The organism is Hydrogenophaga sp. L310 (assembly GCF_055703065.1).
In genome coordinates this window covers 1-110,838 of sequence record NZ_JBVPZA010000004.1, presented here as the reverse complement: position 1 = coordinate 110,838, position 110,838 = coordinate 1, and the positions used below count along the sequence as shown (strand labels likewise).

At 66.4% G+C, this 110,838-nt stretch carries 107 protein-coding genes, 3 tRNA genes and 1 pseudogene (1 of these 111 only partly in view); 63 read left to right on the top strand and 48 right to left on the bottom strand.

All coding sequences use genetic code 11. From position 1 onward, the window contains the following. The 4 genes from AC0GNO_RS09145 to fahA all read left to right on the top strand — a co-directional run. Positions 1-754: the 3' portion of a CaiB/BaiF CoA transferase family protein gene (locus AC0GNO_RS09145; RefSeq protein ID WP_472903792.1), read on the top strand. It extends 410 nt beyond the left edge of the window; only the last 754 of its 1,164 coding nucleotides appear in the window; the start codon falls outside the window, past its left edge; it ends in the stop codon at positions 752-754. A 34-nt stretch (positions 755-788) separates the two neighbouring features. Further along, complete coding sequence (locus AC0GNO_RS09140) at positions 789-1,778, top strand: Bug family tripartite tricarboxylate transporter substrate binding protein (RefSeq protein ID WP_472887467.1); 990 nt, start codon at positions 789-791, stop codon at positions 1,776-1,778. A gap of 162 nt (positions 1,779-1,940) precedes the next feature. Further along, complete coding sequence (locus tag AC0GNO_RS09135; RefSeq protein ID WP_472887527.1) at positions 1,941-2,483, top strand: VOC family protein; 543 nt, start codon at positions 1,941-1,943, stop codon at positions 2,481-2,483. Positions 2,484-2,496: 13 nt separating this feature from the next. Then, positions 2,497-3,777, top strand: coding sequence for a fumarylacetoacetase (gene fahA / locus AC0GNO_RS09130; protein WP_472903791.1), 1,281 nt, complete (start codon positions 2,497-2,499; stop codon positions 3,775-3,777). A gap of 15 nt (positions 3,778-3,792) precedes the next feature. Here the strand turns inward: fahA and AC0GNO_RS09125 are convergent, their stop codons facing one another. Then, positions 3,793-4,290 carry an Lrp/AsnC family transcriptional regulator gene (locus AC0GNO_RS09125; RefSeq protein WP_472887469.1) on the bottom strand — a complete coding sequence of 166 codons (498 nt, stop codon included), beginning with the start codon at positions 4,288-4,290 and terminating at the stop codon, positions 3,793-3,795. Positions 4,291-4,417: 127 nt separating this feature from the next. On the opposite strand from AC0GNO_RS09125, the gene AC0GNO_RS09120 reads away from it, so the two are divergent. Genes AC0GNO_RS09120 through AC0GNO_RS09110 form a run of 3 tightly spaced genes read left to right on the top strand, consistent with a single transcriptional unit; the run spans position 4,418 to position 6,329 of the window. Beyond that, entirely contained in the window at positions 4,418-4,726 is a 309-nt protein-coding gene (locus AC0GNO_RS09120) for a 4a-hydroxytetrahydrobiopterin dehydratase (protein WP_472887470.1), read from the top strand. A 2-nt stretch (positions 4,727-4,728) separates the two neighbouring features. Next, positions 4,729-5,628: a phenylalanine 4-monooxygenase gene (gene phhA / locus AC0GNO_RS09115; protein WP_472903790.1), complete on the top strand. Its 900-nt coding sequence runs from the start codon at positions 4,729-4,731 to the stop codon at positions 5,626-5,628. After that, complete coding sequence (locus AC0GNO_RS09110) at positions 5,625-6,329, top strand: SDR family NAD(P)-dependent oxidoreductase (RefSeq protein WP_472903789.1); 705 nt, start codon at positions 5,625-5,627, stop codon at positions 6,327-6,329. The genes phhA and AC0GNO_RS09110 overlap by 4 nt, the downstream gene beginning before the upstream one ends. Before the next feature lie 9 nt (positions 6,330-6,338). Here AC0GNO_RS09110 and AC0GNO_RS09105 read toward each other — a convergent pair whose 3' ends face one another. Then, positions 6,339-6,944 carry a CDP-alcohol phosphatidyltransferase family protein gene (locus AC0GNO_RS09105; protein ID WP_472903788.1) on the bottom strand — a complete coding sequence of 202 codons (606 nt, stop codon included), beginning with the start codon at positions 6,942-6,944 and terminating at the stop codon, positions 6,339-6,341. A 246-nt stretch (positions 6,945-7,190) separates the two neighbouring features. Here AC0GNO_RS09105 and AC0GNO_RS09100 point away from each other — a divergent pair, with 246 nt between their 5' ends. After that, positions 7,191-7,775, top strand: coding sequence for a sigma-70 family RNA polymerase sigma factor (locus AC0GNO_RS09100; protein WP_472903787.1), 585 nt, complete (start codon positions 7,191-7,193; stop codon positions 7,773-7,775). Next, a complete protein-coding gene (locus AC0GNO_RS09095; RefSeq protein ID WP_472903786.1) occupies positions 7,772-7,981 on the top strand; it encodes a zf-HC2 domain-containing protein in 210 nt (69 codons plus the stop codon). Before AC0GNO_RS09100 ends, AC0GNO_RS09095 begins: the two co-directional genes overlap by 4 nt. Positions 7,982-8,108: 127 nt before the next feature. Here AC0GNO_RS09095 and ftsY read toward each other — a convergent pair whose 3' ends face one another. Beyond that, a complete protein-coding gene (ftsY, locus tag AC0GNO_RS09090; RefSeq protein WP_472903785.1) occupies positions 8,109-9,164 on the bottom strand; it encodes a signal recognition particle-docking protein FtsY in 1,056 nt (351 codons plus the stop codon). 29 nt (positions 9,165-9,193) lie between these two features. On the opposite strand from ftsY, the gene AC0GNO_RS09085 reads away from it, so the two are divergent. The 5 genes from AC0GNO_RS09085 (at position 9,194) to AC0GNO_RS09065 (ending at position 13,641) form a co-directional block, all read left to right on the top strand. Continuing rightward, positions 9,194-10,639 carry a M16 family metallopeptidase gene (locus AC0GNO_RS09085; protein ID WP_472903784.1) on the top strand — a complete coding sequence of 482 codons (1,446 nt, stop codon included), beginning with the start codon at positions 9,194-9,196 and terminating at the stop codon, positions 10,637-10,639. Positions 10,640-10,680: 41 nt separating this feature from the next. Continuing rightward, complete coding sequence (locus AC0GNO_RS09080) at positions 10,681-12,030, top strand: M16 family metallopeptidase (RefSeq protein WP_472887478.1); 1,350 nt, start codon at positions 10,681-10,683, stop codon at positions 12,028-12,030. 124 nt (positions 12,031-12,154) lie between these two features. Beyond that, a complete protein-coding gene (gene rsmD, locus AC0GNO_RS09075) occupies positions 12,155-12,760 on the top strand; it encodes a 16S rRNA (guanine(966)-N(2))-methyltransferase RsmD (protein WP_472903783.1) in 606 nt (201 codons plus the stop codon). A gap of 50 nt (positions 12,761-12,810) precedes the next feature. Further along, positions 12,811-13,329 carry a pantetheine-phosphate adenylyltransferase gene (coaD, locus tag AC0GNO_RS09070; protein WP_472887480.1) on the top strand — a complete coding sequence of 173 codons (519 nt, stop codon included), beginning with the start codon at positions 12,811-12,813 and terminating at the stop codon, positions 13,327-13,329. A 15-nt stretch (positions 13,330-13,344) separates the two neighbouring features. After that, on the top strand, positions 13,345-13,641 hold the full coding sequence (locus tag AC0GNO_RS09065; protein WP_472887481.1) for a YfhL family 4Fe-4S dicluster ferredoxin: 297 nt from the start codon (positions 13,345-13,347) through the stop codon (positions 13,639-13,641). On the opposite strand, the gene pth is transcribed toward AC0GNO_RS09065, so the two are convergent. From pth to AC0GNO_RS09030, 7 genes are all read right to left on the bottom strand, one after another. Further along, a complete protein-coding gene (gene pth, locus AC0GNO_RS09060) occupies positions 13,593-14,261 on the bottom strand; it encodes an aminoacyl-tRNA hydrolase (protein ID WP_472903782.1) in 669 nt (222 codons plus the stop codon). The two genes, AC0GNO_RS09065 and pth, sit on opposite strands and share 49 nt — an antisense overlap. A gap of 93 nt (positions 14,262-14,354) precedes the next feature. Continuing rightward, complete coding sequence (locus AC0GNO_RS09055; protein WP_472887483.1) at positions 14,355-14,981, bottom strand: 50S ribosomal protein L25/general stress protein Ctc; 627 nt, start codon at positions 14,979-14,981, stop codon at positions 14,355-14,357. Positions 14,982-15,081: 100 nt separating this feature from the next. Further along, positions 15,082-16,056 carry a ribose-phosphate pyrophosphokinase gene (locus tag AC0GNO_RS09050; protein ID WP_472887484.1) on the bottom strand — a complete coding sequence of 325 codons (975 nt, stop codon included), beginning with the start codon at positions 16,054-16,056 and terminating at the stop codon, positions 15,082-15,084. Positions 16,057-16,141: 85 nt separating this feature from the next. Continuing rightward, a tRNA-Gln gene (locus AC0GNO_RS09045) sits at positions 16,142-16,218 on the bottom strand. Between the two features lie 97 nt (positions 16,219-16,315). Further along, positions 16,316-17,194 carry a 4-(cytidine 5'-diphospho)-2-C-methyl-D-erythritol kinase gene (gene ispE, locus AC0GNO_RS09040; protein ID WP_472903926.1) on the bottom strand — a complete coding sequence of 293 codons (879 nt, stop codon included), beginning with the start codon at positions 17,192-17,194 and terminating at the stop codon, positions 16,316-16,318. A gap of 23 nt (positions 17,195-17,217) precedes the next feature. Beyond that, the gene (locus tag AC0GNO_RS09035) at positions 17,218-17,730 is read right to left on the bottom strand and encodes a lipoprotein insertase outer membrane protein LolB (protein WP_472903781.1); all 513 of its coding nucleotides are present in this window, start codon (positions 17,728-17,730) and stop codon (positions 17,218-17,220) included. Further along, on the bottom strand, positions 17,727-19,517 hold the full coding sequence (locus AC0GNO_RS09030) for a tetratricopeptide repeat protein (protein WP_472903780.1): 1,791 nt from the start codon (positions 19,515-19,517) through the stop codon (positions 17,727-17,729). Before AC0GNO_RS09030 ends, AC0GNO_RS09035 begins: the two co-directional genes overlap by 4 nt. Positions 19,518-19,610: 93 nt before the next feature. On the opposite strand from AC0GNO_RS09030, the gene mutM reads away from it, so the two are divergent. From mutM to mutY, 3 genes are read left to right on the top strand one after another with little or no spacing between them, the layout of a single operon-like run. Then, positions 19,611-20,426: a bifunctional DNA-formamidopyrimidine glycosylase/DNA-(apurinic or apyrimidinic site) lyase gene (mutM, locus tag AC0GNO_RS09025; protein ID WP_472903779.1), complete on the top strand. Its 816-nt coding sequence runs from the start codon at positions 19,611-19,613 to the stop codon at positions 20,424-20,426. A 45-nt stretch (positions 20,427-20,471) separates the two neighbouring features. After that, positions 20,472-22,406: a dynamin family protein gene (locus tag AC0GNO_RS09020; protein WP_472903778.1), complete on the top strand. Its 1,935-nt coding sequence runs from the start codon at positions 20,472-20,474 to the stop codon at positions 22,404-22,406. Continuing rightward, on the top strand, positions 22,403-23,503 hold the full coding sequence (mutY, locus tag AC0GNO_RS09015; RefSeq protein WP_472903777.1) for an A/G-specific adenine glycosylase: 1,101 nt from the start codon (positions 22,403-22,405) through the stop codon (positions 23,501-23,503). The genes AC0GNO_RS09020 and mutY overlap by 4 nt, the downstream gene beginning before the upstream one ends. 33 nt (positions 23,504-23,536) lie before the next feature. On the opposite strand, the gene rapZ is transcribed toward mutY, so the two are convergent. The 4 genes from rapZ to AC0GNO_RS08995 all read right to left on the bottom strand — a co-directional run bounded on the left by rapZ (position 23,537) and on the right by AC0GNO_RS08995 (position 28,269). Beyond that, positions 23,537-24,484 (bottom strand): RNase adapter RapZ, encoded by a 948-nt coding sequence (rapZ, locus tag AC0GNO_RS09010; RefSeq protein ID WP_472887490.1) that lies wholly within the window; start codon positions 24,482-24,484, stop codon positions 23,537-23,539. Next, the gene (recN, locus tag AC0GNO_RS09005; RefSeq protein WP_472903776.1) at positions 24,481-26,124 is read right to left on the bottom strand and encodes a DNA repair protein RecN; all 1,644 of its coding nucleotides are present in this window, start codon (positions 26,122-26,124) and stop codon (positions 24,481-24,483) included. Before recN ends, rapZ begins: the two co-directional genes overlap by 4 nt. 56 nt (positions 26,125-26,180) lie before the next feature. Next, on the bottom strand, positions 26,181-27,098 hold the full coding sequence (locus tag AC0GNO_RS09000; RefSeq protein ID WP_472887492.1) for an NAD kinase: 918 nt from the start codon (positions 27,096-27,098) through the stop codon (positions 26,181-26,183). Positions 27,099-27,273: 175 nt separating this feature from the next. After that, on the bottom strand, positions 27,274-28,269 hold the full coding sequence (locus AC0GNO_RS08995) for a porin (RefSeq protein ID WP_472903775.1): 996 nt from the start codon (positions 28,267-28,269) through the stop codon (positions 27,274-27,276). A 270-nt stretch (positions 28,270-28,539) separates the two neighbouring features. On the opposite strand from AC0GNO_RS08995, the gene hrcA reads away from it, so the two are divergent. The 4 genes from hrcA to greB all read left to right on the top strand — a co-directional run bounded on the left by hrcA (position 28,540) and on the right by greB (position 30,436). Beyond that, complete coding sequence (gene hrcA / locus AC0GNO_RS08990) at positions 28,540-29,565, top strand: heat-inducible transcriptional repressor HrcA (protein ID WP_472903774.1); 1,026 nt, start codon at positions 28,540-28,542, stop codon at positions 29,563-29,565. Between the two features lie 45 nt (positions 29,566-29,610). Further along, a tRNA-Ile gene (locus tag AC0GNO_RS08985) sits at positions 29,611-29,687 on the top strand. Positions 29,688-29,715: 28 nt separating this feature from the next. Further along, positions 29,716-29,792 (top strand) — tRNA-Arg (locus AC0GNO_RS08980). Positions 29,793-29,866: 74 nt separating this feature from the next. Then, a complete protein-coding gene (greB, locus tag AC0GNO_RS08975; protein WP_472903773.1) occupies positions 29,867-30,436 on the top strand; it encodes a transcription elongation factor GreB in 570 nt (189 codons plus the stop codon). A 16-nt stretch (positions 30,437-30,452) separates the two neighbouring features. On the opposite strand, the gene AC0GNO_RS08970 is transcribed toward greB, so the two are convergent. The 6 genes from AC0GNO_RS08970 to AC0GNO_RS08945 form a co-directional block, all read right to left on the bottom strand. Beyond that, entirely contained in the window at positions 30,453-32,711 is a 2,259-nt protein-coding gene (locus AC0GNO_RS08970; RefSeq protein WP_472887496.1) for a RelA/SpoT family protein, read from the bottom strand. Positions 32,712-32,812: 101 nt separating this feature from the next. After that, positions 32,813-34,414 (bottom strand): L-aspartate oxidase, encoded by a 1,602-nt coding sequence (gene nadB / locus AC0GNO_RS08965; RefSeq protein ID WP_472887497.1) that lies wholly within the window; start codon positions 34,412-34,414, stop codon positions 32,813-32,815. Next, a complete protein-coding gene (locus tag AC0GNO_RS08960; protein WP_472903772.1) occupies positions 34,411-35,265 on the bottom strand; it encodes a segregation and condensation protein A in 855 nt (284 codons plus the stop codon). Before AC0GNO_RS08960 ends, nadB begins: the two co-directional genes overlap by 4 nt. A gap of 28 nt (positions 35,266-35,293) precedes the next feature. Next, positions 35,294-35,506, bottom strand: a complete 213-nt coding sequence (locus AC0GNO_RS08955; RefSeq protein ID WP_472887499.1) for a DUF3460 family protein — start codon at positions 35,504-35,506, stop codon at positions 35,294-35,296. A 40-nt stretch (positions 35,507-35,546) separates the two neighbouring features. Further along, a complete protein-coding gene (locus AC0GNO_RS08950) occupies positions 35,547-36,617 on the bottom strand; it encodes a hypothetical protein (protein ID WP_472903771.1) in 1,071 nt (356 codons plus the stop codon). Between the two features lie 25 nt (positions 36,618-36,642). Next, on the bottom strand, positions 36,643-38,286 hold the full coding sequence (locus AC0GNO_RS08945; RefSeq protein WP_472887501.1) for a SulP family inorganic anion transporter: 1,644 nt from the start codon (positions 38,284-38,286) through the stop codon (positions 36,643-36,645). Positions 38,287-38,396: 110 nt separating this feature from the next. Here AC0GNO_RS08945 and bamE point away from each other — a divergent pair, with 110 nt between their 5' ends. Further along, complete coding sequence (gene bamE, locus AC0GNO_RS08940) at positions 38,397-38,909, top strand: outer membrane protein assembly factor BamE domain-containing protein (RefSeq protein WP_472903770.1); 513 nt, start codon at positions 38,397-38,399, stop codon at positions 38,907-38,909. Positions 38,910-38,915: 6 nt separating this feature from the next. On the opposite strand, the gene AC0GNO_RS08935 is transcribed toward bamE, so the two are convergent. Continuing rightward, positions 38,916-39,656, bottom strand: coding sequence for a YoaK family protein (locus tag AC0GNO_RS08935; RefSeq protein WP_472903769.1), 741 nt, complete (start codon positions 39,654-39,656; stop codon positions 38,916-38,918). Between the two features lie 9 nt (positions 39,657-39,665). Continuing rightward, entirely contained in the window at positions 39,666-41,720 is a 2,055-nt protein-coding gene (gene metG, locus AC0GNO_RS08930; RefSeq protein ID WP_472903768.1) for a methionine--tRNA ligase, read from the bottom strand. 183 nt (positions 41,721-41,903) lie between these two features. On the opposite strand from metG, the gene apbC reads away from it, so the two are divergent. Next, positions 41,904-42,995, top strand: coding sequence for an iron-sulfur cluster carrier protein ApbC (gene apbC, locus AC0GNO_RS08925; protein WP_472903767.1), 1,092 nt, complete (start codon positions 41,904-41,906; stop codon positions 42,993-42,995). A gap of 79 nt (positions 42,996-43,074) precedes the next feature. Here apbC and AC0GNO_RS08920 read toward each other — a convergent pair whose 3' ends face one another. The 3 genes from AC0GNO_RS08920 to AC0GNO_RS08910 are packed head-to-tail and all read right to left on the bottom strand — an operon-like array spanning position 43,075 to position 48,047. Beyond that, complete coding sequence (locus AC0GNO_RS08920) at positions 43,075-44,805, bottom strand: TolC family protein (RefSeq protein ID WP_472903766.1); 1,731 nt, start codon at positions 44,803-44,805, stop codon at positions 43,075-43,077. 5 nt (positions 44,806-44,810) lie between these two features. Further along, positions 44,811-46,160, bottom strand: a complete 1,350-nt coding sequence (locus tag AC0GNO_RS08915) for an HlyD family type I secretion periplasmic adaptor subunit (protein WP_472903765.1) — start codon at positions 46,158-46,160, stop codon at positions 44,811-44,813. A gap of 39 nt (positions 46,161-46,199) precedes the next feature. Then, complete coding sequence (locus AC0GNO_RS08910; protein WP_472903764.1) at positions 46,200-48,047, bottom strand: type I secretion system permease/ATPase; 1,848 nt, start codon at positions 48,045-48,047, stop codon at positions 46,200-46,202. A gap of 259 nt (positions 48,048-48,306) precedes the next feature. Here AC0GNO_RS08910 and AC0GNO_RS08905 point away from each other — a divergent pair. Then, positions 48,307-48,755: pseudogene (locus tag AC0GNO_RS08905) on the top strand (PACE efflux transporter). A 29-nt stretch (positions 48,756-48,784) separates the two neighbouring features. On the opposite strand, the gene AC0GNO_RS08900 reads toward AC0GNO_RS08905, so the two are convergent. The 3 genes from AC0GNO_RS08900 to AC0GNO_RS08890 form a co-directional block, all read right to left on the bottom strand. After that, complete coding sequence (locus tag AC0GNO_RS08900; protein ID WP_472903763.1) at positions 48,785-49,915, bottom strand: ABC transporter substrate-binding protein; 1,131 nt, start codon at positions 49,913-49,915, stop codon at positions 48,785-48,787. Positions 49,916-50,048: 133 nt separating this feature from the next. Further along, positions 50,049-51,638, bottom strand: coding sequence for a benzoate-CoA ligase family protein (locus tag AC0GNO_RS08895; protein ID WP_472903762.1), 1,590 nt, complete (start codon positions 51,636-51,638; stop codon positions 50,049-50,051). Between the two features lie 76 nt (positions 51,639-51,714). Further along, positions 51,715-53,292, bottom strand: coding sequence for a 3,4-dehydroadipyl-CoA semialdehyde dehydrogenase (locus AC0GNO_RS08890; RefSeq protein WP_472903761.1), 1,578 nt, complete (start codon positions 53,290-53,292; stop codon positions 51,715-51,717). Between the two features lie 154 nt (positions 53,293-53,446). On the opposite strand from AC0GNO_RS08890, the gene AC0GNO_RS08885 reads away from it, so the two are divergent. From AC0GNO_RS08885 to AC0GNO_RS08845, 9 genes are all read left to right on the top strand, one after another. Beyond that, positions 53,447-54,388, top strand: coding sequence for a helix-turn-helix transcriptional regulator (locus tag AC0GNO_RS08885; protein WP_472903760.1), 942 nt, complete (start codon positions 53,447-53,449; stop codon positions 54,386-54,388). A gap of 134 nt (positions 54,389-54,522) precedes the next feature. Continuing rightward, positions 54,523-56,184 (top strand): 2,3-epoxybenzoyl-CoA dihydrolase, encoded by a 1,662-nt coding sequence (gene boxC, locus AC0GNO_RS08880; protein WP_472903759.1) that lies wholly within the window; start codon positions 54,523-54,525, stop codon positions 56,182-56,184. A gap of 129 nt (positions 56,185-56,313) precedes the next feature. Beyond that, complete coding sequence (gene boxB, locus AC0GNO_RS08875; RefSeq protein WP_472887516.1) at positions 56,314-57,741, top strand: benzoyl-CoA 2,3-epoxidase subunit BoxB; 1,428 nt, start codon at positions 56,314-56,316, stop codon at positions 57,739-57,741. A gap of 341 nt (positions 57,742-58,082) precedes the next feature. Continuing rightward, the gene (boxA, locus tag AC0GNO_RS08870; RefSeq protein WP_472903758.1) at positions 58,083-59,396 is read left to right on the top strand and encodes a benzoyl-CoA 2,3-epoxidase subunit BoxA; all 1,314 of its coding nucleotides are present in this window, start codon (positions 58,083-58,085) and stop codon (positions 59,394-59,396) included. A gap of 154 nt (positions 59,397-59,550) precedes the next feature. Then, on the top strand, positions 59,551-60,174 hold the full coding sequence (locus AC0GNO_RS08865) for a DUF3305 domain-containing protein (RefSeq protein ID WP_472903757.1): 624 nt from the start codon (positions 59,551-59,553) through the stop codon (positions 60,172-60,174). Further along, on the top strand, positions 60,171-61,013 hold the full coding sequence (locus AC0GNO_RS08860) for a gamma-glutamyl-gamma-aminobutyrate hydrolase family protein (RefSeq protein ID WP_472887519.1): 843 nt from the start codon (positions 60,171-60,173) through the stop codon (positions 61,011-61,013). Before AC0GNO_RS08865 ends, AC0GNO_RS08860 begins: the two co-directional genes overlap by 4 nt. Beyond that, positions 61,010-61,675, top strand: coding sequence for a DUF3306 domain-containing protein (locus AC0GNO_RS08855; RefSeq protein ID WP_472903756.1), 666 nt, complete (start codon positions 61,010-61,012; stop codon positions 61,673-61,675). The genes AC0GNO_RS08860 and AC0GNO_RS08855 overlap by 4 nt, the downstream gene beginning before the upstream one ends. After that, complete coding sequence (locus AC0GNO_RS08850) at positions 61,635-63,710, top strand: 4Fe-4S binding protein (RefSeq protein ID WP_472903925.1); 2,076 nt, start codon at positions 61,635-61,637, stop codon at positions 63,708-63,710. The genes AC0GNO_RS08855 and AC0GNO_RS08850 overlap by 41 nt, the downstream gene beginning before the upstream one ends. Before the next feature lie 2 nt (positions 63,711-63,712). Beyond that, entirely contained in the window at positions 63,713-64,330 is a 618-nt protein-coding gene (locus AC0GNO_RS08845) for a TorD/DmsD family molecular chaperone (protein ID WP_472903755.1), read from the top strand. Positions 64,331-64,348: 18 nt separating this feature from the next. On the opposite strand, the gene AC0GNO_RS08840 is transcribed toward AC0GNO_RS08845, so the two are convergent. Then, the gene (locus tag AC0GNO_RS08840; RefSeq protein WP_472903754.1) at positions 64,349-66,460 is read right to left on the bottom strand and encodes a sensor histidine kinase; all 2,112 of its coding nucleotides are present in this window, start codon (positions 66,458-66,460) and stop codon (positions 64,349-64,351) included. A 115-nt stretch (positions 66,461-66,575) separates the two neighbouring features. Continuing rightward, a complete protein-coding gene (locus AC0GNO_RS08835) occupies positions 66,576-67,961 on the bottom strand; it encodes a sigma-54-dependent transcriptional regulator (protein WP_472903753.1) in 1,386 nt (461 codons plus the stop codon). 476 nt (positions 67,962-68,437) lie between these two features. On the opposite strand from AC0GNO_RS08835, the gene AC0GNO_RS08830 reads away from it, so the two are divergent. The 11 genes from AC0GNO_RS08830 to AC0GNO_RS08780 all read left to right on the top strand — a co-directional run bounded on the left by AC0GNO_RS08830 (position 68,438) and on the right by AC0GNO_RS08780 (position 79,980). Beyond that, positions 68,438-68,665, top strand: coding sequence for a formate dehydrogenase (locus AC0GNO_RS08830; RefSeq protein WP_472890124.1), 228 nt, complete (start codon positions 68,438-68,440; stop codon positions 68,663-68,665). Positions 68,666-68,682: 17 nt separating this feature from the next. Beyond that, entirely contained in the window at positions 68,683-71,649 is a 2,967-nt protein-coding gene (locus AC0GNO_RS08825) for a formate dehydrogenase subunit alpha (RefSeq protein WP_472903752.1), read from the top strand. A 100-nt stretch (positions 71,650-71,749) separates the two neighbouring features. Beyond that, complete coding sequence (gene fdh3B, locus AC0GNO_RS08820; protein WP_472890126.1) at positions 71,750-72,352, top strand: formate dehydrogenase FDH3 subunit beta; 603 nt, start codon at positions 71,750-71,752, stop codon at positions 72,350-72,352. After that, positions 72,349-72,603, top strand: coding sequence for a hypothetical protein (locus AC0GNO_RS08815; RefSeq protein WP_472890127.1), 255 nt, complete (start codon positions 72,349-72,351; stop codon positions 72,601-72,603). Before fdh3B ends, AC0GNO_RS08815 begins: the two co-directional genes overlap by 4 nt. Before the next feature lie 10 nt (positions 72,604-72,613). Continuing rightward, the gene (locus tag AC0GNO_RS08810; protein WP_472903751.1) at positions 72,614-73,840 is read left to right on the top strand and encodes a formate dehydrogenase subunit gamma; all 1,227 of its coding nucleotides are present in this window, start codon (positions 72,614-72,616) and stop codon (positions 73,838-73,840) included. Positions 73,841-73,862: 22 nt separating this feature from the next. Continuing rightward, positions 73,863-74,258 carry a hypothetical protein gene (locus AC0GNO_RS08805; protein WP_472903750.1) on the top strand — a complete coding sequence of 132 codons (396 nt, stop codon included), beginning with the start codon at positions 73,863-73,865 and terminating at the stop codon, positions 74,256-74,258. Between the two features lie 108 nt (positions 74,259-74,366). Then, positions 74,367-75,221: a formate dehydrogenase accessory sulfurtransferase FdhD gene (locus AC0GNO_RS08800; RefSeq protein WP_472890130.1), complete on the top strand. Its 855-nt coding sequence runs from the start codon at positions 74,367-74,369 to the stop codon at positions 75,219-75,221. Between the two features lie 125 nt (positions 75,222-75,346). Continuing rightward, positions 75,347-75,979, top strand: a complete 633-nt coding sequence (gene upp / locus AC0GNO_RS08795) for a uracil phosphoribosyltransferase (protein WP_472890131.1) — start codon at positions 75,347-75,349, stop codon at positions 75,977-75,979. Between the two features lie 409 nt (positions 75,980-76,388). After that, positions 76,389-78,932, top strand: coding sequence for an ABC transporter permease (locus AC0GNO_RS08790; RefSeq protein WP_472903749.1), 2,544 nt, complete (start codon positions 76,389-76,391; stop codon positions 78,930-78,932). A 103-nt stretch (positions 78,933-79,035) separates the two neighbouring features. After that, entirely contained in the window at positions 79,036-79,449 is a 414-nt protein-coding gene (locus tag AC0GNO_RS08785; RefSeq protein ID WP_472903748.1) for a group II truncated hemoglobin, read from the top strand. A 12-nt stretch (positions 79,450-79,461) separates the two neighbouring features. After that, a complete protein-coding gene (locus AC0GNO_RS08780) occupies positions 79,462-79,980 on the top strand; it encodes a retropepsin-like aspartic protease family protein (RefSeq protein ID WP_472903747.1) in 519 nt (172 codons plus the stop codon). A 6-nt stretch (positions 79,981-79,986) separates the two neighbouring features. On the opposite strand, the gene AC0GNO_RS08775 is transcribed toward AC0GNO_RS08780, so the two are convergent. Continuing rightward, the gene (locus AC0GNO_RS08775; protein WP_472903746.1) at positions 79,987-80,622 is read right to left on the bottom strand and encodes a Smr/MutS family protein; all 636 of its coding nucleotides are present in this window, start codon (positions 80,620-80,622) and stop codon (positions 79,987-79,989) included. 33 nt (positions 80,623-80,655) lie between these two features. Continuing rightward, the gene (gene radC, locus AC0GNO_RS08770; RefSeq protein WP_472890136.1) at positions 80,656-81,348 is read right to left on the bottom strand and encodes a RadC family protein; all 693 of its coding nucleotides are present in this window, start codon (positions 81,346-81,348) and stop codon (positions 80,656-80,658) included. Between the two features lie 129 nt (positions 81,349-81,477). Here radC and AC0GNO_RS08765 point away from each other — a divergent pair, with 129 nt between their 5' ends. Genes AC0GNO_RS08765 through serS form a run of 3 tightly spaced genes read left to right on the top strand, consistent with a single transcriptional unit; the run spans position 81,478 to position 84,237 of the window. Further along, positions 81,478-81,924, top strand: coding sequence for an FKBP-type peptidyl-prolyl cis-trans isomerase (locus tag AC0GNO_RS08765; protein WP_472890137.1), 447 nt, complete (start codon positions 81,478-81,480; stop codon positions 81,922-81,924). Then, positions 81,924-82,895 carry a 4-hydroxy-3-methylbut-2-enyl diphosphate reductase gene (gene ispH, locus AC0GNO_RS08760; protein ID WP_472903745.1) on the top strand — a complete coding sequence of 324 codons (972 nt, stop codon included), beginning with the start codon at positions 81,924-81,926 and terminating at the stop codon, positions 82,893-82,895. The genes AC0GNO_RS08765 and ispH overlap by 1 nt, the downstream gene beginning before the upstream one ends. Positions 82,896-82,917: 22 nt before the next feature. Further along, positions 82,918-84,237 (top strand): serine--tRNA ligase, encoded by a 1,320-nt coding sequence (gene serS, locus AC0GNO_RS08755; RefSeq protein ID WP_472903744.1) that lies wholly within the window; start codon positions 82,918-82,920, stop codon positions 84,235-84,237. Here serS and AC0GNO_RS08750 read toward each other — a convergent pair. The 15 genes from AC0GNO_RS08750 to AC0GNO_RS08680 all read right to left on the bottom strand — a co-directional run bounded on the left by AC0GNO_RS08750 (position 84,224) and on the right by AC0GNO_RS08680 (position 96,633). Then, positions 84,224-84,730 (bottom strand): hypothetical protein, encoded by a 507-nt coding sequence (locus AC0GNO_RS08750; RefSeq protein WP_472903743.1) that lies wholly within the window; start codon positions 84,728-84,730, stop codon positions 84,224-84,226. The genes serS and AC0GNO_RS08750 overlap by 14 nt on opposite strands. Next, positions 84,727-85,050 (bottom strand): (2Fe-2S) ferredoxin domain-containing protein, encoded by a 324-nt coding sequence (locus tag AC0GNO_RS08745; protein ID WP_472903742.1) that lies wholly within the window; start codon positions 85,048-85,050, stop codon positions 84,727-84,729. The genes AC0GNO_RS08750 and AC0GNO_RS08745 overlap by 4 nt, the downstream gene beginning before the upstream one ends. Positions 85,051-85,207: 157 nt before the next feature. After that, on the bottom strand, positions 85,208-85,507 hold the full coding sequence (locus AC0GNO_RS08740; RefSeq protein ID WP_472903741.1) for a ferredoxin family protein: 300 nt from the start codon (positions 85,505-85,507) through the stop codon (positions 85,208-85,210). Further along, on the bottom strand, positions 85,504-86,814 hold the full coding sequence (locus AC0GNO_RS08735) for an FAD-dependent monooxygenase (RefSeq protein ID WP_177138573.1): 1,311 nt from the start codon (positions 86,812-86,814) through the stop codon (positions 85,504-85,506). The genes AC0GNO_RS08740 and AC0GNO_RS08735 overlap by 4 nt, the downstream gene beginning before the upstream one ends. Positions 86,815-86,838: 24 nt before the next feature. Further along, entirely contained in the window at positions 86,839-87,948 is a 1,110-nt protein-coding gene (locus AC0GNO_RS08730; protein ID WP_472903740.1) for an electron transfer flavoprotein subunit alpha/FixB family protein, read from the bottom strand. After that, entirely contained in the window at positions 87,945-88,793 is an 849-nt protein-coding gene (locus AC0GNO_RS08725; protein ID WP_177138569.1) for an electron transfer flavoprotein subunit beta/FixA family protein, read from the bottom strand. The genes AC0GNO_RS08730 and AC0GNO_RS08725 overlap by 4 nt, the downstream gene beginning before the upstream one ends. A 12-nt stretch (positions 88,794-88,805) precedes the next feature. Continuing rightward, positions 88,806-89,144 carry a nitrogenase stabilizing/protective protein NifW gene (gene nifW, locus AC0GNO_RS08720; RefSeq protein ID WP_305359676.1) on the bottom strand — a complete coding sequence of 113 codons (339 nt, stop codon included), beginning with the start codon at positions 89,142-89,144 and terminating at the stop codon, positions 88,806-88,808. Between the two features lie 6 nt (positions 89,145-89,150). Beyond that, on the bottom strand, positions 89,151-89,933 hold the full coding sequence (gene cysE, locus AC0GNO_RS08715; RefSeq protein ID WP_472903739.1) for a serine O-acetyltransferase: 783 nt from the start codon (positions 89,931-89,933) through the stop codon (positions 89,151-89,153). Further along, positions 89,930-91,087 carry a homocitrate synthase gene (gene nifV, locus AC0GNO_RS08710; protein WP_472903738.1) on the bottom strand — a complete coding sequence of 386 codons (1,158 nt, stop codon included), beginning with the start codon at positions 91,085-91,087 and terminating at the stop codon, positions 89,930-89,932. The genes cysE and nifV overlap by 4 nt, the downstream gene beginning before the upstream one ends. 763 nt (positions 91,088-91,850) lie before the next feature. Further along, positions 91,851-92,186: an ISC system 2Fe-2S type ferredoxin gene (fdx, locus tag AC0GNO_RS08705; RefSeq protein WP_472903737.1), complete on the bottom strand. Its 336-nt coding sequence runs from the start codon at positions 92,184-92,186 to the stop codon at positions 91,851-91,853. 20 nt (positions 92,187-92,206) lie between these two features. Beyond that, complete coding sequence (gene hscA, locus AC0GNO_RS08700) at positions 92,207-94,084, bottom strand: Fe-S protein assembly chaperone HscA (protein WP_472903736.1); 1,878 nt, start codon at positions 94,082-94,084, stop codon at positions 92,207-92,209. A gap of 71 nt (positions 94,085-94,155) precedes the next feature. Next, complete coding sequence (gene iscA, locus AC0GNO_RS08695; RefSeq protein ID WP_472903735.1) at positions 94,156-94,479, bottom strand: iron-sulfur cluster assembly protein IscA; 324 nt, start codon at positions 94,477-94,479, stop codon at positions 94,156-94,158. A gap of 17 nt (positions 94,480-94,496) precedes the next feature. Further along, on the bottom strand, positions 94,497-94,874 hold the full coding sequence (gene erpA, locus AC0GNO_RS08690; RefSeq protein ID WP_177138558.1) for an iron-sulfur cluster insertion protein ErpA: 378 nt from the start codon (positions 94,872-94,874) through the stop codon (positions 94,497-94,499). A 36-nt stretch (positions 94,875-94,910) separates the two neighbouring features. Next, positions 94,911-95,348, bottom strand: a complete 438-nt coding sequence (iscU, locus tag AC0GNO_RS08685) for a Fe-S cluster assembly scaffold IscU (protein ID WP_177138556.1) — start codon at positions 95,346-95,348, stop codon at positions 94,911-94,913. Positions 95,349-95,388: 40 nt separating this feature from the next. After that, the gene (locus AC0GNO_RS08680) at positions 95,389-96,633 is read right to left on the bottom strand and encodes an IscS subfamily cysteine desulfurase (protein ID WP_472903734.1); all 1,245 of its coding nucleotides are present in this window, start codon (positions 96,631-96,633) and stop codon (positions 95,389-95,391) included. A gap of 336 nt (positions 96,634-96,969) precedes the next feature. Here AC0GNO_RS08680 and nifA point away from each other — a divergent pair, with 336 nt between their 5' ends. From nifA to AC0GNO_RS08600, 16 genes are all read left to right on the top strand, one after another. After that, positions 96,970-98,661, top strand: coding sequence for a nif-specific transcriptional activator NifA (gene nifA, locus AC0GNO_RS08675; protein WP_472903924.1), 1,692 nt, complete (start codon positions 96,970-96,972; stop codon positions 98,659-98,661). A 463-nt stretch (positions 98,662-99,124) separates the two neighbouring features. Further along, entirely contained in the window at positions 99,125-100,723 is a 1,599-nt protein-coding gene (gene nifB / locus AC0GNO_RS08670) for a nitrogenase cofactor biosynthesis protein NifB (RefSeq protein ID WP_472903733.1), read from the top strand. A gap of 48 nt (positions 100,724-100,771) precedes the next feature. Then, on the top strand, positions 100,772-100,966 hold the full coding sequence (locus AC0GNO_RS08665; protein ID WP_077334077.1) for a 4Fe-4S binding protein: 195 nt from the start codon (positions 100,772-100,774) through the stop codon (positions 100,964-100,966). 198 nt (positions 100,967-101,164) lie between these two features. Then, positions 101,165-101,572 (top strand): HesB/IscA family protein, encoded by a 408-nt coding sequence (locus AC0GNO_RS08660; protein WP_472903732.1) that lies wholly within the window; start codon positions 101,165-101,167, stop codon positions 101,570-101,572. Positions 101,573-101,581: 9 nt separating this feature from the next. Continuing rightward, positions 101,582-102,166 (top strand): hypothetical protein, encoded by a 585-nt coding sequence (locus AC0GNO_RS08655; protein WP_472903731.1) that lies wholly within the window; start codon positions 101,582-101,584, stop codon positions 102,164-102,166. Then, positions 102,163-102,999, top strand: coding sequence for a 4Fe4S-binding leucine-rich repeat protein (locus AC0GNO_RS08650; RefSeq protein WP_472903730.1), 837 nt, complete (start codon positions 102,163-102,165; stop codon positions 102,997-102,999). Before AC0GNO_RS08655 ends, AC0GNO_RS08650 begins: the two co-directional genes overlap by 4 nt. After that, positions 102,992-103,354 carry a nitrogen fixation protein NifZ gene (locus AC0GNO_RS08645; protein ID WP_472903729.1) on the top strand — a complete coding sequence of 121 codons (363 nt, stop codon included), beginning with the start codon at positions 102,992-102,994 and terminating at the stop codon, positions 103,352-103,354. The genes AC0GNO_RS08650 and AC0GNO_RS08645 overlap by 8 nt, the downstream gene beginning before the upstream one ends. Then, positions 103,351-103,632: a nitrogen fixation protein NifZ gene (locus tag AC0GNO_RS08640; RefSeq protein ID WP_472903728.1), complete on the top strand. Its 282-nt coding sequence runs from the start codon at positions 103,351-103,353 to the stop codon at positions 103,630-103,632. The genes AC0GNO_RS08645 and AC0GNO_RS08640 overlap by 4 nt, the downstream gene beginning before the upstream one ends. Next, positions 103,629-103,958 carry a DUF3024 domain-containing protein gene (locus AC0GNO_RS08635; RefSeq protein WP_472903727.1) on the top strand — a complete coding sequence of 110 codons (330 nt, stop codon included), beginning with the start codon at positions 103,629-103,631 and terminating at the stop codon, positions 103,956-103,958. The genes AC0GNO_RS08640 and AC0GNO_RS08635 overlap by 4 nt, the downstream gene beginning before the upstream one ends. Before the next feature lie 106 nt (positions 103,959-104,064). Then, positions 104,065-105,207 carry a cysteine desulfurase family protein gene (locus AC0GNO_RS08630; protein ID WP_472903726.1) on the top strand — a complete coding sequence of 381 codons (1,143 nt, stop codon included), beginning with the start codon at positions 104,065-104,067 and terminating at the stop codon, positions 105,205-105,207. Positions 105,208-105,235: 28 nt separating this feature from the next. Continuing rightward, complete coding sequence (nifT, locus tag AC0GNO_RS08625; RefSeq protein WP_291096782.1) at positions 105,236-105,460, top strand: putative nitrogen fixation protein NifT; 225 nt, start codon at positions 105,236-105,238, stop codon at positions 105,458-105,460. A 5-nt stretch (positions 105,461-105,465) separates the two neighbouring features. After that, positions 105,466-105,726: a hypothetical protein gene (locus tag AC0GNO_RS08620; protein WP_472903725.1), complete on the top strand. Its 261-nt coding sequence runs from the start codon at positions 105,466-105,468 to the stop codon at positions 105,724-105,726. Between the two features lie 6 nt (positions 105,727-105,732). After that, on the top strand, positions 105,733-106,896 hold the full coding sequence (locus tag AC0GNO_RS08615; RefSeq protein WP_472903724.1) for a DegT/DnrJ/EryC1/StrS family aminotransferase: 1,164 nt from the start codon (positions 105,733-105,735) through the stop codon (positions 106,894-106,896). 9 nt (positions 106,897-106,905) lie between these two features. Beyond that, on the top strand, positions 106,906-107,745 hold the full coding sequence (locus AC0GNO_RS08610) for an SIR2 family protein (RefSeq protein ID WP_472903723.1): 840 nt from the start codon (positions 106,906-106,908) through the stop codon (positions 107,743-107,745). Between the two features lie 47 nt (positions 107,746-107,792). Beyond that, complete coding sequence (locus AC0GNO_RS08605) at positions 107,793-108,089, top strand: 2Fe-2S iron-sulfur cluster-binding protein (RefSeq protein WP_290968272.1); 297 nt, start codon at positions 107,793-107,795, stop codon at positions 108,087-108,089. Positions 108,090-108,108: 19 nt separating this feature from the next. Further along, positions 108,109-109,635, top strand: coding sequence for a flavin monoamine oxidase family protein (locus tag AC0GNO_RS08600; RefSeq protein WP_472903722.1), 1,527 nt, complete (start codon positions 108,109-108,111; stop codon positions 109,633-109,635). Here AC0GNO_RS08600 and AC0GNO_RS08595 read toward each other — a convergent pair. After that, positions 109,577-110,778 (bottom strand): IS3 family transposase gene (locus tag AC0GNO_RS08595; RefSeq protein ID WP_472903721.1). Its coding sequence is split into 2 segments (ribosomal slippage): positions 109,577-110,508 and positions 110,508-110,778, totalling 1,203 coding nucleotides; the frame shifts between segments, so codons are not numbered across the junction. The genes AC0GNO_RS08600 and AC0GNO_RS08595 overlap by 59 nt on opposite strands. Between the last annotated feature and the right edge of the window lie 60 nt (positions 110,779-110,838).

The following is a 110,838-nucleotide window of genomic DNA, read 5'->3' as shown; positions in this document are numbered from 1 at the left end:
GCTGGACGAGGTGGTGCAGAACATGGCTGGCCTGACCTACATGACCGGCCCGGTCGGCCGTCCACTGCGCGCGGGCAGCTCGGTGAACGACATCATGGGCGGCATGTTCGGCGCCATCGGCGTGCTGGCCGCGCTGCGCGAGCGCGACCGCACGGGCCAGGGCCAGGAGATCCAGAGTGCACTGTTCGAAAACTGCGTGCTGCTGGCCTCGCAGCACATGCAGCAGTTCCAGATGACGGGCGAGGTGCCGCCGCCGTTCCCCTCGCGCATTTCGGCCTGGAGCGTGTACGACACCTTCACGGTGGCCGGTGGTGAACAGCTGTTCGTCGGTGCGGTGAGCGACAAGCAGTTCGCCACGCTGTGCCAGGTGATTGAGCGGCCCGACCTCGCCAGCGATCCGGCCCTGGCCACCAACGCCCAGCGCGTGGCCGTGCGCCCCGAGCTGCTGCACAAGCTGGGCGACACCCTGCAACACCAGGACCTGGAAACCCTGTGCGCGAAGCTGCAGGCCGCCGGCCTGCCCTACGCCAAGGTGGTCCGCCCCGACCAGCTGGTGCACGACGAACACCTGATCGCTTCCGGCGGCCTGGTGCCCATGACCACCGAGACCGGTGACACCACACAGGTGGTGCTGCTGCCGCTGCTGATGGGTGGACGCCGCCCGGGCGTGCGCAGTGCGTTGCCCGCCATCGGCGAGCACACCGAAGAAGTGCTTGCCCGCCTCACCAGGGCCCCTGTTCCCGCTGCCGTTTGATCCCCGATTTTTCCACCAGAACCAGGAGACAACCATGACCAAGACCATCACCCAGTCCATCAGCCGCCGCACCCTCATCACCGTGGCTGCCTCGTGCCTTTTTGCCTCGGCGCCGGCCTGGGCGCAGTCCGGCGCGCCGCTGCGCGTGATCCTGCCGGTGGGTGCCGGCTCGGGTGTGGACACCATCGTGCGCGCTGCGCAGAACGCCTTGTCCAAGGCGCTCGGCGGCCAGTCCGTGGTGATCGAAAACCTGCCCGGTGCGGGCGGCATCACCGGCACCTCGGCGCTGGTCAAGGCCGCGCCCGACGGCAACACGGTGGCCTTCATTTCGAACAACCACGCGGTCAACCCCAGCGTGTTCAAGACCCTCCCTTACGACAGCCTGGCCGACATCACGCCCATCAGCGTGGTCGGTGGTTCGCCCTTCGTGCTGGTGGTCAACCCGGCCAAAGTGCCGGTGAAGAACGCCAAGGACATGCAGGCGCTGCTCAAGGCCAAGCCAGGCGCTTTCAACATGGGCTCGTCGGGCAACGGCACCATCATCCACCTGGCAGGCGAGATGTTTGTGGACGCAGCCGGCGTGCAGGTGCAACACATTCCCTACAAGGGCATGGGTCCGATGATGGCCGACATCATCGGGGGACAGGTCGAGTTCGGTGTGGCCGCCGTGGCCGCCGCCCAGGGCCACCTGGCCTCGGGTCGCATGAAGGCCATCGGCGTCATGGGCAAGGAGCGTGTGGCGTCGCTGCCCGACGTGCCGACCCTCGCCGAACAGGGCTTCCCGGACGTCGACGTGGCCGGCTGGTTCGCCATGATCGGCCCCAAGGGCCTGCCAGCTGCGCAGGTGGACCGCCTGCACAAGGCCGTGGTGGCGGCCTTCAACGACCCCGACGTCAAGGCCACCATGGCCAAGCAGGACAACCTCATCAATCCCACCTCGCCGGACGCCGCGGCCAGGTTCCTGAAGTCGGAGCAGGACCGCTATGCGCGCCTGGTGAGCAAAGCCAACATCAAGCTGGATTGACGGACCCACCCCGGCGGCGAGAAACCCTGCTGTCGCAAAGTTTCTGCCAGACCCTGCCGGGGCCGGTATTCTCCGGGTTCATCCAGCGCCAGGCCGATGGGGATCTTGATCCACCGCAGCGCCTTGCCAATCGAATCCACCGGAGACTGAACCATGAGCACTTTGAAGATCGACCGCATCCACCACGTGGCCTACCGCTGCAGGGACGCCAAGGAAACCGTCGAGTGGTACGTCAAGCATCTGAACATGGACTTCGTGCTGGCCATCGCCGAAGACCAGGTCCCGTCCACCAAAGCGCCCGACCCCTACATGCACGTGTTCCTGGACGCGGGGCAGGGCAATGTGCTGGCTTTCTTCGAGCTCCCCAATGCGCCTGAAATGGGGCGTGACACCAACACGCCGGACTGGGTGCAGCACATAGCTTTCAAGATCGGCAGCCTGGAGATGCTCGAAGCCACCCAGGCACGGCTGCAGGCCGCGGGCATCGAGGTGCTGGGGCCGACCGACCACACCATCTTCAAGAGCATCTACTTCTTCGATCCCAACGGCCACCGGCTGGAGCTGTGTGCCGACGTGGGCACGCCGCGCATGCACAAGGACCTCGACGAAGTGAAGTGGGACATGCTCAACGAATGGGCGCAGACCAAGCGCGCACCCAAGCACGCCGCCTGGATGCACGACCGGGAATTCAAGGCCCTGGACTGAGGCGGGCCAAGCCATGACCACCATCGATCACACCCACAACCCGACCTTGCGCAGCTGGGTCGAATCCGCCAACGATCCCGCGAGCGACTTCCCCATCCAGAACCTGCCCTTCGGCCGCTTCAAGCCGGAGGGCGACCCCGGGTGGCACATCGGCGTGGCCATCGGCGACCAGGTGCTGGACCTGCGGGCCGCCGACCTCATCGACTTCAGCGACATGAACCGCTTGCTCCAGCTCAAGCCCGAGGCCCGGCGCGAACTGCGCGCGCAGATCAGCGCCGGTCTGGCTGCCGGCAGCCCGCAGCAAGACCGGTGGTCGCGGCACCTGCATGCGCAGGAGGCCGTGGAGCTGGGCCTGCCCTGCGAGATCCGCGACTACACCGACTTCTATGTGGGCATCCACCACGCCACGGCGGTGGGCAAGCTGTTCCGGCCCGACAACCCGCTGCTGCCCAACTACAAGTGGGTGCCCATCGGCTACCACGGCCGCGCCTCCACCATCCAGCCCAGCGGGCAGGGCTTTCACCGCCCGCTCGGGCAGATCAAGGGCCCCGACGCCGACGCGCCCATGCTCGCCCCGACCAGGCGGCTGGACCTGGAACTGGAGCTCGGCTACGTGATCGGTCGGCCCAACGCCATGGGCCACGCCATCCCGCTGGCCGCGGCCGAAGACCATGTGTTCGGCGTGACCCTGTTCAACGACTGGAGCGCGCGCGACTTCCAGGCCTGGGAGTACCAGCCGCTCGGCCCTTTCCTGTCAAAGAACTTCGCCAGCACGCTCTCGCCCTGGATGGTGACCCTCGAAGCGCTGGCGCCGTTCCGCCAGGCCCTGCAGCGGCCCGCGGGCGATCCGGCGCCGCTGCCGTATCTGCAAGCCGAGGCCCACCAGAGCGCCGGGGCTTTCGACATCGTCCTCGACGTGCTGCTGCAGACGGCGCGCATGCGCGCCGAAGGCCACGCCCCCGAAGTCATCAGCCGTTCCAACGCCGCGCACGCCGCCTACTGGTCGTTGGCCCAGCTCGTGACCCACCACACGGTCAACGGCTGCGCGCTTTCGGCGGGCGATCTGTTCGGCTCGGGCACGCTCTCCGGCCCGAAGCCCGAGCAGGCCGGCTCGTTGCTCGAACTCACGGTGGGCGGCAAGCAGGCCATCACCCTGGGCAACGGCGAACGCCGCACCTTCCTCGAAGACGGCGACAGCATCACCCTGCGCGGCCGCTGCACGCGCAACGGGTTTCAGAGCATTGGCTTTGGTGATTGCACGGCCACCGTGCTGCCGCCGCTCGGGGCCATCTGATCCGAGGCAGCGAACTCAATCCAGCGGCAGCGCGCTGGTGCACTTGAGCTCGTTCAGGCAGATGCTGGAGCGAACGCCGCTCACGCCCGACAGCTGCGCCAGCGTGCCGAGCAAAAAGTCCGACAGGCCCTTGAGGTCGCGCGCGACGATCTTGCAGACGTAGTCGAAATCGCCCGTCACGGCGTAACACTCCAGCACCTCGGGCATCTTGCCCACGGTGCGCTGGAACTTCAGCACTTCCTTGTGCTGGCCACGCTCCATCGACACGTGCACGAAGGCGGTCACACCCAGGCCAAGCCGGTGCGCGTCCAGCCGCGCCTCGTAACGCTGGATGTAACCCGCCTCCTCCAGCCGCCTGTGGCGCCGGTTGCTCTGCGCCGGAGAAAGGTGCACCGTGTGGGCGAGTTCCTGGTTGCTGATGCGCCCGTTGGCCTGCAGGGCCGACAGGATGCGGCGATCCAGCCGGTCGAGTAACGAGGGGTGCAAGGAATCTTCGCTCATGTCGGTGTTCATGAAAGGGTTTCTTCAAAAGGCGCCGGTCGGGCGGTGAATACGAGAGCAAATTGTCTGCGATGCGGCGCAAACTGCACAGCCGGTCACAGCCCGCAGGCTGGAGGCCCAACAACGAAGGAGACATTTCATGACCCCCCTGGATGAACAGAACACCCGCGAACTGATGGCCAGCCTGCCCGGGTGGACGGTGAACCGTGAGGGCGGCGCGATCCGGCGCACGTTCCACTTCGCCGACTTCCCGCAGGCCTTCGGCTTCATGGCGCAGATGGCCATCGTCTCGGAAAAGATGGACCACCATCCCGAGTGGTTCAACGTCTACAACCGCGTCGAGGTCACGCTGACCACGCACGACGCGGGCGGTCTGTCCACGCGCGACATCGCCTGGGCCACGCGCGCCGACGCTGCCTACACCCCGGTGGCCCCCCTCGCGGAGTGACCATGGCAACCACCGCACCCGAACCCACCAAACACGGCCTGGCCGCCGGAGCCGCCGCACAGCCCGAGAATGCAGACTGGACCATCTCACAAGGCTGGGAGCACTACACCGCTGCCGACCACGCCACCTGGAAGACGCTGTTTCAGCGCCAGACGAAGCTGCTGCCCGGGCGCGCCTGCGACGAGTTCGTGCAGGGCATGCGCGACCTGCCCATCGGCGCCGATGAAATTCCCGATTTCCGACGCCTGAGCGAGGTGCTGATGCCACGCACCGGCTGGCAGGTGGTAGCGGTGCCCGGGCTGGTGCCCGACGAGGTGTTTTTCGACCACCTGGCGAACCGCCGCTTCCCGGCCGGCAACTTCATCCGTCGGCCGCACGAACTGGACTACCTCGAAGAGCCCGACGTGTTCCACGACGTGTTCGGCCACGTGCCCATGCTGATGAACCCGGCCATCGCCGACTTCATCCAGGCCTATGGCCAGGGCGGCCTGCGCGCGCAGCAGCTCGGCAAGCTCGCGCAGCTGGCGCGTGTCTATTGGTACACCGTGGAGTTCGGCCTGCTGCAGCAGGGCGATGGCCTGCGGCTCTACGGTTCGGGCATCGCCTCGTCCTACACCGAATCGCAGTTTTGTCTGGACAGCCCCTCGCCCAACCGCATACGCTTCGACCTTGAACGCGTGATGCGCACGAACTACCGCATCGACGATTTCCAGGAGAGCTATTTCGTGATCCGTGACCTCGACGAACTGCTGGAGTTCACCCGCATCGACTTCGCGCCGCTGTACGATCACGCCGCGCGGGCCTCCGAGCTGCAGCCCGGCGACGTGCTGCCCACCGACCAGGTGTTCAGCCGCGGCGACGGCAGTTACCACCGCGCCCGGCGCTCAGGAGGAACCCCATGAACCCGAAGGCCCGAACCGTTCTCATCACCGGCGCAGCCGGCAACCTCGGGCAGGCCGTGGCCCGCGCCTTTGCGGCCCGCGGTGACCACCTGGTGCTGCTGGATCGCAACGGCGAGGCCCTGCGGCGCGTGTACGGGCCGGACACCGAAGTGCTGAGCTGCACGGAGCTCGACCTGCTCGACGCCGCCCAGGTGGAGCTGGCGGTGGCCCATGCCGCCACCTGCTTTGGCGGCGTGCACGTGTTGTGCCACCTGGCGGGTGGCTTCCGCATGGGCGATGAGGTGCACAACACCAGCGCGCAGACACTGGACTTCCTGCTCGACCTCAATGTGCGCGCCCTGATGCCCATCGCGGCCAGCGTGGTGCCGCGCATGGTGGCGGGCGGCGGCGGCCGCATCGTCACCGTCGGTGCCCTGGGCGCGTTGAAGGGCGGTGCTCAGATGGGGGCTTATGCGGCGTCCAAGAGCGCGCTGATGCGCCTGACCGAGTCCATGTCGGCCGAGCTCAAGGGGCAGGGCATCAACGTCAACTGCGTGATGCCTTCGATCATCGACACCCCCGAGAACCGCGCCGCCATGCCCGATGCCGACCCCTCGCAATGGGTGGCGCCGGAGGCGCTGGCGGACGTGATGCTGTTCCTGGCTTCGGATGGGGCACGCGCGATCCACGGCGCGTGCATCCCGGTGTCTGGTCTGAGTTGAGGCGCAGGCTCAGCGAAACCGCTGCCAGCCCAAGCCAATGCGCAGCGCGATGGTGATGGCGCACAGCGCGGCAAAGCCATAAGCGATGAACGCGAAGTGGCCGGGCCACAGGCACATGGCGGCAAACGCGGCGATGGTTTCGGTGGCTTCGGTCAGGCCGCCGAGAAAATAGAAGCTCTTGTCCGGGAAGGCGACGGACTGCAGCCGCCGCTTCTCCGCCACGATGGCGAAGGCCAGGAAGCTGCTGCCGGTGCCGATGAAGGCCGCGAGCAACACCGCGGCGGGCAGGGCGTTCGCGGCTGGGTCCGCGATGGCGAAGGCCAGCGGGATGGCGGCGTAGAACAGGAAGTCGAGCGTGATGTCGAGGAACCCGCCGCGGTCGGTGGGTCGGGTGGCGCGGGCGACGGCGCCGTCCAGGCCGTCCATCAGGCGCGAGAGCATCAGCAGGGCCAGGCCCGGCAGGAAATGCTGGAACGCAATGGCCGTTGCGGCCGCCATGCCGATGGCAAAGCCCGCGAAGCTGATCGCGTCGGCACCCGCACCCAGGCGCACGAGGGTGCGCGCGGCCCGCGTCATGAGCGGGCGCAACGCCTGCTGGATGGCCTTATCCAGCATCGGGCATGGCCGCCGTGGGCGCCGCTCGGCTTCGCACGCCGTTGAACAGCGCGGCAAAGCGAAGCTGGCGCGGCAGGCTGCAGAGCGGCAGGGAGGCGGCGTGCATGGCGCGGTCGTCGGGCGGAAGGGTGTCGTGGGGGTGGGTGCCGAGGGGGATGTTAACCAGTGACCTCGGGTTTCTCCGGTGGGAACCCGTTGGTCGACCGGCTGCTCCACTCCTTACACTGGCGGCCAACCCACACCACCATGCCATCCCACCCCTCCACCGACTTCGAGCAGCAACTGGTCGAGCAGCGCAGCTACCTGATGCGCTTCGCGCGCCTGCAGCTGCGCAACGACGCCTGGGCCGAGGACGCGGTGTCGGAGACCCTGCTGGCTGCGCTGGCCAAGCCGCAGGCCTTCGAGGCGCGCTCCCAGCTCAAGACCTGGCTGGTCGGCATCCTCAAACACAAGATCATCGACGCGATGCGACAGCGCCAGCGCGAGGTGACACTCGACAGCGGCTCGGACGACGACAACGCCGATCCGCTGGAACACATGGCGTTCAAGACCGATGGCCACTTCGCCGAGAAGCCGGCCGACTGGGGCAACCCGGAGCAGGACCTGAAAAGCCGCCAGTTCTTTGCCATCCTGGAGGCCTGCACCGACCAGCTGCCAGCGGTGCAGGGCCGTTTGTTCCTGATGCGCGAGTGGCTGGAGATGTCGAGTGAGGAGATCTGTAAGGAACTGGCGCTGACGCCGACCAACCTCTACGTCCAGCTGCACCGTGCCCGCCTTCGCCTGCGCGAGTGCCTGGACCTCAACTGGTTTTCACAAGCCCCGACACGATGACAGCCGCCTACCCGTTTCGCCGCACCTGCAAGGAAGTGTCCGCGCTGCTGATCGCGCGCGAAGACCGGGCGCTGCCCCTGCGCGAACGGCTGGCCCTGCGCCTGCACATGGCCATGTGCCAGGCCTGCCCGCGCTTCGAACGGCAGGTGCTGACCCTGCGCAACGCCATGAAGCAGTGGCGCAACTACAGCGAAGCCGGGGAGTAGGTCGGTTCAGCGGTCCGGCGCCGGGCCGCCCCAAGCCGGATCAGCCCCCGGACGCGGGATGCACCGGGTCCCCTCCCGATGCTGGGGCAGCGACCCGCGCAGCGGCGGAGCGCGGGGACCACACCGTTCAGTTCAGCAGCGCCTGAGCGAACTCTTTCGCGTCGAAGGTTTCCAGGTCTTCCAGCTTTTCGCCGACGCCAATGAAATAGATCGGCACCGGCCTTTCGCGCGCAATGGCGCAAATGACGCCGCCCTTGGCCGTGCCGTCGAGCTTGGTGATCACCAGGCCGGTGAGGCCCAGCGCTTCGTCGAACGCCTTCACCTGCGTCAGCGCGTTCTGCCCGGTGTTGCCGTCGATCACCAGCAGCACCTCGTGCGGCGCGGTGGCGTCGGCCTTCTGCACCACGCGCTTGATCTTCTTGAGCTCTTCCATCAGGTGCAACTGGGTCGGCAGGCGGCCGGCGGTGTCCACCAGCACCACGTCCCTGCCGCGCGCCCGGCCCGCGCTCACGGCGTCAAAGCTCACCGCAGCCGGGTCGCCACCTTCCTGCGTGATGATCTCCACCGTGTTGCGGTCGGCCCAGACGGCGAGTTGCTCGCGCGCCGCGGCGCGGAAGGTGTCCGCCGCGGCCAGCAGCACGGTGGCGCCTTCGTTGGCCAGGTGGCGCGTGAGCTTGCCGATGGAGGTGGTCTTGCCCGCGCCATTGACGCCCGCAACCATGATCACCGTGGGCTTGTGCTCGCCGATCACCAGCCGCTTCTGCAGCGGCGCCAGCAGTTCGGCAATGGACTCGGCCAGCAGGCCCTTGACGGCGGCGGGGTCGGTGGTCTTGTTGTCCTTGACTCGCTTTTTTAAGTCGGCCAGCAGGTGCTCGGTGGCCTTGACGCCGGTGTCGGCCATCAGCAGCGCGGTTTCCAGCTCTTCGTAGAGCGCATCGTCGATCTGCGTGCCGGTGAACACCGTGGCGATGCTCGAACCGGTCTTGCGCAGACCGGCCTTGAGCTTGTCGAGCCAGCCCTTGCGGGGCTCAGCCACGGGTGGTGCAACCGGCACCGGTGCCGCGATCACCACGGCGGGTGCCTGCGGGGCAACCGGTGCGGCGCTGGGGATGGGCGCCGGAGCAGCGGGCGCGGGCGCGGGTTCGGGAGGGGTGGGGGGCTTTTTTCGGAAGAACGAGAACATTTGGGAATCTCTTGTATCTTCACCATTCTATGAAACGCAGCTTTCACTCTCTCTGGGGCCGTGCTCTGGTCCTGCTGGCGCTGGCCGGTTCGGTGGGCTGGGCCGGTGCCGCCACCACGTCCAGCGCCATTTCCGCCGAAACCCGGGCGCAGCAGTTCACGCTTTCCAACGGCATGGCGCTGATCGTCAAACCCGACCGGCGCGCGCCCACGGTGGCCCACATGCTCTGGGTGCGTGTGGGCGCCATGGACGAGGTGGACGGTACCAGCGGCGTGGCGCATGCGCTGGAGCACATGATGTTCAAGGGCACGCCCGACATGAAGCCCGGCGAGTTTTCGCGCCGCGTGGCGGCCCTGGGCGGGCGCGAAAACGCCTTCACCAGCCGCGATGCCACCGCCTACCACCAGCAGGTGCCCGCCAGCCGGCTGGAGGCCATGATGGAACTGGAGGCCGACCGTTTTGCCCGCAACCAGTGGGCCGACGACGAGTTCGTTCGCGAGATCGAGGTCATCAAGGAAGAGCGCCGTCAACGCACCGAAGAGTCGCCGCGCGCCCGCATGTTCGAAGCGCTCAGCGCCATGGTGTTCCAGGCCAGCCCGTACCGCCGGCCCGTGGTCGGCTGGATGAGCGATCTGGAGGCCATGACGCCGCAGGACGTGCGCGATTTTTACCAGCGCTGGTACACGCCGTCGAACGCGGCTCTGGTGATCGCCGGCGATGTGGACGCGGCCCAGGTGCATGCGATGGCCGAGCGCATCTACGGCCGCATCCCGGCGCGCGCGGTGCCGCCGCGCAAGCCGCGCGAAGAGCCTGCGCAGGCCGGGCCGCGGCGGCTGGACTACCGCGCCGCCGCGGATCAGGCGATGGTGGCGCTGAGCTTCAAGGTGCCGCGCTGGAGCGGTGGTGAGGATGCCGCCAGCCAGGACGCGCTGGCGCTGACCGTGCTCTCGGCTGTGCTCGATGGCTACAGCGGCGCCCGCCTGGAGCGCTCGCTGGTGCAGGGCACGGGCAGCGGCGGCCAGCGCATCGCCGACAGCGCCAGCGCTTCGTATGGCCTGATGGGGCGCGGTCCGCAGTTGTTCATGCTGATCGCCGTGCCGGCCCAGGGGGTGTCCACGGACACCGCCGCAACCGCACTCCGGACCGAGGTGAGCCGCATCGCCCGTGAAGGCATCAGCGAGGCCGAGCTGCAGCGCGTCAAGACACAATGGATGGCCGGCGAGATCTACAAGCTCGACTCGGTGTTCAACCAGGCGCAGGAGCTGGGCAGCTACTGGGTTCAAGGGATGGACGTGGACACCGGCGAGCGCCTCATGAGCCGCTTGCGCCAGGTATCGGCGGCCCAGGTGCAGGCGGTGGCCAAGCGCTATTTCAGCGACGAGCAGCTCAGCACCGCGGTGCTGGTGCCCGATCCCTCGCGCCGAGAGGCCGCGGAGCAAAGAACCACGCCCCGACCCGCGCTCTCGCGTCATTGAGCCGTTCCACCTGATCCGCCCCACCTGCACGATCTCCACGCATGCCGACCCTCTCCCGTTTCCTGACCCGCAGCCGATGGTTGCCGCTGCTGCTCGCCGGACTGGGGGCGCTCACGGGCGCTCAAGCCGCGATTCCGGTGCAACACTGGACGCACGCCAGCGGCGCACGTGTCTATCTCGTGGCCAGCCCGTCGATCCCGATGCTGGATGTTCAGCTGAATTTTGACGGCGGCAGTCGCCGCGATCCCGCCAGCCAGGCCGGACTGGCCGGCGCCACGGCTGGTCTGTTGCTGGCCGGCGTGCTGGCCCAGGGCGACCAGAAAGCGCTGGATGAAAACCAGTTGGGCGAAGCCTGGGCCGATCTGGGCGCCCAGTTCGGCGCGAACGCCAGCGGTGACCGTTTCAGCCTGTCCCTGCGCACGCTCACCGAGCCCGCGCTGCTGGAGCGCGCCGTCGCTCTGGCCGCGCGCCAGCTGGCGGCGCCGGCCTGGCCCGAGAAGATCTGGCAGCGCGACCGCGAGCGCACGCTGGCCGCGCTCAAGGAAGCCGAAAACCGACCCGGCACACACGCCGGTCGCGCCTTTTCCCGCGCCGTGTTCGGCACCCACCCCTATGGCTTCGAAGCCGACGCCAAGACCCTGGGCGCCATCAGCGTGGCGGACATGCGCACTTTCTACCGGCGCCATGTGGCGGCCTGCCGGGCGCAGGTGAGCCTCGTGGGTGCCATCGACCGGGAAGCTGCCGACCGCATCGTGGGCCGATTCATGGCCGCGGTGCAGCCGCACGGTTGCGATGATTTGCCGCCGGTGCCCGAAGTGCAGCCACTGGCTCGCGAACAGACGCAGCGCCTGCCGTTTGCGGCGGCACAGGCCCAGGTGCTGATCGGGCAGCCGGGCGTGCCGCGCAACGATCCGGATTTTTTCCCCCTGTTTGTCGGCAACTACATCCTGGGTGGCGGCGGTTTTGTGTCCCGCCTGACCACCGAAGTGCGCGAGAAGCGCGGACTGAGCTACAGCGTCTACAGCTACTTTGCGCCCGGGCTGCACGCGGGCGCTTTCCAGCTGGGCTTGACCACCCGGCCCGACCAGGCCGATCAGGCCATCGGTGTGGCGCGGGATGTGGTGCGCCGGTTCGTCGAACAGGGGCCGACCGAGGCCGAACTGCAGGCCGCCAAGGACTACCTGATCAACGGTTTCGCGTTGCGCATCGACAGCAACCGCAAGCTGCTCGACAACGTGTCCAACATCGCGTGGAACGGTCTGCCGCTGGATTACCTCGACACCTGGACCGACCAGGTGCAGCGCGTCAGCGTGGCCGACATCCGGCGCGCCTTTGCCCGGGTGCTGCAGCCCGATCGCATGGTGACCGTGGTGGTTGGCGCAGAGCGATGACCCACCCTCGCCGCGCTGCGCGCGACCCCCTCAAGGGGGCGACACCAGCCTTCTGGCGAAAGCAGCCCGGCGGTGTCCCCGAGGGGAATCCTCCGCCGACACACTGGCTTGGTAAGCTCGGTGCATGAAAAAACCCGCGCCACGCCCCACCGTCAACGCACCGCACGAGGTCCGCATCATTGGCGGGCTCTGGAAGCGCACCAAGTTGCCCGTGGCCGACCGGCCCGGCTTGCGGCCCACGCCGGCGCGGGTGCGTGAGACCCTGTTCAACTGGCTCGGCCAGGACCTCACCGGCCTGCGCTGCCTGGATGCTTTCGCGGGCACCGGTGCGCTCGGTCTGGAGGCTGCCTCGCGCGGCGCGGCCGAGGTGGTGCTGGTGGACAACGACACCCATCTGGTCAAGACCCTGGAAGGGATCAAAACGCGCCTGAAAGCCGATGCGGTGCGGGTGGAGCGTGGCGACGGCGTGGCTGCGCTGCTGCAGCGCCGCGGCCAGGCGCTCGATGTGGTGTTTCTCGACCCCCCGTTTGCCGATGGCGCCCATGAGGCACTGTTCAGCGCCGCACTGCAGGCAGCGCGCCAGGCGTTGCGCGACGATGGCCTGATCTACCTGGAGGCGCCGCGCATCTGGAGCGCGGACGAGCTCGCCCAGCTGGGGCTTCAGGTGCACCGCCAGGGCAAGGCCGGTATCGTGGCCTTTCACCTGCTGCGGCCCTTGCCGCCTCAGTGACTTTTGCCGCTGGTCCCACGGCGGCGAGACCCCTCGCGCATAATTCCGGCATGAATTCCGAGCTCTCCCCGGCCGCCAGAAACCCCCGCATCGCGGTCTACAGCGGCACCTTCGATCCGCTGACCCTGGGTCACGAAGACGTGGCCCGCCGCGCCGCGCTGCTGTTCGACGAAGTGATCATCGCCGTGGCGATGGCCCACCACAAGAAGACCCGCTTCAGCCTTCGGGAGCGCATGGACATGGCCGCCGAAGCCGTGGCCAGCCTGGGCGGGCAGATCCGTGTGCTGCCGTTCGAAGGCCTGATCATGGATTTCTGCCGCCAGCAGGGCGCCTGTGCCGTGGTGCGCGGTGTGCGCAACCTGACCGACTTCGACTACGAGGCCCAGATGGCCGCGATGAACCGCAAACTCAACCCGGCCGTGGAGACCGTGTTCCTGCTGCCGCAGGCCGAGCTGCAGTGCATTTCCAGCACGCTGGTGCGCGAGATTTCCACCCTCGGTGGCGATGTGTCGCAGATGGTCAGTCCGGCGGTGGCGCAGCGCCTGGCGCCGCGGCCCTTGCAGGTCTGATCAGGAGCACGAACCATGGCCCTGATGATCACCGCCGAGTGCATCAACTGCGATGTCTGCGAGCCCGAGTGCCCGAACCAGGCCATTTACATGGGTGCAGAGATTTACGAAATCGACCCCGCCAAGTGCACCGAGTGCGTCGGGCATTTTGACGAGCCCCAGTGCATGCAGGTCTGCCCGGTCAGCTGCATCCCGGTGAACCCTGAGTACATCGAGAGCCGCGAGACGCTCTGGCAGAAATACCAGCGCCTGCAGAAAGCGGGTCAGCCCTTGTCGGCAGCGACCGACGCGCCATCGGCTCCGACCACCTGATCGTTCACCGCATCCATTTTCGGAGGCCTTGGCGGTTTGGGCCGAGGCGGTTTGCTGGTGTGGATCAACGCGGTGGCTTTGTCCATTTCGCCGGCGATCAGCTGGGGCAGGGCCTTGAGGCTGCGGTCCAGCGCCTGGGCGATGGCGATGCGGTCGTCCGGTGAAGGCTTTTTCAGCACCCAGTTGGCCACTTCGTTCCTGTCACCCGGGTGCCCGATGCCCACGCGCAGCCGCCAGTAGTCGGCACTGCCCAGCTGGGCGTGGATGTCGCGCAGACCATTGTGGCCAGCGTGACCTCCCCCTTTCTTGAGCTTCACTTCGCCGGGCGGCAGGTCGAGCTCGTCGTGCACCACCAGCACCTCCTCGGGAGCGATCTTGAAGAACCGCGCCAGCGAACCCACCGACTTGCCCGAGAGGTTCATGAAGGTCTGCGGTTCGACCAGCCAGACGTTCTGCCCACCCACCAACGCTCGCGCAACCAGGCCGAAGTGGCTGCGCTCCATCTGCAGTGAGACCTTGAGCAGGCGGGCGGCCTCATCCACCCACCAGAAGCCGGCGTTGTGGCGCGTGTGTTCGTATTCAGGGCCTGGATTGCCCAGGCCGGCGATGAGCTTGATCATGCGCAGATTATCCTGTGGCAGGAACGAAAAAGGCCCGCGTGAGCGGGCCTTCGAGGGGCAAGGCGATCCGGCACCGGACCGCCAGGGCAGAAATTACTTCTTGCCTTTGCCCTTTTTCTTGTCGTCGACAGCGGCCACCACCGGAGCGACAACCACTTCCTTGATCGGCTCGACCAGCGTGGCCACCGTCAGGTTGGTGCGGCCGTGCAGCACGAGCTTGATGCCCTTGGGCAGCTCGATGTCGCCGGTGTGAACGGTCGTACCCGTGGTGACCTTGCTCAGATCCACGGTGATGTGCTCGGGCAGCTGGGTGGCCAGGCACTCGATTTCGATTTCGGTCATCACGTGGCTGACAGCGCACTTGTCGGTCTTGACGGCCGGCGACTCTTCAGCGCCGACGAAGTGCAGCGGCACCTTCTTGTGCAGGCGGGTCTTGTCGTCCACGCGCTGGAAGTCCACGTGCAGCACGAGGGGCTTGAAGGGGTGGTATTGCACGTCGCGCAACAGCACTTTCTGGGTCGTGCCGGCGAGTTCCATGTCCAGGATCGAAGCGTGGAAGGCTTCTTTCTTCAGGGCATGCCACAAGGCGTTGTGATCGAGTTCGATCGTGGTGGCAGGCGCTTCGCCACCGAAAACGATACCGGGCGTGCGACCGGTGATGCGGAGACGGCGGCTCGCACCCGTACCCTGCTTGGCGCGCTCAAAAGCGACAAATTGCATAACTGACTCCTGTTGAGGGGTTCCGCGACCAGAACGCCTCGGTTGAAAAAGGCCGCTTGCTGAATGTGCAGGGCGGCCTGCTTTTTGTCGCTGTCAGGCCTTAGAAAAGGTTGTCCTGATCGGCAAACAAACTCATGACCGACTCACCCGAGGCAATGCGCGCGATGGTTTCGGCCATCAGCGGCGCCACGGTGAGCTGGCGAATCTTGGAGCAGGCCTGCGCGGCCTGCGACAACGGGATGGTGTTGGTCACAACGACCTCGTCCAGCGCATTGCCTTTGGCAATGCGTTCAATGGCCGGGCCCGAGAAGATCGGGTGGGTGCAATAGGCGTAGACGTGTTTGGCGCCGCGCTCTTTCAGCACCTCGGCGGCTTTGACCAGTGTGCCGGCGGTGTCGATCATGTCGTCCATGATCACGCAGTTGCGGCCATCGATGTCACCGATCACGTGCATCACTTCCGACACGTTGGCCTTGGGGCGGCGCTTGTCGATGATGGCCATGTCGCAGTTGAGCTGCTTGGCCAGCGCACGCGCGCGCACCACACCACCCACATCGGGCGAGACGACCAGCAGGTCCTCGTAGTTTTTCTGGCGCAGATCACCCAGCAGCACCGGCGAGGCGTAGATGTTGTCCACCGGGATATCGAAGAAGCCCTGGATCTGGTCGGCGTGCAGGTCCATGGTGAGCACGCGGTTCACGCCCACGGTCTGCAGCATGTTGGCCACCACTTTGGCGGTGATGGGCACGCGGCTGGAGCGCGGACGGCGGTCCTGGCGGGCATAGCCGAAATAGGGGATGACCGCGGAAATGCGCTCGGCCGAAGCGCGCTTGAGCGCGTCGACCATGATGAGCAGCTCCATCAGGTTCTCGTTGGTCGGTGCGCAGGTGGACTGGACCACGAAGACGTGGCGGGCACGCACGTTTTGCGTGATTTCCACGGTGACTTCGCCGTCGGAGAAGCGGCCTACGTTGGCCGAACCGAGCTGGGTGCCGAGGTGCTGGGCAATTTCAGCCGCCAGCACCGGATTGGCGTTGCCGGTGAAGATCATGAAATCCGGGGGTTGAACTTGCATGGTGTTCCCAGCTGCATCTACGGCAAAAAAAGTGGCCGCTTCATGTGTATCAAAGCGGCCCGGCCGGTACGTGTTTCAAAAAATCTGGCAGGGGAGGAAGGACTCGAACCCTCGCATGCTGGAATCAAAATCCAGTGCCTTTACCAACTTGGCGACTCCCCTACGCAGGTCATCTGTTTGGCGATGAAGCCGGACAGACAACCCAAAAACATGTCGCAGGTTGCGCATCAACTGCCGGGGCTGTGCGCAAGCCGATATTCTAATCGTTGCACCAGTCAAGCAATGGATGTGCATCCATGTTGCTGCATTCGCGGACAGTCCAGTCACCAGGGACCGAAATCTCATCCAGCGGATGCTGCATTTGCGCAAACACCGCGGTGCCCGATCCGGTCATGCGGCCTTGCAGGCCCTGAGCGGACAACCAGTCTAGGCATTGCCCCACTTCGGGACAGATGGTCTGGGCCACGGGCTGAAGATCGTTGTGGCCGAAGTCCAGAATGCTCTGGATATCGAGCCGCGGCAGATCTTGTGTGTCGTTTGCAGCAAAGCCTTGGATTGTAGCAGTTTTTGTATCGCGCTTCAGCTGAGGCGAAGCAAAAATGCGTTGGGTGGATGCGCCGCCAGGCGGTTTGACCACCAGAAACCGCGCAGGGGGCAGTGAAACGGGTGTGATCTGCTCGCCGATGCCCTCGACCCAGGCGTTGTGACCGCCGAGGAAAAAGGGGACGTCGGCACCCAGCTGAAGGCCGATGGCGGACAACTCGTTTCGCCGCAGTCCCAGGCCCCAGAGCCGGTTGAGCGCCAGCAACACGCTCGCCGCATCCGAAGAGCCGCCACCCATGCCGGCTTCGGCCGGTATGTGTTTGTCCAGCGTGATGTGCGCCCCCAGCGGGCAACCGGTGGCTTGCTGCAAGGCCCGGGCAGCGCGCAGCGTCAGGTCGTCGGCGGGCAGCAGGCCCGGCTGCAGGTCCTGGCGGCTGATGCCGCCGTCGGTGCGCAGTTCGACATCCAGCCGGTCACACCAGTCGATGAGCATGAAGACCGACTGCAGCAGGTGGTAGCCGTCGGCCCGGCGACCCGTGATGTGCAGGAACAGGTTGAGTTTGGCGGGCGCAGGAACGCCGTGCAGGTGCCGCAGCACCGGGCGGGGGTGGGCCGGTGTCATGGCTCGAACACGATGCGCAGTTCGGCGGCGGGCAGCGGCAGAAGGCGGTGGGCGTTCACCCGCCCCTCGGGCTGGCGCGAAAGATCGGCTTGCCAGCCATCGGCCTCGCTGGCCTGCCCCTGCAGCCAGGCAAACAGGGCCGCCACGGGCAGCGTGGTGCCACCGAATTCGGTGGTCAGTTCATCGAGGTTCTGGCGCCGGGTGACGCGTTCACCCTGGTGCAGTTCGGCGCTGCCCGGTTTCCACAGCACCCGGGCCAGGGTGTTGCCCAGTGGTGAATTCAGTTGCAGTTCGCCCGCTGCGGGCGAACCGCGCAGATCGAAGCTGGCGGAATAGGACTGTGGTGGGTCGCTCTCGACAATCAGGGCCAGTCGCCCGCTCCAGAAGGCTTCGCCCGGGACGGTGTTGCGTTGGGGGGCAGCGCAGCCGGCGAGCAGGATGGCTGTTGCCAGTCCTGCCAGCATCGCGTGGCGGCGTGACCATGCGCCCCTGTCCGCTTCCAGATTCATGGCTGGACCCGCAGGCGTTTGAGGGTGCCTTGCAGGGTCTCGTTGTCGCTTGACAGCAGCAGTCCTTCACGCCAGATCTTCAGCGCTTGTTCGCGTTGGCCCTGTGCCCACAACACCTCCCCGAGGTGGGCCGCGATTTCGGCATCGGGGCGCTTGCCATAGGCGCCCTGGAGGATGTCCAGCGCCCGCTGGACATTGCCCAACCGGAACTCCACCCAGCCCAGACTGTCCTGGATGTAGGCGTCATCGGGTTCGAGTTCCACGGCCTTCTCAATCAGCTGCTTGGCTTCGGGCAGGCGCACATTGCGGTCGGCCAGCGAGTAGCCCAGGGCGTTGTACGCGTGGTGGTGGTCCGGCTTGGTGGCAATCAGCTGGCGCAACAGGCCTTCCATCGCGTCCAGCCGGTTCGCCTTCTCGGCCATCATGGCCTGGTCGTAGATCAGGTCGTTGTCGTTCGGGAAGCGGGTGACGGCTTCGCCATACACCTCGTAGGCCTGCTGCCAGTCCTTGAAATCACGCAACAGCTGCGCTTCGGCCACGAGTTTCAGCCGGGCGTCTTCGGGGCGGCGTTCGGGATGGCTGCGCAGCAGCGCGCGCGCCTGGGCCATCTGTCCCTGGCGTGCCAGCAGCGAAGCGCGCCGCATCTGGGCCGCCATGATTTCGTCGGCGTTTTCAATCCGGTCCAGCCAGGCGTTGGCGGCCACAAAGTCTTTCTGCTTCTCCGCCACCTGGGCCATCAGCAGATAGGCCTGGGTCAGGCCGCGGGCGCTGCGCTCGTCACCGGACTGGCGGGCCAGGCCCATGTATTTCTGCAGCGAAGCGGTGGCGGCTGTGTGGGCAGTGCTGTCCTGCACCTGCAACGAGGCCAGCAGCAGCCAGGGCTCAGGCAGGTCGGGTTGGGCCTGGGTCAGGCGCTCCAGCAGGGCGCGGGCTTCGGCGTTGCGCTGCAGGTCGAGCAGGATCCGTGCGTAGGTCAGGGCCACGGCGGTGCCGTTGGCAACGGAAGGCGGGCTGGCCTGCAATTGCGTGCGCACCAGGGGTTCGGCGTCTTTCTGTCCCCGCTCCATCAACTCCAGGGCGAGCAGCGCCGGAAATACCGATCCGGGCTCAGCCGCCTGTGCCTGGCGGGCCGATTCCAGCGCCTGGATGAACTGGTCCTGCGCGAGTTCCATTCGCCCCAGGGTGGTCCAGGCTGCCGCGGCGTGCTTCGGTTGCTGGAGGAAGGGCGTCATCGCCTCCCGGACCACCTTCAGTGCGAGGGCCTTGTCGGCGACACGGGCATAGGTTTGTGGAATCGCGTTGATGGAGTCGTTGCGCTCGGCGGCCGGCGAGCGGGCGAGCAGGGAGCCCAAGACCGGACCTGTTTCGCCGGGCCGGTTGAGAGCGAGCAGGATTTGCAGCACGAAGCGGTCGGCGTCGAGCGAGTCGGGCAAGTCCCTGGACCAGGCCTGGGCGGCGGTCAGGGCCGCTTCGCCCGAGCGCGCCTGCAGGGCAATGTCCACGGCTCGCCGGTACAGTTGGGCGTCCTTCTGTTTGCGTGCCGCGTCAAGGAAAAGGGAGTAACCGGTGCCGGGTTCGCCAGAACCCACATTGAGCTCACCGAGCAACAACTGGTAGAACAGCGGGGCATCCAGGTCGGAGTTGCGCACCCCGGCGGCCTCTGCGGCGGCTGGGGTGGCGCAGGCGCCCGCCAGCAGCGATGCGCCCAACAGGCCTCGAAACCACCATGCAAGGGGTTTCTGGTGCCCATGGGCCTGGGTGGCGACGGGGCTGTGCAGGGTATTCATTCGTTCATGATAATGGAAGGGTGGATGGGTACGGGTTGTGATCCGAAGGCCTGTGAACTGTTCCGGCATCCACCGAAAAAAGCACCTTGTTCCATGCCCGAACTGCCCGAAGTTGAAGTCACCCGCCGGAGTTTTGCCGATCGCATTGCGGGAGCCCGCGTGCTGCGGGTGCAGGTGGGCAAACCCCTGCGCTGGCCGCTGGGGTGTGCGCCCGAGGCACTGATCGGGCAAAACGTGGGCCGTGTCACGCGGCGTGGAAAATACCTGCTGCTGCACCTGGATCGGGGTTTGTTGCTGTTGCACCTGGGCATGTCGGGCAGTCTGCAGTTCGCCCCCGAGTTGGCGCCCCGTGGGGTGCACGACCATTTTGAGCTGCAGACCAGCCGCGGCACGCTGCGGCTTCACGATCCACGGCGCTTTGGTGCCGTGGTGCATGCCGAGTCGCTGGCCGACCCACGGGCGCTCAAGCTGCTGGGCGGGCTGGGTGTGGAGCCGCTGGAGGCCGGGTTTGAGCCCGTCATGTTCCATCAGGCCTTGCAGCAACGCCGCGCCAGCATCAAGCAGGTGCTGATGGCGGGCGATATCGTCGTGGGCGTGGGCAATATCTACGCGTCGGAGGCGCTGTTCATGGCGGGTCTGAGGCCCACGCTGAGGGCTGACCGGATCAGCCGGCCCCGGGCGGCGCGCCTGCAGGGTGCCATTGTGGCGGTTTTGCAGCGTGCCCTGGCCCTGGGCGGGAGCACCTTGCGTGACTTTTCCAGCGCCGAGGGTCAGACCGGCTATTTCCAGCTCGATGCCATGGTGTACGGTCGGGAGGGGCAGGCCTGCAGGGTTTGTGCGACGCCGATCCGGGCCATCCGGCAGGGCCAGCGCTCGTCGTTTTTCTGCCCACATTGCCAGCGCGCCTGAAAGCCGGGCCGATGCTATATTGCCCAGAAGGCAGAAAAAAGTGACATGACTTTCAATCAGGAATTTGACGAGCACAGTGTTTGGCGCAAGCAGTTTGCTCTGCGACTCAAGCTCCTGTCTGACTGGTTGAGCGACCACGACCTGCTGGAAGCGGGGGTGCGGGAGCGGTTGGACCAGTTGCACGCCCAGGTCAAGAACGACAAGATCATGGTGGCCTTCGTGGCCGAGTTCTCGCGTGGCAAATCCGAGCTGATCAATGCGGTGTTTTTCGCTGGCTACGGGCGGCGCATCATGCCGGCCAGTGCCGGGCGCACCACCATGTGCCCCACCGAGCTGGGTTACGACGCTGAAGTGCCGCCCTGCCTGCGGCTGCTGCCGATTGAAACCCGCTTGCAACCCCAGTCGCTGCTGGACTGGCGCAACGCCCCCGACAAATGGGAGCGGGTGGACCTGGACGTCAACGATTCCCAGCAACTCGCGCGCGCGATACAGAAGGTCGCCGAAGTGCGCCGCGTCAGCCAGGCCGAGGCCGCTTCCCTGGGCTTCTGGAACGACGAAACGCCGAACGAAAACCCCTTGGTCGGCGTGGACGGGTTGATCGAGGTTCCCAAGTGGCGCCATGCGCTGATCAACATGGCCCATCCCCTGCTCAAGCAGGGACTGGTGATCCTGGACACCCCGGGGCTCAACGCCATCGGTGCCGAACCCGAGTTGACGGTCAGCCTGCTGCCCCAGGCGCACGCGGTGGTCTTCATCCTGGCGGCCGACACCGGCGTGACCAGATCCGATCTCGGCATCTGGCGGGAGCACCTGTCCGTGGTGGGGGAGGACAAGGCATCGCGCCTGGTGGTGCTCAACAAGATCGACACCATGTGGGATGCGCTGAGTTCGCCCGAGCAGGTGCAATTGCAGATCGCTTCGCAGCGCTCCGACTCGGCCGAGATCCTGGGGCTGTCGCCTCAGCAGGTGCTGGCGGTGTCCGCGCAAAAGGGATTGCTGGCCAAGGTCAGCCGGGACGACAAGCTGCTGCAGGCGAGCAACCTGAAGGAATTCGAAGCCGCCCTGGGCGAAGGCTTGCTGGGTCGGCGCAGGCGCATCCTGGCCGAAGCGGTGTCCAAAGGCATCCAGTCGTTGCGCCAGGAAACCGGTCGACTGGTGCACACCCGGGCCCGCGACATCCTGGAGCAGATCCAGGAACTGGACGGCCTGCGTGGCAAGAACACCGGCGTGATCAAGCAGATGCGACTGCGCATCGAACAGGAGCAGGCTGATTTTGATGCCAGCGGTGCCAAGATCCAGGCGGTGCGCTCGGTGCACCTGCGTCTGCTCAAAGACCTGTTTGCCCTGTTGGGCAACACGCATCTCAAGAGCCGCGTGTCGGAGCTGGCGCGAGCGCTCAAGCAGCCGGGTATCAAGCTCGGTGTGCGGAGCGCCTACCGCAAGGCCTTCGAGCGGCTGGCCGTTGATCTGAACCGGGCCGATCAGTTGGCGGCAGAGATCCAGTCCATGCTGGAGGGCAGCTTCAAGAACCTGAACGCGGAGTACGGGTTTTCTTTGCAACCGCCCACGCCGCCCCAGCTTTCGGCTTACCACAAAGACCTCGCGCTGATCGAAAAGAGCCACCTGCAATACCTGAGCCTGGGCAACGCCCTGCGGCTGGCGCAACCGGAATTTGCCGAGCGGCTGGCGCGCGCGCTCATGAGCCGTCTGCGCGTGGTGTACGACACCGCAGTCAACGAAGTGGAGCTCTGGAACAAGTCGGCCGCGGCCCAGCTGGATGCGCAATTGCGCGAGCGTCGGCGCAACTTCACCCGCCGCATCGAAGCCGTCTCGCGCATCCAGCAGGCCGCGGGCGGGCTGGATGAACGCATCCGTGAGTTGCAGAGCCAGCAAAACCAGCTGAACCTGACCGACGCCAAGCTGGCCGAACTGACCAACCACCTTCTTGCCTCGCCCGAAGCCGAAGCCATTGCGGCATGAGTGTTGCGACGGAATGCGGGAAACCATCGGTTGCCGGAGCCGCCCTGCCTGTCGAATTTTCACAGGTGCTGATGCAGTGGCAACGCCACAGCGGGCGCCATGGGCTGCCCTGGCAGGGGACGCGCGACCCTTACCGCGTGTGGCTGTCCGAAGTCATGCTGCAACAGACTCAGGTCAGCACCGTGCTGAACTACTTTCCGCGCTTTCTGGCGCGGTTCCCGGACGTGCAGGCCCTGGCCAGCGCAACACCCGATGAGGTGATGGCGCTCTGGAGCGGTCTGGGTTACTACAGCCGGGCGCGCAACCTGCACCGCTGCGCCCAGGTGGTGGTGGCACAGCACGCGGGCGTTTTCCCGTCAACGTCCAGCGAGCTGCAGACCCTCCCGGGCATTGGCGCGTCGACGGCGGCAGCCATTGCCGCGTTCTGCCATGGCGAGCGGATTTCAATTCTGGATGGCAACGTGCGGCGCGTGCTCACGCGTCTGCTGGCGTTTGACGGGGACCTGGCACAGGCCGCGCAGCAGCGCCGTCTGTGGGAGATCGCGCAGGCCTTGCTGCCCGAGCAACCCGCAGCGGGCGACATGGTGGCTTACACGCAAGGGCTGATGGACCTGGGAGCCACGTTGTGTTCGCGCAGCCGGCCGTCGTGTGCGGCGTGTCCGGTGCTGGTCCTGTGCCGGTCGGGTCAGGACGGCACGGCCAGCCGCTATCCCGTCAAGACCCGAACCCTCAAGCGGCGACACGAAAGCTGGTGGCTGCTGGTTCTGCGTTCACCGTCAAACGACGGGGCGCACCGGATCTGGCTGGAACGCCGTCCGAACGCGGGCATCTGGGCCGGTCTGTTTTGCACGCCCGTGTTTGCCGATGAGGCCTCGGCCCTGGCAGTGCTGCCGCCGAACACCGGCCGCATGCAGGCCTTGGCGCCGGTGGCGCACAGCCTCACGCACCGTGAACTGCGCCTGCATCCGTTGTTGCTGGAGATGTCTCACACGCCGGTGTCTGGCGATGACAGCGGGCGCTGGGTGGACATGGAGGGCCTTGACAGGCTGGGCCTGCCAGCACCCGTGCGCCAGTTGCTCATGCAGCTGCCCGATTGAGGCTCCGCATGGCCACGCGCTTTGCGCCCTGGATCACGGCATGGCGGATCGCGCAGAGGCTGGCCAGCCATCGATTTCACGGTGCCGCAGCCGGGTGGCCCAGTCGGCCGCAAAAGCCTGTGCCAGGCGCTCGACCAGGTAGACCGAGCGGTGCTGCCCGCCGGTGCAGCCGATGGCCACGGTGACATAGCTGCGGTGGTCTCTCAGCATCTGGGGCAGCCAGTGGCGCAGGAATGCGCCGATCTGCTGCTCCATGGCCTGCACCTCGGCCTGTTCGGCCAGGTAGCGGGCCACCGGTTCGTCGCACCCGGTCAGGGGTTTGAGTGCGGGCTCGTAGTGCGGGTTGGGCAGCATGCGCACGTCGAAGACGAAGTCGGCGTCCATCGGCACGCCACGCTTGAAGGCAAAGGACTCGAACACGAGGGTGAGCGGGGCTTGTCCGGTACCCAGCAGGTCCTTGATGTGGCTGCGCAGCTGGGCTGGCCGGATGAGGCTGGTGTCAAGCACCAGCGCAGTTTCACGCAGCTCCGACAGCAACTCTCGTTCGTGTTCGATGGCGTCGGTGAGCGCGCGGTGCTGGTCGTCGGCTTGTTTGAGCGAAAGCGGATGAAGTCGCCGCGTTTCGGAGAAGCGCCTCACGAGGGTGTCGGTGGTCGCTTCCAGGAACACGGTGCGCAAATGGATGTTCTGTCCAGGCTGGTTCCTGACCTGCTCAAGCCGTTCGGGCAGACCCGGCAGGGAGGCTGCACTGCGCACATCCATGGCGATGGCCACTTTGCTGGCGCGATGACTCTGCTCCAGAGCGATGAACGAGGTCAGCAGTTCCGGTGGGAGATTGTCCACGCAATAGAAACCGAGATCCTCCAGTGCGGTCAGCGCGATCGACTTGCCCGAGCCCGACATGCCGGTGATCAGCACCAGCTCGATCGCGGGGGGCACTTCGCTGTCGCCGGCGGCAGGCGGGAGAACGGTGGCGTTCATGGCGTGAGCAGCTCGCGGGCGTGGGCAAGCGAAACTTCGGAGCGTTCGTTGCCGCCGAGCATGCGGGCGAGCTCGACGACCCGGTGATCGCGGGTGATGGGGGCAACCGTGCTCAGGGTCTGCGGGCCCTGCAGCTGTTTGCTCACCAGCAGGTGGTGGTCGGCGCAGGCGGCGACCTGGGGCAGGTGGGTCACGGCGAGCACCTGGCGGTCCTGGCCCAGCTGGCGCAGCAACTGGCCCACGGTGTGGGCGACGGCGCCACCGATGCCCGAGTCCACCTCGTCAAAGATCAGCGTGGGCGCCTGGCCCAGCTGGCTGGTGACGACCGAGATGGCGAGCGCGATGCGCGAGAGCTCGCCACCCGACGCCACCTTGCCCACCGGGCGCGGGCTCACGCCAGCGTGGCCCGCCACGAGAAACTCCACCTGTTCCCAACCGTGGGCCTGGGGTTCGGCGAGCTTCTGCAGCGCCACCTCAAAGCGGCCGCCCTGCAAACCCAGGGTCTGCATGGTTTCGGTGACCGCTTTGGAGAGTTTGGGTGCGGCTTGCTGGCGCCGTTTGCTCAGGGTCTGCAGTTCGGCGGCGAAAGCCTGCCAGGCCTTGCGCTCGGCCGCGTTCAGGGCGGCCAGATCCAGCGCCTGATCCACGCCGGCGAGCTCCGACTTCCACTGCGCATGCAGCGCTGCCAGCTCCTCGGGGGGCCGACGGTAGCGCCGGGCGAGCGACATCCAGAGACCCATCCGCTCGTCCAGCGCAGCCAGGCCGGCGGGGTCCAGGTCGGTGCGCCGGCTGTACTGGTGCAGGCTGTGCACGGTGTCCTGCACCTGGGCGAGGGCCGCTTCCAGCGCTTGCACCGGCTCGTTGAATTGAGGTTCGATGCCGGCCTGGGCCTGCAAGGCTGAAAGCGCACGGTGGATCAGCGCTGCGGCACTGGACTCTTCCTCTTCCAGCGCCAGCGTGGCCGCGTTGGCCGCGTCCAGCAAGGCCTGGGCATTGGCCAGCCGGCTGTGCTGGCTGTTGAGCTCTTCCCATTCACCGTCGGCGGGCTGGAGCTTGTCGAGCTCGGCAATCTGCCAGGCCAGCCGTTCGCTTTCCTGGTGCAGGGTGCTCTGGCGTTCGGTGGCCGTTTCCAGTGCCTTGCGGCGCAACCGCCACTGGGTCCACGCCTGGGTGGCGGCTGTGGTGTCGATGCCGGCATAGCCGTCGAGCAGGGCCCGCACCGCATCGGACCGGGTCAGGCTTTGCCAGGCGTGCTGCCCATGGATGTCCACGAGGTCGCTGGCCAGGGCCTTGAGTTGCGCCATGGTGGCGGCGCTGCCGTTGATCCAGGCGCGGCTGCGGCCATCGGCATCCACGGTGCGCCGCACCAGCAGGCTGTCTTCGCGAGTGAAACCTTGTTCTTCCAGCCAGGGCGCCAGATGGGGCGGCAGATCAAATTCAGCGGCAATCTCGCACCGCGCAGCGCCTTCGCGCACCACGCCGCTGTCGGCCCGCGCACCCAGTGCCAGCTGCAGGGCGTCGATCAGGATGGACTTGCCGGCGCCGGTCTCGCCCGTGAGCACGCTGAAACTCGATTCGAGTTCGAGGTCGAGCGACTGCACGATGACGAAGTCGCGCAAAACGATGCGTCTGAGGCTCATGGGCGTGAAAGGGAGAGGAGCAACGGTGGATGAAGCGGTCGTATTTTGACCGGTATTCAGCCGCCTTCGTTCCAGTGCAGCTTCTTGCGCAGCGTGTCGAAGTAACTCCAGCCCACCGGGTGCAGCAGGCGCAGCGTGTGCTCGGAGCGCCGCACCACGATGCGGTCCCCGTGCAGCAGACTGGTGAGGGATTGCATGTCGAAATTGGCACTGGCGTCTTTGCCCGACACGATCTCGACCGCGATTTCGCATTGGGCCGGCAGCACGATGGGGCGGTTGGACAACGTGTGCGGCGCGATCGGCACCATCACCCAGCCGCCAATGGCCGGGTGCAGCAGCGGCCCGCCGGCCGACAGCGAATAGGCGGTGGAGCCCGTCGAGGTGGCGATGATCAGGCCGTCGGCGCGCTGGTTGGCCACGAAATGGCCGTCCACCTCCACGCGCAGCTCGATCATGCTGGCCACACCACCGCGGTTGACCACCACGTCGTTGAGCGCGGTGGCCTCGAACACGCATTGGCCATCGCGCCAGACCCTGGCCGCGATCAGCGCGCGCGGGTCTTCTTCGAACTCGCCATGCAGGATGGCACGCAGCTTGTCCCGGTAGCTGCCAAAGGGAATGTCGGTGATGAAACCCAGGCGTCCCTGGTTGATGCCAACGAGCGGCACGCCATAGCGCGCAAGCTGACGTCCGATGCCCAGCATGGTGCCGTCGCCACCGACCACCAGTGCCAGATCACAGGCGTGGCCGATGTCGGGCACGTCCAGGGCAGGGTATTGCAGCAGGCCGGTGTTCAGCGCGGTTTCACGTTCCAGGGAAACGTCACAGCCTTCGTCGTGCAGGAAATGGGCGACTTCGTCCACCACGTCGCGCGAGCCCGGGGCCTGGTATTTGCCGATGATGGCCACATGCGAAAAACGCAGGGTTCGCACGGCAGGGGCGGGTGCGGAGCGGGTGTCGGGCGGCAGACTCATGCCCAAATTACAACATAGCCGCAAGGCACCGACCCGCCTGAAAACCCTTGTGATTCAGCCGCACTGCACGTGGGGGTGCGTTCCGGTGCGCGACCGACAAACTGGAACTGTCCGGACGGCGCATGCCAGCCCGGACAGCCCTGTTCCAGAGGGGGTGCCCAACGCCCCGATCGCATCAGAAGCGGTGACGGACACCCAGGGAGTAACCCGAGCCGCTGGACAGGCCTTCCACCTTGTCGCTCATGCCCACGGCGTACACCTCGGTCCGCTTGGACAGCGAGTGCACATAGCCGAACGACAGGGTTTTGCGATCCGCGCCGGTCTCGGGGCTGATCTGGCCCCATTGCGCCAGCAGGGCCCCTGTGCCGATGGGGAAGCGTGCGCCCAGACCGCTGATCTTGTAGGTGTTGGGGGTGCTCAGGTTTTCGACTTCGCCGTACTGGGCGAAGGCCTTGACCACGCCGAAGTCGTAAGAACCGCCGAGCTGGGTGGTGCGGGTGTCGGCCACCGGGCTGGCGCCGTCTTTCTTCACGCGCTGCACGACCAGCGATGCCGACACGGGGCCAGCGCCGTAACCCACGTTGGCACTCCAGTTGCCGCCGTTGCTGACGGTGGAGCCGCTGTTCTTGTTCGCACCCGAGACACCAAAACGCACGCCGCCGAACGTCGGGCTGGCGTAGGCGAAGGAGTCGCTCCAGCCGGTGTCACCGGTGGTGGTGCCGCTGGTGAAGTAGTGGCGGATGCTGGGGGAGTAGCCGAAGGAGTCGCCAAAGGCGTTGTACATGAGTGTGGAAACGAACAGCGCGGTGGTGTTGCGCCCGAAGGTCAACGTGCCGTAGTCCTGGTGGGACAGACCGACGTTGGCCGAACGTGAGAAGGCGGGGTCTCCGTCGAACCGTCCCTGGGCGCCGGTGTTGGCGCGCATGAAGCTCTCCAGCTTGAATACCGCCGACAGGCCGCCGCCCAGATCTTCCTTGCCGCCAAAGCCGAAATAGCTGGTGGTCATTTTTCCGCTGTCAACAGACTTGACCGATGCGCCACCCGGGGCCTTGGTCGAGCCCATGCTGAGGTCGAGCAGGCCGTAGACCGAAACGGAACTCTGGGCCTGCGCACCGAGTGCGGTCAGGAAAACGGCAGAGCCGAGGGCCAGAGGTTTGAAAGCAGACTTCATGAATTTTCTCCAGATGAACAACAGGGTGGGGACACGACAAAAGCCATCCGGCCGGCGATAGCGGAGCGTCACGGGGGCACTTCGCTGCCTCGACGGATCCGTGGCCACTCGCTGCACCAAGGGTGGGCGTCTGGACGCCCTTGGTGCACGAACCGCTGGCACGAATGGCCTTTCGATCTGCTCAGCAATTCGTGTGCCAGTGAATACAGTTGTTGTGTACAAAACCCACCGTTCCGTGTTCGGGCGCTGCGCCTCCTTAGAATGGCTGCCATGCTGGATGACCGCGCCAAACTGTTGCTCAAGGCTCTTGTCGAGCGATACATCGCCGACGGGCAGCCCGTGGGTTCGCGAACGCTGGCCAAGGCAGCGGGGCTGGAGCTTTCGCCGGCCACCATCCGCAACGTCATGAGCGACCTGGAAGAACTGGGTCTCATCGCGAGTCCGCACACCTCGGCGGGCCGCATTCCCACGGCGCGGGGCTACCGGCTGTTTGTGGACACGATGCTCACGGTGCGGCGGGAAGGGTTCTCACCGGTGAGCGACATGGGGACGCACGGCATCGAAGCCGGGCAGCCCCAGCGCGTCATCAGCAACGCGGCCCAGATGTTGTCCAGCCTGTCGCACTTTGTGGGCGTCGTGATGGCGCCGCGGCGCGCCTCGGTGTTCCGGCACATCGAATTCCTGAGCCTGTCCGAGCGCCGTGTGCTGGTGATCCTGGTGTCGCCCGATGGCGATGTGCAGAACCGCATCATCCACACGCAGGTGAACTTCACCCAGACCCAGCTGCAGGAGGCGGCCAACTTCCTCAATGCCCACTACTCGGGGCTGACGATGGAGGAGGTGCGCGCGCGCCTGAAAGTCGAGGTGGATGCGCTGCGGGGCGAGATCGCCTCGCTCATGCAGGCCGCAGTGAACATCGGCGAGGACGCCACGGGTGAACAGGACGAGGTGGTGGTATCCGGTGAGCGGAACCTGCTTTCGGTGAGCGAATTTTCCAGCGACATGGGCAACCTGCGGCGGATGTTCGACCTGTTCGAACAGAAGACCCAGCTCATCCGCCTGCTCGACGTATCGGCGCAGGCCGATGGGGTGCGCATCTACATCGGTGGCGAGAGCCAGGTGGTGCCATTCGAAGCCCTGTCGGTGGTCACCGCACCCTACGAGGTGGATGGCCAGGTGGTGGGCACACTGGGCGTGATCGGACCACAGCGCATGCCCTACGACCGCATGATCCAGATCGTCGACGTGACGGCCAAGCTGGTGAGCAACGCCCTGAGCCACGGCAAACAGGGCTGAAGCCCGCTGGCGCCACGGTCGCTGCCCCTACAATCGTCGCCTTGCGGGCCGTTAGCTCAGTTGGTTAGAGCAGAGGACTCATAATCCTTTGGTCGTTGGTTCAAGTCCAACACGGCCTACCAGAAAACCCGTGCTATAATTCAAAGCTTAGCGGCTGTAGCTCAGCTGGATAGAGTACTTGGCTACGAACCAAGGGGTCGTGGGTTCAATTCCTGCCAGCCGCACCAAATGGAAAGCCTGCAGCCAAAAGCTGCAGGCTTTTTCGTTTCTGTCGCGTCCATCGTCCAGGAGCCCGGCAATCATGAGCAAGGCCTTCACCCGCGAGTCCGATGCCGACGGTGATGAAGATGGTGCTGTTGCACCGCCACCATCCGCACCTTCAGGCATCAACTACATCACGCGCGCCGGCTACGAGCGCCTGCGCAACGAACTCTTCGCCCTGATCGACGACGAACGCCCCAGGATCGTGGAGATCGTGCACTGGGCGGCCAGCAACGGCGACCGCTCCGAAAACGGCGACTACCTCTATGGCAAGAAGCGCTTGCGCGAGATCGACCGCCGCATCCGCTTTCTGACCCAGCGCCTGGAGATTGCCGAGGTGGTTGACGCGTCGATGCACCACGGGGGTGACCAGGTGTTTTTTGGTGCCACGGTCTGCTATGCCGACGGGTCTGGCGCTGAAACCAGCGTCACCATTCTGGGTGTCGATGAGGCCGACAGCGCCCAAGGCCAGATCAGCTGGGTTTCCCCGGTGGCCCGGGCCCTGCTCAAGGCCCGTGTGGGCGACGTGGTGCGTCTGGTGGTCCCTGGCGGTGCACAGGAGATTGAGATCCTGTCGGTGGACTACCCGGTGGCGCCCACGGCGCCTTGAAAAACCTGCCAGGCTGTCAGGGCTTGGCGGGCTTGAAACGCTGGGCCTTGAGGACCGAGGTGGTTCGCTTCAGGCTGCGTATCACGTCGGCCAGGTGCTGGCGGTCGCGCACCGAGACCGAGAAGCGGATGTCGGTGGCTGTCTGGGCCGGTTCGTCGCCCATATCCACGTGGGTGATGTCGGCTTCGACCGCAGCGATGGCCGAAGCCACGCGCGCCAGCACGCCTTTGCCGTTGGTCACGGTGACGACCACCATGGTTTCGAAGGGGCGCACCGGTTCGTCGGCCCACTCCACCTGCAGGAAACGCTCGCTGTCACGCGAGAGCAGGCGCCTGCCCGTGGGGCAGTCCTCGGCGTGCACCGTCAGACCTTCGCCTCGCCCCAGATAGCCCACGATGCGGTCGCCTGGAATGGGTTTGCAGCACGAGGCGTATTGCACCGAAAGGCCTTCGCTGCCGTCCAGGCTGACCACGCCCTGGGAGACCGATTCGTCCTCTCCGCTGGCGTAGCGTTCGGTGCTGATCAGCAGGGCGTCGGGCTTGAGGCCGGTTTCAGACAACAGCACCGCGAGTTTCTTGCCCACCATGCTGGCAATGCGCTTGCCCATTCCAATGTCCGACAGGAGCTCGCTGCGTGTCTTGTTGCCGGTGAAGCGCAGCAGTTTTTCCCAGGTGGTTTTGTAGGGGCCGTCTTCGGTTGGCAGGGTGGCGATGCCTTCCGATCTCAGGGCCTGACCCAGCATGCGCTCGCCCAGCTCGTTCGACTTATCCTGCGCCAGGGTCTTGAGGTGGTGGCGGATCTTGGAGCGCGCCCGCCCGGTCTTCACGAACGAGAGCCAGGCCGGGTTGGGCTCGGCGGTTTCGCTGGTGATGATCTCGACGATGTCGCCGTTGTTCAACTCTGTGCGAAGCGGCCGCTGTTCGCTGTTGATCCGGGCCGCAACGGTCCTGTTGCCGACGTCGCTGTGGATCGCATAGGCGAAGTCCATCACCGTCGCCCCCCGGGGCAGTGCCATGATCTTGCTCTTGGGGGTGAACACATAGACCGCGTCCGGGAACAGGTCGATCTTGATGTGGTCCCAGAACTCGCTGGCGTCGTGGGTTTCCTGCTGGATGTCGAGCAAGGACTGCAGCCACTGCGTGCCCAGGCGTTGCGAGGTGTCGCTGTTGGGTTCGCTGGCCTTGTAAAGCCAGTGCGCGGCCACACCGGATTCGGCGACCACGTCCATGGCGTGGGTGCGCAGCTGGAATTCGATGTTGGTGCCGAACGGACCGATCAGCGTGGTGTGCAGCGACTGGTAGCCGTTGACCTTGGGGATGGCCACGTAGTCGCGGAACTTGCCAGGCAGCGGTTTGTAGAGCTGGTGCAACACACCCATGCCGGTGTAGCAGTCGCTGAGTTCGGGTACGACGATGCGAAAGCCGTAGATGTCGGTCACCTGAGAAAACGACAGGTGTTTGCTGTCCATCTTGCGGTAGACGGAGTAGAGCGTTTTCTCGCGGCCCATGGTGCGCACGGAAAGCCCGAACTTCCGGAACGCGGTCTCCACTTCACCCTGGACCCGGGCGATCAGGTCCTTGCGGCGGTTGCGCGATTTGTTCAGCGCCTTGGACAGGATCTCGTAACGCCACGGATGCAGGAAGCGGAAGGCCAGGTCCTGCAGTTCGCGGTAGGTGAAATTCAGGCCCAGGCGGTGCGCGATCGGAGCGTAGATCTCCAGCGTTTCGCTGCTGATGCGCTTCCATTTGCTGCGCGGCATGTCGCCCATGGTGCGCATGTTGTGCGTGCGGTCGGCCAGCTTGATCAGGATGACGCGCACATCCTTGGCCATGGCCAGCAGCATCTTGCGGAACGACTCCGCCTGGTTCTGTTCGCGGGTGTCGAACTCCAGCTTTTCGAGCTTGGTCAGTCCGTCGACCAGATCGGCCACCGGAGCACCAAACCGTTCCACCAGGTCCTCTTTGGTGACGCCGCAGTCTTCGATGGCATCGTGCATCAGCGCGGCCATCAGGGCCTGGGCATCGAGCTTCCATTCGGCGCACTGGGCGGCCACCGCGATCGGATGGGTGATGTACGGGTCACCGTTCTTGCGCATCTGGCCCAGGTGGGCTTCGTCGGCAAACCGGTAGGCCTGACGGACGCTTTCGATCTCGGGCGCGCTCAGGTAGTCCAGCTTGCCGACCAACACAGCAAAGCTGGCCGCAGCCGCACTGGCCGCGGGATGGGCCTGTGCGGAGGTCGACTTCACGGTGTCCGGATCGGCGGTGGTGGGCATCCCCCTACTTTAGCGCGAGAACCGCGCCGGCGCTGGCTGCAACGCCTGCATAGCTCCAGATGGGTGCACTTGAGCGCGATTCGCGGTCCTTGGGCGCCGTTTCACCGTGCCGGAGGCACCAGGATGGTCGGCTTGGCTTCGGGCAGCAGGTCCGGGTAGTCGCGGCTGAAGTGCAGGCCGCGGCTTTCGTGCCGCATCATGGCCGACATGACGATCAGGTCGGCCACCTGCACCAGGTTGCGCAGTTCGAGCAGGTCGCGCGTGACGTGGAACTGCGAATAGAACTCGTGGATTTCGCGCTGCAACAGCGTGATGCGGTGCGCTGCGCGCTCCAGGCGTTTGTCGGTGCGCACGATGCCGACGTAGTCCCACATGAAACGGCGCAGTTCGTCCCAGTTGTGTGAAATCACCACCTGTTCGTCGGCGTCGGTGACGCGGCTTTCGTCCCACTGCGGCAGTTCGGGAGGCTGCGGTGCGTCGGCCGCCCGTATCGCGCCCACGGCTGCCTGGGCGAACACCATGCATTCCACCAGCGAGTTGCTGGCCAGGCGGTTGGCGCCGTGCAGGCCGGTGCAGGTGGTTTCGCCCACGGCGTACAGGCCGCTGAGGTCCGTGTGACCTTCGAGGTCGGTGACCACGCCGCCACAGGTGTAGTGCGCGGCGGGCACCACCGGGATCGGCTCCTTCGTGATGTCGATGCCGAGTTCGGCGCAGCGGGCCAGGATGTTCGGGAAGTGTTCCTGCAGGAACTCGGGGCTGTGGTGCGAGATGTCCAGGTGCACGCAGTCCAGACCGTGTTTCTTCATCTCGAAGTCGATGGCCCGGGCCACCACATCGCGCGGGGCCAGTTCGGCGCGCGGATCGTGGTCGGGCATGAAGCGGTGGCTGCCCAGCCGCGGTGGCAGTTTGAGCTGTCCGCCTTCGCCGCGCACGGCTTCGGTGATGAGGAAGCTCTTCGCGTGTGGGTGGTAGAGGCAGGTGGGGTGGAACTGGATGAATTCCATGTTGCCCACCCGGCAGCCGGCGCGCCAGGCGGCGGCGATGCCGTCGCCGGTGGCGGTGTCGGGGTTGGTGGTGTAGAGGTAGACCTTGCCCGCGCCGCCAGTGGCCAGGATGGTGTGTGGCGCGCTGAAGGTTTCGACCTCGTCGCGGTCCACATCGAGCACGTAGGCCCCATGGCAGCGCATGGGGGCTGCGCCGGGCTTGTGGTCAGGCAGTTTGCTGTCGGTGATCAGGTCGACCAGCATGTGGTTCTCGAAGAATGTGATGCCGGAGGTGGATCGGGCCAGCTGGCTCAGCGTGGTCTGCACGGCCGCGCCCGTGGCGTCGGTGGCGTGCACGATGCGGCGGTGGCTGTGGCCGCCCTCGCGGGTGAGGTGCAGGGCGCCGTTTTCGGTGGAGAAGGGAACGCCCAGTTCCTGCAGCCAGGCGATGGCGGCCGGTGCGTTTTCCACCGTGAAGCGGGTGGCTTCGAGATCGCAGAGGCCGGCGCCTGCGACCAGGGTGTCGTCCACGTGCGAGGCGTAGCTGTCGCCTTCGGCCAGCACGGCGGCGATGCCGCCCTGGGCCCAGTTGCTGGAGCCGTCGGAGATGCCGCGCTTGGTCACCACCGCCACGCGGTGGGTGGGCGCCAGGCGCAGGGCGGCCGTGAGACCGGCCAGGCCGCTGCCGATGATGAGGACGTCAAAGGAATGGGTGGTCATGGATTCGGGGTGTAGGCCAGGCGCACGTAAATCGGGGCAAACGCCTCGGCCTGGGTCAATTCGATCAAGGTTTCCTTGGCCAGCTCCAGCATGGCAATGAAGGTCACCACCAGCACCTGCTGGCCCCTGGACGGGTCAAAGAGTTCGCCGAATTCGACGAACTTCTTGCCCTGCAGGCGGCGCAGCACGATGCTCATGTGTTCGCGCACCGAGAGCTCTTCGCGGCTGATCTTGTGGTGCTGGACCAGCTTGGCGCGTTTGAGGATGTCGCGCCAGGCGCTTTGCAGGTCGAGCACATGCACGTCCGGAAAACGCGGTGCCAGCGCCTGCTCGACAAAAACCTGCGCACGCAGGAAATCGCGGCCGTATTGCGGCATCTCGGCCAGCCGCTGGCCGGCCAGTTTCATCTGCTCGTATTCGAGCAGGCGGCGCACCAGCTCGGCACGCGGGTCTTCGGCTTCTTCGCCCTCGGCCGTCTTTCTGGGCGGCAGCAGCATGCGTGACTTGATCTCGATCAGCATCGCGGCCATCAGCAGGTATTCGGCCGCCAGCTCCAGGTTGCTGGCGCGGATCTCGTCCACGTAGCTCAGGTACTGGCGCGTCACCGCGGCCATCGGGATGTCGAGGATGTTGAAGTTCTGCTTGCGGATCAGGTAAAGCAGCAGGTCCAGCGGGCCCTCGAAAGCTTCGAGAAAGACCTGCAGCGCATCCGGCGGGATGTACAGATCGCGCGGCAGGGTGAACAGCGGTTCACCGTACAGGCGGGCCAGCGCCACCTGGTCCACCACAGCGGGCATCACCGCGTCGAGCCCTTCGGGGGCGACGTCGAGTGTGCTGGCCTCGTTGCTCATGGGTGGGACCCGCGGGCGCGATCGGCGCTCAGGTGTGGTCGGAACCGGTCTGGTACACGTAGGGCTGCTGGGGCACGGTCGAGGCGGTGGCCTGGGACTGGAAGTCGCGGTCGACCTGCTTGTCCCACAGCAGCGAACGGCCCTCGCGCTGCTCCCGCTCCAGCTGTGGCTTGTCGGCCTTGAGCTTGTCGAGGAACTGTGTCGCGTCAGACGCGTAGTGCGGGCGGGCGAAGAAGGACATGGTGTTCGTCGGTGGGTGGGTTGGGGCTGGAGCGGCGATTTTAGCGGTCCAGGGCTTCCACCGCCCGGCTGTGCCAGTTGAGCACCGTCTGGCGCACCGTCATCCGTGCCGCCAGGTCCGGATGGGATTCGCGCACCACGTCGGCGGCAAACCGGGCCATGAAGCGCGATTTGAGCACCGCGCGGGCACGGTCCACACCGATGTCTTCATAGGGCACCGACGAAAAAAGCAGAAAACCGTCGTCCGGGATGCGCCCGGCGCGCATGTTGGCCTGGATGATGCCGGCTGCCTGCCGGATCGGATCGGCGAGATCGGGGCTGTAGGGGCCGATGATGAGCGCCACATTGGGCAGGTGCAGCCAGTCGAAGCCGCGGCCGACGCAGATGATCCACTCGCGGTGCTCGATGTCCAGCCGGCGCGTGTGGCCGCGGATGTCGGCGATGTGGGCCAGATTGCCGATCAGCAGCGGCAGCAGGTCGTGTCGGATCTGGGTGGGCATGTCGGGCAGCAACTGCTGCAGGCGCTGGGGCAGGCTGTCGATGTCCTGGGCGCCCAGATCGGCCATGTCCAGCGTCTGGCCGTCTTGCCCGTGCACGACGAGGGCGTCTTCGTCGGTCTCGAAGCCGCACACCAGGGGGTACACGCTGCCATGTCCGGCGCCGAACAGCGTGGACACTTCGCGCTGGATGTCGAAGGTGTGGGCCCGGGCGTCTGCGGTGCGGTAGTGAAATCCGGCGCAGCCGCGCCGCTCATCGCCACGCGAGTGGTGGTAGGTGATGAGCACCAGCGCCTGCCGGCCCGAGCGCATGACCTTGTCCACGCTGGCCACCAGGGTCTCACCCAGGTGGGGCCAGCCGAGCTGGAAGAAACCACCCAGGTTGCGAAACGGCTGGATGATGCCCTTGGGCGTCTGGGTGGCCACCGGGATGTTGATGCGCCCGTCCATGCATTTGAGCACCAGGATGGCCGTCGGATGGCGGGCCAGGTGGCGCTGCCGGGCCAGAGAGGCTTCGGGACTCGCGTACTCCTGGGCGTGGCGTTCGGCCAGGCCGAACAGCCAGTCGATGCGCGCTGCGATGGGCTGGTCGTGCGGCAGGGTTTGAACGGTCATGGCGGTCACCCTGCGGCTGGGGTTTTCAGTGGAAGGTGTGCAGGTGGGCGGCAAAACCCGAGCGCTCGATCAGCGATCGCGGTTGAGGGTTCACACCCACCATGCCCAGATGCCCGCCGCGCTTTTCCACCGTCCTGTGCAACTGCTCCAGTGCGTCGAGACCGGTGGTGTCGAGCGAGATCAGCTGGCTGGCGTCGAGCATCACGTTCATGCCTGCGGGGCCCTGCTCCACCGCGGTGACGATAGGATCGATCTTGGCCACGGCGCCGAAGAACAGCGAACCGTAGAGGCGGTAGGTGAGCTGGTGTTGATTGCTGGCCAGCGGGTCGGCCCGGAAGATGTCACTCTGGCGCCGCACAAAGAGGAAGCAGGCCATCACCAGGCCGAGCTCCACCGCCACGGTCAGGTCGAAGACGATGGTCACCAGGAAGGTGGACACCATCATCAGGCGGTAGTGGTTGCTGAACTGTTTGAGGCGGCCGAACTCGCGCCACTCCCCCATGTTCCAGGCCACGAACAGCAGGACGCCGGCCAGCACGGCCAGTGGTATGTGCTGGGCCATGGGGGCCGCGAGCAGCACCACCGCGGCCAGCGTCGCTGCGTGCACGATGCCGGCCACGGGCGACACCGCACCCGAGCGGATATTGGTCACGGTGCGGGCGATGGTTCCGGTGGCCGGCATGCCACCGAAGAAAGGCACCACCACGTTGGCCACGCCTTGCGCCATGAGCTCCTGGTTGGGGTCGTGCTTGGGGGTGTCGCTCAGTTGGTCGGCCACGCGGGCACACAGCAAGGACTCGATGGCGCCCAGCAGCGCGAGGGTCAGCGTGGGCGTGACCAGCAGGCGCACCGTGTCCCAGGAGAACGCCGGCAGCGCGAACGCAGGAACCCCTTGCGGAATGCCGCCAAACCGGCTGCCGATGGTGTCCACCGGCATGCTCATGGCCCAGGCCAGCAGCGAGAGCGTGACCAGCGCCACCACCGGTGCCGGCAGGCGCGAGGTGGCCTTGAGCGCGCTCACGGTGTGGATCTGGTCGAGCTGGCGGCGGAACTGCGAATCCACCGCCCACAGGCGCGGCCAGATGAAGAGGCCGATCACACACAGCGTTCCCAACCCGAACGCATAGGGGTTGAAGCTTTGCAGGTGCTGGCTGAGCGTGCCGATCTGGCCGAAGAAATCGCCCGGCATCTTGGCAATGTCCAGCCCCAGCCAGTCGCGCACCTGCGACAGCCCGATCAGCACCGCGATGCCGTTGGTGAACCCGATCACCACACTCACCGGCACGTAGCGCACCAGGGTGCCGAGCCGGAACAGGCCGAGCAGGAACAGCAGCACACCCGCGCTGGCGGTGGCGATCAGCAGGTTGGCCACGCCATAGCGCTCGACGATGCCGTAGACGATGACGATGAAGGCACCGGCCGGGCCACCGATCTGCACCGATGTGCCGCCCAGGGCGGAGATGATGAAGCCCGCGATGATGGCCGTCCACAGGCCTGCCTCGGGCTTGAGCCCGCTGGCGATGGCAAACGCCATCGCCAGCGGGAGGGCCACGATGCCCACGGTGGCACCGGCGCCCATGTCCTTGACCAGTTTCTCGCCGTTGTAGCCTTTGAGGTCGTTCAGCAATCGAGGGCGAAACGGGGCCAGCGGAGGCAGGTTTTTCAGCATGCGCAAATGTTACCTTTGGCGACGATGACCGGAACTTACAGGCAGAACGGTTCTGGATGGGGGTTTACACTGATTTTTCCGTTGCAAACGGCATGAAGGGGCACCCGACCATGAAAAGCCATCCACACCGATTCGCTGCGCTGACCCTGGCGCTCGGCCTCCTGCTGGGCGTGACGGCCTGCGACCCGCAGAACATCAGCGAACTGGAAGAAGGCGTTTCCACCGAGGCCGATGTGCGCGAGCGGTTCGGCGCGCCCGAAGCGGTGTGGGAGGGCGACGACGGGGCTCAGATCTATGAGTACAACCGGCAGCCCGCCGGGTATCAGAACTACCAGATCACCATCGGGGCCGACGGCAAGATGGCCGCGCTGCGCCAGGTGCTCGCGCCACACAACTTCGAGCGCATCCAGCCCGGCATGCCGATGGAGGAGGTGCGGCGCATGCTGGGCAAGCCGATGAAAATCACGCCTTACGCGCTGAAGCAGGAGACCCACTACGACTGGCGTTACCGGGATGGTCCGAACGAAGGCGACGCCAAGCTGTTCACGGTGGTGTTCAACCCCGATCTGCGGGTGGTCTCCACGATGTCGGTGCGTGATCCGGATCTGGATCGCAGCCGCTGAGCCCGCTCAGTCGGCTCGCAGGCGCTGCCAGTCATCCAGCGCCGGGCGCATCACCAGCAACAGCAGGGTGATCGCCAGCGGCACGGTGCTGATGTAGCCCAGGTATTTGAAGCCGAGCGCACCGGCGATGCCGCCCACCAGGAAGCTCAGCACGAGTTGCGCATGCACGCGCAGGCGTTCGCGGTCAGCGCGCACCGGTCGCATGTCCGGATGCCGGTTCACGTACAGCAGCTTGCCCAGCTCGATGCCCAGATCGGTGACCAGGCCGGTCACGTGCGTGGTGCGGATGCGCGCCTGCGAGATCTTGGTGATCACGGCGTTCTGCAGTCCCATGATGTAACAGAGCAGCACCACCGTGACCGGCAGGAACACGGTGTGCCACAGGCTCATGGCGGCGCCGAAGATGCCGAACACCAGCAGCAGCACCGCTTCGATCAGCAGTGGCAGGCCGTAGGCGCTGCGCAGCTGCAGCCGCATGCCCCAGTTCACCAGCCAGGCGGTGCTCATGGCGCCCAGCAGAAAGGCCAGTACCGCGGCCAGTGCGGCGCCGGCCAGCACGAACTGGCCGAGCACCAGGTTGTCGGCCATGGCCGAGACCATGCCCGTCATGTGCGAGGTGTACTGGCCCACCGCCAGAAAACCGCCCGCGTTGGTCGCACCGGCCACGAAAGCCAGCACGGTGCCGAGCTTCAGGTCGGCCTGCGGCGTGCGCTTGAGGCTGGTGAAACCGCGGATGGGCTCGAACATCGATGGCGGTCAGTGGATCCGCATGCCCGGCTGGGCGCCCGGCCAGGGGTTGAGGATGTGGATGCCGGGCTGGGCCTTTTCGTCGGCGTGACTGGCTGCGAGCACCATGCCCTCGCTGACGCCGAACTTCATCTTGCGTGGCGCCAGGTTGGCGACCATCACGGTGAGTTTGCCCACCAGGTCTTCTGGCTTGTACATGCTGGCGATGCCGCTGAACACGTTGCGCGTGCGGCCTTCTCCCACGTCGAGTGTGAGGCGCAGCAGTTTGGTGGAGCCTTCCACCGCTTCGCAGTTGACGATCTGCGCGATGCGCAGGTCGATCCTGGCGAAGTCGTCGATGCCGATGGTGTCGGCGATGGGTTCACCACCGGGGACGATCTTCGGCTCTTCGGGCGCTGGTGGCGGTTCAAACAAGGCGTCGAGCTGCTTCACGTCCACGCGTTGCATCAGGTGCTGGTAGGCGCCGATGGCGTGGCCGGCGCCGAGCAGGCGGTTCGCGTCGGCGAACACCATCGGGGCGGTGTTGAGGAAGGCTTCCACGTCTTTCGCCAGCGCGGGCAGCACGGGCTTGAGGTAGAGCGTGAGCAGGCGGAAGGCTTCGATGCAGGTGGTGCACACGTCGTGCAGCCGGCCTTCCATGCCTTCTTTTTTCGCCAGTTCCCAGGGCTTGTTCTGATCCACGTAGGCGTTCACACGGTCGGCCAGCAGCATGATCTCGCGCAGGGCCTTGCCGTATTCGCGCTCGGCGTACAGCTCGGTGATGCTGGGGGCGGCCACTTCCAGGTGGTCCAGCAGCGCGTCGCCGTCGGCCGAGACCTCGCCCAGCTTCCCATCGAAACGCTTGGCGATGAAGCCTGCGGCGCGCGATGCGATGTTGATGTACTTGCCCACCAGGTCGCTGTTGACCCGGGCCATGAAGTCTTCGGGGTTGAAGTCCACGTCCTCGTTTTTGCCGCTGAGCTTGGCCGCGAGGTAATACCGCAGCCACTCGGGGTTCATGCCGAGCTCCAGGTATTTGAGCGGGTTCAGGCCGGTACCCCGGCTCTTGCTCATCTTCTCGCCGTTGTTGATGGTGAGGAAGCCGTGCACGAACACGGCGTTGGGCACCTTGCGGCCGCTGAACTTGAGCATCGCGGGCCAGAACAGGGTGTGGAAGGTGATGATGTCCTTGCCGATGAAGTGGAACTGCTCGGTGGTGGGGTCGGCCATGAAGGCGTCGTAGTCACGGCCGGTCTTGCTGAAGTGGTTCTTGAGCGAAGCGAGGTAGCCGATGGGCGCGTCCAGCCAGACGTAGAAGTACTTGCCCGGTGCGTCAGGGATCTCGATGCCGAAATAGGGCGCATCGCGGCTGATGTCCCAGTCGCCCATCCTGGGCTTGCCGTCTTCGCCAGGCTCGATCCACTCGGCGATCTTGTTCAGCACCTCGGGCTGCACCGCGCCGCTCTGCGTCCACTGGTCGAGGAAGGCGAGGCAGCGCGGGTCGGACAGCTTGAAGAAAAAGTGCTCCGAGCTTTTCAGCACCGGCTGGGCGCCGGAGAGCGCCGAATACGGGTTCTTCAGCTCGGTGGGTGCGTAGACGGCGCCGCAGACCTCGCAGTTGTCACCGTACTGGTCCTTGGCGCCGCACTTGGGGCACTCACCCTTGATGAAACGGTCGGGCAGGAACATGTTCTTCTGTGGGTCGAAGAACTGTTCGATGGTGCGGGTTTCGATCAGATCATTGGCCTTGAGCGCGCGGTAGATCTCCTGCGCCAGCTCGTGGTTTTCCGGGCCGTCGGTGCTGTGCCAGTTGTCGAAGCCGATGTGGAAACCGTCCAGGTAGGGCTTGCGCCCGGCGGCGATGTCGGCCACGAACTGCTGCGGTGTCTTGCCGGCCTTTTCGGCCGCGATCATGATCGGCGCACCGTGCGCGTCGTCGGCGCAGACGAAGTGCACCTCGTGGCCCTGCATGCGCTGGAAACGCACCCAGATGTCGGCCTGGATGTATTCCATGATGTGGCCGATGTGGAAATGGCCGTTGGCATAGGGCAGGGCGGTGGTGACGAACAGGCGACGCGGGCTCATGGCTGGGGGCTTTCTTTCGGGGGAACCCGTGATTTTAGGCGGCCCCGGTCGCCAGCGCCTGACGCGTCAAGCCCTCACGTCCGCTGTGTGTTTGCCCGTGCGGCGGTGGGTGTGGCATCGGGGCGTTAGACTTCGGGCCACTTCTGCATATCCACCCACGTCTTTCCCTCAGGAGATCTTTCGATGGCCGTCGACCAACAAGCGCTGCTCAATGCCCTGCAGACCGTGACCGACCCGAACACGGGCAAGGACTTTGTGTCCACCAAGGCACTGAAGAACCTGAACGAGCAGTACGGAGACGTGTCGTTCGATGTCGAACTCGGCTATCCGGCCAAGAGCCAGATGCCTGCCTTGCGTCGCGCCCTGATCACGGCCGCCAAGTCGGTGGACGGGGTGGAGAACGTGTCGATCAACATGACCAGCAAGATCATTTCGCACGCGGTGCAGCGCGGCGTGCAGCTGCTGCCGAGCGTGAAGAACATCATCGCCGTGGCCTCGGGCAAGGGCGGCGTGGGCAAGAGCACCACGGCGGTCAACCTGGCGCTGGCGTTGTCCGCCGAGGGCGCCAAGGTCGGCATCCTGGACGCCGACATCTACGGTCCCAGCCAGCCCATGATGATGGGTGTGGAAGGCCGGCCTGAAAGCGCCGATGGCAAGACCATGGAGCCGCTGGAGAACTACGGCGTGCAGGTGATCTCGATCGGGTTCCTGGTCGACAAGGACGAAGCCATGATCTGGCGCGGCCCGATGGCCACGCAGGCGCTGGAGCAGTTGCTGCGCCAGACCAACTGGAAAGACCTGGACTACCTGATCGTCGACATGCCACCCGGTACCGGCGACATCCAGCTCACGCTGAGCCAGCGCGTGCCGCTGACCGGCGCGGTGATCGTGACCACGCCGCAGGACATTGCCCTGCTCGACGCTCGCAAGGGCATCAAGATGTTCGAGAAGGTGGGTGTGCCCATCCTCGGCATCGTGGAAAACATGGCGGTCTACTGCTGCCCCAACTGCGGTCACACCGAACACATTTTCGGCGCCGATGGCGGCAAGAAAATGGCGGCCGAATACGACATGGACTACCTCGGCGCGCTGCCGCTGAACATGTCGATCCGGGTGCAGGCCGACAGCGGCATGCCCACCGTGGTGTCCGACCCCGATGGCGAGATCGCCGAGATCTACAAGACGGTGGCGCGCCAGGTGGCGATCAAGATCGCGAAGCAGGCCAAGGACTTTTCCTCGAAGTTTCCGAGCATCAAGATTTCGAAAGAGACCTGAAGCCGGCCGGGTGTCACTCCAGCAAAAAGGGCCCGCAGATGCGGGCCCTTTTTGCTGAGGGAGCGCTGGCTCCCGGTGTTTACCGACCGGCCAGCTGCATCAGGTCGCCTTCGGTGAGCACACCCGCGTTGAAGCGCAAGCGCAGGAAGGCGAGCAGGTGGGCGTAGCGGGCATCCGCCAGTTCGCGTTCGGCGGTCACCAGTCGCTCGCGGGCGTTGAGCACGTCGAGGTTGGTGCGCACCCCGGCGGCCGTGCTCTTGATGGTCGCGTCGACGGCGATGCGACCGGATTCCACGGCCTGCTCCAGCGCTTGCACGCGCAAGGTGGTGGATTGCTGAAGGCGGAGCTGGCGGTTCAGTTCCAGCAGCACCTCGTCCACGCGGGCGTCCATCTCGGCCTGGGCCTGAGCCAAGCGGGCCGCCACCTGGCGGGTTCTGGCCGACACGGCTCCGCCCGAATACAGCGGTATGTTGAGCTCCACGCCCACCACATGGTTGGTGGTCCGCCGGCGGGTGCTGAGGTGCTGCTCGGCGTTGAACCGGGAGCTGGAGGTGGCGGCGGAACTGGACGTGGTGGTGTAGTTCGAGTTGACGCTCTCGTTCAGGATGGGGGCCGAGCCGGTCGACACGCTGGACGTGGAGCCGGTGGTGGAGCTCGCGCTGGTGGAGTCGCTGACGCTCGTGGTGGTGTTCGAGATCGGGTTGACGTTGGAGCGGAAGTTGTCGCGTCCCACGGACGCCACCAGATCCAGTCGGGGATAGTGGCCGCTTTCAGCCTTGCTGACCTCCTGGTGGGCCGCCTCGACCTGGTAGCGCAGGGCTTCCAGCAGACCGTTCTGCGTCAGGGCCAGTCCGTGCCAGTCTTCAGGGGTGGAGGCCAGGGTCGACGAGGTGACGATGTCGGTTTTCAGGGGGGCGAAAGAGGTTGCCCGAACACCGGTCATCGCGATGAGGCGGTTGCGGGCGACCAGCAGCGCGTCTTCGGCCTCGATGAGTTGGGCCTCTGCGAGCGCGCGCTTGGCCCGGGTTTCCAGCACATCGGTCAAGGTGCCTTCGCCACTGGAGAGCATGCGCTCGTTGGTGGTCTGCTGCTCGGTCAGGGTGACGAGCTGGGTGAGCACGAGCCGCCGGCTCTCTTCGGCAAAAAGGGCACCCGCGTAGACCTCGGCCACCCGGACCATGAGCTCCTGCTGCTGGCTCCGGAACCGGGCTTCGCTGGCGGCGCTCAGGGCCTTGCCCTGGCGGTAGCCGGCCATGGCGCCGAAGTTGATCAGGGGCTGGCGCAGTTGCAGGGCTGTTCGGGTGTCCCGGAACTTGTTGGTTTCGATCTCGGTTTCGTCAACGGTCGAGTGCCCGGTGCTGTCCGTGTGGGTGTCGGTTTCCGAATCCGTGACACGGCGCTGCGATTCCCGGGGCTGGCCGGCGAGGGGTCCGGTGAATGCATTGGACGTCTGCAGCCGGTCGTTGGTGATGGTGCTGGTGCTGGTGGCCGTGCTGCTCTGGGTGGCTTCGGTGGATGCGGTGACCTGGCCCTGGGTTGACCGCGTGGTGTTCCGGTTGGTGGAATAGGTGGCGGCGATGCTGGGCAGCAGTTGTGCCCGCCCGAGGATTTTTTCTTCCCTGCCTGCATCGAGCGCTGCGATCGCGGCGCGGAAGGTGGGATCGTTCAGGCGCGCGGCCTCGTAGGCACGGGCCAGGTCCAGCGCTTCGGCGCCGGCAGAGGTGGCCCAGGCCAGCGCCACGTTCAGGCAGATCAGGCGCATCCGCCGCTGCGCGGATCGGGTGCTGGGGCGAATGAGGTCGGCGTCCACGGTGCTCACTCCTCGGTCATGGACATGCGGAAGTTGTCGCGCAGGGGGCGCAGGAGGTAGTTCATGAGTGTTCGCTCGCCGGTGCGCACGAACAGTTCGACCGGCATGCCGGGGCGCACCTGCAGATCGGCGAGCAGCTTGCGGCCTTCGGGTGTGACCTCGGCACGCATGCGGTAGTAGGGCATGCCGGTCTGTTCGTCGACCAGGCGGTCGGGCGAGACCTGCGTGACGATGCCAGGGATGCGTGGCGTGGTGTTCTGGTTGAAGGCCGAGAAAATCAGTTCGACCGGCAACTTCGGGTGCACCGAATCGATGAGGTGCACCGGCACCTGGCCTTCAACGATCAGGGGCTCGTCCAGCGGAACGATGTCCATCATGCGAAAGCCGGGCGAGACCACGCCGCCTTCGGTGAAGATGCTGACATCGGCCACCATGCCGCTGACCGGGGCCTTCACGTCGGCGTTGTTCAGTTCATAGTCCAGCCCCTCCAGCCGGCTGCGCAGCGCATCCACCTGCTGCTGGATTTCGGTGAGCTGGGTGCGCACTTCTTTCTGGTAGTCCTGCTGGCGCAACAGGGCCCGCAGGCGCAGTTCGCTGACCTGGCTCTGGTTGCGGCCGAGGTTGCCCGTGTCTTCCGCGATGGAGGCTTCAATCTGGGCGTGATTGCGTTCCAGTTCCAGCAAGCGGTTGCGTGGCATGTAGCCGTCTTTGGCCAGGTCGCGCATGCCGTCGATCTGCTGCTGGAGCAATCGCAGTTGCAGCAGCTTGCCCTGGCGCGACTCTTCGACACCGGCGGCGTAGGCGTTCAGACCGAAGATGTTCTGCTCTGTGGCGGCCAGATCGCTGCGCAATGCACCCTGGCGGGACTCGAAGAGCTGTTTTTGAACGGCGAGCGTGGTGGCCACGCGCGGATCGTTGCCGCTGGCCTGGATGTCGGGTGGAAACACCAGGCTGGGGCGCCCGTCGCGTTCAGCCAGCAAGCGGGCTTCGGTGATGCGCGCGGCCAGGAACTGGATGCGGGTGATTTCGGCGTTGGCCCGGGCCTGCACGCTGTTCATGCGCACCAGCGGTTGCCCGGCGGTGACGGTGTCGCCTTCCCTGACGAAAATCTCGTCAACCGTGCCGCCGGTGAGGTGTTGCACGGCCTTCTTGTTGCCGGCGACGGTGACCGTGCCGCCCATGGGAACGCCCTTGTCCAGCGGCGCAAACGTCGCCCAGATCAGGAAGCTGCCCAGACCCAAGAGCACGAGCCACCAGCCCAGACGGGCATGCGAGCGGACGTCGGTCTTGACCGGGTTGTCCTCTTCTTCTGACCGGATGTGGGCGTCGGTCACGGCCATGGCGTTGGTGGTCATCGTGTGGGCACTCCGGAAGTGATCGGTTCGACGGCGGGTTCAGGCGGTCTCGCCGGTGGCGGGCGCCGCCGGGGCCGTGGGGGCGGGGGGGGCGACTGTCTTGTCGGTGATGGGGCCCGGTGGCTGTGCGGGTGTGGCGGCGGCCGGGTTCTGCACCGCCAGGCGCGGCGGCGCAGCCCCATTGGCGCCTTGCGCCTGCTGGGTGGCCTTGGCCAGATCGAGAAGCACCTGTTTGGTCGGGCCGAACATCTGGGGCATGCCGTCGCGCAGGAACAGCAGTTTGTTGGTGATGCCGATGGCGTTGGTCCGGTGCGTGATGATCACCAGCGTCTTGCCGCGTTTGCGCAGGTCGGCAATCGCCGAGAGCAGCGCCTGTTCGCCCGTGTCGTCGAGGTTGGAGTTGGGTTCGTCCAGCACGATCAGCGACGGGTCGTCGTACATCGCCCGGGCCAACCCGATGCGCTGTTTCTGACCTCCCGAAAGGCCCGCGCCACCGTCGCCCAGCGGCGTGTCGTAGCCTTGCGGCAGGCGCAGGATCATGTCGTGCACACCCGCGCGCTCGGCGGCCTGGATCACCTTGAGCGAGTCCACTTCGCCAAAACGCGCAATGTTTTCGGCCACGGTGCCACCGAAGAGTTCGATGTCCTGCGGCAGATAGCCCACGTACGGGCCCAGTTCGGCCTTGTTCCACTGGAACACGTCGGCACCATCCAGGCGGACCTTGCCGGCGGCGGCCGGCCAGACGCCCACCAGCAGGCGCGCGAGGGTGGACTTGCCCGAACCGCTGGGGCCGATGACACCGACCACATCACCCGCGGCCACCGTGAGGCTCAGGTTGCGCAGGGCGGGCATGTTGGAGCCCGGTGGCACGGCCGTCACGCCTTCGAGAGAAAGGTTGCCCAGCGGCTTGGGCAGGGGCATGCCTTCGCGGCGGGCCGGGTTGCTGGCCAGCAGTTCGCTCAGGCGCTGGTAGGCGCTGCGGGTGGACGACCAGCCTTTCCAGACGTTGATGAGCTGGTCGACCGGCGCCAGTGCGCGGCCCATGAGGATGGAGCCGACGATCATCATGCCGGGGGTGATGCGGTTTTCCAGCGCCAGCAACGCGCCCAGGCCCAGGATCAGCGACTGCAGCGAGATGCGCACGAACTTGCTGGTGGCGGTGACGATGCCCGCCTTTTCGCTGGCTTCGGCCTGCAGCTGCAGGAAGCGGCCGTGCAGCTTGAACCAGCGCGACATCAGGTTGGGCAGCATGCCCATGGCCTGGATGACTTCGGCGTTGCGCAGGTTGTTGGTGGCCAGCGCGCCGGCGGTCACGGCCATGCCGTTGGCTTCGGCCAGCGGTTTGCGCGAAACAACCTCGTTGACGTAGGCCAGGATGACCAGAATGATCGTGCCCCCGACGGCGAAAACACCCAGGATCCAGTCAAACAGGAAGATGACCAGCAGGTACATCGGGAACCAGGGGGCGTCAAAAAAGGCGAACAGCGAGTTGCCGGTGAGGAACTGACGGATCGTCGTCAGGTCCTGCAGCGCCTGGCCGGCGTTGCCGCCCGACTTCTTGAGGTTCTGCTCGAAGGAGGCGGTGTACACCCGCTTGTTGAGCTTCATGTCGAGCTGGGCGCCGACGCGGATCAGCACGAAGCTGCGCACGAACTCCAGGCCGTTCATGAGCAGATACGCCCCCAGGATCATCAGGGTGAGCATGATCAGCGTTGTCTCGTTGCGGCTGGAGAGCACGCGGTCATACACCTGCAGCATGTAGAGCGAGGGCACCAGCATCAGCAGATTGATGATGGCGCTGAACACACCCACGCTGCGAAAGGCACCCCGAAAACCCGCCAGGGCCTGTCCGATTTCGTTGTTGGGCAATTTCAGGCTGGAAAACATGGTCAGCAGCGGATCCTCGCCGGGGAAGTCTTTCGTGTTCAGTCACTGTAATCGAACACTGTCACCCATGCTTGTGTCGTAAACCCCATGCGGTCAATTGCATCACCACTTTGGCGCAAATGCGGGGCTTTGTCGATGTTCGGCGGCACCTGGCGATGCGGTTGGCTTCTTGCAAGTGCCTGCCGGCGGACTCACCACGCTTTGGGGGGGCGGGCATTCGGGCAACGGTTGCGGAAGACGCCACAATCGCGCCCTTCCCATGCCACTTCATCTTGCCCCCCGCGCCCGCCGGATCGTTCAGGCGGTTCTTTACGAAACCTTCGCCGTCACTTTTGTCGCTCCGGTGCTCGTGTTCGTGTTTGGACAGGCGCCGCTGTCGTCGCTGGCGTTCACGCTCACCATGTCGAGCATCGCGCTGGCCTGGAACTGCGGGTTCAACTTCTTCTTCGAGCGCTGGGAAGCACGGCAGCCGGTCAAGGGCCGCTCGCGTTGGCGGCGGGCGGCATCGGCTTCGAAGTTGGGCTGGCGATGATCCTGGTGCCGGTGATGGCCATCTGGCTCGGCCGCTCGTTGTGGGCGGCGCTGGTGGCCAACCTGGGCCTGCTGCTGTTTTTCCTGGTCTATACGGTGGTCTTCACCTGGCTCTTCGACCGCGTGTTTGGCCTGCCCGCATCGGCGCTGGCGCGCCCTGACGCCGGCGCCTTCTGACTGAGGGTGTCAGCCGGTCGCAGCCGGCATCAGTAGCGCAAGCGTCCCGCGGCGTCGATGATCGCCAGCTCCACGTAGTTGGAGCCGTTGTGTGATCGGGGCGAGTACTGGGCCGTGAAACGGCCGAACGCGAGCTCACCCGCGCCTTCCATGACCCGGATGAAGCTGGCGGTGCTCAGCTCCCGTCCCGTGCGCCGGAGGCCTTCGACCAGCAGGCGGGCGTGCACGAAACCTTCGAACTGGGAGGCTGAGGGAGGGGTGTCGGGCGACCTGGCGGCGTGCAGCTTCAGGTATTCGGTCACCACGGGTACTGCGTTGTTGCGCAGCGAGGGCATGATCTGCGCGAGCACGATGCCGCGCGCCTTGTCTTTCAGCACCCGGTTGATGCCATCCAGGCTGGCGACGGAGAAGCCATAGAACACCGGGCGGGTGGCGGTCGCCTGCACCGCCTGGACGTAGTTCGTGAACGTCAGTCCCGCGGTGCCGACGATGACGGCCTGGGGATTGGCCTGCGCCGTGGCGGCCGCAGCGGCCGCGAAATCGGGCGCGGCCGGATCGACCTTGACCTCGACGGCCAGCGGCAGATTCTCTGCTGCAGAGGACTTCCTGACTTCGGCCAGCAGGGCCTTGCCCAGCCCGTCGTCCTGATAGAAAAAGGCGACCCGGGTGACGCCTATCTGCTTGAGCTGGGACAGGATGCGGGTGGACTCGTTGGCGTAACCGGCACGCACGTGGAACACGTGGGGGTTGACGGTGTCACGCAAGGCCGACGCACCCGTGACCGGACCGAACAGGATGGTTTTTGTTTCCTTGAGCATCGGCAGCACGGCCGCCGTCTGGGCGGTGCCGGTGCTGTTGAAGAGCATGAACACCTTGTGTTCGTCCAGCAGCTTGCGGGAGTTCTCCACCGCGCGTTTGGGATCAAAACCGTCGTCCAGGGTGGTGAAGCTGATCTTGCGCCCGTGGATGCCGCCGGCTGCGTTGACCGCGTCGAACAGCAGCCGCGCGCCCTCGCCGTACTGCACGGTCTGCGGCCCCAGCGGGCCCGAGAGCACCTGCGAGGCGCCCAGCCGGATCTCGGTGGACGTGACGCCTTCGTCGCCTGCGTGTGCCGCCGCGGCGAGCGCAAATCCCAGTACCAGTCCCCATCTGCGCGCCATGTCGAACCCTTGTTTTCCGTTGTCTACGATGGGGTGCGAGTTTCGTTATGTTTCAGAACCAGATCAAGTCTGCGACACCCGGGTTTTCCCGGGTTTTGGGTCGTGAACGGGACGAGCGGCGTTTCAGGCGGTGTCAGCGGCGCACAAACAGGCGCTGGTTCTCCAGTTCGCGCAACTTGAAGCGCTGGATCTTGCCGGTGGCGGTCTTGGGCAGTTCGGTCATGAACTCGATGAAGCGCGGGTACTTGTAGGGCGCGAGCTTCTCTTTCACGAAGGCCTGCAGCTCGGCTTCCGTCGCCTGGGCGCCGGCCTTGAGCACCACATAGGCCTTGGTCTTGGTCAGGCCGTCGTCATCGGTCTTGCCGATCACGGCCGCTTCGAGCACGGCCGGGTGCTGCACCAGGGTGGCTTCCACTTCGAAGGGGCTGACGTAGATGCCGCTGACCTTGAGCATGTCGTCGTTGCGGCCGGCGTAGGTGTAGTAGCCGTCGGGGTCGCGGGTGTACTTGTCGCCGCTCTTGGTCCAGTTGCCCTGGAAGGTGTCACGCGATTTGGCGCGGTTGTTCCAGTACAGCAGCGCCGCGCTCGGGCCCTGGATGTAGAGGTCGCCGATCAGGTTGTGGCCGGTGATCACGCTGCCGTCTTCGTCGCGCAGCTGCACCTCGTAGCCCGGCACGGGTTTGCCGGTGGTGCCGTAGCGCACGTCGCCCGGGCGGTTGGAGAGAAAGATGTGCAGCATCTCGGTGCTGCCGATGCCGTCGATGATCTGGCAGCCGAAGTGCGCGGTCCAGCGCTCGCCGATGTCGCGCGGCAGCGCTTCGCCGGCCGACGAACACAGGCGCAGCGCGACCGCGCTTTTCGCCGGCAGGTCGGGCGCGGCCAGCATGCCGCCGTAGCCGGTGGGTGCGCCGTAGAACACCGTGGGCTGGTGGTCGACCATCCGTTTGAAAGTGGCCTGCGGCGTGGGCCGTTCGGCCATCAGCACCACGCTCGCGCCCACGCTCAGCGGAAACGACAGGCCGTTGCCCAGGCCGTAGGCGAAGAACAGCTTGGCGGCGGAGAACACGGTGTCGCTCTCCTTCAGACCCAGCACCGCCTTGCCGTAGAGCTCGGCGGTCCAGTAGAGGCTGGACTGCGTGTGCACCGTGCCCTTGGGCGCGCCGGTGGAACCGGAGGAATAGAGCCAGAAAGCCGGTTCGTCGCCGTGCGTGTCGGCGCCTTCTGCACCTGGTTCAGCGGGGGCACGGGCCGCAGCCAGCGCCGCGAAGTCGTGCGCGCCTGCGGGCAGCGGGTCCTTCGCGCGCGAGACGATGAGGTGCTTCACCTCGTGGCCGCCCGTCTCCAGTGCGGTCTGCAGCGTGGGCAGCAGTGCGGCCGAAACGAAGGCCGCCTGCGCGCGGCTGTCGGCCAGCATGTAGGCGTAGTCCTTGGCGGTCAGCAGCGTGTTCACCGCCACCGGCACCACGCCCGCGTGCAGCGCGCCCAGAAAGCTCACCACCCAGTCGCTGCAGTCGTGCATGAGCAGCAGCACGCGCTCTTCGCGCTTCAGGCCCAGCGCCTGCAGCGACCCCGAGAAGCGCTGCACCTGGTCGGCGAGCTGGCCGTAGGTGAGTGAGCCGGCGTCGTCGATCAGCGCGGTCTTGCCGGCGCGGCCGGCGTTGAGCGCGATCAGGTGGCGCGCGAAATTGAAGCGCTCGGGTGGGGCGGCGGTTTCGTGGGGCATGTCTGTCTCCTGTTTGTACTGCTGCAAAAGCGCCGTTCGGGCTGAGCCTGTCGAAGGGCTCAGGGCGAACGGGTGCTCAGGGCTTGAATGGTGTGCCGGAAGTCGCCAGCACGTCCAGTGCCGCCGTGCTGCCCTGCACCGCGCTGCGGCGGTGGTAGAAGCCCAGCGCGCGCAAACCACCCAGCTCTTCGCCGCCCCCGGCGCGGCCCGGGCCACCGTGCAGGCTCATGGGCATCACGTTGCCGTGGCCACTCTGCGCTGCGGCCACGTCGGGCGAAATGGCGTGCACGCGGCCATGGCTGGAGCCCAGCTCGGCGGCGGCGTGGGCGATGAAGGCCGGGTCTGCGCTGTAGACCGAGCTCACCAGCGAGCCTTCGCCTCGGCGGATCAGCTCCAGCGCCTGCTCCAGGCTGTCGTAGGCCATGAGCGTGGCCACGGGGCCGAACACCTCGACCTCGTGCAGCACCCGGGCCTGCGCCGGCTGCCGATGACCCAGCAGCACCGGCGCCACGCAGGCGGCCACGGCCGGGTCGGCGTCCACCAGCGCGGTGGCGCTGCCGTCGAACAGCACCTCGGCTTCGGTCTTCAGGTGGGCGATGCCGGCGATCACGCTGTCGAATTGTTCTCGGCTCACCAGCGCGCCCATGCGCGTGGTCTCGTTGCGCGGGTTGCCCACGGTGGTCTTGCCCAGCTTGGCGCCGATGGCCTGGGCGGTGGCGTCGTACAGCGCGCGCGGCACGAAGATGCGGCGGATGGCGGTGCACTTCTGGCCGCTCTTGACCGTCATCTCGCGCACCACCTCGCTCACCAGCAGGTTGAAGGCTTCGTCGCCCGCGGCGGCGGCCGGGTCGAGCAGGGCGCTGTTCAGGCTGTCGGCCTCGATGTTGCAGCGCACCGAGCGCTGCGCCACCGCCGGGTGGCTGCGGATGATGCGCGCGGTTTCGGCCGAGCCGGTGAAGCTCACCACGTCAAAGGGGCCGAGCTGGTCCATCAGGCCGGCGGACGATCCGCACACCACCGAGAGCGCGCCCGCGGGCAGGATGCCGGCGTCCACCACGTCCTTCACCATGCGCTGGGTCAGCCAGGCGGTGGCGGTGGCGGGTTTGATGATCACCGGCACGCCCGAGAGCAGGGCCGGCGCGGCCTTTTCCCAAAGGCCCCAGCTCGGGAAGTTGAAGGCGTTGATGAACAGCGCCACGCCGCGCGTGGGGCTCAGGATGTGCTGGGTCTGGAACACCGGGTCCTTGGCCATGCGGATGCGCTCGCCGTCGAGCAGCAGCTTCGCGTCGCCCAGGGCCTCGCCCTGTTTGGCGAAGTAGCCCAGGGTGAAGATGCCGCCGTCGATGTCCACCGCCGAGTCCTTGGTGGTGGTGCCGCAGTTGGCGGTGGCGATCTCGTAGTAGGCGTCGCGGTTGGTCTGCAATACCTTGACGATCTCGCCCAGCAGCGCGGCCCGCTGCCGGTAAGTGAGTGCCCGCAGGGCGGCGCCGCCCTGTTCGCGCGCGAAGGCAAAACCTTCGGCCAGGTCCAGCCCGGCGCTGCTCACGCGCACCAGCGGCGTGCCCAGCACCGGGTCGAGCAGGGTGGCGCCGTTGCCGGAGCCGTCTTGCCAGCGGCCGGCGAGGAAATTGGGAAGCAGGGGCGTTGTGGTCATGTCGGGACTCGGGTGGGTTGATCAACAGGGCTGGTCGGCGCGCGGGATTGGCGCTATAAATGCACTATTCTGCGTCTTTGGGTTCATGCATTAAAGTGCATGTTTGTCCAGAAAGCAAGTCCCCGCAGGGATAACCCTTAAATCACCGATGCCCATGAAAGAACCGGTCGCCCTTGATCTTGTGCCCGAAGCCGCATCCGGCGCTGCAGAGGCCGACGAGCCGCCACGCCACCCGTTTCTGGTGTCGCTGGGCGAGCGGGTGCGCACGCTGCGCTCGCGCCGCGGCATGACACGCAAGGCCGTGGCGCTGGCGGCGGACGTGTCAGAGCGCCACCTCGCCAACCTCGAATACGGCACCGGCAACGCCTCCATCCTGGTGCTGTTGCAGGTGGCGCAGGCACTGCAATGTTCGCTCACCGAGCTGCTGGGCGACGTGACCACCTCGTCGCCCGAATGGCTGCTGATCCGCGAGCTGCTGGAGAATCGCAACGAGGCCGATCTGAAACGCGTGCGTCTGGCCATCGGCGGCCTGCTGGATGGGCACGCCGCGCCGGTGAACGATGCCGGGCGACAGGCCCGCATCGCACTCATTGGCCTGCGCGGCGCGGGCAAGTCAACGCTGGGTCAGCGACTCGCCGACGACCTGGGCTACACCTTCATCGAGCTCAGCCGCGAGATCGAAAAATTCGCCGGCTGCAGCATCAACGAAATCCACGCGCTCTACGGTACACCGGCCTATCGCCGCTACGAACGCCGTGCGCTCGAAGAAGCGATCCAGATCTACCCCGAGGTGGTGATCGCCACACCGGGTGGCCTGGTGTCGGACGCCGCCAACTTCAACCTGCTGCTCACGCACTGCACCACCGTCTGGCTGCAGGCCGACCCCGCCGACCACATGGGCCGCGTGGCCGCGCAGGGCGACATGCGGCCCATGGCCGCCAGCCGCGAAGCCATGGAAGATTTGAAGCGCATCCTGGCCGGTCGGTCGGCCTTTTATTCCAAGGCGGACCTGCACTTCAATACCAGTGGCCAGAGCGTTGACGACGCCTTTGACGGCCTGCGCACCCAGGTTCGGGAGGTACTTGGTATTTTGTAATATGCATAAAAATGCATTGACGTTCTTAAAAAGCTGCAATATTATTCACATCATTCGGTGCCCACCGGTGAGTGATTGCAAGTCGGCACCCCTTGTATTCCCGCCCCGCGCCACCCCACAAACAGGAGACAGCCATGACCACTGCCATCACCACCGTTGACTACCGCACCGATCCCAGCCAGTACCGCCACTGGAAACTCAAGTGCGAAGGTTCGACCGCCACGCTGGCGATCGACATCGACGAAGACGCCGGCATCCGCCCCGGCTACAAGCTCAAACTCAACAGCTACGACCTGGGCGTGGACATCGAGCTGCACGACGCCCTCAACCGTATCCGCTTCGAGCACCCCGAAGTGCGCACCGTGGTGGTCACCAGCGGCAAGGACCGCGTGTTCTGCTCCGGCGCCAACATCTTCATGCTCGGTGTCTCGACCCACGCCTGGAAGGTGAACTTCTGCAAGTTCACCAACGAAACCCGCAACGGCATCGAAGACACCAGCAAACACTCCGGCCTCAAATTCCTGGCCGCCCTGAACGGCGCCTGCGCCGGTGGCGGCTACGAGCTGGCCCTGGCCTGCGACGAGATCCTGCTGGTGGACGACCGCTCCAGCGCGGTCAGCCTGCCTGAAGTGCCGCTGCTCGGCGTGCTGCCCGGCACCGGCGGCCTGACCCGCGTGACCGACAAGCGCCACGTGCGCCACGACCTGGCCGACATCTTCTGCACCACCAGCGAAGGCGTGCGCGGCCAGAAGGCCGTGGACTGGCGCCTGGTGGACGCCGTGGCCAAGCCCCAGCAGTTCGCCGCCGCCGTGAGCGAGCGCGCAACCAAGCTGGCCGCGCAGAGCGACCGCCCAGCCGATGGGAAGGGCGTGAGCCTGCCCCGCGTGGAACGCACCGACAGCGCCGACGGCATCGCCTACACCTATGTCAACGTCGCCATCGACCGCGCCAGGCGCAACGCCACCATCACCCTGAAAGCGCCGAGCGGCGCTCAGCCGACCGACATCGCCGGCATCGAAGCCGCAGGTGCCGCCTGGTACCCGCTGCAGATGGCGCGCGAACTCGACGACGCCATCCTCAACCTGCGCACCAACGAACTCGACATCGGAACCTGGGTGCTCAAGACCGAAGGCGACGCGGCCGCCGTGCTGGCCAACGACGCCCTGATGCTGGCCCACAAAGACCACTGGTTCGTGCGCGAGACCATCGGCGCGCTGCGCCGCACTTTCGCACGCCTCGATGTGTCCTCGCGCAGCCTGTTCGCGCTGATCGAAGCCGGCTCCTGCTTCGCCGGCACGCTGGCCGAGCTGGCCTTCTGCGCTGACCGCGCCTACATGCTGGCCCTGCCGGACGACGCCGACAAGGCGCCCCAGCTGCAACTGAGCGAGTTCAACTTCGGCTTTCTGCCGATGGTGAACGACCAGTCGCGCCTGCAGCGCCGTTTCTATGAAGAGACCAGCCCCATGGAAGCCGCGCGCGGCGCCATCGGCAAAGCACTTGACGCCGACGCCGCATTGGCTTTGGGCCTGGTGACCGCCGCGCCCGACGACATCGATTGGGCCGACGAAGTGCGCATGGCGCTGGAGGAGCGTGCCGCCATGTCGCCCGACGCGCTCACCGGCATGGAAGCCAACCTGCGTTTCGCGCAGAAGGAGAACATGGCCACCCGCGTCTTTGGCCGCCTCACCGCCTGGCAGAACTGGATCTTCCAGCGTCCCAACGCCGTTGGCGAGAAGGGTGCGCTGAAGGTCTACGGCAAGGGAGACAAAGCCCAGTTCGACATGAATCGGGTGTGACCCCCCCGCGCCGCGCTGCGCGCGTCACCCCCCAGGGGGCGATGCGAGTGGCCCGGCAAAGCCGGTTCCGCCGCATCCCCGATTGAAGACACCTCACCCCACCGTTCCACCCACCCGCAGGAGACCAACATGTCCACCATCGACTACAGCGACAAGATCCCCAACAACGTCAACCTGAGCGAAGACCGCACGCTGCAGCGTGCGCTGGAGCAGTGGCAGCCCAACTACCTCAAATGGTGGGACGACATGGGCCCGGACGGCTCGCAGAACTTCGACGTCTACCTGCGCACGGCGGTCAGCGTCGATCCGCAGGGCTGGGCGCAGTTCGGCCACGTCAAGATGCCCGACTACCGCTGGGGCATCTTCCTCAACCCCGCCGAAGCCGACCGCAAGATCCACTTCGGTGACCACAAAGGCGAAGCCGCCTGGCAAGACATCCCTGGCGAATACCGCGCCAACCTGCGTCGCATCATCGTGACGCAAGGCGACACCGAGCCCGCCTCGGTCGAGCAGCAGCGCCACCTGGGCCTGACCGCCCCCAGCCAGTACGACCTGCGCAACCTGTTCCAGGTGAACGTGGAAGAAGGCCGCCACCTCTGGGCCATGGTGTATTTGCTGCACAAGTACTTCGGCAAGGACGGCCGTGAAGAAGGCGAAGCCCTGCTGGAACGCAACAGCGGCAACGCCGACAACCCGCGCATCCTGGAAGCCTTCAACGAAGAGACGCCCGACTGGTTGAGCTTCTTCATGTTCACCTACTTCACCGACCGCGACGGCAAGTTCCAGCTCTGCGCCCTGGCCGAATCCAGCTTCGACCCGCTGGCCCGCACCACCAAGTTCATGCTCACCGAAGAAGCGCACCACATGTTCGTGGGCGAGTCCGGTGTCAGCCGCGTCATCAACCGCACCTGCCAGGTGATGAACGAGCTCAAGACCGACGACCCGGCCAAGCTGCGCGCCGCCGGCGTGATCGACCTGCCCACCATCCAGCGCTACCTGAACTTCCACTTCAGCGTCACCATCGACCTCTTCGGCGCCGACGAATCCAGCAACGCCGCCACCTTCTACAGCACCGGCCTCAAGGGCCGTTATGAAGAAGGCAAACGCACAGACGACCACCAGCTGCGCGGCCAGTTCTACAAGGTGCTCAACGTGCAGAACGGCCAGCTGGTCGAAAAAGAAGTGCCGATGCTCAACGCGCTCAACGAAGTGCTGCGCGACGACTACATCAAGGACAGCATCGGTGGCGTGGAACGCTGGAACAAGGTGATCGAGAAGGCAGGCATCCCGTTCCGCCTGACCGTGCCGCACAAGGCCTTCCACCGCAACATCGGCCTGCTCAAGGGCGTGAAGGTCGCACCGGATGGCCGCGTGGTGTCCGAGTCCGAATGGAACGCCAACCGCGACAACTGGCTGCCCAGCGAGGGCGACCGCGCCTTCGTCGCCAGCCTGATGGGCCGCGTGGTCGACCCCGGCAAGTTCGCCAACTGGATCGCGCCGCCGGTGATGGGCATCAACCGCCAGCCGGTGGACTTTGAGTATGTACGTTTTGGCTAACCCCCTGCGCCGCTGAAGCGGCTTCCCCCTTAAAAGGGGGACGATGCCCTGCGGCCTGGCGAAGCCAGTTCCGCGGCATCCCTGGATGGGGCACGTGCTCCGGAGAGGCGACAGACTTCGCGCAGGAAGGGGAGCTGTCTCTTACCTTGCGCGAGTACCCACGAGCGCGACGCGGTGTGGCTGGCGCAGTGAGGTCAAGGAGGAGCCGGCCGCAGGCCGGCGGGGGACACGAACGGAGTCAGCCGCGCCGTGTCGCGCGGCGCCACGCCAACGCAAAACCACTTCTCGAACCGCCAGCAGAACTCAGACCTACACTCCCAAAAAGACCACCGGAGACACCCATGAACGCGCCAGCTGAAGCGGCTGTGATCAAGCAGCACCTGATAGACCCTGAAATCTGCATCCGCTGCAACACCTGCGAGGCGATCTGCCCGGTGCAGGCGATCACGCACGACTCGCGCAACTACGTGGTTGACGTGGACAAGTGCAACTGGTGCAACGACTGCATCTCGCCGTGCCCCACCGGCTCGATCGACAACTACCGCACCATGCCGCGCATCAAGGCCTATTCGCTGGCCGAGCAGCTCAGCTGGGATAACCTGCCGGCTGAACTGTCGGCGGCCGAACGCGCCGCACTCGTGGGCGATGCAGTAGCTGAACCGGCCACCACCGAGACCGAAGCCGAAGCCGACCCCGCCGTTGAAACACCCGTCGACCCCACCGGCCAGGACACCTTCAAGTCCGCCGCCTACGGCGCCACCATCCCGCCCTGGAGCGCCGCCCACGCCTACACCAACCTCTACGGCCCCAAGGCCGCGCAGAAGACGGTGACCGCCACCGTCACCGGCAACGTGCGCGTGACCGAAGTGGGCAAACAGGCCGGCCACGACTACGACACCCACCACATCGTGCTCGACTTCGGCGGCATGCCCTTCCCGGTGCTCGAAGGCCAGAGCATCGGCATCGTGCCGCCCGGCACCGATGCCAAAGGCCGGCCGCACCACGCGCGCCAGTACTCCATTGCCAGCCCGCGCAACGGCGAACGCCCGGGCTACAACAACCTCTCGCTCACCATCAAGCGCGTGCTGGAAGACCATTCGGGTCAGCCGGTGCGCGGCGTGGCCAGCAACTTCATGTGCGACCTGCAGGTGGGCGACCAGGTCGAGGTGATCGGCCCATTCGGCACCAGCTTCCTGATGCCCAACCACCCCAAGTCCAACATCGTCATGATCTGCACCGGCACCGGTTCGGCGCCCATGCGCGCCATGACCGAGTGGCGCCGGCGCCTGCGCGCCTCGGGCAAGTTCGAGGGCGGCAAGCTGATGCTGTTCTTCGGCGCCCGCACCAAGGAAGAGCTGCCGTACTTCGGCCCCCTGCAGAACCTGCCCAAGGACTTCATCGACATCCACTTCGCCTTCAGCCGCACGCCGGGTGCGCCCAAGCGCTACGTGCAGGACGCGATGCGCGAACGCGCCGCCGACCTCGCCGTGCTGCTGCAGGATTCCAACACCTACTTTTACGTGTGCGGCCTGAAGAGCATGGAAGAAGGTGTGGTGCTGGCGCTGCACGACGTGGCCAACCAGGCCGGTCTGAACTGGGACACGTTGGGCGCTTCGCTCAAGCGCGAAGGGCGCCTGCACCTGGAAACCTACTGAGCGGGCATGAGCAAAAAAGCGCTCAGCCTCTGAAGCCTCGCCGGGCCATGCGTCCGGGCCTCGGGTTTTCCCGCGCAAGACACCAAGGGTGCTGGGGTGAACCCGGTGGGTCGTGCGGCGCCGCTGGGCGATGGCTTACATTGCGGGTCTGCCCATGACAACCGAACCCATCCAGACCTCAACCCCACACCGCCCGGCCATCGAGGTGGATGTGGTCATGCGCCGCGAACCCGTCAGTGGCCCCATGAGCCGCTGGCAGCCCTGGCGCTGGGTGCTCGCCGATGTGCTGCCCTGCGGCAGCCCCGAAGACACCGGATCCGCCACGCCCGACACGCTGCACGAGCCGCAGGCCGTCGAGCCCTTGCAGCCCGCGGCCGATCCGTCATCCACCCACTGGCTGTTCCCGCGCTTTCGCGTCGAACTGTTCCGCGATGACGCCGAAGGGTATTTCCTCAACCTGAACAGCCCCCAGCCCTGTTTCTGGGTCGTCTGGCGCGCCGACGAGGAGCGGCTGCTCGATGGCGAGCCCATGGCGGTGCCGCAGACCGTGACGCTGAGCTACCACGACGCCGGGCGCTGGCTCGACGCGCAGGAGCGTGTGGACCAGGTCGCGGCGGCCGACGAGGTGGTGGACTGGCTGCGCGCTTTCGTCGATGCCACCTACCAGCCCGAACCCAAACGCCGCAAGCGGCCCGACAGCTTCAAGCCGCTGACCGACCGCTTCGGTCAGCCAGTGCGCATCTCCACCGAAAAACACGGCACAGGTCCGAAACCATGACACTTCGCATCGGCATCAGCGCCCGTCTGCTGCACCACCCCCCGGCCGGTCTGGGGCTGCCGCAGAAGCGGCTGCAGTTTCTGGAAAGCACGATGGCGCACTGGATCATGGCCCACCGCGCTATCGCGCTGATGGTGCCCTTCGTCGACGAGGAGAGCCCCTTGTCGGCCAACCGCGCGCCCATGACCGAGATCGTTGACCTGCTCGACGGGCTGGTCTTGCAGGGCGGCATCGACATCTGTCCGGAGGCCTATGGCGAAACGCTGCGCGACCCGGCCTGGGCCGGCGACGCCATCCGCGACCGCTATGAGCTCAATCTGCTGCGCGGTTTCGTGGATGCGGGCAAGCCGGTGTTCGGGGTGTGCCGGGGCGCACAGCTCATCAATGTCTATTTTGGTGGCAGCCTGGTGCAGGACATACCGTCTCAGCGCCCCGGGGCAACCCACCACCAGGACACCACGCGCTACGAACGGCTGATACACGACGTGCAATTCGAAACCGGCTCCACGCTGCACCGCCTGTACGGCAACAGCGCGCCGCACCGTGTCACCAGCATCCACCACCAGTGTGTGGACCGGCTGGGCGAGGGGCTGGTGGTGGAAGCCATCAGTACGCAGGACGGCATCATCGAAGCCATCCGCCACACCGGTCCTGGCTATGTGTTCGGTGTGCAGTGGCATCCCGAGTTCCACCTCACGCCGGGTGAAGAGATGCAGGGCCTGCTCGACAGTGGTCCGATGATGATGGACTTTCTGCGCGCCGCGCGCGCCCGGGCCGACCGCCACCAGAGCGGCGCGGCCGAGGTGCACCCCGGCCTGCCCCTGCCTGCGCGAACATGACGTCCGAAGACGACAACTTCTTCTCGCGCTGGTCGCGCCGCAAGGTGCAGGTGCGCACCGGGCAACCCTTGCCCGCCGAGCCGCCGGCGCCCGAGCCCGTGGCGGCCGTGGCACCGGTGGTGGCACCGGTGATTGTGCCAGGTGCCGTCGACGGTCTGGTGCCGGCCGGGTTGCCGCCCACGCTGCCCGCCGAGCCGGCAGAACCGCCGCCCGCACTCACGCTGGACGACGTGGCCCGCCTGTCGCTGGACGGTGACTTCAAGCCCTTCGTGGCGCGCGGCGTGCCGGCGGACGTGCGCAACGCCGCGGTGAAAAAGCTCTTCACCGACCCGCACTACAACGTGATGGACGGGCTCGACATCTACATCGACGATTATTCGAAGCCCAGCCCGCTGTCCGCCGTCGAAATGGCCAAGATGGTCGGCGCACAATTCCTGAAACTGGTGGACGACCCCAACGAAGTGAAAACCCCGGCGGCGGCCTCCATTGCCGCCGTCCAAGAACACGCCGCAGAGCCCGAAGAGGCTCAGGCACCCCAGGCCGGTGCGCCCGAACAGGTCGCCCAGCCGGAACCACAAGAAACCCACGATGACCACGCTGATCTGCAACTGCAACCAGACCATGCCCCTGAACCCCCAGGCCCTGGGCCAGGCGCTGGATGAAGACCTGACCCTGCACACCACGCTCTGCCGCCGCGACGCACCCGCCTTCCAGAAGGCCTGCCGCAGCAGCGACGAGCTGGTGGTGGCCTGCACGCAGGAAAGCCGGCTGTTTGCCGAACTCTCGGAGCAGACCGAGGGCGCGGTCTCTCTCGATGTGCGGCCGATCCGCTTCGTCAACATCCGCGAGACCGGGGGCTGGGGCCGCGAGGCCGCGATGGCCACACCCAAGATGGCTGCGCTGCTCGCCGCCGCCCGCCTGCCCGACGCCGAACCCGTGCCCACGGTGACCTACACCAGCGAAGGCCGGCTGCTGATCATCGGGGCGCTGGAAGACGCCGAACGCGCCGCCGGGCTGGTGAGCGATGCGCTGGACGTGACCCTCATGGCCGTGGGTGGCGCGGGCATGCAGGCGCGCCGCTACCCCGTCATCGGCGGTGACGCGCCGCACATCAGCGGCTGGCTCGGCGCCTTCGACGTGAGCTGGACCACCCGCAACCCGATCGACCTCGACCTCTGCACGCGCTGCAACGCCTGCATCGCCGCCTGCCCCGAAGACGCCATCGGCCTGGACTACCAGATCGACATGGACCGCTGCCGCTCGCACCGCGCCTGCGTCAAGGCCTGCGAAGCCGTGGGGGCCATCAACTTCCAGCGCGAGCCGCAGACACACAGCGACAAGTTTGACCTGGTGCTGGACCTGCGCAAGACACCGGCCTTCAGCCAGCACGCGCTGCCGCAGGGCTACATGCACCTGCCTGGCGGCCTGAACGATGCGGCGGCCATGCAGGCGCTGATCCAGCTGCGCGACCTGGTGGGTGAGTTCGAGAAGCCGAAGTTCTTCACCTACAAGCAGAAGCTCTGCGCCCATGGCCGCAACGAGAAGGTGGGCTGCAACGCCTGCGTCGACATCTGCTCGGCCTCGGCCATCAGCAGCGACCTCAAGCGCAACCAGATCATCGTCAACCCCAACCTCTGCGTCGGCTGCGGCACCTGCACCACCGTCTGCCCCACCGGCGCGCTGAGCTACGCCTACCCGCGCGCCAGCGAGCAGGGCGTGAAGCTGCGCACCCTGCTGGCCACCTACGCCAAGGCGGGGGGGAGAGACGCGGCTTTTCTGCTGCACAGCCAGGAAGCCGGGGCCGCACTGATCGGCGATCTGGGCCGTGCCGCCGCGCTCGACAAATCGGTGCGCGGCGTGCCCGCGCGCGTGATCCCGCTGCCGCTGTGGCACACCGCGTCGACCGGGCTGGACGTGTGGCTCACCACCTTCGCCTACGGTGCCTCGCAGGTCTGGGTGCTGATGACCGGCGAGGAAGCGCCACAGTACCGCGACGCGCTGCGCGAGCAGATGGCGGTGGCGCAGGCCATCGTGAGCGGCCTGGGTTACAGCGGGCGCCACTTCAAGCTGATCGAGGCCCGCGATGCACGCGACCTGATGGCGCTTGACGTCGAACTGGGCGAAGCGCCGGCCCAGGGCGTGAAGCGCCGCGCCAGCTTTGCGGTTCAGGCCGAGAAGCGCGCCACGCTGGAACTGGCCCTGGACCACCTGGTGCAGGACAGCTCCACGCACGCCCGCGCCGCCGACACCATCGAACTGCCCTCGGCCTCGCCGCTGGGCACGATCAGCGTCAACCAGGACACCTGCACCCTCTGCCTGAGCTGCGTCAGCGCCTGCCCGGCCAGCGCGCTGCAGGACAACGCCGAACGCCCGCAGCTGCGCTTCATCGAGAAGAACTGTGTGCAGTGCGGCCTGTGCGAAAAGACCTGCCCCGAAAAAGCCATCACCCTGCAGCCGCGCCTGCTGCTCGGCGAGCAACGCAAGCAGCTGCGCGTGCTCAACGAAGCACAGCCGTATCAATGCATCCGCTGCAGCAAACCCTTCGGCACCCTCAAGGGCATCGAAGTCATGCTGGCCAAGCTCGGCGGCCACGCCATGTTCCAGGGCGAGGCGCTGGAGCGCCTGAAAATGTGCGGCGACTGCCGCGTGGTGGACATCTATTCGAACCCGGGCGAGACCCGCATCACCGACCTGTGACCATGAACAACCAGATTTCCGTGTCTTCTGCGCTTGACGAGGAAACCGCCCGCGCCGAAGTCTATGGCCTGTTGGCCGCGCTGTATTACGCCGCACCGTCGCCGGCGCTCATGGCACAGCTGCGCGTGGCCGTGACCGAGGCGCCCGCAGCGGGTGGTTTTCTCGAAGAACCCTGGCGCGAAGTGGTGGCCGCGGCGCGTGCGATCGACGATGCAGCCGTGGTGGCCGAGTTCGACGCCCTGTTCGGCGGCGTGGGCCGGGCCGAGGTGTTTCTGTTTGGTTCTCATTACCTCAGCGGTTTCCTGAACGAAAAGCCGCTGGCAGCCTTGCGCAGCGACCTCGCAGCGCTCGGGCTCGGGCGCGATGACACGATGTCGGAAACCGAGGACCATTTCGCCTACCTGTGCGAAGTCATGCGCTACCTGATCGCGGGCGACGAGGTCGAGGTGGCCAACCTGACGCAGCAGCAGAAGTTCTTTGTCACCCATGTGCAGCCCTGGGCACCGGCGATGTGTGACGCCATTGCGGCCCACCCCAAGGCGCGCTTCTATGCCGCACTGGCGGGGTTCACGCGCGCCTTCATCGGGGTGGAGACGCAGGGGTTCGACATGCTGGCCTGATCCCGCGGCCGCGCAGGATCACGCAACGGCACCGGGGCGGCCATCGTGGGTTCCTGCCCGCGCGGCGTCGGGTGCCCGCGGCTCGGTCAGCAGGCGCACGCTGAATGTGGCGCCGCGGCCGTCGCTGCGATTGCTTGCCGTGATGCTGCCACCGTAGCGTTCGAGCAGGCCCTGGCTGATCCACAGGCCGAGGCCGTTGCCATCGTTCTTCGTCGTGAAGAAGGGCCGGAACAGCCGCTCCTGCACGGCGGGGGCCAGCCCCGGTCCGGTGTCCTGCACGCTCAGTTCGGCACCGCAAAGGGCACTGTCCGCGGTGCACCAGTCCGTTGTCGCCAGCCGCAGCGTGCCGCCCTCCGGCATGACCTGGATGGCGTTGATCAGCAGGTTGATGATCACCTGCTGTAGCTCCTGCCGGTTGAAGCCCACGCGCTGCGTGGCCTGCAGCTCGCGCACCACCTCGATGCGGGTCTGCGCGAGCAGGTGCGCCACCAGTACCAGGCTGTCATCCACCGTGCGGTTGAGATCCAGGCTTTCCACGTAGCCCGCGTATTCGGTGGGGCGCGCGTATTGCAGCAGCTGCGTCACGATGATGCGCATGCGCTCGACCTGTTCGTCCAGCAGCCTGAGTTCGCTCTGCACTGGCCGGCTGTGTTCGCCCAGGGTTTCCCGCATCAGGTCCAGGTTGCCCTGCATCACGGCGATGGGGTTGTTGATCTCGTGCGCAATGCTGGCGGTGAGCTGGCCAATGGCCGCAAGCTTCTCGCTCTTGACGAGTTGCTGCTGCGCCAGTTGCAGCGAGGCGTTGCTGGCTTCGAGTTCGCGCGTGCGGTCGGCCACCTTGTGGTCGAGCTCTTCGCCCCAGCGCTGCAGCGCGTGCGTCTTCTCGTCGATAGCGTCGAGCAGTTGGTCCAGGTGGCCGGCGAGCGCGCCGAGTTCGTCGCGCGCGGGCAGGGCGCCGACGCGCGCCCGGTTCTCGCCGTCTTCGACGCGCTGCATGGTCTGGTTCATCTGTTGCACGGGCTTGAAGATGCTGCGCGCCCAGCGCACCGAAAACCAGGCCGACACCGCCATGACGGCGAGAAAGATCAGCCCCATCACGCCGATCATGGCCAGGCGAACGAGTCGGAACGGTGCTTCGAGGTAGCCCACGTAGAGCATGCCGATGCGCTGCCCGGTGGCGTCGAGCAGCGGGTCGTAGGCCGACACATACCAGTCGTTGACCACAAAGGCGCGGTCCAGCCAGGTCTGGCCTTCTCCCAGCACGCGGTCGCGCACGGTCTGGGAGACGCGGGTGCCGATGGCGCGCTGGTCCTGGAACAGGCGCACGTTGGTGGTGATGCGCACGTCGTCGAGGAACAGCGTGGCCGTGCCTTCGCTGCCGAAGGGCAGGGCGCCGTCGGGGTAGACGATGCGGTTGATGTGGTCGATGAAGTCGAGGTTCTGGTTGAGCAGCAGACCGCCCGCCAGCAGGGCGGTGGTGCGCCCCGCAGCGTCGCGCACCGGTTGCAGCGAGATCACGACCATGGCGCGGTCTTCGGTGGTGCGCGCATCGGGGGCGGCGTTGCGCGTGGGCACCAGCGGGATGTGCAGGCGGGGCATTAGCTGCGGCGCCATGCGGGCGATGGCCATGGTGTCGAGGCGCATGAGGCGCGCCGATCGCGATCCGGGTCCCAAGGTGGCTTCGGGCACCAGGCGCTGGAGCTCCAGCGGCAGGGCGGCATGCGGGCCGTTGTCTTCGGCACTGCCGAGCGGCTGGCCGTCGGTGCCGTAGAGCAGAAGGAAGTCCAGCCCAAGCCCTCGCCGGGCCTCGCTCAGGCGCTCGCGCAACGCCGCATCGGTCTGGCCTTGGGAGACGGTCTCGGACGGCTGCATGGCGCTCAGCAGCCGCTGCGAGCCGGCCACGCCGCGCGTGCCGCTGCCGACCTCAATCAGCACCTGGTCGAAATAGCCGCGTGCCACGGCCAGATCGCTGCGCACCTTGGTGATGAGCAGGCGGTCGTAGGTGATGTTGCTCCAGACCGCAATGGCCAGCACCAGCAGCGGGAACACCACCAGCAGCGGCAGCAGCGCCATCGCCAGCAGTTTGTTGCGCACCGAGGTGGCGAGCCAGCGGGGCTTGTAGCGGATCATGCCGGGTCAACTCCGGCGCGAAGTGCCCCCTCCAGGAACCCGGCAGAACCGGCTTTGCCAGGCCGCATCGGGTTGTCCCCTTGGTGGGGTCGCGCGAAGCGCGGCGGGGGTGCCTTCACAAGGTGTTCCATTCGGCCACGCGCCGCTCCAGCGTGCGCCGCGAAACGCCCAGCAACTGCGCGGCGCGGGTCTTGTCGCCCAGCACCGAGTCCAGCACCGCGAGGATGTGGCGTTTCTCCAGCGTGTGCAGGTCGGTCGGGCCCGCGCCGGGGGTGATGGCCTGCCGGGGCGTGTCGCCCGGGTAGAGCGCCGACACGTTGAGCGAGCCCAGGATCAGCGAACGTTCGACCAGGTTGCGCAGCTCGCGCACGTTGCCGGGCCAGTGGTACTGGCGCAGGAAGTCCATTTCCGGTTCGCTGATCTGCAGCGGCGCCACGCCGAGCGCGGGCGCGAGCTGGCCCATGAAATGCTCGACCAGCGGGGCGATGTCGTCCTTGTGCTCGCGCAGCGGCGACAACGTCAGGTCCACCACCTGCAGGCGGAAGAAGAGGTCTTTGCGGAAGCGGCCGGCCGCCACTTCATCGGCCAGGCGGCGGTTGGTCGCGGCCATGATGCGCAGGTTCACCGGCATCAGCTGTTCGCTGCCCACCGGGCGGATCTGCAGGTCTTCGATGGCGCGCAGCAGCGTGGCCTGGATGGGCAGCGGCAGCTCGGCGACTTCGTCGAGGAACAGCGTGCCACCCTGCGCGTAGTGGAACAGGCCGTCGCGTGCGCGGGTGGCGCCGGTGAACGCGCCTTTGGCATGGCCAAAGAGTTCACTCTCGATCAGCTCGGGCGAGACCGCCGCGCAGTTCACCGGCACGAAGGGACCGGCCGCGCGCGGGCCCTGTGCGTGCAGTTCGCGCGCCACGAGCTCCTTGCCCGTGCCCGATTCGCCCTGCAACAGCACCGTGCTGTTCACCGGCGCCACGCGGGCGATGGCTTCGCGCAGCTGCTGCATCGCGGTGGAATCGCCGACCAGCGCCGGGCCGCCCATGGCCAGCGGCGCCACGGCGCGCTTGAGCACGAAGTTCTCGCGGCGCAGGCGCGAGCGCTCGTAGCAATGTTTCACGGCGTTGAGGATCTGCGGCACCCGGAAAGGCTTGAGGATGAAGTCCGAGGCACCGGCGCGCAGGGCCTCGATGGCGGTGTCCAGATCGGCAAACGCGGTGATCAGGATCACCTCGCCGGTGAAGCCTTGCTCGCGCAGTTCCTTGAGCCAGCGCACGCCGTTCTTGCCGGGCAGGGATATGTCGAGGATCACCAGATCGGCGTGGTGGCCACGCAGCCATTCCGCGCCTTCTTCGGCGCTGCTCGCGCTCATCACGAACTGGCAACGCGGGGCGAGGGTCTTGACCAGGAAGTTGAGCATGCCCTGTTCGTCGTCGACGATCAGGATCGACCAGTCGGGCCAGCCTTCGAGGTTCTTTTCGGGGAAGGGGGTGAATGAGGTGGGTTCCACCGCGGAGGATTCTACGGATAAAGCCGATCAAAACACTGGGTCATTGACCAATACACGACACCTGGACACGGGTTGACACAGCGGTCGTGATGGTCGGCTTGCGACAACTTGTCGCAAGCGGCTTGGACAGCTTGACGCGGGATGCGAAGCATCACGGCAACGGTATACGGGTTATCCCTGAAATTCAGCAGAGGTGCTGGGCTGTCACGCCCATGGTGACGGGCTATCTGCCAACACTGTCGCCGGATGCTTCATAAGCAAACACTGATGGCACGATTTTGGCTATGAATTTCGAAGCAGTCACCGATGCTGCAGCGCCGCATACCACCCGCATGGCAGGGTTGGGCATACCCCTGTCAAGAGTGTCAGGTCTCGCTTGCACAGAGTCGGTGCGCCGGTTAGATTCGCATATGCAAAAAGCCCACAGGTCGTTACATCCGGCGCCCTTAGGGCTTTCGATCAACCAGGAGACATGCATGAGCAAGCCCCTTCCCGAGGCCCCTCAAGGCCGCACCCGCCTGAACCGCCGCCGGCTGTTCGCCGGCGCTTCCACCGTGGGGGCCCTGGCGGCGGTCGCCACCCTCCTGCCCCGCGTGCAGACCGAAGAAACGGCCGAAGTGGCGGCCCGGCCGGCGCCTGAAAAGGGCGGTGGTTACAGCTTGTCGGACCACGTCAAGCAGTACTACAAGACCACCCAGATCTGAGCCAGCAGGAGAACCCCATGTTGCTGACCAAAAAATCCTCCACGCCCGGCGCCCACGGCGCCCGTGCACAAACCTCCTTCGTCCACAGCCTGCAGCGGGGCCTGTCGGCCGCGCTGCCCACCATGGACCGCCGCGGCTTTCTGCGCCGTTCCGGCCTCGGGGTCGGTGTGGGTCTGGCCGCCACGCAGCTCACGCTGGTGAAGAAAGCCAAGGCCGCCGAAGGCAAGTCCATCGACGGCACCGGCAAGATCGAAGTCAAGCGCACCGTCTGCACCCACTGTTCGGTGGGCTGCGCCACTGACGCGATCGTTGAAAACGGCGTCTGGGTTCGCCAGGAGCCGGTGTTCGATTCGCCGATCAACCTCGGCGCCCACTGCGCCAAGGGCGCCGCCTTGCGCGAGCACGGCCATGGCGAGTACCGCCTGCGCTACCCGATGAAGCTGGTCAATGGCAAATACCAGCGCATCAGCTGGGACGTGGCGCTCAACGAGATCACCGCCAAGATGAACGAGCTGAAAGAGGCCAGCGGTCCCGATTCGGTGTACTTTGTCGGCTCTTCGAAGCACAACAACGAGCAGGCCTACCTGCTGCGCAAGTTCGTGAGCTTCTGGGGCACCAACAACTGCGACCACCAGGCGCGCATCTGCCACTCCACCACGGTGGCCGGCGTCGCGAACACCTGGGGCTACGGTGCGATGACCAACTCGTACAACGACATGCAGAACAGCCAGTGCGCGTTGTACATCGGCTCCAACGCCGCAGAAGCGCACCCGGTGTCCATGCTGCACATGCTGCACGCCAAGGAAAACGGCTGCAAGATGATCGTGGTCGATCCGCGCTTCACCCGCACCGCGGCCAAGGCCGACGAGTACGTGCGCATCCGCTCGGGCACCGACATCCCGTTCCTGTTCGGTCTGCTGCACCACATCTTCAAGAATGGCTGGGAAGACAAGCAGTACGTCAACGACCGCGTCTATGGCATGGACAAGGTGCGTGAAGACGTGTTGGCCAAGTGGACGCCGGACAAGGTGGAAGAGGCCTGCGGCGTCAAGGAAGAGCAGATGTTCAAGGTGGCGAAGATGCTGGCCGAAGCCAAGCCCGCCACCATCGTCTGGTGCATGGGCCAGACGCAGCACTCCATCGGCAACGCCATGGTGCGCGCGTCGTGCATCCTGCAGCTGGCGCTGGGCAACGTGGGCAAGAGCGGTGGTGGCACCAACATCTTCCGTGGCCACGACAACGTGCAGGGCGCCACCGACGTCGGCCCCAACCCCGACTCGCTGCCGGGCTACTACGGCCTGGCCGCCGGCTCGTGGAAACACTTCGCCAAGGTCTGGGGCGTGGAGTACGACTGGATCAAGTCCAAGTACGCCGAAGGCATGATGGAAAAGCCCGGCATCACCGTCTCGCGCTGGATCGACGGCGTGATGGAAAACAACGAGCTGATCGACCAGGGCCCGAATCTGCGCGGCATCTTCTTCTGGGGCCATGCGCCCAACTCGCAGACGCGGGGTCTGGAGATGAAGCGGGCGATGGACAAGCTCGACCTGCTGGTGGTGGTGGACCCGTATCCCTCGGCCACGGCGTCGATGGCGGCCATGCCCGGCAAGCCCGAAGACCTCAATCCCAACCGCGCGGTGTACCTGCTGCCGGCGGCCACGCAGTTCGAAACCAGTGGCTCGTGCACCGCATCCAACCGGTCGCTGCAGTGGCGCGAGAAGGTCATTGATCCGCTGTGGGAGAGCCGCAGCGACCACATGATCATGCACCAGTTCGCCGAGAAGCTGGGCTTTGGCGCCGAGCTGTCGAAGAACTACAAGATGCAGAAGGTCAAGGGTCTGGACGAGCCCGTGCCCGAAGATATCCTGCGTGAAATCAACGCCTCGGTCTGGACCATCGGCTACACCGGGCAGAGCCCGGAGCGCCTGAAGGCGCACATGCGCAACATGGGCGCCTTCGATGTGAAGTCCCTCAAATGCAAAGGCAAAGTGGTCGACAAGGAAACCGGCTACGACATGAGCGGTGACTACTTCGGTCTGCCCTGGCCGTGTTACGGCACCGCCGCCATCAAGCACCCGGGCTCGCCCAACCTGTACGACACCTCCAAACACATCATGGAGGGCGGCGGCAACTTCCGCGCGAACTTCGGCGTCGAGCGAGAAGGCGTGAGCCTGCTGGCCGAAGACGGTTCGTACTCGGTGGGTTCGGAGATCACCACCGGTTACCCCGAGTTCGACCACGTGCTGCTGAAGAAGCTGGGCTGGTGGGACGACCTGACCGAGGCTGAGAAAACCGCCGCCGAAGGCAAGAACTGGAAGACCGACCTCTCGGGCGGCATCCAGCGCGTCACCATGGCGCACGGCTGCCATCCGTTCGGCAATGCGAAGGCCCGCGCCGTGGTGTGGAACTTCCCCGACGCGATTCCGCAGCACCGCGAACCGATCTACGGTACGCGCCCCGATCTCGTGGCCAAGTACCCCAGCCATGATGACCAGAAGAACCGCTGGCGCCTGCCGGTGCTCTACAAGTCGCTGCAGCAGAAGAACGTGGACGACAAGGTTCACGAAAAATTCCCGCTGATCATGACCTCGGGCCGCCTGGTCGAGTATGAGGGCGGTGGCGAGGAAACCCGCTCCAACCCCTGGCTGGCCGAACTGCAGCAGGAGATGTTCGTCGAGATCAACCCGGCGGCGGCGAGCGAGCGCGGCATCCGCAATGGCGAGCGCGTCTGGGTGCACACCCCCACCGGAGCACGCATCAATGTGCAGGCGCTGGTGACGGATCGCGTGGGCCCCGACACGGTGTTCCTGCCGTTCCACTTCTCGGGACACTGGCAGGGCCAGGACATGAAGCCGCACTACCCGGATGGCGCTTTCCCGGTGGTTCGCGGTGAAGCGGTGAACACGGCCACCACCTACGGTTACGACATCGTCACGATGATGCAGGAAACCAAGACGACGGTCTGCAATGTAGAGCGGGCATAACCATGACCCCCAAGCTTTTCACTTCGTGTAATGCGCTGCCCCCCGAGGGAACGCATTTTTCCTTGGGGCAGCCCGGCGGAAAAATCAGGAGAACGACACCATGGCAAGAATGAAATTCATCTGTGACGCCGAGCGTTGCATCGAGTGCAACGGCTGCGTCACGGCCTGCAAGAACGAACACGAAGTCCCGTGGGGCGTGAACCGCCGCCGCGTGGTCACCCTCAACGACGGCGTGCCGGGCGAAAAATCCATCTCGGTGGCCTGCATGCACTGCAGCGACGCACCCTGCATGGCGGTCTGCCCGGTCAACTGCTTCTACCGCACCGACGAAGGCGTGGTGCTGCACGACAAGGACGTCTGCATCGGCTGTGGCTACTGCTCGTACGCCTGCCCCTTCGGCGCACCGCAGTTTCCTTCCGAAGGCACGTTTGGCGTGCGCGGCAAGATGGACAAGTGCACCTTCTGTGCCGGAGGACCGGAAGAACATGGCAGCCAGGACGAGTTCGAGAAATACGGGCGTAACCGTCTGGCCGAAGGCAAGCTGCCGGCCTGCGCCGAGATGTGTTCGACCAAGGCCCTGATCGCTGGTGACGGCGACGTGGTGGCCGACATCTTCCGCACCCGCGTGCTGCGCCGTGGCAAGGGCGCCGAAGTCTGGGGCTGGGGCACCGCTTACGGCACCGCACAGGAGACCAAGTCATGATGAAAATCAGGATCACCATGCGTCTGCTGGCCATGATGGCGGTGCTGGGTCTGGCGGCCTGTGGCGAGCAGCCGCAGGACATGACCGGCGGTGGCGTCAAACAGGACGATGCGCCCTTCCAGGGCGTGGGCAGCAGCCAGTATGCCCAGACCGGCTGGAAGGCCGGTGACAAGGGCAGCTGGGAGCAGCAGCTCAAGAGCCGTGCCCAGTACGGCCAGAACGACTACACCCGCATGGGCGCCAAGCCTTGAAGGGACAGCCATGAACCGGCACCCCATCCTGAACTCCGCGGCCTGGCGTGGCTGGGGCGTCGCAGCCCTGCTGGCGCTCGGCGCCAGCTGGGCCAGCGCCCAGACCGCCCAGAACCCACCTGTGCCTGACGATCCGGCACCACCCGCTGCCCAGTCCGCGCCCGCGGCCGTTGGCGGCATCAAGAGCGCCAACATCTTCGAGATCGCGCCCGATGCGAGCAACGATCCGGACTACGCCAACCAGACCAACGCCCAGCGCAAGCAGGTGCAGCCGGGCAACAACGCGCCGATGTGGCGTGACGTGGGCAAGGGCGTTACCGGTTACAGCAGCCTGCCCGTCAGCCAGGCGCCGGAAGCCGGCAACCTGATCCAGCCCTTCGTGCAGTACCCGGGTTCGCGCCTCACCAACGCCGGCGAAGCCTGGCGCCAGGTGCGCAACAACTGGCTCATTCCCTATGGCGGTGCGCTGCTGTTCATCGTGTTGCTGGCCCTGGCCATCTTCTACGTGACCAAGGGTCCGCTGGGTGGGCACCTGAAGGACACCGGACGCAAGATCGAGCGCTTCACGCCCTTCGAACGCGCGGCGCACTGGTCGAACGCCATCGCCTTCGTGGTGCTGGCCATCTCGGGCATCGTGATGGCCTTCGGCAAGTTCTTCATCCTGCCGGTGATCGGCAGCACGCTGTTCGGCTGGCTCACGTTTGCGCTGAAGAACGCGCACAACTTCATGGGCCCGCTCTTCGCCGTGTCGCTGCTGATCGTGGTCGTGACCTTCATCAAGGACAACATCGCCAGCGCCGCCGACTTCGTCTGGCTGTCCAAACTGGGCGGCATGCTGGGCGACAAGGAAGTGCCTTCGCACCGCTTCAACGCCGGTGAAAAAGGTCTGTTCTGGTGGGGTGTGACCATCCCCGGCATCGTGGTGGTGGGCTCCGGCCTGTTCCTCGACAAGCTGGTGCCGGGCATGTTGTACCTGCGCGGCGACATGCAGATTGCCCACATGCTGCACATCGTGGGCGGTTTGATCATGATGGCGCTGATCATGGGCCACATCTACATGGGCACGGTCGGCACGAAGGGCGCGTACGGCGCCATGCGCACCGGCTACGTGGACGAGGCCTGGGCCAAGGAACACCACGAGCTCTGGTACGACGACGTCAAGGCCGGCAAGATCCCCGCCCAGCGCAGCCAGCCAGCCCGGTCGGCGCCCACCGCCGACGCGGTGGCCAAAGCCTGAACCCCCTCCAAGGACATTTGCGATGAAACGAATCCTGCTGATCTCCCTGTTGCTCGCCGGTTCGGCCAGCGTGATGGCCAAGCTGCCCGCACCGGTGCTGGATGACGCGGCCAAGGCCAAGGCCGAGGAAGCCAAGGCCAAGACCGCGCACGCCGGCAAGGTCGACGCCTACAAGCTCTGCCTGTCCATGGACCGCGCCGCCGCCAGCTACTTCAAGACCGCTGCGGCCAGTGGAAAGACCGTCAAGCCCGCTGCAGCGCTGCCGGCCTGTGCCGATCCGGGACCGTTCACGTATGTGGCGGCCGCCGCGACCGCCGTGGCCAAGCCGGTCGAAGCCGCGGGTGCGCATTCTCCGGCGACGACGGCCGCCAGTCCACCCAGCGGCAAGGCGCCGGCGGCTGTTCCCACTGGCAAGTGATTCGCCACGGCGCTGCCCATTCCCGGTTTGCCTGTGTTTGAAAGGGCCGCACCTTCGGTTGCCGGCCCTTTGACTTTGTTCCCCTCGAAATTGTTGTAGTCTGCTGCCATGCCTTTGCCCCACCTCACCCAGGCCCGTGCACCCTTGACCCGCGAAGTTGAGGTCATGAACCAGCATGGCCTGCGCGAGTCGATCTTCATACCCGCGGAGCGCGACCTCACGGTGTATGTGGACAAGCGCGAGCTGGTGACGCTGATGACCCTGGGTGGCCATCCCGAATGGCTGGTGCTGGGATACCTGCTCAACCAGCGGCTGGTGGCGTCGGTGGACGAGATCGAATCCATCACCGTGGACTGGGACGTGGGCGCGGCTTCGGTCAAGACCCGCCACGGCATTCACAGCATCGAGGACCGGACCGCCCACAAGGTGGTCACGACCGGCTGCGGCCAGGGCAGCGTGTTCGGCCACCTGATGGACGACGTCGACAGCATCCGCCTGCCGCCCGACGCGGTGCTGCGCCAGTCCAGTCTCTACGACATCGTCAACACCATCCGGCTGCGCGACACCACCTACAAGGTGGCGGGCTCGGTGCACGCCTGTGCGCTGTTCGTCGGCGGCGAGCTGCAGTTCTTCGTCGAGGATGTGGGGCGCCACAACGCGGTGGACACCATCGCCGGCTGGATGGCCATGCAGGAGAGCCTGCCTGGCGGTGAACGCGTGTTCTACACGACGGGCCGCCTGACCAGTGAAATGGTCATCAAGTCGGCGCAGATGGGGGTGCCGGTGGTGATCTCGCGCAGCGGCATCACGCAGATGGGGCTCGAAGTTGCCCAGCGCGTGGGGCTCTGCGCCATCGGTCGCGCGACCCACATGCGCTTCCTGTGTTATTCGCACGCGCAGCGCATCGTCTTTGATGCCGTGCCCAAGCCGCTGGTTGTGGCACCGGTGGCCGCTGTCGCCTGAGGCGCCGTTCTGCGCGGCTCTGCGGCCTCGCCCGCAGCGGGGATGCTTCGGGCATAAACTCGACTTCCTGTCGGCAGAGCCGTTCCGGCCATGCCCCGTCTACCCGTTTTTTTGAAAGTTCGCCGATGAGCCGCGACGTCCACGTCATCGATCACCCCCTGGTCCAGCACAAACTCACGCTGATGCGCCGCAAGGACACCAGCACCAAGAGTTTCCGCGAGCTGGTGCACGAACTCAGCGCCCTGCTGGCCTACGAAATCACGCGCGACATGCCGATGCAGGAGATTCAGATCGAGACCCCGCTGGAGAAAATGACCTCGCGCGTGATCGACGGCAAGAAGGTCGTGCTCGCCTCCATCCTGCGCGCGGGCAATGGTTTTCTCGACGGCATGCTGCAGGTGATTCCGGGTGCGCGCGTGGGCCACATCGGCCTTTACCGCGATCCGAAGACGCTGCAGGCGGTGGAGTACTACTTCAAGATGCCCAGTGGCATGGAAGAGCGCGACGTGATCGTGCTCGACCCCATGCTGGCCACCGGCAACTCCGCCGTGGCCGCGGTGGACCGGCTCAAGCAGACCAACCCGCGTTCGATCCGTTTCGTCTGCCTCGTGACCTGCCCCGAAGGCCTCAAGACCTTCCACGACCACCACCCGGATGTGCCGGTCTACACCCCGGCGGTGGACCGCGGCCTGAACGAGCACGGCTACATCGTGCCGGGCCTGGGCGATGCGGGCGACCGCATTTTCGGCACTAAGTGAGACCACCCCCGTCGCTTGTTCGCTTCGCGTAACCGCTCCGCCCCTCAAGGGGCAACGCGAGCGGCCTGGCGGAGCCAGTTCCGCCGCGTTCTGGGTTTTTGTGCAGCTCGCTCCGGATGCTGCGAGGTGAGTCCACCCCCATCGCTGGCTCACTCCGTGTTGCCAGCTCCGCCCCTCAAGGGGCAACGCGAGCGGCCTGGCAAAGCCAGTTCCGCCGCGTTCTGGGTTTTGTGCATCCCGCTCCGGTGGCCTCACTCGGCGCGCAGTGGCTCCACTCCCTCTCCCTCTCCCTCTGGGAGAGGGCTGGGGTGAGGGCCGGGCGCACACAGGTTTCCGGGCGGCCATCGGTCGCCTTTCCTCCCAATCCCACCACACCGCGCGGTTGATCGGCTTGCGTTAAGGTCCGCGTATGGCTGTCGCTCCTGCTCCCCTTGCTGTTTCTTTCTGGTCCCTGGGCTGGCGTTCGCTGACGCGCGACTGGCGCGCGGGTGAACTTCGGTTGCTGCTGGTCGCGGTGACGCTGGCGGTGGCGGCGCTCACCGCCGTGGGCTTCTTTGCCGACCGGCTGCAGGGCGGCCTGGCGCGCGACGCGCGGGCGCTGATCGGGGGCGATGCGGTGATCAGCAGCGACAACGCCACGCCACCCGCGTTCGCGCAGCAGGCGCAGGCGCTGGGGCTGCAGACCACGCAGACGCTGGGTTTCCCCACCATGGGCCGCGCGCGCGACGAAGACGGCGGCGCCGCCAAGCTGGTGGCGCTGAAGTCGGTGGACACCGGCTACCCCTTGCGCGGCGCCCTGCGCGTGGCCGACGGGCCGCAGGCGCCGGATGCGCCCACGCGCGACATCCCCGCGCCCGGCACGGCCTGGGTCGACGCGGCCCTCCTGGTGTCGCTCGACCTGCAGGTTGGCTCGCCGCTGCTGATGGGCGACAGCCGTTTTCGCATCGACAAGGTGATCGTCGCCGAGCCCGACCGGGGCGCGGGCTTCCTGACCTTCGCACCGCGCGTGATGATCAACGCCGCTGACCTGCCCGCCACCGGCCTGGTGCAGCCCGCCAGCCGCCTGACCTACCGCCTCGCCGTGGCCGGCAACGACCCGGCGGTGAAGCAGTTCGTGCAATGGGCGCAGGCGCAGATCGAAACGCCCGGTGTGCGCGGTCTGCGGATGGAGTCGCTCGAAGGCGGCCAGCCCGCCATGCAGCAGACACTGGAGCGCGCCGAAAAATTCCTCAACCTCGTGGCCCTGCTGGCAGCGCTGCTGTCGGCGGTGGCGGTGGCCATCGCGGCGCGCGGTTTTGCGCAGCGCCACCTGGACGACTGCGCCATGCTGCGCGTGCTCGGCCTGTCGCAGGGGACGATGGCGCGCGCCTACACCTTCGAATTCGTGCTGGTCGGCCTGGGCGCGAGCGTGCTGGGCGTGGTGCTGGGCTTTGCGCTGCACCACGTGTTTGTGTTGCTGCTGGCCGGGCTGGTGGAGTCGGCGCTGCCGGCGGCCAGCATCTGGCCGGTGTTGCTCGGTCTGGGCATGGGGCTCACGCTGATGCTGGCCTTTGGCCTGCCGCCGGTGTTGCAGCTGGCCCAGGTGCCGCCGCTGCGCGTGATCCGCCGCGACGTGGGGCAGCTCAAGCCCGCCACGCTGGCCGTGCTGGGCCTGGGGGTGGTGGGCTTTGCCGCGCTGCTGCTCGCCGCCAGCCGCGACCTGATGCTGGGACTGATCGCCGTGGGCGGTTTTGCCGCCGCGGTGGCCGTGTTCGCGCTCGCCAGCTACGGCGCGGTGCGCCTGCTGCGCGCCAGCGTGAACGAGGCCACCGCCCCGCGCGCGCTGGTGCTGGCCACGCGCCAGCTCTCGGCGCGGCCGGCCTACGCGGTGGTGCAGATCAGCTCGCTGGCGGTGGGCCTGCTGGCGCTGGTGCTGCTGGTGCTGCTGCGCACCGACCTGATCGCCAGCTGGCGCAACGCCACGCCGCCCGACGCGCCCAACCGTTTTGTCATCAACGTGCAGCCCGAGCAGGGCGAGCCGTTCCAGCAGGCGCTGCGCCAGGCGGGTGTGCAGCGCTTCGACTGGTACCCCATGATCCGCGGCCGCCTGGTGTTGGTGAACGGACAGCCGGTGGCGCCCGAAAGTTACGCCACCGATCGCGCGCAGCGCCTGGTGGAGCGCGAGTTCAACCTGTCGAACACGGCGCAACGGCCGCCGCACAACGAGGTCACGCAAGGGCGCTGGACCGAGGACGAAGCGGGTGGCCTGAGCGTGGAAGAAGGTCTGGCCGAAGAGCTGGGCCTGAAGCTCGGTGACCTGCTCGGCTTCGACATCGCCGGCCAGCCGGTGCAGGGGCGCATCACCAGCCTGCGCAAGGTGGACTGGGGTTCCATGCGCGTGAACTTCTTCGTGATCTTCCCGGTGGCCGATCTGCCCGAGGTGCCCGTCACCTACATCAGCGCTTTCCAGGCGCCGCAGGGCAACGCGCAGTTCGACAACGCGCTGGTGCGCCAGTTTCCGAACATCACCAACGTCGACATGAGCCAGACCATCGCCCAGGTGCAGCGCGTGCTGGGCCAGGTGATCCAGGCGGTGGAGTTCCTGTTTGCCTTTGCACTGGCCGCCGGCCTGATCGTGCTGCTGGCCACCATCACCGCCACGCGCGGCGAGCGCGAGCGCGAGTTCGCGGTCCTGCGCGCCGTGGGCGCGGGGTCGCAGCTGCTGCGCAACGTGCAGCGCATCGAGCTGCTGGGCGTGGGCCTGCTGGCGGGCTTCCTGGCTTCGCTGGTGGCCATGGCCGTGGGCTGGGCGCTGGCGAAATACGCCTTCCAGTTCAGCTGGCAGCCTTCGCTGTGGGTGCCGCTGGCCGGCAGCGTGGCCGGTGGCCTGCTGGCCCTGATGGCGGGCTGGTGGGGCCTGCGCAGCATCCTGAAAACGCCTGTGGTGGAAACCTTGCGCCGAGCAACCGTGTAACCCCCCGCGCCGCCTGCGGCGTCACCCCCCAGGGGGCGCCAGCAGCGGCCCGGCAAAGCCGGTTCCGCGCTGGCACTGAACAAGACACTTCTGAGCAACTTCCATGACTTCATCCGAGACCGCTGCATCATTCACCACCCCGTTTGAATGGATCGGTGGCGAAGTGCGCGTGCGTGCGCTGGTCGACCGCTTCTACGACCTGATGGACATCGAGCCCGGTTACCGCGAGCTGCGCGTTGCCCATGGCAGCACGCTGGACGACGCGCGGCAGAAGCTGCATTGGTTTCTCTGTGGCTGGCTCGGTGGCCCCTCGCATTACGAAGACCGCTTCGGCCACCCGCGCCTGCGCCAGCGCCACATGCCGTTTGCCATCGGCGTCCAGGAACGCGACCAGTGGCTGGCCTGCATGGACCAGGCCATGGGCGAGACGGGGGTGCCTGAAGACCTGCGTGTGCGCCTGCGCGAGAGTTTCTTCAAGACCGCCGACTGGATGCGCAACCGGGCCGGCGGCGTCTGAAGGCAGCAGCCCATGAGCGACCCTGACACCAGCGTGGCACGGACCACGCGCCGCGGCGCACTGGGCATCACGCTGTTCTGGCTCGCGCTCATGGGCGTGTTCTACCTGGGCTTTGACCAGCTGGAGCGCCGTCAGCAGGCCAGTTATATGGCCCATGAGGGCGGTGACGGCGAGCTGGTGATCCCCCGCGGGCCGGACGGCCATTTCCGCGTGGCCGGCCGCGTCAACGGCCAGCCGGTGAAGTTCCTGATCGACACCGGGGCGAGTTCGGTCACGGTGAGCGAAGCCTTTGCCCGCAGCGCGGGGCTGGACGGCGGGCAGAGCGTCACGTTCCAGACCGCCAACGGCACGCTGCCCGGACGGTTGCTGCGCAACGTGCCGGTGCAGGCGGCCCACCTCGGGCTGGCCGGCACCACCGTGGCCGTAGGACTGGTGGGGGAAGACGGTGGGCAGGCGCTGCTGGGGCAGGCTTTTCTCTCGCGTTTCGACATCCAGATCCTGCAGGGCGAGATGCGACTGACCCCTCGTTGAACCTGTTCAGGCCGGGCGCAGCAACACCACCATCGCTCCCGCGCCACCGTCCGCGGGGCGCGCCTGCACGAAGGCCAGCACCTCGTTCTTCTGCACCAGCCAGCGCTGCACCCGACCCTTGAGCACGGGCATGCGGCCGGGCGAGCCCAGACCCTTGCCGTGCACGACGCGCACGCAGCGCAGCCCGTGCTGGTGCGCCTCGCGAACGAACCGGCCGAGCGCCTCGCGGGCCTGGTCGACGCGAAGGCCGTGCAGGTCGATCTGGCGCTGGATGCTCCAGCGACCCTCGCGCAGCTTGCGCACCACGTCGGGTCCCAGGCCGGGGCGGCGGAAGCTCAGCTGGTCGTCGGTGTGCAGCAGGGTTTCGACATCGAAGTCGTCGGACAGTGCCTCGCGCATCACGGACGCTTCGTCCAGCAGGCGTTGGCGCGGCAAGGGGTCCACATGCCGCTGAGGGTGGTGCACTCGCCGCGGAGTGACCAGCGGCTTCACCGGGCCTACCGCCAGCTCAAACAGGCGCTTCTCCCGGTCCACCCGCTGCAGGCGCAGGCGCTCGGCCTCGCGCGCTGCCACCTCGGCGGCCGTCCGCTGGGCGATCACCTTCTGCAGCGTCTTGAGTTCGGCGAACGAGCGCAGTTTCATGGTGGCGCGATTCTCTCGCAGGCGCCAAGACCTTCAGATCAGACCGAGCTCTGCCATGGAGGCTGCGTTGTCCCGCGTCACGATGAAATGGTCCAGCACGCGCACGTCCACCAGCGCCAGCGCGGCCTTGAGCGATTGGGTGAGTGCCTCGTCGGCGCGCGAAGGGCGGGCCTCGCCGCTGGGGTGGTTGTGCGCCAGCACCACGGCGGCGGCGTGGTGGTGCAGGGCACGCAGGACCACTTCGCGCGGGTACACGCTGGTCTGCGTCAGCGTGCCGCGGAACAGCTCTTCGAGCGCGATCAGCCGGTTCTGGCTGTCGAGGAACAGCACGGCAAACACCTCGTGGTTGCGGGCGCCCAGTTGCAGCTGCAGGTATTCGCGCACCGCCTTCGGGCTGTCGAACAGGGCTTTCTGCTGCAGTTCCTGGGCGAGCGCCCGGCGCGCGAGTTCGAGCACGGCGACCACCTCGGCGCGTTTCGCCGGCCCCAGGCCCTTGATGACCTTGAGCGCCTCGGCCCCGGTGTGCAGCAGACCGCCGACACCGCCGAAGGTGTTCAGCAGCTCCTGCGCGAGCTGCACCACGTGTTTTCCGGGGATGCCGGTGCGCAGCAGCAGCGCCAGCAGTTCCGCGTCGCTGAGCGCCGACGGGCCGCGTGCGAGCAGTTTTTCGCGCGGGCGCGCGTCGTGGGGCAGGCTTTTCAGCCCGGTTCCGGCAAGGCCATTCATGTTTTTCTCCCTGGTTCAGCCTGCTTTTTACAATACGGGGTTCTGATCGGCGCGTTGCCGTGTCCGACGCCGTGATGCCCGGCACGCCGATTCACACCATTCACCTCCCCGAACTCCCGTCTGAACACCATGTCCCAAGTCCAAGAAGGTTCCTTTCTCACCCTGCACTACCGCATGTCCGGACCGCAGGGCCAAGTGATCATCGACACCTTCGAAGGCCAGCCCGCCACGCTGAGTCTGGGGTCGGGTCAGCTTTCTCCCGCGATCGAGCAGCACCTGATCGGTCTGGAGGAGGGCAGCCGCACCGTGATCGATCTGGACGAGGGCGAGGCCTTTGGCGAGCGCCAGCCGGACATGGTGCAGTGGGTGGCGCGCGAGCTGCTCAACAAGCTGGGTGACCCGCACGAGCAGTACGCGGCCGGTGACGTGGTGCAGTTCCCCACGCCCGACGGTCTGGGCAACTTCGCCGGCTCGGCCGTGGAGGTGCGCGAAGACGGCGCGGTGCTGTTCGACTTCAACCACCCGCTGGCGGGCCAGCCGGTGCGTTTTGAAGTGCAGTTGATCGGGGTGCTGTGATGGACGAGCCGAAAGAAGTCATCCTGGCCGAACCGCGCGGTTTCTGCGCCGGCGTGGACCGCGCGATCGAGATTGTGGAGCGCGCGCTGGCCAAGTTCGGCCGGCCGATCTATGTGCGCCACGAGATCGTGCACAACACCTATGTCGTCAACGACCTCAAGGCCAAGGGCGCGATCTTCATCGAGGAACTGTCCGACGTGCCCCCGGGCTCGACGCTGGTGTTTTCGGCCCACGGCGTGAGCAAGGCCGTGCAGGAGGAAGCGCAGGCCCGCGGTTTTAGCATCTTCGACGCCACCTGTCCGCTGGTGACCAAGGTGCATGTGGAAGTGGCCAAGCTGCACAACGAAGGCTTCGAATTCATCATGATCGGCCACAAGGGTCATCCCGAGGTCGAAGGCACCATGGGCCAGCTCGACAGCGGCATCCACCTGGTCGAAGACGCGGCCGATGTGGCCCGCGTGGCGCCGGCGCAGACGGAGAAACTCGCGGTGGTGACGCAGACCACGCTGTCTGTGGACGATGCTGCCAGCATCCTGGCCGCGGTGAAGGCGCGTTTCCCCAGCGTGCGCGAGCCCAAGCAGCAGGACATCTGCTACGCGACGCAGAACCGGCAGGATGCCGTCAAGCTGCTCAGCCCGCAGGTCGATCTGGTGATCGTGGTCGGCAGCCCCACCAGCTCCAACAGCAACCGCCTGCGCGAGGTCGCGCTCAAGCTCGGCACGCCCAGCCACATGGTGGACAGCGCCGACGAGCTGCAGGCCGAGTGGTTCGAAGGCCGGGCCCGCGTGGGCCTGACCGCCGGCGCCTCCGCGCCCGAGATCCTGGTGCGCCAGGTGATCGAGCGCATCAAGGCGCTGGGCGCGATCTCGGTGCGCACCATGGACGGCCTGACCGAGACGGTCAAATTCCCGCTGCCCAAGGGCCTGAAGATCGATGGCGATGGCCCATCGCTGATCGATCACTTGCACTGACCCCCCCAACTACGGTTTCCACATGCTTGACATCGTCCAACTGAGAAAAGACCTCGACGCCGTGATCGCCCGGCTCGAGACCCGCAAACAGCCCCAGGCTTTCCTGAATGTGGAAGCATTCCGCGCGCTGGAGGCCGAGCGCAAGACGCTGCAGACGCGCACCGAAGAGCTGCAGAGCCAGCGCAACAGCCTGTCCAAGCAGATCGGCATGCTCAAGGGCAAGGGCCAACACGCCGAGGCCGACGCGGTGATGGCGCAGGTAGGCGCGATGAAGGCCGAGCTGGAAGCCTCCGCCGCGCGGCTGGAGGTGATCCAGACCGAGCTGCAAGGCCTGTTGCTGGCCGTGCCCAACCTGCCGCACGAGAGCGTGCCGGTGGGCGCGGGCGAAGAGGGCAACGTGGAAGTGCGCCGCTGGGGCACCCCCAAGGTCTTCGACTTCGACGTCCGCGACCACGTGGACATCGGTGAAAAGCTGGGTCTGGACTTCGACATTGGCGTCAAGCTCTCGGGTTCGCGTTTCACCTTCATGCGCGGCCCGATCGCCCGCCTGCACCGCGCGCTCGCCCAGTTCATGCTCGACGTGCAGACGCAGGAACACGGCTACACCGAGTGCTACACGCCCTACATCGTCAACGGCGAGACCCTGCGCGGCACGGGGCAGTTGCCCAAGTTCGAAGCCGACCTGTTCGCCGTCAGGAAGGGCGGACAGGAAGGCGAGGAGATGCCGGACACGCAGGCGCTCTACCTGATCCCCACCAGCGAAGTGACACTGACCAACGTCGTGCGCGACACCGTGCTGGCCGAGGCCGAGCTGCCGATCAGGATGACCGCCCACACGCCGTGCTTCCGCTCCGAAGCCGGCAGCGCCGGGCGCGACACGCGCGGCATGATCCGCCAGCACCAGTTCGACAAGGTCGAGATGGTGCAGATCGTGCACCCCGAGAAGAGCTACGAAGCGCTGGAAGCCATGACCGGCCATGCCGAGGCCATCCTGCAGAAGCTGGGCCTGCCGTACCGCGTGATGAGCCTGTGCACCGGCGACATGGGTTTTGGCGCCAGCAAGACCTACGACCTCGAAGTGTGGGTGCCGGCGCAGGGCACCTACCGCGAGATCAGCTCGGTCTCGAATTGCGAAGCCTTCCAGGCGCGCCGCCTGCAGGCGCGCTTCAAGAACGCCCAGGGCAAGAACGAGCTGGTGCACACGCTCAACGGTTCCGGCCTGGCGGTGGGCCGCGCGCTGGTGGCGGTGCTGGAGAACAACCAGAACGCCGACGGCAGCGTGACCGTGCCCGAGGTGCTGCGGCCCTACATGGGCGGCATTGAGAAGCTCACGCCCGCTTGAGGCCCATGCTGCCCGGGCCGCTCTCGGCCAGCAGGGCACGGACCACGCTGGCACCGACCTGATCGCTCGGGTCGAGCCGACCGATCTGCTCCACCAGGTCCTGGCTGGCGTCGCGCTGGCCGCGGCGCAGCTGGATGAACGCCAGGGCCTTGAGCGTGAACAGCCAGAAGCGTGCGGGACCGGGCGATGCGAAGTCCGCGTCACCCGGCTGCACCTGGCGCCAGTCGGCGTTCAGCCCCGCAGCCCGAGCCGCCGCATCCAGCCCTTTCAAGGCCGCCTGTTCCGCGCGATCCAGTTGACCCAGACCTGCATGCAGCTTGTAGAGCAGGTAGTAGACCGGCAGGCTTTGCGGTGCCATGGCGCAGGCGGTCCACAGCAGGGCAGCGGCCTCGTTGCGCGATCCCCCGCGCGCCTGCTCCACCAGGTGCGTGATGGTGGGTGAGACCTCGCCACCAAAAAAGTCGTTCGTTTCGACCCCTGTGAAGAGGTTCACCAGACAGCCTTGGGCGCCAGCAGCCGTTCCACCGGCACGCCGCCTTCGAGGTGGCTGTTGAAGATCTCGGCCACGTCGGCGTCGGTCACGTTGCGGTACATCACCGCTTCCGGGTAGACCAGCACGTTGGCACCCTGGTCGCAAGGACCGAGGCAGCCCGAATAGGTGACCGACAACGCGTCGTAGGCCTGGCGCTTCTGCTGCTCGGCCCAGAAAGCCTGCAGCACGGCGGTGCCGCCCTTGCTGGCGCACGAACCGCGCGGGTGCTGCGGCGGCCGGTTCTGGGTGCAGACGAAAACGTGTCGGGCAGGACGGGGCATGAGGATTCCTTTCAACGGCCGGTAGGCCACACAACGGCGGAGGGTGAGATGTCCGAGCCGTGAAACGCCGCCGGTCCGGCTCTGCCGGTCGGCTGGCGTTGCCCTTGGAAGGGGGATGCGGCTACGCGCAGCGAGCAAGCAACGGGGTTGAACCCAATCAACCAAACTTAAATAGGATGCCGTGCCCACCGCGCGGGTACTCCCAGTTCACGTTGCTGAACTCCGAGCAGATGATGCGGCAGCTGCCGCACTCCAGGCAGCCGTCGGTGATCAGCGTCACGCTGCCGTTGCCTTCGGCCTTGTAGCAGGAGGCCGGGCACACGTAGGTGCAGGACTTCTGGGCGCAGTCGTTGGCGCAGATCTCGGGGTCCTTGATCTGGATGTGGGGCCGGCCCGCGTCGACGCGGTAGCGGTTCTGAAACAGTTTCTCTTCGACATTCACGGCCACGGCGTTCATCGGAAAGCCCTCCAGAGTTTGACGGCGTCACCCACCAGGCCGGTGAGCGAACGCGAGGTGCGGAAGCTGGAAAAAATCTCGCGTTCCTTGGTCTTCTTGTCCACGCCATCGACCGTGAACATCTTGTGCGCGGCCTTGGACACGAGCTCGGGGTAGGTGGTGAAGAACTGGTTGTTCTTGTGGAACACCTCGGGCATGTCGCGGTACTTGTGCAGGTCCTTCATGACGAAGCTCTTGTCGAGCTCGGTCTTGTAGGACTTCAATACCGCTTCGCTCATGGGCTTGCCGGCGGCCTTGGCGGCAATCACGGTCTCGGCCGCCAGGCGCCCGGTGGTCATCGCGAGGTTGGAGCCTTCGCGGTGCACCGCGTTGACGAAGCCGCCCGAGTCGCCCACGATCATCCAGCCGTTGCCATACACCTTGGGGATGGCGTAGAAGCCGCCTTCGGGGATCAGGTGGGCCGCGTATTCCTTCATCTCGCCACCCTGGATCAGCGGGGCGATGGAAGGATGTTGCTTGAGTTTCTCCAGCAGGGCGTAGGGGCTGGTCTTGTTCACGCTGCCCTTGAAATCGCCCAGCATGCAGCCGATGCCGATGGTGAGCGATTCCTTGTTGGTGTAGAGGAAGCCGGTGCCCATCATGCCGTCGGTGATCTTGCCGACCATCTCGATCACCACGCCTTCTTCTTCGCCGATGTTGAAGCGCTGGCGGATCGTGTCTTCGGGCATGAAGAGGATCTCTTTCACCGCGAGCGCGACGTTGCTGTCCTTGATCTCGCCGTGGAAACCGGCCTTGCGCGCCAGCGTGCTGTTCACGCCGTCGGCCATGATCACCACGTCGGCGTACACATCGCCGGCCTCGCGGTCGCACTGCACGCCCACCACCTGGTCGCCGTCCATGATCAGGTGGTTGACCGTGGTCTCGCAGATCAGCAGCGCGCCGGCTTCACGCACCTTGGAGCTGAACCACTTGTCGAACTGCGCCCGGATGATGGTGTAGCGGTTGTAGGGCGGCTTGTTGTAGTCGTCGCTGCGGTAGTGCGTGCCGACGAAGCTGTTGTCATCCAGCACCCAGACGCGCTGCTCGATGATGTGGCGCTCCAGCGGCGCGTCGTCGCGGAAGTCGGGAATGATCTTCTCCAGCGCGTCGCTGTAGAGGATGGCGCCCTGCACGTTTTTCGAACCCGGGTATTCGCCGCGCTCGATCTGCAGGACCTTGAGGCCGGCCTTGGCCAGGGTGTAGGCGCAGGCGTTGCCCGAAGGCCCCGCACCCACCACGATGGCATCGAATTGAGAGGGTTTTTTCATGGCGTTCCCCGGAGGTGGATGGGATCAGGCAACTTGTGCGCTGCGCTTGGACAGGTGTTCGGCGAACGCCTTGGTCAATGCGGGCAGCACCAGCATCGCGTTGCCGACGATGCCGTAGTGGGCGAATTCAAAGATGGGCGCGTTCGGGTCGGTGTTGATGGCAACGATCACGTCCGAGCCCTCCATGCCCACGCGGTGCTGGACCGCGCCCGAGATGCCGGCAGCGATGTAGAGCTTGGGGCGCACGGTCTTGCCGGTCTGGCCCACCTGGCGGTCGGCCTCGACCCAGCCGGCCTGCACGCAGGGGCGGGTGGAACCGACCTCGCCACCGAGCACACGCGCCAGCTCGAACACCAGCTTGAAGTTGTCGGGGTTTTTGAGGCCCTTGCCACCGCTCACGATCACGTCCGCGTAGGGCAGGTTGATCTTGTTGCTGTTCGCATCCGCGATGAAGTCGAGCAGCTTGGTGACGATCTGCGTTTCGACCATGCCCAGCGTGTCGTGCACCAGGTTGCCGGTGCGGCTGCTGTCAGCCTTCGGCATCAGCATCACGCGCGGCCGCACCGTGGCCATCTGCGGCCGGTAGGCCAGGGTCATGATGGTGCAGTAGAGCGAGCCGCCGAAGGTCGGGCGCGTGGCGGCCAGGGCCTTGGAGACCGGGTCGATGTTGAGCTCGGTGCAGTCGGCCGTGAGGCCGGTGAGCAAGGTGGTGGCCACCGAGCCCGCGAGGTCGCGGCCCTGCGAGGTCGCGCCCAGCAGCAGGATCTCCGGCTTGTACTTGTTGACCAGATCGGTCAGGCCCTTGGTGAAGGGCTCGTTGCGGTAGCCCTTGAGCACCGGGTCGGTCATCAGGTAGCAGGTGTCGGCGCCGAAGCTGATGGCTTCGGCCGCGAACTTTTCCAGGTGCTCGTCGGCGCCGCCCAGCAGCACCGCGCCCACCTGGCTGCCCAGGGTGTCGGCGAGCTTGCGCGCTTCGCCCAGCAGCTCCCAGGACACGCTGTGCACGTGGCCGCGGTCGTGTTCGACGAACACCCAGACACCTTTGTAGGCCTTGAGCTCTTCCGACAGTTCGAGGTTGCGGCCGCGGCCGGCGGGGCGCTTGACGGGTGCATCAGGGGTGGCGGGGGCGTTCATGCGGACTCCTTCATGAGCAGGTCGGCTTCGAGCGTGGGGTGGCGGGTGAAGACTTTTTGCAAGAGGTTGAGCGAGATGTCGCGCAGGTTGGAGGTTTCCAGGTCCAGCATCTCCACCTTCTCGGTGCGCGGCGAGGGGCCAAAGACCTTGCTCACCACGGTGGGCGAACCCTTCAGACCGATCTTGCCGAGGTCTTCGATGGCGGCGTCTTCCTTGCTCCATTTGCGCACCGGGTACGCGGCGGCGTGGATCATGGCGGGCAGGTTGGCGAAGCGCATCTCGTTGGTGTTCTCCAGCATCGTGATCAGGCAGGGCAGGGCCGTCTTCAGCACCTGCACACCGCCTTCGGCGCGGCGCTCAACCGTGATCGTGCGGCCGTCCAGATCGGTCTCGACGATGCGCGACACGTAGGTCAGCAGCTGCAGGCCCATGCGCTTGGCGATCCCCGGGCCGACCTGGGCGGTGTCGCCGTCAATGGTCTGCTTGCCGGTGAAGACGATGTCGACCGCCTGCTCCTTGGCGATCTGTCGGATGCCTGCGGCCAGCGCGTACGAGGTGGCCAGCGTGTCGGCACCGGCGAAGGCGCGGTCTGTCACGAGCACCGCGTCGTCGGCGCCGAAGCTGATGCACTTGCGCAGCGCTTCTTCGGCCTGCGGCGGGCCCATGCACAACACGGTCACCTTGCCGCCGAACTTGTCTTTCAGGCGCAGCGCTTCTTCGAGCGAGAACAGGTCGTAGGGGTTGACGATGGCCGGCACGCCCTGGCGCATGATGGTGTTGGTGACCGGGTGGACCCGGATCTGTGCCGAGTCCGGCACCTGCTTGATACAGACGACGATGTGCATGTCAAAACTCCTTCAGGCGACCATGCGGGACGGGATCGAACTCTTCAAGCTGTCCAGCGTGACGTGCTGTCTGCCGCCGACGTCCTGGAACACCTTGAACACCTTTTCCTGCGCCGGCGTCGACTTGACGAAATCGGCGTAGGCCTTGACCAGCTGTTCGCGGTAGACGGTGTAGAGCGCCAGCTCGTCGTCGGCCGAAGGCAGGGTCTGCTGTCGGATGTACTGGAAGAAGCGCTTGAGGATGTGCAGCCGGCTCACGTTGACCACCGACTGCTCGAACGGCACGCCGAAGTACTGCAGGAAATCCTCGGCCGATGACAGGGCCTTGAGCTGTTGAACAAAGTTTTCCATTGGGCGTTACTCCACGGTCGCGGGTTGAAGATGGGGTTTCGCGGTCGCGAACCCCGGTTCGGCACATTGATCGTCACAGACACCGCAGGCGTTGTCGGCACTGGCCAGGCCCTGGCTGTGGGCCAGAGCGCGTTCCAGCTGGGCCACGCGGTCGAGCAGGCAGGCAATCGCCTTGCCCACCGGGTCGGGAATGAGGTGGTGTTCGAGATCGAAGCCGTGTGTGGTGCGGCGCGCGGGGGCGACCACGCGGCCCGGGATGCCGACCACGGTGGCGCCGGCCGGCACGGCCTCGATCACCACCGAATTGGCCGCGACCCGGGCGCCGTCGCCGACCTTGATCGGGCCGAGGATCTTGGCGCCCGCGCCGACCACGACCTGGTTGCCCAGGGTCGGGTGGCGCTTGCCGGCGCGCCAGCTCGTGCCGCCCAGCGTGACGCCGTGGTAGAGCGTGACGTCGTCACCGACCTCTGCCGTTTCGCCGATCACGACACCGGTGCCGTGGTCGATGAAGAAGCGGGCGCCGATGCGCGCACCGGGGTGGATGTCGATCTGCGTCACCAGGCGTGACACGAACGACAACCAGCGCGGCAGGTAGCGCCAGCCGTGGGTCCACAGCGCGTGGGCCATGCGGTGCAGGGCAATGGCCTGCAGGCCGGGGTAGATGGTCCAGACCTCGATCAGGCTGCGCGCGGCCGGGTCGCGGGTGAGTACGCAGCGCGCGTCTTCGCGCAGCAGGCTCCACCAGCCCGCGGGTGTGGCGGCAGCGGGGACCGTGGCTTCCTTGTTCACGCGCGTCCCCAGCCAGGTGAAACGTTGGCGATGTTGTGCGCGTCCATCAGGAAGCCGCGCAGCTCTTCGGGTGTGGCTTCCTGCTTCACGCGCATGGCGTGTTCGCGGATGCGGGCCAGCACGCGTTCGGTCAGCGCGTCGTCCTCGATCGCCAGGCCCATGGCACCAAAGGCCAAGCGCACGGCCTGTGAGCCCGAGTGTTTGCCCAGCACGGTGCGGCGCTCGCGACCGAGCTCGCCCGGGTCGAAGCCTTCGTACGTCGAGGGGTGCTTCTGCAGGCCGTCGATGTGGATGCCCGACTCGTGGGTGAACACGGCCTCGCCGACGATGCTTTTGTTGAAGGCCACCGAGCGCCCCGAAGCCCGCGCCACGAGTTGCGAAATGCCGAGCAGGGCGTGGGTGTCGACGCCGGTGTCGGTGTGTTGCAGATGGCGCGCGGCCATCACCACCTCTTCCAGCGCGGCGTTGCCGGCGCGTTCGCCCAGGCCATTCACCGTGGTGTTGGCGTGCGTGGCGCCGGCGCGCGCGGCGGCCAGGGTGTTGGCGGTGGCCAGGCCCAGGTCGTCGTGGGCGTGCATCTCGATGTCCATGTCCACCGCGTCGCGCAGACGGGCGATGGCGTCAAAGGTGGCAAACGGGTCGAGCACACCCAGGGTGTCGGCGAAGCGGATGCGGCTGGCGCCACAGGCCTGGGCGCGCTGGGCCACTTCAATCAGGAAGTCGCTGTCGGCGCGCGAAGCGTCTTCGGCGCCGAACGAGATCTGGCGCCCGCTCTGCGCGGCCTTGCTGATCAAGCGCGTGACCTGCTCCAGCACCCACTCGCGCGACTGGCGCAGCTTGTATTGCAGGTGGATGTCGGAGACCGGCATCGAGAGGTGCACGATCTGCGCGTCGCAGCGCAGCGCGCTGGCCAGGTCGGTCTCGGTCAGGCGGCCCCAGACCATCAGCCTGGCCGGCAGCTTGAGCGCGGCGATGGCGTTGATGCAGGCAATCTCTTCTTCGCCCATGGCCGGGATGCCGATTTCCATCTCGGGCACCCCCGCGGCCGAGAGGGCCGTGGCGATGGCGCATTTCTCGGACACCGTGAACGCCACCCCGGCGGTCTGTTCGCCGTCGCGCAGCGTGGTGTCGTTGATGATGAGATTGCGTGGCATGTGAGCGGCATCCTTTGCTGGGCTTGATCGCAAGCACCGTGCCACCTGTCTGGGGCCTTCAAAACCGGCTTTTCCGTGTCGCATGGGGTCGGTTTGTCGGGTCTGGTCTGCTGGGCGCGTTGCGCCCTTGCTTTGCCTCTGTCGGAAATGTGTTGTTTCGGACAGCGCGGGGCTTCTCAATGCGGGGACGCTCGTTCGTTGACCTCGCGGCAGCGGCAGGCGCTGTCCGGTGGGGGCTCATCCGGGGTGGTCGGCTGCGCCGACTTCGCTGTGTCCGCCCGTCTGGGGCCGGCGCGGCCAAACTCGCTGCGTTCGCTTTCGCTCTCTCCGCTCAGACAGTGGCCGCGAGTCAGTCAACGATGCGCGCACTGGCGCGCCCGGCCCCAGACGGGCGGACACAGCCACCCCGGAACATCGCCCCCACCGGACAGCGCCAGCCGCAGCAAGAAGCGTCTGGGTATTCCACCGGTTGCGCGCCAACACCATTGTTTGCCAAGGCGTGTGCGGGCAGGTCGCAGCGCGCCTGTGAGGCGCCGAGAAGCGCAGTGGCCGTGGCTGCGCGCGCAGCGCGCTTCGTCAACTGATTTGTCGCACTTGTCTGAGCGGAGAGAGCGCAGCGAACGCAGCGAGTTGTGCGACGGGCCACGGCCGCGAGCATCGCAGGGAAGTCGGTGCACAGCACCGACCGCCTCACCCAAGCGTTGTGGCCTGAGCGTACACGCCTTGGCACGCGAGGTGCCACGAGAGAAACGGACCGCTCCGCTCAGTGCTCGCGCGCATGGTTGCGCGTGTGGCGCGGGAACTCGATCACCAGATCGGCTTCGCGCAGCTTGACGCAGCAGGCCAGGCGCGACTGAGCGTCCAGGCCCCAGGCGTGGTCGAGCTGGTCTTCTTCGTCGTCCTTCGGTTTGGAGAGCGAAGCGCCACCTTCGCGCACATAGACGTGGCAGGTCGCGCAGGCGGCCACCATCTCGCAGGCGTGTTCGATGGCGATGCCGTGGTTCAGGAAACCCTCACACAAGGACTCGCCCTTGGGCAGTTCGATCTCCAGTCCCTCGGGGCAGAGGTCGGGGTGCGGCAGCAGGCGGACTTTGGGCATGGGGTTCCTGTTCGGGGTTCCTAGGGCATCAAGCTGTCCATGGCGCGGCCCGCCAGGGCCTTCTGGATCGACGCGTTCATGCGCCGCGCCGCAAAGGCGTCGGTGGCGGCAGACAGCGCGTTGGTGCTCAGGCGCAGTTCTTCCACCGGGGCTTCGGTCTCCAGCCGGTCGGCCACCGCGTACAGGGCTTTGTGAATGGCGTCGATTTCGGTGGGGTCGAGCAGGCCGCCGTCTTCCGCGAGCGCGCTTTCCGTCGCGTCCAGCAGCCGCCGCGCGTCGATCTGGGCCTCGCGCAGCGCGCGCAGCCGCATGTCGGACTGCGAGGCCGCGATGGCGTCCTGCAACATGCTGGCGATCTGTTCATCACCCAGGCCGTAGCTCGGCTTCACCTCGATGTGGGCCTCGATGCCGCTGCTCTGTTCGCGCGCGCTGACCGAGAGCAAGCCGTCTGCGTCGATCTGGAAACTCACGCGGATGTGCAAGGCGCCGGCCACGGCGGGCGGCAGGCCGCGCAGCTCGAACCGCGCCAGCGAGCGGCAGTCGGCGACCGACTCGCGTTCGCCCTGCACCACGTGCAGCGACATCGCGGTCTGGCCGTCCTTGAAGGTGGTGAAGTCCTGCGCGCGCACGGTGGGCAGGGTGGAGTTGCGCGGAATCACCTTTTCCACCAGACCACCCATGGTCTCGATGCCGAGCGAGAGCGGGCAGACGTCGAGCAGCAGCCACTGGTCGCCGCTGCCGTTGCCGGCGAGCACGTTGGCCTGCAGGGCCGCACCGATGGCGACCACCTGATCGGGGTCGAGATCGGCCAGCGGTTCGAGGCCGAAGTAGTCGCGCACCGCGTCGCGCGCGATCGGCATGCGCGTCGATCCACCCACCAGCACCACGCCGGTGATCAGGGCGGTGGAGAGCTGCGCGTCGCGCAGCGCGCGCTTGGTGGCGCTGAGTGTGCGCGCGATCAGCGGCGCGCCGAGCGTGGCGAACTGGGCACGCGAAAGGATGGCCGCCAGCGACTGGCCGTCGGCCAGCGTGAGGCAGAGTTCGGCGCTGTCGTGGCTCGACAGCTTTTCTTTGGCTGCACGCGCTGCCGTGAGCAGGGCGCGCTGTTGCGACGGCGGCAACGCGGCCACGCCGTCCAGGCCGTGTTCGGCGCAGAACCAGGCCGCGATGGCGCTGTCGAAATCGTCGCCGCCCAGGGCCGAGTCGCCGCCGGTGGACAGCACCTCGAACACGCCCTGGGTGAGCTTGAGGATGGAAATGTCAAAGGTGCCGCCGCCGAGGTCGTACACCGCAAAGGTGCCTTCGGCCTGCTGGTCCAGACCGTAGGCAATCGCCGCGGCCGTGGGCTCGTTGAGCAGGCGCAGCACGTTCAGGCCGGCGATGCGCGCCGCGTCCTTGGTGGCCTGGCGCTGCGCGTCGTCAAAGTAGGCCGGCACTGTGATCACGACGCCCGAGAGCGGGCCGCCCAGCGAGGCTTCGGCGCGTTGGCGCAGCGTGTTCAGGATCTCGGCCGACACCTGCACAGGCGAACGTTCGCCCGCCACGGTGTGCAGGCCCACCATGCCCGGCCCGTCCTTGAACTGGTAGGGCAGGGCAGCGGCGTCCTTCAGATCGGCCAGCGAGCGGCCCATGAAACGTTTGACCGAAACGATGGTGTTGTGCGGGTCGATGGCCTGCTGTTCTTGAGCAACACGCCCGACCACGGTGGCACCGTCTTCCAGGTAGCGCACCACCGACGGCAGCAGCATGGCGCCGTGTTCATCGGGCAGGCACTCGGCCACCGCGCTCTTGACGCTGGCGATCAGGGAGTTGGTCGTGCCCAGATCAATGCCCGCGGCCAGGCGGTGCTGGTGGGGTGCAGCGCTTTGTCCGGGTTCAGCGATTTGAAGCAAAGCCATGGTGATCTTTGGTTAGAGCGAAAGAAGAAAGACAACCAACAAAAAAACAAAACCCGGCGCGAGGGGTGCTTTCACACTGCAAACGATTCGCCACATCCGCAGCTGTTTTTCGCGTTCGGGTTGTTGAACTTGAAACCTTCATTCAGGCCTTCGCGCACGAAGTCGAGCTCGGTGCCGTTCAGCATGGCCAGGCTCTTGGCGTCCACGATGAGCTTGGTGCCGGCGGTCTCGAAACACTGGTCGTCGGGGTTGAGCACGTCGACGAATTCCAGTGCGTAGGCGAAGCCCGAGCAGCCGCTGGTCTTGACCGCGAGGCGCAGGCCGATGCCGCTGCCGCGTTTGGCCAGCGATTTTTCAACGTGCCGCGCGGCGGCGGGGGTGAGACTGACCTGCATGGAAATCTCCTGAGGGTTCAGACTGAGAACGAGCTGCCGCAGCCGCAGGTGGTGGCAGCGTTCGGGTTATGGATCACGAAGCGCGAGCCTTCCAGGCCGTCTTCAAAATCGACCCGTGCGCCGAGCACGTACTGCTGGCTCATGGCGTCGACCACCAGGGCCACGCCGGCGGTCACGGTCAGGGTGTCGTCTTCGTTGACCTGGTCGTCAAAAGCGAAGCCGTACGAAAAACCCGAGCAGCCACCGCCGGTCACGTACAGGCGCAGCTTGAGGTTGGGGTTGCCCTCTTCGACGATCAGTTCAGCCACCTTGGCCGCGGCTGCTGGCGTGAACTCCAGCATGGGCGGCATGGCGATGGGGTCGGCGGGGGTGGAAGCAGCGGCAGCAACTTGCATGGTGGTGACTCCGGTGGTGTGTGACAGGGGTGGGTTTCAGCGCGTGCTGGAGGCGCAGGCGGGCTGCTCCGACACCAGGGTGGCGGCTTCGCCGGTGGCCTGGCGCGAGCGGAAGTCGGCCACGGCCGCTTTGATCGCGTCTTCGGCCAGGATGGAGCAATGGATCTTCACGGGCGGCAGGGCCAGTTCTTCGGCGATCTGTGAGTTCTTGATCGCCAGCGCTTCGTCCAGCGTGCGGCCACGCACCCACTCGGTCACCAGCGAACTCGACGCGATGGCCGAACCGCAGCCGTAGGTCTTGAACTTGGCGTCCTCGATCACACCCTGGGCGTTGACGCGGATCTGCAGGCGCATCACGTCGCCGCAGGCCGGTGCACCGACCATGCCGGTGCCGACGCTGGCGTCGTTGGCGTCGAAGGCGCCCACGTTGCGCGGGTTTTCATAGTGATCGACGACTTGTTCGCTGTAGGCCATGGTGCTTCTCCGGAGGGGTGTGTGACAAAGAGGGGCGCGATCAGTGTTCAGACCATTGAATGGTGCTGAGGTCGATGCCGGCCTGCACCATGTCCCACAGCGGGCTCATGGCGCGCAGGCGGTTCACGACATCGGTGACCTGGGCAATCGTGAAATCGATCTCTTCGACCGTGGTGAAGCGGCCGATGGAAAAGCGCACCGAGCTGTGTGCGAGTTCGTCGCTGCGGCCCATGGCGCGCAGCACATAGCTCGGCTCCAGGCTGGCCGAGGTGCAGGCCGAACCCGACGACACGGCCACGCCCTTGATGCCCATGAGCAGCGACTCGCCTTCGACGTAGTTGAAGCTGCAGTTGAGGTACTGCACGGCGCTGTGCGTCTCGTCGCCGTTGAGCACCACGCAGTCCATCTTCTGGAAGCCGGCCCAGAGGCGGTCGCGCAGGGTCTTGATGCGGGCGTTGTCGGTGGCCATGTTTTCGCGCGCCAGCCAGAAGGCCTCGCCCATGCCCACGATCTGGTGCGTGGCCAGCGTGCCCGAGCGCATGCCGCGCTCGTGGCCACCGCCGTGCATCTGGGCGTCGATGCGCACGCGCGGTTTGCGCCGCACGTACAAGGCGCCGATGCCCTTGGGGCCGTAGATCTTGTGGGCGGACAGTGAGAGCAGATCAACCGGCAGCACGTCCAGATCGATCACCACCTTGCCGGCGGCCTGGGCCGCGTCCACGTGGAAGATCACGCCCTTGGCGCGGCAGATGGCGCAGAGCGCGGCGATGTCCTGGATGACACCGGTCTCGTTGTTGACCATCATCACCGAGGCCAGCACGGTGTCGGGCCGAATGGCGGCTTCAAAGACACCGATGTCGAGCAGGCCGCTGGGCAACACCGGCAGCACCGTGACTTCGTAGCCTTCGCGCTCCAGCTCGCGCATGCTGTCGAGCACGGCCTTGTGTTCGGTCGCGACCGTGATCAGGTGCTTGCCCTTGGCGCGGTTGAAATGGGCAGCGCCCTTGATCGCGAGGTTGTTCGATTCGGTGGCACCCGAGGTCCAGACGATCTCGCGCGGGTCGGCGTTGATCAGCGAACACACCTGTTCGCGGGCCAGCTCCACGGCCTCGTCGGCGGCCCAGCCAAAGGCGTGGGAGCGGCTCGCCGGATTGCCATACAACTCCGTCAGATAGGGAATCATCTTGTTCGCCACGCGGCGGTCCACCGGGGTGGTGGCGGCGTAGTCGAGGTAGACGCTGGCGGCGGCACGGGCGGGGGTGGGATCTCGGCTGCTGAGCGACATGGAAGACTCCAGAAAATTGGGTGGGCCGCCTCGCTTTCCGCAATTTCGGTGCCATGCCATTTGTTGCCTGTTCGCGACGTTTTTCGGCCCGCTTTGTTGGTTTTGTTCGCGCCATCCGCCGTGTCATCGAACAGCCCTGTCCGGTTTGTCGGAAAGCGGGACGCCAAACGATCAACGGCGTAAGCAGCGAAGTCACTGGTTCGGTTCTTGCATGAGCGCACCTCAGGAGGTGGATTTCCTGCGTCAGAAATCCCTGCGTTGGTGCTCACCGGCCACGCCAGGGGCGGCGCTGCCCTGTATCAGGTCCTGCCTTGCACCCACCCGGAGCGCACCATGGTGATGAACACACATATGACCGCAGCGCGGCGCGAATTGAACGTGATCTACGAGATCAGCAAGACGCTCGCGACCTCGCTCGATGTCCACAAAACATTTCGTGAGGCGCTTAACTATTTGTTGCAGGCCATGGACTGGCGCCGTGCATTTGTCGTGCTGTCCAAACCGGGTTCTGCCGAGCTGCACGGCCTGTGTGCCGTGGGTCTGAGCCACGAAGAAAGCCAGCGTCTGAAGTTCCTGCCGGGCGAGGGCATCGTCGGCCGCGTCTACGCCACGGGCATGCCGTTTTCAGTGCCCGATCTGCGCGCCGAGCCGCTGTTCCTGAACCGCACCGGTGGCGCCGACCAGAGCCCGGGTGCCTGTGTCGCCATGCTGGCCACGCCGATCCGGGCGGACCGGCGCACGGTGGGTGTGCTGGCGGTCGATTACCTGAACCCTCACACCCGCAGCCACTTCGGCGACGACCTGCAGTTGCTCAAGATGGTGTCCACGCTGATGGGCCAGGCGCTGCTCTTGCACCGCAGTGTCAGCGCCGCCCACGACAGCATGCAGGACGAGGTGCGCCGCATGTCCAAGGCGCTCAACCACAGCGGCGGCAAACCCGGCCACAAGATCGACCACGTGGTGGGCACCTCCGCACCCATGCTGGAGGTGTTTGACCAGGTGCACCAGGTGGCGCCGGCGCGCACGACGGTGCTGTTGCGCGGTGAGAGCGGCACCGGCAAAGAGGTGATCGCGCGCGCCATCCACAGCCTTTCGCCCCGCAAGGGTGAGGCCTTCATCTGTGTGAACTGCGCGGCGCTGACCGAGTCGCTGCTGGAGAGCGAGCTGTTCGGCCATGAGAAGGGTTCGTTCACCGGCGCGCAGGGGCAGCGCAAAGGCCGTTTCGAGATGGCGCACGGCGGCACCCTGTTCCTCGACGAGATCGGTGACATCTCGGCATCGTTCCAGGCCAAGCTGCTGCGTGTCTTGCAGGAGCGCGAGTTCGAGCGTGTCGGGGGCGGCACGCCGGTGAAGGTGGACGTGCGCCTGATCCTCGCCACCAACCGCGACCTGGAGCGCATGGTGAAGGCGGGCGAGTTCCGCGCCGACCTGTACTACCGCATCAACGTGGTCAGCATCCAGCTGCCGCCGCTGCGCGAGCGCCGCGAAGACATTCCGGCCATGGCCAAACATTTTCTCGACCGTTTCAACCGGGAGAACGCGCGCACCACCCAGTTCAGCCCTGCTGCGATGCGGGTGTTGAGCAGCTGCTACTGGCCCGGCAATGTGCGCGAACTGGAGAACTGCGTGGAACGCACCGCGACCATGGCGCACAGCGACGTGATCACGGACCTGGCCTTCCCTTGCCAGGGCAACCGCTGCCTGACCCAGGTGCTGCACCACATCGACCGCGAAGACGCGGTGCGGCCCAGCCGCCTGACGGAGATTCCGATCCAGGAGCGGCCCATGGGGCCCGCCGGGGCCGACGCCGCCTTGCCAGCACCCATTGATGCGTCACCCGAGCCGGTCGCCGTCGCTGCGCCGACCGCCGTCGCCGATGGCAAGCCCGAAGGCGAAGCGGAGCGCCTGGTCTGGGCCATGGAGCGCAGCGGCTGGGTGCAGGCCAAGGCGGCGCGCCTGCTGAAGATCTCACCGCGCCAGATGGGTTATGCCTTGCAGAAGCATGGCATCGAGGTGCGGAAGTTCTGATGTCTATTCACTGATCTTGCTGGCGCCACGCTGAGGTGTTGGCAACGCGCCGGGCGTCCGCGGCGGGGCGCTTGCGCGCTCGCGCAGATGTGTTGCTGCAGGCAGCTGGGCCTGCGTGAACACGGGGTATGTGCTCGAAACTCCGGGGCATGCGCGAATCCTCTTCAGCGCTCCGCCGCAGCCACCCGACACGTCTGCGAACGGGTGGGTGGAACCTGGTTGTGACTTCTCTTCCCAACCACCCGGCCTTGCCCAGATCCAAGAACGGCGCCAGCGGTATGCGCTCCCTGTGTGGCCTTTGTCGCAAGCCAGACGCAACACGCTCAAAAGATGTGGCTCCTGTGGCATCTGCGACAACCGACAAAAGACGCCAGTTATTTGATTTAAAACAAGATTTTTGGTGGCACGGAATTGGCTATAGGTCCCCCCATGCGGCCAAGTGTCGGACGCGAAAAGGGTTCCCATGCAAACCAGCGCAGCCAGTGGTTCATTGCCGGCCAAGACCTACATCGGCATCGGCCAGATCAAATCCTTGGGCGCCACGCCCGAACTGCCCGCCGCCGGTGGCGGCTGCGGTACCTCCGGCGGTGAAGGCAAAGCCAGCTGCGGCACGTCGGACGGCCCCGACGACATGCCCCAGGAAGTCTGGGACAAGGTCAAGAACCACCCCTGTTATTCCGAAGAAGCCCACCACCACTACGCGCGCATGCACGTCGCGGTGGCGCCGGCCTGCAACATCCAGTGCAACTACTGCAACCGCAAATACGACTGCAGCAACGAGAGCCGCCCCGGCGTGGTCTCGCAGAAGCTCACGCCCGAACAGGCGGTGAAAAAAGTGGTCGCCGTGGCGAGCGAGATCCCGCAGATGACGGTGCTCGGCGTGGCCGGCCCCGGCGATGCGCTGGCCAACCCGGCCAAGACCTTCGACACCTTCCGCATGCTGCAGGAGCAGGCGCCCGACATCAAGCTCTGCCTGTCCACCAACGGCCTGGCGCTGCCCGACCAGGTCGACGAGATCTGCAAATACAACGTCGACCACGTGACCATCACCATCAACATGGTGGACCCGGCCGTGGGCGAAAAGATCTACCCCTGGATCTTCTGGAACCACAAGCGCGTGACCGGCTACGAAGCCGCCAAGATCCTGCACGAGCGCCAGATGCTCGGCCTGGAGATGCTCACCGCGCGCGGCGTGCTCACCAAGATCAACTCGGTGCTGATCCCCGGCATCAACGACGAGCACCTGATCGAGGTGAACCGCGAAGTGAAGAAGCGCGGCGCCTTCCTGCACAACATCATGCCGCTGATCTCCGAAGCCGAACACGGCACGGTGTTCGGCCTCACCGGCCAGCGTGGCCCGACCGCTTCCGAACTGAAAGCGGTGCAGGACGCCTGCATGGGCGGTGCCAACCTGATGCGCCATTGCCGCCAGTGCCGTGCCGACGCGGTGGGCCTGCTGGGCGAAGACCGCTCGGAAGAGTTCACGCTCGACAAGCTGGAGCAGATGGAAGTGGTCTACGACCTGGACAAGCGCAAGAGCTACCAGGACAAGGTCGAGGTCGAGCGCCAGGCGCAACAGGCCGCCAAACACGAAGCCCTGGCCGCGGCCACGGCCATCGGTGTGGATGACGACCTCAAGGTGCTGGTCGCGGTCGCCACCAAGGGCGGTGGTCGGGTCAACGAGCACTTCGGCCACGTCACCGAGTTCCAGGTGTTTGAAGTCTCGGCCGCACAGGCCCTGTTCGTCGGCCACCGCCGCGTCGACCTGTATTGCCAGGGCGGTCACGGCGACGACGAGCAGCTGCCTTCGGTGGTCAACGCCATCAACGACTGCCACGCCGTGCTGGTCGCCAAGATCGGCGCCTGCCCGCGCGACGAGCTGCTGGCTGCCGGTGTCGAGCCGGTGGACCAGTACGTCGGCGAGTTCATCGAAAAGGCCGCGCTGGAGTGGTTCAACGACTACCGCGGCCGCATCGCCAACGGCGCCATCACGCACCAGCCGCGCGGCGACGCGCAGATCCGCCAGGGCGCTTTCACCGGCGGTCTGGCAGAAGCCGCCTGACACCCACCCCATCCCATCCCCCACGACGTCCCCAGAAGGAGAGCCACCATGCCCATGAAGATCATCGCGTCCACCTGCACCGCCTGCTCGGCCTGCGAACCCGAGTGCCCGAACGTCGCGATCCGCGAAAAAGGCGGCACCTACGTCATCGACCCCAAGAAGTGCACCGACTGCGAAGGCCACTACGACGAACCGCAATGCGTGGCGGTCTGCCCCGTGGACGGCTGCATCGTAAAAGTCTGAAGCACCCCCGTTGCTTGCTCGCTGCGCGTAGCCGCATCCCCCCTCAAGGGGGCGCACCTGGCGGCCCGGCAAAGCCGGTTCCGCGGGTGCCCTGGAGGGGGCTTCGCTTCGCTCGCCCTGGGGCTTGCAACTCGCTTCGGGCATTGCCCGAAACATTGCTGTCACACCGATTCATTGAGACAACCTGAGACCACCACCATGCTGCCCAACATCGTCCTCAAGCCCGCCGCCGTCAAGTTCATTTCGCGCATCGTGCGCTTCTCCGGTTTGCCGGCGGGTGCGGGTTTTCGTCTGGCGGTCAGCCCGGGCGGCTGCTCGGGCTACAGCTCGGAATTCAGTGCCGAGGCGGCGCCCGGCCCGGGTGAGCGGGTGTTGGAGATCGAAGGTCTGCGCCTGTTCCTGGGGGCTGAAAGTCGCCTGATGCTCGAAGGCGTGATCGTCGACTTCGCCGACACACCCACCCAGTCGGGCCTGACCTTCACCAACCCGAACCAGGCCGCTTGCGGCTGCAGCAGCGCTTCCACCGACAGCGCGCCCACCGTGGGTGTGACCAAGATCGAGATCGGCGCCATCGGGCGCGGTCGCCCGGCCACACTGGCCTCCTGAGCGCAGGCCATGAACGCCGCCGTCGTCAACCTGGGGCTGGACGACGCGCTCGACGCGTTCGGCGCCGGTGCGATCGGCGGTGCGGTCAGTCCGGAGGTCGATGCGCTGATCAAGGCCGCGGGCCTGAAGCGCGACCAGGGCGATGAAGCCCTGGCCTTGCTGGAGCGGGCCCGTGCCCTGGCGCCCAGCCACCCCGGGCCCTTGATCGCGCTCTACCGGTTTCATTTTTATGGCCATGCGCTGGACAAGGCCCGCGCGGTCGGTGAAGACGCGCTGGCCATCGCGCGCGCCGCGCTCGGTCCTAACTTTGGTGACGCACTGCCCGACGACGACGCTCTGCGCCACGACCCTGCTGTGCGCTTCTACCTGTTCACACTCAAGGGCCTGGCCTACCTGAGCCTGCGCCTGGGCGACTTTGACGAGGCGCGCCTGATGCTGGCCGCGTTGCGTCAGCTCGACCCCAAGGACCACCTCGGTGGTGCCTTGCTCTCGCACGTGCTGGCGCGCCGCGAAGCGGCCGACACGCCAAACGCCGTGGACCCGCTGAGCGCCTACCCGGTGCGCGGCTGGAGCGGAAACGGGGCGAAGTTATGAACGCCCAAGAAACCTCGCTCGCCGAGTTCAAGGGCACCCGAGCCCCGGCCGGTGACATCGAGGCCTCGCACTGGCAGGGCGGCCCGGTGGACTGCGCCGCCTGTGAATACGCGGCCCTGCGCGATCGCCCCGCCGAACAGGGCTGCGAACCCGGCCACGCCTGCATGCAGGACGTGTACGCGCGCCGCATCGACCGCTTCTTCCGCTGGCACCCGGAGCAGGGCGACCGCCAGCTCGGCCATGCGTACTTCGAGGTGCGTGCCATCGCCGCGCGCCACGCCAACGTGTTCCGCCTGGCCTCGCTGATGGACGACCCGGACGAAACCGTGCGCCTGCAGATCGCGCTGCGCCTGCCGCAGCAGCTGCTCGGCCGCATGGCGCACGACCCGCACCGCGAGGTGCGCATCCGCGTCGCCCAGCGCCTGGAAACCGCCGAACTCGCCGCCATGCGCAACGACACCGATTACGGCGTGCGCGAATGGGTGGCGCGGCGCCTTCCGCTGGCGCTGTTGCCCACCATGGCGCGCGACCCCGACCGCGCCGTGCGCCTGATCGTGGCCCAGCGCCTGGAAATGCCGGCGCTGCTGATCCTGCTCAGCGACGCTTCGCCCGAGGTGCGCCGCACGGTCGCCGAGCGCCTGCCCGCGCCCCTGTTGCCGCGCCTGATGACCGACACCGACTGGCGCGTGCGCTGGGAAGTGGCGCAGCGCGCCGATCCGTCCCTGCTCGGCCCCTTGCGCGAGGACAACGACCCCCTGGTGCGCCAGAGCGTGCTCGAACGCCAGGACACGCGCCAGGCCCTTTCACTGGTTCCGGGAGCGCAACATGGCTGACATCAACCGCGACGACGCCGAGATCGAACTCGCCTTCCCCCCCCGCTTTCAGTACGGCGAACGCGTGATCGCGCGCTCGGTGGTGCGCAACGACGGCACCTACAACGGCAAGGACATCGGCGAGGTGCTGGTGAACAAGGGCGAGATCGGCTACGTCATCAACATCAACACCTTCCTGCAGCAGTTCTACATCTACGCGGTCGACTTCGTCGAATCCGGCCACCGTGTCGGCATGCGCGCCAAAGAACTCTGCACCCTGGACAACCTGCCCGACGAGGTGCTGGCGCAGCTCGGCGACAAGGCCGCTTCCATCACCACCCTCGGTCAACCCACACCCACACAGGAGTCAGCATGAACGGCATCGAACCCCGCGAACCCGTCTACGCCTGGGGCCAGCGCGTGATCGCACTGGACGACCTCGTCAACGACGGCAGCCACCCCGAATGCGAACCCGACGCCCTGCTGGCCGCACGCGGCACGGTGGGCGAGATCGTCAACATCGGCCACGCCCAGGAACTCAACGAGCCGGTCTACCTGGTGCAGTTCCCCGGCTGCGTGGTCGGCTGCATGGAGATCGAACTCGTGCCCGCCCCGGCCGGCCTGCTGCCCGAGACCGAAGACGAGGTTGCATGAACACTGTCGCGCCGCGTGACCTGACCTTGCACCGCCTGGAGCGGGCACTGAAGGAACGCGTGCGCTATCGCTTCGTGCAGCCCACCGTGTTGATCGACGAGCAGGGTTACCGGGTCGAGAGCCCGTGCTGCTCGCGCAACGTGGACCCGAGCGGCGGCACCATTGCCATTGCTCTGCTGAAGCCGCCCGTGGGTGAGCACCCCTGCTGGACGCTGTGCGCACGCGACCACCAGCAGCAAGCCTGGGTGGAGAAAGAACGGGCCGACCAGATCGAACCGCTGCTCGACCTGCTGTGCCTCGACAGCGAACGCCAGTTCTGGCCATGAGGACCGTGAACCCCCCGCAGCGCTTTGCGCTACCCCCCGAGGGGGCGGCACTGGCCGTCCGGCAAAGCCGGCCCGGCGGTGCCCTGGGTTGGGGGAGAAGCTCGCCATGATCTACCTGGATCACAACGCGACCACGCCGCCAGCGCCCGAGGTGCTGGCCGCCATGGGGCCGGTGTATGAGCTGGCCTGGGCCAACGCTTCGTCGCAACATGGGCCGGGGCAGGACGCCAAGCGGGTGCTCGGCGCGGCCCGCGCCACCGCGGCCAAGGCCCTGGGCTGCAAGACCAGCGAACTCATCTTCACCAGCGGCGCCACCGAAGCCAACCACATGGCGTTGTTGGGCCTGCTCACGGCAGCCAAAGTGCAAGGCAGCCAGCGCCTGCTGATCGGCGCGGTCGAACACTCGGCCCTGCTGCGTCTGGCGCGTTCGCTGGCCGAGCAGGGCGTGCCGGTGGACTTCATGCCGGTGTTGCCCGACGGCCGCATCGACCTCACCGCCGCCGAAGCCCTGATGGGCCCGGATCTGGCCCTGGTCTCGCTGATGGCGGCCAACAACGAAACCGGTGCGTTGATGCCGGTGACGGAAGTCGCCGCGATGGCCCACGCGGCCGGTGCTGCCATGCACGTGGACGCAACGCAGTGGATCGGCAAGCAGCCCTTTTCTTTTGCCGACTACCCGGCCGACGCGGTATCGCTCTCGGCCCACAAATTCCACGGGCCCAAGGGCGCGGGCGCCTTGTTGCTGCGCCAGGGCCGGTCCCTCGTGCCGCCGGTGCCGGGCAGCCAGGAGCGTGGCCGCCGCGGTGGCACCGAGAACCTGCCGGCCATCGTCGGCTTGGCCGTGGCGCTGGAGCGCCTGGGCGATCTGGCGGCACAGGCCGAACAGGTGGCCGGCCTGCGCGACGCGCTCGAACGCGGTCTGGCCGAACTGCCGGGCCTGCACGTGTGGAGCCAGGGCGTGCCGCGCCTGCCGGGCACCAGCTACCTGCGTTTTGGTTTGGTGGACGCCGACGTCGTGCTGCAGCGCCTCTCGCGCCTGAACGTGGCGGCCAGCAGCGGCGCGGCCTGTTCCTCGGGCGGCAGCGAGCCCTCGCACGTGTTGACCGCCATGGGCGTGCCGCGCGACGAGGCGCTGTGCGCCATCCGCTTTTCGCTCGGTGATGAAACCCGCGCCGAAGACATTGCCTTGCTGCTGAACAGCCTGCCCGCCTTGCTCGAACCCTTGCTCAGCGTTGCCGCTGAGTCCTGATTTTTTGTTTGCCTGACTGGAGTCGATGATGAAAGTGATGATCCGCCGAGATGCCAAAGGTGTGCTGAGCGCCTATGTGCCCAAGAAAGACCTGGAGGAGCCCATCGTCGACATGGTGAATCCCGGCATGTGGGGTGGTCTGGTCACGCTCGCCAACGGCTGGCAGCTCGAACTGCCGGTCATGCCCGAAGGCACGACGCTGCCCATCACCGTCGAAGCGCGCCGCCTGGCGTCTTCGGTCTCCGAGGACTGAACGCCATGTCCATCAGCACCGAACATCTGCGCGCCGCCGGTGAACTCGTGGGCACGGCAGCCACCCTGCGCGACGCGGCCTCGATCTGGCGTTCCCAGCACCCCGACATGAAGGTGGTGCTGGTCGATGCGATGGACATGCGCGACGAAAAGCCCGCGCTCCTGCTGGGCACCCGCAAGGTCTACCTCGCCACCTCCAACGGCCACTGCTGGAGCGTGACGGAGGCGCCCGAGGAAGCCGATGCCCTGATCCTGACGCAAGAGTAAAAAATCATGGAAATCGATGCCATCTCCCTCTACGAGCCCGCGTGCGGCGAGCGCGAGATCCAGCTCGTCACCACCGTGCTGGAATCGGCCCGCTGGGGCGATGGCCCCATGCTGGAATCGTTCGAACGTGCCTTCGCCGGCTGGGCCGGGCGGCGCCATGCGGTCGCGGTCGGCAGCGGCACCCTGGGCACCTGGATCGCCCTGCGCGCCTACGGCATCGGCCCGGGCGACGAGGTGGTCTGCAGCAGCCACGCCTGGCACCAGGTGGCGCAGGCCATCACGCTCGCGGGCGCCACGCCGGTGTTCGCCGACATCAACTACTGGACCGGCTGTCTGAGCCCGGAAAAAGCCGCGCTCAAGATCACACCGCAGACCCGCGCCATCCTGGCCGGCAACACCAATGGCCACCCGGCCGACTGGGACCCCTTGCGGGCGCTCGCGAAAGCGCATGGCATCCCCCTGATCGAAGACAGCACCGAAGCCCTGGGATCGCGCTACAAGGGCCAGACCGTGGGCAGCTTCGGCGACGTGTCGGTGTTCGACTTCTCGCAGCCCTCGGCCCTGTGCACCGGCGAAGGCGGCATGCTGGTCACCGACGACGACGCGCTGGTGCACGAGCTGCGCTACCTGCGCCAGCGCCGCGTGAGCGACCGGCATTCGGTCTCGGTCGGATCGCGCGTGCCGCTGCAGGCCGGCATGAGCGAGATGACCGCCGCGCTCGGCCTGGCCCAGCTCGCGAGCCTGGACGACCGGCTGATGGAGCGCAAGCAGGTGGAGCTCTGGTACCACGAGCAGATGCAGAGCTTCGAGGGCGTGAAGCCGCCCTACCTGGCCGAGAACGTGGATGAGGTGCACTGGATGCTGTACGTGGTGCATCTGGGCAAACGCTTCACCGCCAGCGCCCGCGCGCAGATGGTGGACGACATGGCATCCAGCGGCATCGAGACCGCGGCCTACAGCCACCCGCTGCACCAGCAGTTCTATTACATGAACGCAACTGAGTCCATCGGCCAGCAGCGCGGCCTGCTGCGCGACACCGACCGCATCGGCGACCGCGCCCTGGCCCTGCCGCTGCACACCCAGATGGACGAGGTCCAGGTGCAGTACATCGTCACGACGCTCAAAGACACGGCCACCAACGTAGGCGCCGGTGCCGCCATTTACCTCTAAGGAACAACCATGACCGACCTGATCCAAGACATCGCCCGCCGACTCGACGCCGGCAGCGTCATCCCCTACCTGGGCCCGGACATGTTGTCGCTGTGTGAACCCGGCAAGGTGCCGGCCACGCCGCTGGACCTGGCGACCTTCATGACGGCCAAGGTCAGCGTGCCGCACAAGGTGCGCAACCGCCTGACGCAGGCGGCCCAGTTCATCGAAAACTTCAAACACCGCAAGTCGGTGGTGCACCTGATGAACGAGGCCTTTGCCAGCTCGCCCGAACCTTCGGCGCTGCAGCTGGCGCTGGCGGGCAGCAACGCCGGCCTCTGGGTTGACACCTGGTACGACGACACCATGCTGAACGCGCTGACCCGCGTGCGCGGCGGCAGCGGCTGGAACCAGGTGCAAGGCCTGTCGCAGTCCGAACATTTTGGCCACTGGACCGGCGCCTACGACGCCCAGGGCCAGAAGCTCGAAGCCCTGCCGGTGGCACCCACGCACTACAAGCCCTGGGGTGGCCACAGCCCGGCCGGCAACTACCTGGTGTCCGACAGCGACTACGTCGAGGTGCTGACCGAGATCGACATCCAGACCCCCATCCCCGCGGCGGTGCAGGCCTGGCGCACCGGCCGCAGCTTCCTGTTCCTCGGCTGCCGTTTCGACGACCAGCTCACGCGCTGCTTCGCGCGCCAGATCATGAAGCGCTCCAGCGACCTGCACTGGGCCGTGCTGCCCAACGAGCCGACCCGCATGGAAGCGCGCTTCCTCGAAGAGCAGGGCATCACGCGCATCAACATGCCGCTGGCCGATTTTTCGGCGGCCTTCATTGATGCGATGCAGCCCGCGCTCGCCGCCTGAGTTTCCCCGGTTCCGTTTCCCAACCCCCAAGCCATGAGGCCACAACCATGACCACGATCACCGTCCTTCCTTCCGGAAAATCCTACGAAGTTGCCGCCGGCACCACCATCCTCAAAGCCCTGCTCGGCGTGGGCGAGCCGATCATGAGCAAATGCGGCGGCGACGCCAAGTGCGAGGCCTGCCACGTCTTTGTCACCAGCGGCCGCAAGAGCCTGTCGCGCATCCAGCCGAAGGAGAACGAAAAGCTCGACGGCATGGTCGGCATCGGATCGGCCTCGCGCCTGGCATGCCAGGCGGTGCTCGGCGAAGACCCGATCACGGTTGAGCTTCTGATGACGAGCTGAACCCCAGGGCGCACCCACCATGGCCGAGCTGCTGCATCTGCCGACCCACAAGGTGGCCGACGTCGTGGTGGTCGGCGCGGGCCTGTGTGGCCTGGCGCTCACCCGCAGCCTGGTCGCGCGCGGCCTGGACGTGACCCTGCTCGAAGCGCGCGATCGTTTCGGCGGCCGGGTGCTGACCCGTACCGATTCGGAGAGAGGCCAGGCGCTCGACCTGGGCGCCACCTGGTACTGGCCCGAGACCGAGCCGCGCATCAGCGCGCTGCTGGGCGAACTCGGCCTGGCCACGCTGACCCAGCACGATCCGGGCGACGCACTCTGGCTCACCGACCCCAACCGCGAACCCGAGCGGCGGCAGGAAGAGGGCGGCGTGCACGCCGGCGCGCGGCGCATCCAGGGAGGCGCGGCTCGGCTGGCCGATGCACTCGCCGCCGGACTGCCCGCGGGCTGCCTGCAGCTGGGCAAGCCCGTGCGCGTGCTGCGCGACCGCGGTTCCCACATTGAAATCATGCTGGAAACCGGTGCGCCGCTGCGCTCGCGCCAGGTCGTGCTGGCCCTGCCGCCGCGCCTGGTACACCAGCGCATGCTGCTGGACCCGCCCCTGCCCGCGGCGGTCTGGGACGCGATGGAAAGCACCGCCACCTGGATGGCGACGCACGCCAAGGCCCTGGTCGCTTTTGACCACGCCTTCTGGCGCGAAGCCGGGCAATCGGGCAACGCCTTTGTGCGCCATCCACAGGCCGTTCTCGGCGAGGTGTTCGACGCCTGCGACGGCGCCCAGGGCGCGGCGCTGAGCGGCTTCGTGGCGCTGAACCCGGCGCAGCGTGAGCACTTCCAGCGCGGTCTGCCGCTGCTGATTCACAGCCAGCTCGCCCAGCTCTACGGCCAGGCCGCGCAGAGCGGCCGGCTGCAGCTGCAGGACTGGGCGCTGGAGCCCTGGACCTGCAGCGACACCGACCGCGCCACACCGCCCGAACCGCCACTGGCCGACCCGCTGCTGCGCCAGCCACAGTGGAGCGGCCGGGTGTTCCTGGGCGGCAGTGAAACAGCGGCCCATGGCGCCGGACACATGGAAGGCGCGCTCGAAGCGGCCAACCGCATCGCCCACGCGCTGCTGCGCCAGAAAGCGCCCACCACCGTCACTCATGGGCCCGTGGCCCACGACCGCGAAGCCGCGCTGCGGGCCTTTGCCGAAGGCGTGGCCGCGCGCGCCGCTGCCGCGCCCGACCAGTACCGCCGCCACCTGACGCGCCTGCTCTCCAGCCAGCAACAAGATCTGCTCACGCAGCGCGCGCTGCTCGCGACGGTGGACCGCGTCTACAGCGAGAGCCTGGCGCAGATTGACGCGCTGTTGCCGGCGCTCGACGCCGCCGACGCTGCGGTGGCGCAAGGGCAGCACGCGCTCACGCCCCAGCTGCTGGCAGCGTTCGCGGGCTGGAACAAGGGCTTGCTGACCTTGCCCTCGTTTGGTGTAGCTCTTAGCCCGACGATTACGCGGCCTTTTTGCGCTGTGCCTCGTACCAGCGTTGCTCGAACTGCATCGGGCTGAGGTAGCCCAGCGAGGAATGAAGCCGGCGGTGATTGTAGAAAGCCATCCAGTCCATCACAGCCTGTTTGGCCTGCTCTCGCGTGGCGAACTTGTGCCCATGCACGCTGGCCGTTTTCAGGCGGCCCCAGAAGCTCTCGGTCGGCGCGTTGTCCCAGCAGTTGCCCTTCCTGCTCATCGAGGAACGCATCTTCCAGTCTTTCAAAGCATCCTGGAATTCGCCGCTGCAATACTGGCTGCCCCTGTCGCTGTGGAATATCAGACCAGTCGGCGGGCGCCGCCGCCACCACGCCATGGCCAGCGCGTCCTTGACCAGGCCCGCCTGCATGTGCGGCTGCAGGCTCCAGCCCACCACCTGACGGCTGAACAGGTCGATGACCGCAGCCAGGTACAGCCAGCCCTCGTCGGTGGCGATGTAGGTGATGTCTCCACTCCACAGCTGGTTGGGTGCCTCGGGGGTAAAGCGCCGCTGCACCAGGTCTGGTGCCACCGGCAGACTGTGGCGGCTGTCGGTGGTGACCACAAACTTGCGCTTGGTTCTGGCACGGATACCGTGCTGCTGCATCAACTTGCGCACCCTGTCCTTGCCCACCCGGATGCCCCTGGCCAGCAGTTCCTTGTGCATCCGAGGCCAGCCGTATTCCCCCTTGACCTCGGCGTGGATGGCGCGGATGTGTGCCAGCAGTGCTTCGTCGCTGTGGCGCCCGCCGGGCCTGCCAGCGATGTCCTGTGGGCGGCGCAGCCAGTTGAAGTAGCCGCTGGCGCTGACCTCCAGCACGCCGCAGGAGACGCTCACCGGGTACTGCTGCCTCATTTGGTGAATCCAGGCGTACCTCGCAGCGTGTCCTGCGCGAAGTACGCCGCGGCTTTTTTTGCGATGTCGCGCTCCATCCTCAGGCGCGCAACTTCCGCTCGCAAACGCGCTATCTCCATCTGCTCGGGCGAGACCCCCACGGCCTTGTTATCGCCCCCAGCGCCGCTCAACGCGCCTTTGGCTGCCTGGCGAACCCAATTGCCCAGACTGGCCTTGGGGATCCCCAACACCTTGGCCACCACAGCAATGGCCTGACCGGCGCTCACCTGACGGACCGCCTCCAACTTGAACTCCTGCGTGTACTGCGCACGCACCTGCTTTGCTGCTGTCATTCCTTGACTCCTTGTCGGTATTTTCAACAAGGACTAAGAACTCCACTTTTCAGGGGCAAG

Excerpts from the sequence above, each read along its gene's own strand:
- AC0GNO_RS09140 (WP_472887467.1), top strand. The coding sequence starts at position 789 with ATGACCAAGACCATCACCCAGTCCATCAGCCGCCGCACCCTCATCACC.
- fahA (WP_472903791.1), top strand. The coding sequence starts at position 2,497 with ATGACCACCATCGATCACACCCACAACCCGACCTTGCGCAGCTGGGTC.
- AC0GNO_RS09125 (WP_472887469.1), bottom strand. The coding sequence starts at position 4,290 with ATGAACACCGACATGAGCGAAGATTCCTTGCACCCCTCGTTACTCGAC.
- AC0GNO_RS09120 (WP_472887470.1), top strand. The coding sequence starts at position 4,418 with ATGACCCCCCTGGATGAACAGAACACCCGCGAACTGATGGCCAGCCTG.
- phhA (WP_472903790.1), top strand. The coding sequence starts at position 4,729 with ATGGCAACCACCGCACCCGAACCCACCAAACACGGCCTGGCCGCCGGA.
- AC0GNO_RS09110 (WP_472903789.1), top strand. The coding sequence starts at position 5,625 with ATGAACCCGAAGGCCCGAACCGTTCTCATCACCGGCGCAGCCGGCAAC.
- AC0GNO_RS09105 (WP_472903788.1), bottom strand. The coding sequence starts at position 6,944 with ATGCTGGATAAGGCCATCCAGCAGGCGTTGCGCCCGCTCATGACGCGG.
- AC0GNO_RS09100 (WP_472903787.1), top strand. The coding sequence starts at position 7,191 with ATGCCATCCCACCCCTCCACCGACTTCGAGCAGCAACTGGTCGAGCAG.
- AC0GNO_RS09095 (WP_472903786.1), top strand. The coding sequence starts at position 7,772 with ATGACAGCCGCCTACCCGTTTCGCCGCACCTGCAAGGAAGTGTCCGCG.
- ftsY (WP_472903785.1), bottom strand. The coding sequence starts at position 9,164 with ATGTTCTCGTTCTTCCGAAAAAAGCCCCCCACCCCTCCCGAACCCGCG.
- AC0GNO_RS09085 (WP_472903784.1), top strand. The coding sequence starts at position 9,194 with ATGAAACGCAGCTTTCACTCTCTCTGGGGCCGTGCTCTGGTCCTGCTG.
- AC0GNO_RS09080 (WP_472887478.1), top strand. The coding sequence starts at position 10,681 with ATGCCGACCCTCTCCCGTTTCCTGACCCGCAGCCGATGGTTGCCGCTG.
- rsmD (WP_472903783.1), top strand. The coding sequence starts at position 12,155 with ATGAAAAAACCCGCGCCACGCCCCACCGTCAACGCACCGCACGAGGTC.
- coaD (WP_472887480.1), top strand. The coding sequence starts at position 12,811 with ATGAATTCCGAGCTCTCCCCGGCCGCCAGAAACCCCCGCATCGCGGTC.
- AC0GNO_RS09065 (WP_472887481.1), top strand. The coding sequence starts at position 13,345 with ATGGCCCTGATGATCACCGCCGAGTGCATCAACTGCGATGTCTGCGAG.
- pth (WP_472903782.1), bottom strand. The coding sequence starts at position 14,261 with ATGATCAAGCTCATCGCCGGCCTGGGCAATCCAGGCCCTGAATACGAA.
- AC0GNO_RS09055 (WP_472887483.1), bottom strand. The coding sequence starts at position 14,981 with ATGCAATTTGTCGCTTTTGAGCGCGCCAAGCAGGGTACGGGTGCGAGC.
- AC0GNO_RS09050 (WP_472887484.1), bottom strand. The coding sequence starts at position 16,056 with ATGCAAGTTCAACCCCCGGATTTCATGATCTTCACCGGCAACGCCAAT.
- AC0GNO_RS09035 (WP_472903781.1), bottom strand. The coding sequence starts at position 17,730 with ATGAATCTGGAAGCGGACAGGGGCGCATGGTCACGCCGCCACGCGATG.
- AC0GNO_RS09030 (WP_472903780.1), bottom strand. The coding sequence starts at position 19,517 with ATGAATACCCTGCACAGCCCCGTCGCCACCCAGGCCCATGGGCACCAG.
- mutM (WP_472903779.1), top strand. The coding sequence starts at position 19,611 with ATGCCCGAACTGCCCGAAGTTGAAGTCACCCGCCGGAGTTTTGCCGAT.
- AC0GNO_RS09020 (WP_472903778.1), top strand. The coding sequence starts at position 20,472 with ATGACTTTCAATCAGGAATTTGACGAGCACAGTGTTTGGCGCAAGCAG.
- mutY (WP_472903777.1), top strand. The coding sequence starts at position 22,403 with ATGAGTGTTGCGACGGAATGCGGGAAACCATCGGTTGCCGGAGCCGCC.
- rapZ (WP_472887490.1), bottom strand. The coding sequence starts at position 24,484 with ATGAACGCCACCGTTCTCCCGCCTGCCGCCGGCGACAGCGAAGTGCCC.
- recN (WP_472903776.1), bottom strand. The coding sequence starts at position 26,124 with ATGAGCCTCAGACGCATCGTTTTGCGCGACTTCGTCATCGTGCAGTCG.
- AC0GNO_RS09000 (WP_472887492.1), bottom strand. The coding sequence starts at position 27,098 with ATGAGTCTGCCGCCCGACACCCGCTCCGCACCCGCCCCTGCCGTGCGA.
- AC0GNO_RS08995 (WP_472903775.1), bottom strand. The coding sequence starts at position 28,269 with ATGAAGTCTGCTTTCAAACCTCTGGCCCTCGGCTCTGCCGTTTTCCTG.
- hrcA (WP_472903774.1), top strand. The coding sequence starts at position 28,540 with ATGCTGGATGACCGCGCCAAACTGTTGCTCAAGGCTCTTGTCGAGCGA.
- greB (WP_472903773.1), top strand. The coding sequence starts at position 29,867 with ATGAGCAAGGCCTTCACCCGCGAGTCCGATGCCGACGGTGATGAAGAT.
- AC0GNO_RS08970 (WP_472887496.1), bottom strand. The coding sequence starts at position 32,711 with ATGCCCACCACCGCCGATCCGGACACCGTGAAGTCGACCTCCGCACAG.
- nadB (WP_472887497.1), bottom strand. The coding sequence starts at position 34,414 with ATGACCACCCATTCCTTTGACGTCCTCATCATCGGCAGCGGCCTGGCC.
- AC0GNO_RS08960 (WP_472903772.1), bottom strand. The coding sequence starts at position 35,265 with ATGAGCAACGAGGCCAGCACACTCGACGTCGCCCCCGAAGGGCTCGAC.
- AC0GNO_RS08955 (WP_472887499.1), bottom strand. The coding sequence starts at position 35,506 with ATGTCCTTCTTCGCCCGCCCGCACTACGCGTCTGACGCGACACAGTTC.
- AC0GNO_RS08950 (WP_472903771.1), bottom strand. The coding sequence starts at position 36,617 with ATGACCGTTCAAACCCTGCCGCACGACCAGCCCATCGCAGCGCGCATC.
- AC0GNO_RS08945 (WP_472887501.1), bottom strand. The coding sequence starts at position 38,286 with ATGCTGAAAAACCTGCCTCCGCTGGCCCCGTTTCGCCCTCGATTGCTG.
- bamE (WP_472903770.1), top strand. The coding sequence starts at position 38,397 with ATGAAAAGCCATCCACACCGATTCGCTGCGCTGACCCTGGCGCTCGGC.
- AC0GNO_RS08935 (WP_472903769.1), bottom strand. The coding sequence starts at position 39,656 with ATGTTCGAGCCCATCCGCGGTTTCACCAGCCTCAAGCGCACGCCGCAG.
- metG (WP_472903768.1), bottom strand. The coding sequence starts at position 41,720 with ATGAGCCCGCGTCGCCTGTTCGTCACCACCGCCCTGCCCTATGCCAAC.
- apbC (WP_472903767.1), top strand. The coding sequence starts at position 41,904 with ATGGCCGTCGACCAACAAGCGCTGCTCAATGCCCTGCAGACCGTGACC.
- AC0GNO_RS08915 (WP_472903765.1), bottom strand. The coding sequence starts at position 46,160 with ATGACCACCAACGCCATGGCCGTGACCGACGCCCACATCCGGTCAGAA.
- AC0GNO_RS08910 (WP_472903764.1), bottom strand. The coding sequence starts at position 48,047 with ATGTTTTCCAGCCTGAAATTGCCCAACAACGAAATCGGACAGGCCCTG.
- AC0GNO_RS08900 (WP_472903763.1), bottom strand. The coding sequence starts at position 49,915 with ATGGCGCGCAGATGGGGACTGGTACTGGGATTTGCGCTCGCCGCGGCG.
- AC0GNO_RS08895 (WP_472903762.1), bottom strand. The coding sequence starts at position 51,638 with ATGCCCCACGAAACCGCCGCCCCACCCGAGCGCTTCAATTTCGCGCGC.
- AC0GNO_RS08890 (WP_472903761.1), bottom strand. The coding sequence starts at position 53,292 with ATGACCACAACGCCCCTGCTTCCCAATTTCCTCGCCGGCCGCTGGCAA.
- AC0GNO_RS08885 (WP_472903760.1), top strand. The coding sequence starts at position 53,447 with ATGAAAGAACCGGTCGCCCTTGATCTTGTGCCCGAAGCCGCATCCGGC.
- boxC (WP_472903759.1), top strand. The coding sequence starts at position 54,523 with ATGACCACTGCCATCACCACCGTTGACTACCGCACCGATCCCAGCCAG.
- boxB (WP_472887516.1), top strand. The coding sequence starts at position 56,314 with ATGTCCACCATCGACTACAGCGACAAGATCCCCAACAACGTCAACCTG.
- boxA (WP_472903758.1), top strand. The coding sequence starts at position 58,083 with ATGAACGCGCCAGCTGAAGCGGCTGTGATCAAGCAGCACCTGATAGAC.
- AC0GNO_RS08865 (WP_472903757.1), top strand. The coding sequence starts at position 59,551 with ATGACAACCGAACCCATCCAGACCTCAACCCCACACCGCCCGGCCATC.
- AC0GNO_RS08860 (WP_472887519.1), top strand. The coding sequence starts at position 60,171 with ATGACACTTCGCATCGGCATCAGCGCCCGTCTGCTGCACCACCCCCCG.
- AC0GNO_RS08855 (WP_472903756.1), top strand. The coding sequence starts at position 61,010 with ATGACGTCCGAAGACGACAACTTCTTCTCGCGCTGGTCGCGCCGCAAG.
- AC0GNO_RS08850 (WP_472903925.1), top strand. The coding sequence starts at position 61,635 with ATGCCCCTGAACCCCCAGGCCCTGGGCCAGGCGCTGGATGAAGACCTG.
- AC0GNO_RS08845 (WP_472903755.1), top strand. The coding sequence starts at position 63,713 with ATGAACAACCAGATTTCCGTGTCTTCTGCGCTTGACGAGGAAACCGCC.
- AC0GNO_RS08840 (WP_472903754.1), bottom strand. The coding sequence starts at position 66,460 with ATGATCCGCTACAAGCCCCGCTGGCTCGCCACCTCGGTGCGCAACAAA.
- AC0GNO_RS08830 (WP_472890124.1), top strand. The coding sequence starts at position 68,438 with ATGAGCAAGCCCCTTCCCGAGGCCCCTCAAGGCCGCACCCGCCTGAAC.
- AC0GNO_RS08825 (WP_472903752.1), top strand. The coding sequence starts at position 68,683 with ATGTTGCTGACCAAAAAATCCTCCACGCCCGGCGCCCACGGCGCCCGT.
- fdh3B (WP_472890126.1), top strand. The coding sequence starts at position 71,750 with ATGGCAAGAATGAAATTCATCTGTGACGCCGAGCGTTGCATCGAGTGC.
- AC0GNO_RS08815 (WP_472890127.1), top strand. The coding sequence starts at position 72,349 with ATGATGAAAATCAGGATCACCATGCGTCTGCTGGCCATGATGGCGGTG.
- AC0GNO_RS08810 (WP_472903751.1), top strand. The coding sequence starts at position 72,614 with ATGAACCGGCACCCCATCCTGAACTCCGCGGCCTGGCGTGGCTGGGGC.
- AC0GNO_RS08805 (WP_472903750.1), top strand. The coding sequence starts at position 73,863 with ATGAAACGAATCCTGCTGATCTCCCTGTTGCTCGCCGGTTCGGCCAGC.
- AC0GNO_RS08800 (WP_472890130.1), top strand. The coding sequence starts at position 74,367 with ATGCCTTTGCCCCACCTCACCCAGGCCCGTGCACCCTTGACCCGCGAA.
- upp (WP_472890131.1), top strand. The coding sequence starts at position 75,347 with ATGAGCCGCGACGTCCACGTCATCGATCACCCCCTGGTCCAGCACAAA.
- AC0GNO_RS08790 (WP_472903749.1), top strand. The coding sequence starts at position 76,389 with ATGGCTGTCGCTCCTGCTCCCCTTGCTGTTTCTTTCTGGTCCCTGGGC.
- AC0GNO_RS08785 (WP_472903748.1), top strand. The coding sequence starts at position 79,036 with ATGACTTCATCCGAGACCGCTGCATCATTCACCACCCCGTTTGAATGG.
- AC0GNO_RS08780 (WP_472903747.1), top strand. The coding sequence starts at position 79,462 with ATGAGCGACCCTGACACCAGCGTGGCACGGACCACGCGCCGCGGCGCA.
- AC0GNO_RS08775 (WP_472903746.1), bottom strand. The coding sequence starts at position 80,622 with ATGAAACTGCGCTCGTTCGCCGAACTCAAGACGCTGCAGAAGGTGATC.
- radC (WP_472890136.1), bottom strand. The coding sequence starts at position 81,348 with ATGAATGGCCTTGCCGGAACCGGGCTGAAAAGCCTGCCCCACGACGCG.
- AC0GNO_RS08765 (WP_472890137.1), top strand. The coding sequence starts at position 81,478 with ATGTCCCAAGTCCAAGAAGGTTCCTTTCTCACCCTGCACTACCGCATG.
- ispH (WP_472903745.1), top strand. The coding sequence starts at position 81,924 with ATGGACGAGCCGAAAGAAGTCATCCTGGCCGAACCGCGCGGTTTCTGC.
- serS (WP_472903744.1), top strand. The coding sequence starts at position 82,918 with ATGCTTGACATCGTCCAACTGAGAAAAGACCTCGACGCCGTGATCGCC.
- AC0GNO_RS08745 (WP_472903742.1), bottom strand. The coding sequence starts at position 85,050 with ATGCCCCGTCCTGCCCGACACGTTTTCGTCTGCACCCAGAACCGGCCG.
- AC0GNO_RS08740 (WP_472903741.1), bottom strand. The coding sequence starts at position 85,507 with ATGAACGCCGTGGCCGTGAATGTCGAAGAGAAACTGTTTCAGAACCGC.
- AC0GNO_RS08735 (WP_177138573.1), bottom strand. The coding sequence starts at position 86,814 with ATGAAAAAACCCTCTCAATTCGATGCCATCGTGGTGGGTGCGGGGCCT.
- AC0GNO_RS08730 (WP_472903740.1), bottom strand. The coding sequence starts at position 87,948 with ATGAACGCCCCCGCCACCCCTGATGCACCCGTCAAGCGCCCCGCCGGC.
- AC0GNO_RS08725 (WP_177138569.1), bottom strand. The coding sequence starts at position 88,793 with ATGCACATCGTCGTCTGTATCAAGCAGGTGCCGGACTCGGCACAGATC.
- nifW (WP_305359676.1), bottom strand. The coding sequence starts at position 89,144 with ATGGAAAACTTTGTTCAACAGCTCAAGGCCCTGTCATCGGCCGAGGAT.
- nifV (WP_472903738.1), bottom strand. The coding sequence starts at position 91,087 with ATGCCACGCAATCTCATCATCAACGACACCACGCTGCGCGACGGCGAA.
- fdx (WP_472903737.1), bottom strand. The coding sequence starts at position 92,186 with ATGCCCAAAGTCCGCCTGCTGCCGCACCCCGACCTCTGCCCCGAGGGA.
- hscA (WP_472903736.1), bottom strand. The coding sequence starts at position 94,084 with ATGGCTTTGCTTCAAATCGCTGAACCCGGACAAAGCGCTGCACCCCAC.
- iscA (WP_472903735.1), bottom strand. The coding sequence starts at position 94,479 with ATGCAGGTCAGTCTCACCCCCGCCGCCGCGCGGCACGTTGAAAAATCG.
- erpA (WP_177138558.1), bottom strand. The coding sequence starts at position 94,874 with ATGCAAGTTGCTGCCGCTGCTTCCACCCCCGCCGACCCCATCGCCATG.
- iscU (WP_177138556.1), bottom strand. The coding sequence starts at position 95,348 with ATGGCCTACAGCGAACAAGTCGTCGATCACTATGAAAACCCGCGCAAC.
- AC0GNO_RS08680 (WP_472903734.1), bottom strand. The coding sequence starts at position 96,633 with ATGTCGCTCAGCAGCCGAGATCCCACCCCCGCCCGTGCCGCCGCCAGC.
- nifB (WP_472903733.1), top strand. The coding sequence starts at position 99,125 with ATGCAAACCAGCGCAGCCAGTGGTTCATTGCCGGCCAAGACCTACATC.
- AC0GNO_RS08665 (WP_077334077.1), top strand. The coding sequence starts at position 100,772 with ATGCCCATGAAGATCATCGCGTCCACCTGCACCGCCTGCTCGGCCTGC.
- AC0GNO_RS08660 (WP_472903732.1), top strand. The coding sequence starts at position 101,165 with ATGCTGCCCAACATCGTCCTCAAGCCCGCCGCCGTCAAGTTCATTTCG.
- AC0GNO_RS08655 (WP_472903731.1), top strand. The coding sequence starts at position 101,582 with ATGAACGCCGCCGTCGTCAACCTGGGGCTGGACGACGCGCTCGACGCG.
- AC0GNO_RS08650 (WP_472903730.1), top strand. The coding sequence starts at position 102,163 with ATGAACGCCCAAGAAACCTCGCTCGCCGAGTTCAAGGGCACCCGAGCC.
- AC0GNO_RS08645 (WP_472903729.1), top strand. The coding sequence starts at position 102,992 with ATGGCTGACATCAACCGCGACGACGCCGAGATCGAACTCGCCTTCCCC.
- AC0GNO_RS08640 (WP_472903728.1), top strand. The coding sequence starts at position 103,351 with ATGAACGGCATCGAACCCCGCGAACCCGTCTACGCCTGGGGCCAGCGC.
- AC0GNO_RS08635 (WP_472903727.1), top strand. The coding sequence starts at position 103,629 with ATGAACACTGTCGCGCCGCGTGACCTGACCTTGCACCGCCTGGAGCGG.
- AC0GNO_RS08630 (WP_472903726.1), top strand. The coding sequence starts at position 104,065 with ATGATCTACCTGGATCACAACGCGACCACGCCGCCAGCGCCCGAGGTG.
- nifT (WP_291096782.1), top strand. The coding sequence starts at position 105,236 with ATGAAAGTGATGATCCGCCGAGATGCCAAAGGTGTGCTGAGCGCCTAT.
- AC0GNO_RS08620 (WP_472903725.1), top strand. The coding sequence starts at position 105,466 with ATGTCCATCAGCACCGAACATCTGCGCGCCGCCGGTGAACTCGTGGGC.
- AC0GNO_RS08615 (WP_472903724.1), top strand. The coding sequence starts at position 105,733 with ATGGAAATCGATGCCATCTCCCTCTACGAGCCCGCGTGCGGCGAGCGC.
- AC0GNO_RS08610 (WP_472903723.1), top strand. The coding sequence starts at position 106,906 with ATGACCGACCTGATCCAAGACATCGCCCGCCGACTCGACGCCGGCAGC.
- AC0GNO_RS08605 (WP_290968272.1), top strand. The coding sequence starts at position 107,793 with ATGACCACGATCACCGTCCTTCCTTCCGGAAAATCCTACGAAGTTGCC.
- AC0GNO_RS08600 (WP_472903722.1), top strand. The coding sequence starts at position 108,109 with ATGGCCGAGCTGCTGCATCTGCCGACCCACAAGGTGGCCGACGTCGTG.